This is a genomic window from Lactobacillus sp. UCMA15818 (assembly GCF_030400225.1).
Lineage (GTDB): Bacteria > Bacillota > Bacilli > Lactobacillales > Lactobacillaceae > Liquorilactobacillus.
Genome location: NZ_VJYB01000005.1, coordinates 1 through 115,343 on the forward strand (window position 1 = coordinate 1; position 115,343 = coordinate 115,343).

The following is a 115,343-nucleotide window of genomic DNA, read 5'->3' on the forward strand; positions in this document are numbered from 1 at the left end:
GCTAATGTGGTAGAACCGATACCACTTAAATATTCGGTTACAACTTTTATTTTGAAGTTCAAATTAAATTTCATTATAGTAAAACCCCCAAGATTGGATTTACGTCCAATCTTGGGGGTTCACTTTATCATTCAAAAAATAACTTTGCTATTTTTTTATATGTTGCAATTGTATTCATATAACTTGTAATACTAGTCGCCTCATCCGTCTGATGCGCGACTTCCCATGTATCTGGTCCTAACACAACAACTGGAAGCGTTGGATATTTCTGCACGTAGACACTTGCATCCGTCGCACCATTGATAATTCCCAATTGTGCTTTAGGACCAAAATGTTCTCTTGCCGCTCTAGCTACCTGCGATACAAAACCACTTTCTACTGGAGTACTCATTGGAAAGAAATCATGCACTATTTCGAGCTCCAACTTCAGCTTACGTTCTGTATTTAATTCTTTGATTGTTTTAGCAAGCATCTCTTTAACCTTTTGATTGCTTAATGTCATTGTTGGCCGAATATTACCATATAATTCTGCATAGTCAGGAATTATATTGACTTGGCTTCCCCCATTAATTGTAGTGATACTGTGCTTAAATTCACCCAGAATTGGGTCAACTGGACTATTCTCAAATATTTTTTGTTCGGCATTAATGAAGTAATTCAATCCAATAATTGCATTGATTCCTCTCTCTGGAGTTGAACTATGCACAGACTTCCCAAAACTTTTAATCCGATAATTTAATGATCCTGAATGTGCATGAATTATCTCACCTGCGGTAGGTTCGCCAACAACCATAGCTGAAACATCGTCCAATACATCACTTTCAACTAAGCGATATGCTCCTTTTGCTCCAAATTCTTCACCTGCGGTCGCCACAAATTTTATTTTGCCTGAAATTTTCCCTCGTTCTTCATTCAGTTCAATCATTGCGATTACTGCCGCGGCCAAACCACTCTTCATATCTGCTGCACCACGTCCATAAAGATTATCACCAATTACTTCAGCTCCAAAAGGATTATACTTCCATTGCTTTGCATCTCCAATTGCTACAGTATCTTGATGCCCTTCAAAACAAAGAACTGGTCCGTTGCCTGCACCTATCTCAGCGACAAGGTTTGCACTGTCTTCATCAAAGTAGTCTGCCTGCACCTTAATCTTCTTTTCTTTAAGAACACTTACCAGATAATCTGTTACTTTTGCCTCATTGCCGTTAACTGAGTTGATTTTTATCAAATCACGTAATATCTTAATTTTTTCGTCCTTATTCATAATTTATACCCCTTAGTGAATTAGTAATAAAAAATTAGTGCACACTTTTCTGATAGAAAAGCAGCACTAATTTTTTATTCTTTTTTACTGAAATTATTAAAGTCTAAGATTTTACCTTTAACTAAAATTGCTTTTTTCACTGAAGCTGGATTGTGAGCAATCTGATACTTGAGCTTATCAAGCGTATCTATCACCTGGCGCAATTCATTGACTTCTTGTGAAGCATCCTCATTAACTTCGCTAACAGCTTGCAAATTAACAAGATTTTTTACCATTGTTTGATATCTAATAATCACAAAAATAATATTGAAATTTGAAGAAATTGTTCTTGGATTCTCTAAATCTGGATGTTTTTCAAGAAGAGAATATATTTCTGGATAGTAGCGCAAAGCAACTGTATACACTGGAAAATACCGATGAAATACTTGTTCTTCATTCTTAAATCCGAAACGATCAATTTCTTCTCTCATAATATCTTCCCCCTGCAAATCCAACTGCTGCTTAAAAATCAGCTGGTCGTGTAATATCTGTACTAAAATAATACGCAATTGCCTTTAGAATTCTTTCACTTGCATGACCATCACCATATGGATTCTTTGCTTCTGCCATTGCTTGATAAACCTCATCATTATTTAACAGCAAGTCCATATTCTTTTCAACTTCTGCCTGATTTGTTCCAACAAGTCTTAATGTTCCTGCTGCAACACCCTCTGGCCGCTCAGTCGTATCACGTAAAACAAGGACTGGTTTCTTAAGCGCTGGTGCTTCTTCTTGAACACCACCCGAATCAGTCATAATATAATAGCTTCTGGCACAGAGATTATGAAAATCAACAACATTTAAAGGCTCAATCAAATGAATTCTCGCAGTGTTCCCAAGTATACGTCTGGCAATCTCCCTAACCTTCGGATTCAAATGCATTGGATAAACAACCTCAACATCTCGATTTTGCTCAACAATTTTGCGTACGGCCCCGAATACCTGCTCCATTGGTCTCCCAAGATTCTCACGGCGGTGCATAGTCAATAATATTAATTTATTTTGCTCATCTACTTCGTCTAATACACTGTGTTGGTAATTATTTGTCACTGTTTCCTTAAGTGCATCAATTGCTGTATTCCCAGTTATAAATATCTGCTCAGCTTGATGGTTTTCCCTAAGTAAATTGTCCTTGCTCTGACTTGTAGGAGCAAAATATAAATCACTTAAAACATCCGTCATTTGGCGATTCATTTCTTCTGGATAAGGGGAATACTTATTCCACGTCCGTAGTCCCGCTTCCACATGGCCTAATGGGATCTGACGATAAAAAGCCGCTATTCCAGCCGCGAAAGTTGTCGTCGTATCTCCGTGAACTAAAACTACGTCAGGTTTTTCTTTCTCTAATACTCCATCCAACAACTTCAAAACATTAGCGGTAATATCTCCTAATGTTTGATTTCTTTTCATAATATTGAGATCATAGTCAGGCACGATATTGAAAATTACCATTACTTGATCCAGCATTTCGCGATGCTGAGCCGTCACAACAGTTATAGCCTCAAATTGACTTTCTTGTTTCTTCAATTCTAATATCACAGGTGCCATCTTGATAGCCTCAGGTCTAGTTCCAAAAACCGTCATTACTTTTAATTTCTTCAAAAAAAACCACCTCATATTATCTAATTGATATACTAATTGTACTACAAACAAAAGCTTATCGAAACAGTAATTCCAAGTGTCCTATTCTATTTTTTGGCTCTATACTCAACGATTATACAATCTTACTTGTCACCACAAATTTCGCAAAACAATAACTAGAATATGCCTCGCATTCCAAAGATTTGCTATCAAAAAAGTAACTAAAAAAACACCTCACAATTATTAGATTATTTCTCTAATAATAATGAAGCACTTCAATGAGTTAGAACTCTTTTTGTTATCTATGATTGCTAAAAATGCGCTTGATCGGAATCGAACCGATGACCTACCGCTTAGGAGGCGGTCGCTCTATCCTGCTGAGCTACAAGCGCATACCAACAGGTAAATTACTAACTATACAAGTATATGAAGATAATTCCGTAAAGTCAATAGTTTACCGCATTAGTGGCTGTAACATAATGAGCATTTTGATCTGCTTTGTTTCGTTAATTACGTATCAATATATTCTGTTCTCCCAAACTTATCATCTGGTTATTGATTTTCTTTCTTATGGTGCTTTCCTTTATTCAACTGGTCTCTTTTTCTTTTCTTGTGCTTTTTTTTCTCGACCACAACAGGAGGAACTGCTTTTTTCTTCTTACGAGGTGTAGTAGACTCAACTCTTTGCTTAGTTGGTTGCGATTCCCTGACATCATCTGGTAACTCTTCTGTCCGCAACAGCGCCCCACGATAGACAGTTCCAAAATGCAACTCGTAATCTTCGGAGTGTATCAATTGACGAAAGTTCCGCAAATCATGTTCATTACCCAGATTAATTACAATTCCGCTTGCACCCATTCTACCGGTTCGACCAACACGATGAATATACGTATTACTATCTTTTGGTAAATCGTAATTAATAACCGCAGGGAGTCCTTCAATATCAAGTCCCCGCGCCGCAACATCTGTTGTCAATAATAAACTAATCTCACCTTTGCGCAGCTGACGCAAGGCTTTTTCACGTTCCACTTGACGCTGCTGTCCTTCTAATACAGCGACTTTAGCACCCAAGTATTTTAACTTATCCGCTGCATTCTCAATTTCAGTAACCTTTTTGAAGAATACCAGAGCACTGAATCCTTCAAGATTGGAAAGTTTACGCAAAGTCTCAATTCTTTTCCTGACAGGCGTTTCTACCAGAAAGTGCTCAACCTCACCTTGAGTTTGATCATCTGCACGTACATCAAAAAGTGCAACCTCGGTTCCAAACCATTGATGCAACTGATCGAACATCTCTGACTTAGTAGCTGAAAAAAATGCAAGTTGCACAATTCCAGGTGCATGGCTTAATAATGAACGACATGCAACTAAAGTCTGTTCGGTTAACAAATCATCTGCTTCATCAAATACAAATGCTTTAGCATTATGCAACTTTAACTTCTTATTTTCCGCTAATTCAAGCATTCTCCCAGGTGTTCCAATTACAACTTCGGGTGCCTTCTTCAGTTTTTCAATTTGACGCTTTACATTTGCGCCTCCAATCAATGAAAGGACTGTTAGATCGACAAGTTTTGCCCATTGCCTGGCTACTTCAGTAATTTGTGTGGCCAATTCTTGTGAAGGCGCAACTATTACTAACTGAACTCCTTGAGCTTTATCAATTCGTTCAAAAAGCGGCAATAAGTAGGCCAAGGTCTTACCAGAGCCTGTTGGAGCGAGCCCCAATACACTTTTCCCTTCCTTGAGTGGTTCATATACCCGCTCTTGAATTAATGTTGGTTTTATAAAACCTTGTTCTTTAAAATTATCTTCAAATTTTGAATACATCTTTCCCTCTTCTGAGAATATGACAAAAGTCAAATTTTTCTAGCTGAGCTTCAAATCACTTGAAAATTTCTGTTTTTTGTCAAATTTCCCTATCTAAATTCTTTATCTGCCCTAAATGCAATCTTTGCACTTGATCTTAAATCATATAATACACGATTAACTTGTACACTGACCGCTAACCAATCTTCCATCTTTTGCTTATTATCCAGTGACAATGGATCTTGTAAAATACTTGCAAAGGCTGCCACCTCAGCAGCCATTGGATTAATAGCTGACTTTTGTGTTAACACTTGTTTTGTAGTTCCATCAATGGATTGAATATCAGCAAGATCTGCTGCATTGTCCATAATAATAGTTTCTCTAAGTCCATATATTTCACTTGTCAGATATGAATTAGCAGTTTTACCTACATTTAAAGTTACTGTATATTTTGGATAGTTTAGCAATGCCAATCCCTTACCATCAATTCCATTTCGCAGCTTAGTTGCTGTGTAACTCACACTGTCTGGAAGTCCAAACCAACTAACAGCATCATATACAAGATACACTCCCAAATCTTGTAATGCTCCGCCTGAAAAATCTAACGAGAAAACATTTGGTTCATTACCTGCTAAAAAATCATCATACTTGGAAGAATACTTCATATAAGTTAGTGTTGCACCTTGAATGGTATCCATCTGTTTAACTGTTTCTTTGACCTTTAAGAAATTCGGCTCATGAAAATGTCTTGCTGCTTCAAAGTAATAGATACTATTATATCTGCGTAACAGCCTTTGTAAAACCTTCATTTCAGCGGGATTTGAACAAGCAGGCTTTTCAACAATCACATGCTTGCCTGCCAAGATTGCCTGTCTGCTTTGTTCAAAATGTAAGCTATTAGGAGAGGCAATATAAACAACCTCAAAATCTCCTTCAGAAAAGAATTGATATAAGTCCCGATATCCCTTAACATTTTCCGAAAATTCATGCCCAAATTGTTCAGCCTTTTCAATTGAACGCGAGAAAACACTGGTCAGTTCCCACGAACCATTTTCTCGTGCAGCTTCAACAAATTGTTTCGTAATCCATCCTGTACCTATTACCCCTAACTTCAACATGAAAACTCCTCCTTTGTGAATCGCTTTCTCAAAACTATTGTAGCAAAAAAAAGAGATGGAGTATATCTCTGTAGGAATAGTTAATTGCTTATATTCAAAAAAATCCTACTATAATTCAATTGTTATCAAAATTTTTCAGATAATACAATCTTATTTCAAAAAGAATATAATGCTGTTAAAATCTGTTTAAATACTACTTTATTTAACACTTAAATGTTATATTATATCTTGAAATCAATTAAAGTTATTTTTAAGATTAGTGAGAGGAGCGCAATTATTAATGAATCATAAACAACATGCTACTTCAAGATTCAGCCTGCGCAACCATTTCAACCCTCTCGTCCTATTTAAGAAGAAGTCAGCAGAAACCTTGCCTACCTTCTACGTGGGCAAATGGAATTTTACGGATGAATTCAGTGGGAAAGTCCATATGCTTGAGATTGATGCCACACTCAATGTACTCATTGATGGTCGTAAGTTACCTGGAAAAATAACAAAACTAGATGATAAAGAATTAACCTTCATCGATAAATATGGTTATCACCTACGTCTTGATGCCACTGAAAAACATCCTGTAAGTTTATTTGACGAGGCCGATAATCGTGTTTATCCAGTTATTAAGATAAATGGTTAATCTAGCATCTAATTTTTCAGTGCTTAAGCAATAAGATAAATTGCTGATATATCCATCATTCTCTGCTCTTTTCCTATGTTCGCAGGAGGTTTAATTCAATGAAATTATTCACTAATTACATAGACACCCCAATCGGTAAAATGGTTAGTATTAGTGATGATAACTACCTATATTTACTACAATTCACTGATTCAAAAAAACTAGATTTGCGAATACAGCAAGTGACCAAATTTTATAAAGCCGAATTGATTGAAGAAAACACGGCCATTTATCTAACTTTAAAAAAACAACTTGCTGCATACTTCCGCAGGGAAATAAGTTTTTTTTCGATTCCTTTAGTTCTTAACGGAACATCGTTTCAAAAACAAGTCTGGCATATCTTGCAAGATACCCATCCTGGTGAATTTCTTACTTACAAGAAAATTGCAGAGCGTCTTGGTAGTTCTGGTAAATCACAGGCGGTTGGAAATGCAAATGGGGCTAATAAGATTGCAATCATAATCCCTTGCCATCGAGTAATAAATGCTAGTGGTTCTCTTGGAGGCTACGCAGGTGGAAAAGCGCGAAAAGAATTTCTTTTAGGTCTCGAAAATAGGGATATTGTCTTGTTTTAGATTTAAGTTAGTAATGTTCAAATAGACTTATCCATAATAAATAAGGTTGGGTCAAAATTTAACTTTTGGCCTAACCTTATTTATTTATTCATCAGGTCAAACGTGTTCCGTACGTCAGTCAAGATTATCCATCTAATTCGAAATTTTCCCAGCTTATGTCCCCTCACTCTGTCATATCTGCTTCTTTCTGTAGAGTATCATCCTCTTAGCAAACTCCTACTTAATATTTTTTGTTATCCCATCTGATACACTTACCATATATTTATCAGACAGGCCATATTTAGCGAGAATCTTCTTAAGAGTTCCATCTTTTTTCATCTTATTCAATGCTTTATTTGTCGCATTCAGCAATGACTTATCAGAGAAATCCACTGCCGCCCCAATTTGTCCAGTAGCCTCAGATTTGTATGAACCCAACAATTTAAGTGATAGTGATGAATCCTTGGAAAGAGTGTAATCTGCAACTATCCCATCAGTAACACAGGCTGCAATTTTACCAGTATCAACAGCCAACATTAATTCAGTTTGTTTCCCATATACTTGAACATCCTTAACCATCCCTTCTTTCTTCCATTTTTCTGCAATTTCTAGAAATGCTGTCCCTTTTTGTGCACCAATAACCTTGCCTTTTAGATCCGCTAACGAATTGATACTCGAATTTTTGGGAATTACAACCGCGTCTCCTTCTTTATACCATACGTCTGTAAAAGCAGCTTTTTGGAGACGATCCTTTTTTATATACATAGCATCTGTCACCATATCTATTGAACCCTTGTCCAATTCGACCAGAAGATTTTCAAACGGAACTTGCTTCATCTCAACCTTCTTTATTCCAATACGCTTTGCAATCTCCTTGATAATGTCTGCATCAATGCCCGTAAATTTCTTTGTTTTTGTGTCAATGTAAGCAAATGGTGCATCATTAGATGAGCCAACGACAAGTACGCCCTTTTTCTTAATCTTTGCAAGAGTATCTGTACCTGACGCTGTTGAAGAACTTGTTGAACTGTTTTTGTCTGAAGAACAAGCAGTTATAAATAATAATAGTGATAAAATACCCAATAATGATAATAATATCTTTTTCTTCATACAACTATCTCCTTTTTTAGTGCAGAATTTTCATTTTTTTCTCAAATAATTTCATCAACTGTGATAAAGGCAAGCTTAATAATAGATATACAACAGCCAAAATTGTATATGATTCGATTGTTTCAAATGTTTGTGATGCATATGTTTGTGTTCGCAATAGAAGCTCACTCACTGAAATGATAGCTAATAATGATGTATCTTTTATCATCATTACCAGATAATTACCCAACACAGGAATACTATTTGTAAACGCCTGTGGAATGATTATCTTCCATAAAACCTGGTAATAAGTAAAGCCAAGTGCTAGGCCTGATTCCTTCTGTCCCTCATCAATTGAGAGAATAGCAGAACGAAACACTTCAGAAATGTAAGCTCCATAATTAATTGAAAGTCCTGCAATCCCTGCAGCCACCGCTGAAAATTGAATATTAGCACTACTATTGCCCATTGACTTTAATATACTATCGAGTATTAATGGTACAACATAGTAAATATAGAAAAGTTGTACAAGCAGCGGAGTTCCCCTAACAATTTCCACAATCGTAGCAAAAAAGTACTTGACAATCTTTAATTGTGTAAGCCTGCAAATTGCCACTAGCAAACCTACTACTACCGCAATCAGAAAACTAGAAATCGTTGTTTGTAATACAACCACTACACCTTGTAAGAGTGATGGAACTAAATTATTAAAAGCATCTGTCCAGTTTAAATTCATGCAAAAAATCCTTTCTTTACAGAATACGAGCGAGAAATTCTTGAGTTCTGAGATTTTGAGGATTTTCAAAAATTTCACTTGGAGTCCCTTGTTCCACTATGTATCCACCCTCCATAAAAATCACTCGATCAGCGACATCACGCGCAAACCCCATCTCATGTGTAACCACAATCATTGTCATCCCATCGTTAGCCAACTTTTTTATAACCTTTAAAACCTCCCCAACCAACTCTGGATCCAATGCTGAAGTTGGTTCATCAAATAACAGAAGTTCTGGATTCATTGCAAGTGCTCTTGCAATCGCCACACGCTGCTTTTGACCTCCAGACAAAGAAACGGGATATACATCTTTTTTCTCAAGCAGACCTACCTTATTCAATAGCTCGCAGGCTTCTTCTTCAGCCAATTCTTTCTTCTTCTTGTTTAAACTTCTCGGTGCCATTGTTATGTTGTCCAGTACTTTTTTTAAGTTGAATAAATAATATCCCTGAAATACCATTCCTACACTTTGCCGATACTTGTTTACTTTGATTTTCCCATTTAGGATACTTTGATTTTGAAAGATAATATCGCCAGCCGTTGGTATTTCAAGTAAATTTAAACATCTTAAAAATGTACTCTTTCCTGAACCAGATGGCCCAATAATACAAACTACCTCTCCTTTTTTTATATTCATACTGACATCTTTCAAAACCAAATTTGAGCCATAACTTTTTGAAATACTCCTAACAGACATCATCGTTTCTTCCATTTCTGTACACCTCCTAAACCAGGATATTTTACTTAACACTTAATTCCTCAATTGATTCCTCTAAAATTGTTAGACCAACATTTAATTGGTCATCTGTTACCACTAAGGGGGCTAAGAAGCGAATTACATTTCCATGCACCCCTGCATTTTCTATAATTAATCCCTTTGAAACACAAAGTTGAATTAAAGCATTCACAAATTTAGTAGCAGGCTTCTTAGTCTCTTGATTTTCAACAAACTCAATCCCAATCATTGCACCCCATCCTCGGACATCTCCGATAACTGAATATCTTGTTTTCCATTCCAAGAATTCTTTTTTGCAGCGTGCCCCAATTTTTTGTGCTCTGGTTATTAAATCCTCATCCTTAATGATCTCCAAGACTTCAAGTGCCGCCGCACACGCAACTGCATTTCCTCCAAATGTGCCTCCAATTACACCCTGTGGTACACTATCCATTATTTCCTTTCTCGCAATTACACCGCCTAACGGTAATCCACCAGCAATTGACTTAGCTACGGTTAAGATGTCTGGTGCAAATCCTGCTTCTTGCCAATAATTTGAAGCAAACATTCTTCCTGTTCTTGCAAAACCACTTTGTACCTCATCTGCAATTAATAAGATTCCATTGTCATCACAAATCTTTCGCAGCGCTTCGACCCATTTTAATGGTGCAGGAATAAATCCGCCTTCTCCTTGAATTGGTTCAAGGACAATTGCAGCGACTTGGTCAGCAGCCGACTCTTCTTCAAAAATCTGATTTATTTTAGCTAGATAATATTCAAGTGCATCTTCTTCTCCTATTCCCTTTGGCAAACGATACATATTAGGAAAATCTGCCCTAAATATTCCATCAGCCAATGGGCCTGTGCCTTTTGCATATGCTTTTTTTGATGTCATTGTCATTGTCAATAATGTACGTCCATGGAATGCACCTGAAAAAACAATTATATTCGGCCTACTTGTATATACTTTCGCGATTTTGATGGCATTTTCATTTACTTCTGCACCACTATTTGCAAAAAATACTTTTACATCTTTTTGTTTCTTAACTGGAGCAATTTCGGCAAGCTTTTGTGCCAACATTGTATACCCTTTATGTGTAACTATATTAAACATTCCGTGCAGGTATTTCTCACTTTGCTTTTTTACCGCTTTAACAACACGTGGATTTGTATGTCCTACATTTAAGACGCCCACTCCGCCTACCCAGTCCAAAAATAAATTTCCATCTGGATCTTGAATAATTGCACCTTCTGAATTTTCAATCACTACAGGATACACACAGCCCACAGAATTGGGAACATATTTTTTTCGTTCATTTAATATTACATTTGCTTTAGGACCTGGTAACTGTTTAGTTATAATTTTTGGCAATCTTGTACTCAACATCTATAATTCCTTCTTCCATTGACTTGTAAAATATTAGATATATAATGATAAACAAAAAAAGTTGGTGTAAAAATGGCTATAAATTTCAGATCAGTCTATTATGCAACTAAAGAAAAATATGAAATGAATCTCATAACCGGCAGTACTGGCCTAGATAAATTGTTTAGCTGGGTTCATATCCTGGAAAATATAGACACTATGGATTATCTGCACGGAAACGAGATTGTTATAACTACTGGAATAGGAAAGAGTTCCGACTCTTGGCTTTTTGAGTATGTCCAAAAGGTAATCTCCTCTGGGGCAACTGCCCTAATTATTAACACAGGGCAATTTATTAACGATATTCCCAAGAACATAATTGATTATTGTGGTAGAGAAAATTTTCCTCTAATCACAGTCCCTTGGAAAGTGCATTTAATTGATATAATTAGAGACTATTGCAACCGAATTTTTGCAAGTGAACAATTATCATATAGTCTTATGGGAAGCGTCAAGAATGCAATCTTTCATCCTAACGCACCTGAAACATTCGAGCGACAACTTGAAAGAAACAATTTCGACCTACATTCCGATTACACTATTCTCGCGATTAACAGTAATGACCTGAATATTTTAAAGATTGATTCTAAACTTTATGGAAAACTTCGGCTTAAAGTTGAGGTTGAACTAAATAAGTTTGCATTCATTAACTGTATTTTCGATTATGATAGTTCCTTCTTCATCGTAATTAATAGTGCAACCAATATTTCAGAATTTGCTAACTCAATTGATAAAATGCTGAAAATTAATTTCAAGGAATATCATTTCAACATCAGTGTAAGTTCAACAGCTTCATCCATTTTTGAACTGCATCGTTCATACAAACAAATTGAATATGTTAAGTCTCATATGCATAAAAAATCTTCAAGTTCAGTTTGCTTTTTTGAAGACAATGGGATAAATGAACTCATTTTAGCCGTTAATAATTATCAGCTTCTTGAAGATAGTGCCCTAAAAACATTGGAACCTCTTTTGAAATATGATCAAGAAACTGGTACTCAATACTTAGATCTTCTCAAACTATATCTACAAGAGAACTGTAGTGTTAAAGCTGTTTCTGAAAAAACATATACCCATCGAAACACAATTAATTATCGTATCAAACGTATCAGAGATTTATTGGGTATAAATCTTGATGAGAACGAAGAACGTTTTAAACTAATACTTGCATTTCACATTATGGATATTTTATAATTTTTCCCATCTCCTTTTCGTTGTAAGCATATTATCATAATTATTCATAATGTGACATGTATCAAAGCATAAATATACTATTGAAAATTTGTGCTGGAGCACAAATTCACTTTTCTTTTTTCATTTTTATCTCCCTTAAACTTATTTTTAAAAAAAATAGCGTTATCATTCAAAAAATGTGTATAAAAAATCTAGGATTAATTCTGACTGAGAACAGCTTTTGCTAATCTCATTATCAAAATTAATTCTAGACTTTTATGTGTAGTTCTAAAACTTTATAAAATTAAATTCAACTGTTTTTTATACTATTACAACTCAGTATCTCTCAACTCAGCCTATTTTATATATGCATTTTTCCAGACAAATCCACCAACTGAATTGTACTTCACTCCCCTAACATTTGACTTTAACAAAAGTGCAGATGTGGGTTGGTATAATAAGGCAAGTGGCTGTTCCTCATCAAGAACATTCGTAGCATTGGTCATTGCTTTCCATCTGCCAGCCATATCACTGGCATTATCATTTTTAGAACTTGAAACATACTTATCATAATCACCATTATTCCACTTACCGAAATTATAAACATTATCACTTGTCATTAGGTTTAAGTATGTCAACGGGTCAGTAAACTCTGCTCCCCAACCAGTTAATACGAGATCAAAGTCTTGAGTCATCATCTTAGTAATTCTATTTTTCTTTGGCATATCTGAAAGATTGACAGTTAATCCTGACAATGTTGTCTCATATTGACTCTGTAAAAATTCACCCGTATTCTTACTTGTGTCGTCATCATCACTAAGGAATGTTAATGTCAACTTCTTAACACCAAGCTCTTTCAAACCCTTCTTCCAATACTTCTTAGCAAGTTTCTTGCTATGTGCTGAAGCTTCTTTTACCTTGAGCATTCTTTGCAAAATCTTTCCCTTTATAGCTTGTTAACCCTTCTGGAACAAAATTCTTTGATACAACAGAACCGTCCCCCAAAACCTTTTTAACAAGCTGTTTACGGTTTACAGCATAGGACAACGCTTTGCGGATATTCTTATTTTTTAAGGCTTTCCTAGTTGTATTGTAATCAACATAGGTTGTTCTTGCTTGTTCTAATGACTTAAATTCTTTATTGTTCTTCAATTGACGAGCTTGTTCACTACTTAGAAGTGTTTCATCTAATTTACCACTTTGATATAGATTATATGACGTGGTTGTACTCTTCGTTACTTGGAAATTTATTTTTGCTAGCTTAACTTGCTTCTTGTTCCAATAATAATTGTTCTTCTGTAGATTCCACTTATCATTTGTACCTGTCCAACCTTTAACAACAAAAGGGCCATTGTAAAGTGTGTATTTTGAGGAAGTTCCATATTTTTTACCATATTTATTAACTGCATTCTCGTTCAAAGGATTAAAACTTGCAATCACAAGTAATTTTTTGAAATAAGGAATTGTCTTATCCAATGTCACTACTAACTTATATTTACCTACAGCCTTAACCCCCAATGTATCAGGTGACTTTTTGCTATTCATAATATCTTCCGCATTTTGGATACCATCAAAAAGGTAAGAATTTGGTGCAGCTGTTGCCGGAGTTACCATTCTACGCCAACCATAAACATAATCCGCAGCCACAACTGCTTTACCATTACTCCATTTAGCATTTTTTCTTAAGGTAAAGGTATATGTCTTTTCATCTTTAGATACTGTAACATTCGATGCTCCAGCCAATTTCAACTTGTTATTACCATCCAAAACATAAAGTCCCTCATTACTGTTACGAAGAACCTCTCCCCCAACAGAATCATCAACTTGATCCGGATCTAGTGTTTCAAGAGATGACGGTTCACTCCAATTTAAAACTTGTTTAGTCGCAGCATCAACGCTCCTACTGGATGTTCCTAGTAAAAAAAGTCCTGCTGCAACTACTAACCCGCCTGATACTAAAACTCTACTCAATCTCATCCTAAAATCCCCCTAAAATTTCTGTAATAATTCTATAAGATATTCGACACCTTGAACAAAATCGCTAACTAAAATATGTTCATTTGGTGCATGTGCTCCACTTGCTGCATTATGTACCCCTACTAATACAATCGGCAGTTTAAGGACATTCCCAAAACATTCAATTGGTCCACCACCGGCAGCGTTTGGAACATACTTCACTTGGTCGTCCCCATAAACTTTTTTTGCAGTAGTCATAGCGAGTTGTACAAATGCATGACTTGAATCTGAGCGAAAAGCATTTTCGCCAAGATTGAATGTAACTTTTAAATCTGCAAAACCTTTTTTTCTTAGATGCGCTTCGACTAGTCTTACGATTTTCTCTGGGTTTTGTTTGGGTACTAGACGACAATCTAATTTTGCCTTTGCATACTTCGGAAGAACTGTCTTAACTCCTTCTCCTTCGTAACCAGAAGTGAGACCATTTATTGTCATCGTTGGCTCATTTACAAAAGCATAAGCTGGCTTATCTGTTATAAATCCACGCTTTAATCCAAATGTTCTTTTGACTTTTTCCTCATCAAAATCCATCTGTTCAACTGCCGCTTTCTCTACAGATGTCAATTCGTCAACATCATCATAGAATCCCTCTACCGTAACTCGTCCATTTTTATCTTTTAACGTTGCTAATCCTTGAACCAGCCTCCAAGCTGCATTTGGTGCAAAGCACGCAAGCGAAGAATGCATATCAACATCTGCAGTAACAGCTTCAATATCAAAACTGACAATTCCTTTCATTCCACTAATAACTTCAAAGCGACCAACAGAATTTTTCCCGCCGCCTTCCCAAATACAGGCGTCAGCTGCTAGCTCTTTTGCATGTTCCTTAACTGTCTCATCAACGTGCAAGCTTCCAATCTCTTCTTCCCCTTCTACAAAGAATTTCAAATTCACAGGAAGACCGCCATTTTCCTGAAACCACTTCACCATTACTAACCGCGCCATAAGTTCACCTTTATCATCACTAGCTCCCCTAGCAATCAATTTTCCATCAACAAAAGTTGGTTTAAACGGCTCTGTCGTCCATTCGTCTAAGGGTTGTGCGGGCTGCACATCATAATGGTTGTAGAATAGAACTGTTTTTGAGCTTTTTCCTTCAAACTTCGCATAAACAAATGGATTTTGTCCTTTTCTTTCCCATTTTTCAGATTTCTGCGCTCCTAATTCTTCAAAGGTTTTTACTAACCAATCGCTAGTTTCTTTAATTCCTTTGTTTTCCGCAGAAACGCTTGGAATTGCAAGATAATCAAGAAAATCGTTAAGCTGATTTTCTGCATAATTATGTATATCTTTAGCCATGATAAATCCCCTTTCTCACACAAAAAAGCACCCTAGTTTATCAGCAATGATAAAACTACGGTGTTATATTGAAAGGTTTCATTCTCTTAAAATGTCTATATTTACCCATCATTATTCACATCGTAGTCTTACATGCCGCAATGTGAATAATGACGAAAAAACCTACGTCACTGGATTGCACTGCGGCATCCTAATAATGACTAGGCTAATAATATTGATTTGCTTACTTACTATCTTTTTAAATGTCATCAGTGCAATCCTCCTTCTAAAATAAACAAGTCGCGTAATTGATGTTTTTCATTCTACTCCATTAAGATTAAATTTCAATAGTTAATTTGGATTTAATATTCAAAAAATAATTACTATTATTCATTTTACTTTTTAAAGCCAAATTATCTTTCAAAATTATCACACAAAAAGAACCTGCTTTTTACTTATGCAGATCCTTAGTAAATGCTTATACTGTGACTCAATATACCACAATTTATCCTAGAAATTTTTTAGGTCATCAACAGTCAGCAGTTTCAAATATATGTTTCAGTTCTATCATGCATTTTATAACTTAATACTATAATGTGTACCCTTCAACGCTGCTTTTAAACTTTGTTCATCAAAATCACCTGCAACAACTGCATTTGCATTAGCAAGACTTACACCAACCTTGGTTACTCCAGCAACTCCTGAAAAAGATTCAGTCACCTTTTTCACACAACCATCGCACTTCATACCAGTAATTTCATATGTTTTTTCCATCATATTCCCTCCTTATTCTTTTTCACGCTTTTTTAGACGGCCTAAAAGATCTAAGACGCAACGCATTTAATAAAACTGAAACCGAACTAAAACTCATTGCAGCCCCCGCAATCATTGGGTTAAGTAATGGCCCACCAAGTAAAAATAGTCCTCCCATTGCCACTGGAATACCCAATATATTATATGCAAAGGCCCAAAAGAGATTCTCTTTAATATTGCGAATAGTTGCCTTGCTTAACTGATATGCAGTGACAACATCCAGCAAATCATTATGCAACAATACAATATCTGCCGCAGCAACTGCCACATCGGTTCCTGAACCAATCGCAATTCCAACATCGGCTTGTGCCAAAGCAGGTGCATCATTTATTCCATCGCCAACCATTGCAACACGTTTGCCTTCAATCCGTAAAGCCTGCACTTGCTTTGCCTTATCCGCAGGCATAACCTCACTTTTAACTATTTCTATCCCGACCTGTTCCGCAATTGCAGATGCAGTTTTGGCATTATCGCCAGTCATCATAATTACTTCAAGTCCTACTTCTTGCAATCTAGCAATTGCAGACCAGCTTGAACTCTTGATAGAATCTGCAATCGCAACAATTCCCACCAATTGTGTACCCAATGCTAATAATAACGGTGTCTTTCCTTGCAATGCTAACCCATCAACTTGTTTTTTTATCTGAGATACATCAATCTGCTTTGCCATCATCAGCGACTCATTGCCTATACTAATAGTATCTCCAGCAATAACTGCTTGAATTCCTTTACCAGCTATTGATTGAAAATCTGAAGCAGCTCGTATCTGTACATCATGCTCCCGCACATAAGCCATAATCGCCCTTGCAAGAGGATGCTCGGAATTGTATTCTAGCGCAGCAGCAAGTTCTATAACTTTTTTTTCTGTAAAATTATTAAAAGTAAAAATATCAGTAACACTTGGAATTCCGGTTGTAATTGTCCCAGTCTTATCTAATACAACAGCTTGGACATTTTGCAACGACTCAAGAGCTGTTCCACTCTTAAAGAAGACTCCACTATCCGCACCCTTGCCTGTTCCAACCATTATTGCCGTTGGTGTTGCTAATCCAAGCGCACATGGGCAAGCAATTACTAAAACGGCAATTGCAATTGTCAAAGAAAAGCTAAATGATTCATTACCAATAAAGTACCATCCAAACCCAGCTAATAAAGCCAAAATAATTACCGTTGGTACAAAAAATGAGGATACTCGATCCGCAATTTTTGCAATCGGAGCTTTTTGTGCCTGTGCATCCTCTACTAACTTAATAATTTGGGATAAAACCGTTTCTTTTTGCTTTTTTGTGACTTTAAGCTTGAAGGAACCTCCTTGATTTAAGCTCCCTCCAAATACATTATCTCCAAACTTCTTCGTTACTGGCATGCTTTCACCTGTCAATAATGATTCATCAACAGTTGAATTTCCTTCAATAATCTGGCCATCAACTGGAATCTTCTGTCCTGGACGTACAATAACAATATTTTCGATCTTTATGTCAGCTAGAAGTCGCTCTTCTTCTTGGCCATCAACTATTACGTTTGCAGTTTTAGGTGCTAAATCCAACAGTTTCTTTATTGCTGTTGAAGTTTTTCCCTTTGAAACTGTTTCAAAATATTTTCCTAGTGTAATTAATGTCAGAATTGTTCCTGCAGCCTCATAGTATAAGGTATCAGAGTAACTATACTTACCTAAAAAAACTTGAGTTGTTCCAAAAACACTGTATACTAGCGCAGCACCTGATCCTAGAGCAACAAGTGAATCCATATTGGGATGCCCTTTTAACAAAGTTTTGAATCCAATTCTGTAATAATCAAAATTCAAGATAACCACAGGAATTGCCAATATCAGTTCAACAGCAACAAAAAGCCGTGGGTTAGAATCAGACCGCATAAAATCAGGCAGCCAAAATCCCAACATTGAGCCCATTGCAATATATAAAAGTGGAACTGTAAGGATAGCGGAATAGACAAATTGACTCCATAGTTTATTTATTTGTCGTTCTTTGCTAAATGTTTGTTGTTCGATCTCATCAGATGTTCCAACGAGTAACTTGGCGCCGTAACCTGCTGCAATAACCGTCGAAACAATTTTTTGCTTATCAAGTGATTCTGGCTCATATACCACATTCATCTTTTCAGTTGTCAAATTTACATTAACATCAGACACACCTATTAGCTTGCTAACTGCTTTTTCGATTGTCAACGAACATGATGCGCACACCATTCCATCAATTGCATAATCTTCACTTTTCATTGATTATTCACCTCTATCTCGCAATCTTCAATGTCATTGCGTTCAAAGCAACAATAACCGTCGAAAGTGACATTACAATTGCCCCAACTGCTGGGCTCAAAACAAAGCCTATTCCGGCAAGAAGCCCAGCTGCTAATGGTAATGCAATAATATTATACCCTGCACCCCACCATAGATTTTCAACCATTTTGCGACTTGTTGCCTTTGCAAGATACAAGAAGTCCAAAACATCTTTTGGATTACTCTTAACCAAGATTACATCTGCTGAATCAATTGCCACATCGGTTCCTGCGCCAATTGCAATACCAATGTTGGCCCTCGCTAAGCTTGGAGCATCGTTAACCCCATCACCAATCATCATCACATTATGGCCTTCATTTTGATACTGTCTAACAATCTTTTCCTTAGCTTCCGGTTTCAAGTCTGCCTTGACAGTAATTTCACCAAGTTGTTGCGCAATTTTTTGTGCAGCCAACTCATTATCACCGGTTAACATAACGGGTTCAATCCCTAATTTGTGCAGCTCTGCAATAAAAGACTTTGACTCTGGCTTAATTTGATCGCCCTGTGCAGCAAGGCCCAGAACTTTTTGATTGCTTATCAAGTAACTAATTGAATTTCCTTTTTGGGCCAAGTCGGTAAATTGTGCTTGCTTAAAATCAATATTATTTTTTTTCAAATAACTTGCCGTTACAATACTGTATTCATGACCACCAATTGTACCTGTGACACCTACACCCTTAATCGTCTGAACATTAGCTGCCGAACCTGCTTTTAACTTTCTTTCCCTTACTTCTGCGAGAATACCTGCTGCCAGCGGATGGCTTGAATTTGCTTCAAGTTGTGCCATTAAACTCAAAATTTCGTTATCTGAATAATTTGAATGTAAGCTTTTAACTTCATTTACCTTAAAAGCACCCTCAGTTAAAGTCCCCGTTTTATCCATTAAAACGATATCCAAGTGCTTGACTTGTTCTAAAGCTGTCCTGTTTCGAATTAGTAATCCATGCGTTGCTGCCAACGAGGTACTTCTAGAAACAACAAGCGGAATAGCTAATCCTAACGCATGCGGACAGGCAATGACTAACACCGCAACGGTCCGATTAAGTGCAGTGCTCATGTCTGCGAGATTCAACCAAACTAAAAAGGCAATAATCCCAATTACCAATGCGGCATAAAATAACCACTTTGACACCCGATCGGCAATAGATTCAGCCTTTGATTTATCTTGCTGTGCTTGACCAACAAGTTTGCTGACCTGTGCCAAATAACCATTTTCACCAGTTCCAGTAACAGCAACAAGAAGTGTCCCATCTCCATTCAAGGAACCACCAATAACTTTATCCTGCTTTTTCTTCAAAACCAACTTGGACTCACCAGTTACCAACGATTCATTCACAGAGCTCATACCATCGACAACCTTCCCGTCAGCTGGTATTTTCTCTCCCGCTAAAACTTTAATCTGCTGCCCTTCTTGCAACTCGCTCAACATTACATCATGTGTTTCACCGTCTTCAAATACATGTGCTTCACCGGGCAACAGAGCTGCCATCTTCTCAAGCGCATTACCCGCGTTCATTGTGGCATTCATCTCAATCCAGTGTCCTAATAACATGATGACAATCAAACTTGCTAATTCCCAAAAGAAGTCCATTACATGTGGCATCCCAGTAACAAAATGATTCATGATAAAAGCGTACAAACTATAGATATAAGCTACACTAATTCCCATTGTAATCAGCATCATCATTGCTGGATTTTTTTCTTTTATTTCCTGCCATGCTCCTGTATAAAATGGCTGCCCACCATAGAAGAAAAGAAATGTTCCTAAGAACAAAACTAACCAGTCGGATCCAGTAAATGATAAATCAAAAGGAAGTTCAATTCCCATAAATGACGAGAGTACAAATATCGGTAAAGCCACAATAAATGAAATCCAAAATTTCCCTTTGAGATTACCCATGTGATGCATAGACCCCATCTCATTGTTCATTTGACTGTGGTCCATTCCTGACATCTCATGATGGTCCATCTTATCGTGATTCATTCCCGACATGTTATGATGCTCCATCTTACCGTGATTCATTCCTGACATCTCATGATGCTCCATCTTATCGTGATCCATTCCTGACATCTCATGGCCTTTCAGCTTCAAATTTTTTTCATCATCATTCTTCATATGCTCAACCCTCCTGATTATTTTCTGGTAAGTCTAACAGCAATCATCTTTCATTCCTTCGGGTAAACAATCACACTTTATCACTTCTGGTGCTGTTTTGCTTTTTTGTACAAGTACTTTCTGTAGCTCTTGGATATCCGTACGACTTAATTCCAACTTGGAGAGTAATTCAATTACAACTTTGCCTTTTTTCATATTACATAAATGATCAAATAACTCCGTAACATTCTCATTCATCGCATCTTTTTCTTCAATAGTCGGATGATAAATGAACTTACGCCCATCTTTTACAGTCTGCAAAATTTCCTTATTCACAAGTCTTCTTAACAAAGTCTTGACTGTCGATTCTGTCCAAGAACGTTTTTTCTGTATCAATTCAATTACCTCTGAACTACTTGCACCACCCTTGGTCCAAATAATTCGCATTAATTCCCATTCTGCAGGACTCATTTTTGTTGCATCACTTGCAGTCATCCATGTCACTCCCTTTCGTCTACACTTGTAGCCACAAATATATGGTAATCCTTTTGTTTACACTTGTCAACACAAAAAAGCCCCAATGTTAATTAATCACTTTTCATCAATTAACACTGGAACCATTTTTAAATTTTACTCTACATTTATCTTATCTTTTTAATATTTTCGTTTCTCATCACTAACAATTTCAACCTTAATCCTATCTGGATCTTCAAAAAATAATGTGTACACATCATTACCACTTGCATGAGGGTAGCTGTCTGCATACAACTCACTATATCCTCGTTCATGAACTTCTTGGCGAATAAAATCAACAGTTTGGGGAGACTCAACATAAAAGGCTAAATGATTTAGTCCCACCGCTGTTCGATTATATTTTGACTCTATCTTGTCGGTCTGTACAAAAACAATATAGGTGTCATCAAAGCGATAGCTTACTCCATCCGCCCATTTCTGAAAAAGTTGATAATTGAGCTTGTCAATCAATAACCATTCCCAAAAGTTCCGTGTTTCCTTCAAGTTTCTCACGTATAATTCAATATGACTAATTGTACCTGTTTTTTTCAAAATTTGAATACTCCTAATATTATTTGTTAATACTAGACTAACACACATAATATTAATTTTCCCTGTCCCAACAATCAGAGCTTCTCTGCAAATCCTATCAGTTGCTAAACAGGTTTTGCGACTTCTATCATAATTCCAATTCATTTTTCCTAAATTTAACTATGTTACTAATTTTGAAGGTTGCATATGCGTAAGGCATTATCTTAGTTTCATCAGCAAGTTCATTTTCAAATATATCGACTTTAACCGCTTTCCTACTAATTTTGTTTTTTATATCAATAATCTCACTTGAAGCATTTAAAATTCTAACCAGATATTTCCCTTTTTCTTTGGATGGATAAGTTGCTGATACCACTAATTCTTGATCAACAGCAAGCAATGACAATTTTCTTGGAATCTGATAACTAATTTCTGTTGGCCAAATTTTATTGTCTAATCGATTTATGAATAGATTTAATGTCTGCTTTTGGTAAGAAATACTTTGATCAAAAGCTGTATTTATTTCTCTTGAAAGTAAGCTAAGCGATTCATCTGTTTTGTTCAATACCATCCCAACAGAAAACTCCCAGTCACCCTTTTCCTGTGCCATTGGAGTGGGCATCATAATATGTCCTTCATTTGTAGTATCCCCTGATGCTCTCCCTGGTCTCCACGCTAAATTTGGCTTTCCTAATTGTCCAGTGGTAGATAATAAGGTTATATAAAGATACTTATTATCAAACTCAAACTCCTTTAATCCCTCCGGAAAGAAACTAAAAGATTTATTATTACCGTTCACATTCAGAAGTTTGTCAAAATTATATATATTTACAGGTTTTTCATCAAATTTATCTTGCCAACTTTCGGAAACTTTTTTATTTGTAACATCGATTATCCCACCTTGTATACCTGCTTTAATCTTAAAAATTTCTTTATTCGGATTTATCCTCAATCGTACCCGATGCGATTCAATATTATTATTAAAAATTACCTTAAAAGAAAACCTTTCAGTAATTTTATTCAATGTTATTACTAGTTTGTATGAAAATTTTTTCTTGTCATTTCCATTTATTCTATCTGATAATGTTTCAGGCAATACCTGCTCTCCACTTATTATTAAATTCTCCAATATATCACTGTCACGGACCACATTGCACTCACTAAATGGTAAGACTCTCTCCTCATCATCTTCAACAGGAGAGTAATCATAGGTATCTCCATCATTCCCCGCATCTAGCAGTGACATAAAGTCATGAATAACCTCAGTTCCACTGATAAAATTTATCTTCCCATTGTTGAATTCAAATTTTATATTTTTTGTTGCAACATAATCATTAACTTTCAAGACACAAGAATTATTCTCGTCTGGTACATCATGAAATCTTATTACCGTATATCCTAATGAATCTAGCCGAACCTTAATTGTACATGTCAATGCAAAATACTCGGGTTCATCAAAATATTCTCTACCCTTTTCCGTCATTTTTAAAACATGTTTTCTCATCGGATAATGTTTGTCAACCACGACTGATTGAAATTCAACATTATCAAATTTAATATTTTTTGAACGAGCCATAATTCTTACTTTTTTAAATCCATCAAAAATCTGCGGTGTAGTATTAAATAAAAGCAATTCATTATCATTAAGATCTAGTGATTCTCCAATCTTCTTCTTAATTAAATTTTCAATCCCATCTGCCAACTCATTTGCTTCCTTAAATCTATGCATAATATCCTCTGCAACATTGTCAGAAATACTCCCTCCCAACGAATCATGTGCCTGTGACTCCAATAATTTTTTCCACAACTGTGTAAGCATGCCTCTGCCAACTTCAATACCAGTACTTTCCGCAATCACCATCAGAGGTTCAACACGCTTCAAAATTTTCTGTTCAATTTCAAAATTTTGCTTTTTAATTGATTGCCTTACTGAACCGATAGTCCTATGAATTCTTGAGTAGGTTGGCAAACGTAATTCACCGCTATATTCGGGTAATACTTTTCCTTTCAAAATATCAACAAATTCCTGATAAGTAGAAACTTTTGTCTCATAATTACTTTTCTCGTTAATATTTCTTACAGTTTCTGCAATATTATGAACAATATTCATCTGATCAATCCCTGATGGCATCAAAACATCAGAATTATTACCATGTTCGTGTAAAAACTTGATATTTGGGTCGTACCTATCATTAATAAAACTAGACATTTTTTTCTTAGCATCTAATCCAATTTGTCCTGTAAAATATCCAAAAGGAAAATTGGCAGCAGTTACTGTATCCTGACTCAAAGCTTTCCATTTAAAATAGGGTGAAGAAACTTGTGTATTAAAATTAGTTCCTCTCCAAAAGAGAATACTGTCTATTCCAACCTGATTTAACAACATTGGCATTTGTGCATTAAATCCAAATGTATCAGGCAAGTAACCTACCATCATTGCTTTCCCGTATTTTTCAGTTGCCTCACTTATACCAATATTAAGGTTTCGTAAAATGGATTCAGCATCAGGTATCAATGCATCTGTTTGCGTGTACCAAGGACCTACAAATAATCTGTCACTCTTCACTAATTTGCGGATTCTTTCTAAGTTTTCAGGATGAGTGTTTACATATTCATCAAGAATAGATGTCTGTCCATCAAGACAAAAATTAGCATCTGGGTGGGTTTCAAGCTCATTAAGTACTTCTGTAAAAACTTGGTCCGCTAAAACTTGTGAATCCATTACCGTAAAATACCATTCTCTATCCCAATGTGTATGGTTTACAAGATATGCTTTTACCACTTTGTTGCCTCCTTATTATTCTTCTGATTCAATACTACTTTTTGTAAATTTCTTCAATAAATTGACTAAAATAGCTACAGTGAAAACACCAACCAAAATTGCAATAATATAAAGTATCCAATTCGAAGAAAATGGAATTGCCATGACTGTTGAGAGGGCTGTCTTTTGATATGTTCCAAAAAATCCATTAACCGCACAGCCTAATGAAGTTCCTACAATAATGCTTGGAATCACTCTAACCGGATCAGCAACCGCAAATGGAATTGTTCCTTCTGTAATTCCTACAATCCCCATCACTAATGCAGATCTTCCACTTTCGATTTCTTGCTCAGAATAAAGTCTCTTGCCACCTAATAGTGTTGCAACAAACATTCCAAGTGGAGGGATTCCAATCGCCATTAGCATAGCCGTACTTGCCTGATATCCTCCTGAGGTAAATGCCGCCATTCCAAAAGCATAAGCAATTTTGTTGATAGGTCCCCCCATATCTATAGCCATCATTGCGCCCAAAATTCCTGCCATTAACACTGCATTTGCTCCACTCATCCCTTTAAGCCAAGCTGTTAGGAATATTGTCATTGTTTGAATAGGTGTACCTATTACATATATCAGCAAAAGGCCAATTATAAGTGTTGCTAAAAAAGGAATAATAATTAAGGACTTAACCGCTTGTAAGTTTGCTGGCATTGGTATTTTTTTTAACCATTTAGCACTGTAACCAACTAAAATCCCCACTAACATACCTCCTAGAAAACCTGTTCCCATCTTTGAAGCAATCAATCCCACTATAAACGCTGGAGCTAGTCCAGGACGATCCGCAATTGCAAATGCAATATATGCAGCAATCATCGGAACAATAAAAGTCAATCCAGTCTGTCCCAGCAACCTAATATTTCCCCAAATAGTAGATGTTTCATTCCAAACACCATTTCCACCGAAAATAACCGCAATTGATGTCAGTAACCCTGCTGCTGTAACTAGTGGAATCATGTATGAAACCCCTGTTTGAAAATATGTTGCCAGCTTCTTCATTTCTCCTTTAAATCCGCTCATCTTCATTCTCCTTTCGCTAATTTGATAGCATCTTCTATGGTTGTCTTTCCATCTTTAACAACTTTAGACGTTCCAACCTCTAAAATCTTTTTCCTAGCAAATCTTTCTTCATTTTGTACAGTTGTATCTACTGCAAAAATGACTACGTCTGCCTCATCAATTTCTGCTTGTGTCAATTCATTTTCAATTCCCATCGCACCTTGTGTCTCAATCTTAATTTCACAGTTCTCTTTTTTAGCAAACTTTTTTAAATTAGCTGCTGCCATATATGTGTGTGCAATTCCTGCTATACATGCTGTTATTCCAACAATTTTCATCTTTCATTTCCCCTTTTTTGTAATATTTTTAATATATTTTCTTTTGAATCAGCTTTCTTTATAGCTTCTACAAAGTCATCGTCCATTAATTCACCTGATAAAGTTGCCAACATCCTCAAATGTTCATTTCCCTTGTCTTCTGGTGAAACTGCCATCAGAAAAATATTTTTTACTTTAGAGCCATCTAAAGAATTCCACTCAATACCTTCCTCATTTCTTGCAAACATCATTGTTGTCTGAATAACATGTGCGCTTTTACCATGAGGAATAGCCAATTCATTTCCAATTCCGGTTGTTGAGGCTTTTTCTCTTTCTAACACATCCCTTTGAAAAGCAACGGCGTCATCAACATATCCATTTTCTTTTAAAATCACTGCAAGCTTTTGAATTGCATCCGATTGATTCAAGGCCCTTAAATTTAGAACTATATTTTTTTCAGAAATAAATTCACTTATATTATCATTCATTCTCACTGCCCTCTTTTTCTCTTGATTCTAGTTCATAGATAACTTGTGACTGTGTTGTAGCCTTAACAATTTTTTTAATCTTCTTCTTATTTGTAACTACTTCATTCAACGCTTCATAAAAATCGTTGATAAATGGTTTTGCATCATCTGTCAAAAGCAGGAAAAATAAAATATTAACTTTTTCATGTCCTTTATAAATACCTTTAGGAGAGACAAAAACAAACACAGCAGATTGATTAACTTGCTCTTTGGTAGCATGTGGTAATCCTACTTCATCATAAAAAGTCGACGATATTTTTTCTCTTTGTAAAATAGCTTGTTTTAAACCCGCCTTGGAAATTTTACTTTTTTCAGCGATTTTGCTGACTTCCGTAACAGCTTTCTCAAAAGTAACACGTTCATTTTTTATAATAATATTATCAAGATTGATTAAGGACCTCATTCTAAATCTTTTGTTCCTAGACGATAGATTTCTTAAACCTTTTTTTATTTCTCCGACTGCCCCAATATCCAAAAAAGGTGTTACAACAATTAATGGTACATCTCTCTCAACCGTATTAATCGTCGCAATAACCAAATCAGCTTTTTTTACTTCGTCTTCACTCAAATTCTGATATTCATTATTGGATAACACTCTTAAAACTTCCAATTGATTTGAAAAATTTTGTAAAATTCGCTGTTTGAGTAATTGTGCAGTGCCTAATCCTGAACTGCAGACAAGATATACACTAAAAATCGATTTTTCTCTTTCAAAATATGCCTGAAAATGTAATGCGATATATGAAACCTCGTCATCATCAAAGTTAACATTGTATTTTCTACGAATAGTATTACTCAGCTTTAAAGCCTCTTCATAAGCTCTAACAAAATTTTGCTTAATTTCATCCTTCAACGGGTTTCTAATGCTTAATCCTAAATTAATTCTTTTAATTGCGGGTGTTAGATGCAGCACTAATCCGTTTAGCAGATTTGCATCACACTCATCAATATTTTGTTCCAAGAATTCAAATAGTTCGGAATTATAATTTGCTTCAATTTCCTCATTCATTCCAGCTTTCACTGAGCGAATATGAATATCCAAATAGTTTTTTTCAGCTAGTGGTATTTTTATCTTGAATTCATCTTCTAGTTTTTGAACCAGATAAAGTGTCTCTTTGTTGATCATTCCATCCGCTTCAAAATTTCTAAACTCATTTTTCTTACCGATTCTTGATAAAGAGATAGCAAGATGAATTATTAATGATTCTTTTTCATAATCCGTAAACTTCAGCTTTGAACTCACTATAAATTCATCAGTAATCTTAATTATTTTTTCTAACAAACTTTTATCAATGATATTAGCTAGAATCTTCTCATCGATAACTAACTCATCATTTTGTGTATTCCAAAACTTATATAATAAATCTGCTGCAAATTTTCTTTTTTGCTTGGAGGTTCCATCAACAATTAAGCCTTCATGGCCCTTAGTTCTAATTGCAATCCCATATCGATCAAGTATTGGCTTGACTTTTTGAATTTTGGACTCAATTGATGCTCTACTTAAGAAAAACGCATCAGCTAAATCTTGAATCTTCAAAGGCTTACCTGAAAATGTCAATTTCGATAACAATGACAGAGTAACTTCATCATTTTCAAAATACATTTTTTTCAATATACCTATCTGCTTTGCGTCACCTCTTACTTGTATCCCAGTCCCCCTTTTTCTGATTAATTCAACACTGTATTCGTCCAGAAATTCTTCAATGTGGTCTAAATGGTTTGCGATTGTTTTTCTGGAATATCCAGTACTTTCAGATATATTCTGATAGTGGATTGTTCCGTGTTTTAAAATCAGGTTTAAAATTGCTTGATCTTTTGCATCTAAGTTTTTTTTCCCTGACATTGAATATCAACTCCTTTTGAATACGGTTTCATTATATTGTATTAAAATTGTTCTTCATACTTATAAAAGTGAACTAATGCTAGTACACCTGAATTAACTTGTCTTGTCCACGATCTTTCCTTTCCGTCTTTTAATTGAAAATTTATAATCCGTGTTCTATACTCAACTTAGTTACAAGTGTAACTAAAATTATGCTGAACTTTTACTTAAGGAGGGATTCCCATGTATTACAGTAATGGTAACTATGAGGCATTCGCCCGTCCTCAAAAACCGGCAAATGCTGAGGATAAATCGGCTTATATTGTTGGCTCTGGATTGGCTGGATTGGCCGCCGCTGTCTTCTTGATTCGCGATGGGCAGGTTCCTGGAAATCAAATTCATATCTTTGAAGAATTAGCTTTACCGGGTGGAAGCATGGATGGTATTTTGAACGAACAAAGAAGCTATATTATTCGTGGCGGACGAGAGATGGAGCCTCATTTCGAAACACTTTGGGATTTATTTCGTTCTATTCCAACTTTAGACGATCCAGAAGTTTCGGTACTTGATGAATTCTACTGGCTGAACAAAAATGATCCGAGTTATTCGACAACTCGAGCTATTGAAAATCGTGGTAAGCAGATTACAACTGATGGGCAATTGACACTCTCACGTAAAGCAATTGAAGAAATCGCAAAGTTAGTCTTAGCGTCTGAGGAACAACTCGGTGATGTTAAGATTAACGAGGTTTTTGGGACCGAATTTTTCAAGTCCAATTTTTGGCTATATTGGTCAACGATGTTTGCCTTTGAACCTTGGGCTAGTGCCGTTGAGATGCGTCGCTATTTATTACGCTTTGTCCATCATGTAGGGACTCTCCAAAACATGTCAGCTTTAAAATTCACAAAATTTAATCAGTATGAATCCTTAATCAAACCCCTTATCAAGTTTCTTGAAAATAAAAATGTTGATTTTCAATATAATACAACTGTTGATAATATCATCGTTGAGCACTCAACTGAAAAAAAGATTGCCACTGAACTTGACTTGACCAGCAGTGAAGAAAAGAAAAAGATTTCACTTACTGCAGATGACTTAATATTTGTTACCAACGGTTCAATTACAGAAAGCACCACTTATGGCGATAATACTCACCCAGCACCAAAAGAACATGAAATTGGACCAAGTTGGAATCTCTGGGAAAAATTAGCAAGCCAAGACTCAGATTTTGGGCATCCAGCCAAATTCTATAAAAATATTCCCACAGCAAGCTGGGTAATTTCAACTACGTGTACTTTCACGGATGAGCGCGTCATTCCTTATATTAAAAAAATTACTGGTAAGGATCCTCGCAGCGGTTCAATCGTGACTAGTGGACCCGTCTCAATCAAAGACTCAAATTGGCTTTTAGGAATCTCAATCAGTCGACAACCTCATTTTCAACAACAAAGGTCAAATGAATTAATTGTATGGCTGTATGGTCTGTTTTCTGATCAACCCGGTAACTATATTCAAAAAAAGATTACTGAATGTAGTGGTAAAGAAATTTGTGAGGAATTCTTATATCATATTGGCGTTCCAGAAAATCAAATTGCCAATATAGCACAAGCTGCTAACTCTATTCCTGTGAACATGCCTTACATCACTTCATACTTCATGCCAAGAACTACCGGTGACCGTCCACTTGTTGTTCCTGCTGGTTCGCAAAACCTTGCCTTTATTGGTAACTTTGCTGAAACTCCAAGAGACACTGTCTTTACAACTGAGTATTCTGTAAGAACAGCAATGGAAGCAGTCTACCAATTACTAGATGTAGACCGCGGAGTCCCTGAAGTCTTTGCTTCTTCATTCGATCTCAGGACAATTTTAAATTCAATTTACTATCTGAATGATCAAAAAAGCCTTCCAGAACTCCCGTTGAATAAGCTTGAAAAAGTCGGACTCGATGCTTTTTTGAAAAAAATTCAAGGAACATATTTAGAAGAAATTTTTAAAGCCGCAAATTTAATTTAACCAACGGTTTATAACATATATTGCAAGGAGGAATAATAATGAAAAAACATACCTTATTTGCCGCTTCTCTTATTTTTGTTGCCGGAGCTGCGGTCGGCCATCTATATGGTAATAAGATTCTAAGAAATAGGCATTGCTGTAAGAAGTCTAATAATTGTTGTACTGTCAATTCTTCAAAAATAACCGCTGCAGACCCTGTTTATATTCGTGAAACAGAAACAAACGGTCATGGGCTCTAAGCAAAAACTTAACTAAGCGTAATAAAAGGGAGACATGGATCATAACTTTTGACCCATGCCTTCTTTTTACTGCCTAGAGAGTGTGCCATAAGCCGGGAAAATTTGAGTACTAACTCGAAATTACGAACATAGCGAGTATTTTGCTATGAGTAATTCGAAGTTAGACGGAGAATTTTGACTTATGAAACACGTTTATACGGAATAAATATTTGCATAATCCATTTCAAACAACAGTTTCATCGTTTCTTCCCTGTAGATCATTTTTAATTTTTTTTGCTAATTGTGCTGCAATTTTTTTAACAGATCGTTTATAATCTGTTTTCCGCCAATACAATAAACTTGAGAAAATAGCTCCAGAATAATAGGCAATCTCATATTGTGAAGGCTGCTCATCCTTTATTTTAAGCTTAAAGAAATCATTCAAATACTTATTTTGTTTTTCCAGCGCTAATCCTTCTATTGCGGCATTCACAATTGCTGACAAAACCTGCGGATTATTACTAAAATAGCCAAAATAAACCTCTAACAACTGATCCAACCTATCCAAGTTACGCTGTGAAATATCAGCAACAAATTGATCATATTCCTTTTGAATAAATTTATTTAAAATATCTTCCTTGCTATCATAATTTCTATAAAATGCCATCCTAGATATTTCTGCTTGATATGCAATATCAGTAATCGAAATATCTGAAAAATTATTTTTTTGCATCAGTTCAAACAACGCTTTTTCAGTCTTTGTCTGTGTTTTAGCACTTCTCTTATCCATCATCACTAACCCCCTTTAAACTAATAAAGAATTATCCTTAATTAAACATCTTCTTTAAATACCCTCTAATTCTCAAATCTAAACTTTCTTTAATACTTGGATATCCCCAAAAAATAAAATACCAATTTTGCATGAGATGAAACCAGGTCGACAGACAATAGAATGCAGATAAATCACCTTTGCTTTCAATGTACCTCTGCCATATTTCATCGTCATACTTCTTAATAAAACCTATCAAATCATGCTCACTAATATTTTTTGCTTCAACACCCTGAAAAAATGCATACGCAACCCGCTGTTCTTCTTCATCAATAAAAGGTACAGTAAGCTTATTCATGATACATCGAATTACATCAAAAATAGAATTAACATCTTCTGTATGAAAGCATTTGTGTGAAATTGCTGCACCTAGAAAATCACTCCCATGGGCAATCGCATGTGCCCATCCTTTTTCAGGAACATATCCGCGAAAATCATTTTCCTTTTTCAAGTAATCAATTGCACTTTTGAAAATAAGCTCTCGCTGTTTATCGGTAAAAAGAGGCGTTTCTCCATCAACATCCAGTAAAATACTACCCAATAATGCACTAAATGAGCGTAAAAAAATCTGATCCTTCTTCCCGTCAATTTCAGTAAATATTTCCAAATTATTTATAAAATCAGTGATAATTATTTGTTGCTGTCTCACTGTGAATGCTTTTTCTTCAAAGCCTCTAGCAAATAAGCTATAGATTAAATTATCCCTTAACTCTGGATCCACATTACCGAGGTTGTTCATCATGTACACAACTGTTTTATCCTTAAAACTTAAGTTACCTTCCGTTAATTCTAGCAGCCTTCTCAATTCTTTCTTCAAAAAATTCCCTCACAATTTAAAGTCCTATTTTTGTTGTTTTTCAATAAAAGATCTCACTACTTAATCTCATCTGAATCAGTATTTGTATTAATTATAGCCTATTCCAAAGATATTATTGAATTAATATGAAATCATAAATTTTTTACCTGTTGCATATGCTTACAAAAGTTATTTCAATTTTCTGCTTTTTACATCTCCTAGTTGACTTAAAATTCAGTAACATCTATACTATCAAAATGGAAGTATAATAAATGAACGTTGAAGGAAAGAGTAATCAAGCCAAAGATGTAAAGCGACTGCCAATAGTGAAAGGGCAGCATCAAAAACTTGATGAAGATGAATCTGGAGTTTTGCTGGAAGTGCAAGCTGTCAGCACGTTTTGACTCGATATCGTCCTTAACATAATATGATTATGTTTATGAGGCTACGAAGCTATTGCTTTCGCAGTAAATTTTGGGTGGTACCACGTTTGAACGTCCCTGCATTAGGTTGCTGGGGCTTTTTTATTTGCAATTTACGGATTAATAAAAAGGAGAGATTTTATGACTAGAATTAGGCAGCATAAGATTATCGCGTGGTTAGTTTTCTGGCGTGGTAGTTCTAGGGGAAGTACAGCTATGTGGCAAAATAGATCTCAATAAAGAGGAGTATTTAATTAAAAAAATGGGGGATGAACAATCGATGAATTCTAAAAAAATTGCTATCACAACAATCTTTGCTAGTTTATTTTTATTACTTACGGCATGTGGGAAGCAGACTAGCAGTACACAAAAACAAGTTTTAAACCTTAGCACTACTGCACCATTAAGTACGATTGATATTTCAAAATCAACTGGTTATGGTCAAACTGGTAATGTCTTTGAAAGCTTTTATCGCTTGGGGAAAAATGGTTCTACAACAGCTGGTTTAGCCAAATCCAGCAGTGTTTCTAAAGATGGTAAAACTTGGACATTCAAGATTAGAAAAGCATATTGGAGCAATGGTGACCGCATAACCGCACAAGACTTTGTTTATTCGTGGCGCAGAACGATAAATCCTAAGACAAAATCGCCATACTCTTATTTATTCAATGGTATCAAAAACGCCAATGCAATTATTGCGGGTAAGAAATCGGCTAATCAAATTGGGATCAGTGCTACTGACAAGCAGACTGTTGTTATCAAACTCGACAAAGCAATTTCTTATTTCAAAGTCCTAATGGCTTATCCATTATTTGGGCCACAAAATCAAAAAGTTGTAGAAAAATATGGCAGCAAGTATGGGACTCGTTCACAATACATGGTTTATTCCGGTCCATTCACTATCAAGTCATGGAATGGAACAGGTAACAAATGGAAATTCGTAAAAAACACCCATTATTGGGATAAAAGTGTAGTCAAGCTACATCAAATCAATTATACAGTCGTAGAAAATCCGACAACTGGTCATGAACTATATCAACAAAACAAGCTAGATCTGACACCTCTGTCTAACCAACAAGTTAAGAATTACCGAAGTTCTTCACAATTTAAGTCTTATCCGTACTCTTTCATCTCATATCTTGCGTACAATTTTAATGATAAAGATACTGATAAGCGTAAGGCCTTAAACAATCGTTATATCCGCTTGGCAATGTCATTGGCAATCAATCGGCAAGTTCTTACCAAAAAAGTATTGGGTGATGGTTCTTACATTCCAACTGGCTTTGTGGCTTCTGGATTAGCAAAAGATCCAAAAACTGGTGAAGACTTTTCGAAACAACAGACAGTTAAAAACACTGTCACTTACAATGAAAAATTAGCAAAAGAATACTGGAAAAAAGGCCTGCAAGAAACTGGTCTAAAGAGTCTGAAGCTAACCTTATTATCTTCAAACGATGACAGCAGTAGCAGTGTGGTTTCGCAATACTTACAGTCACAGTATGCTAAAGTCTTACCTGGTTTATCAATAACCATTCGCAGTATTCCGAGCAATAATGCTTCACAGAGTGCAAAGGATGGCGACTTTGACCTATACTTATCTGGCTGGGGCGGTGATTTCAATGATCCTATCACATTCCTCCAAATTCCATTAACAGGAACTTCTTATAACTATGGCGGATATTCGAACTCTCAATATGATGCACTTATAGAGAAAGCCCAAAATGAAGATGCAAATAATACCAATAAACGCTGGAACGATTTGGTTGCTGCAGCTAAAATATTCAATGCGGACCAAGGAGTAACACCTATCTATCAACAAGTTACATCTTACTTGCAGAAATCTGATGTTAAAGGTATCATTCATAATACTGCTGGAACACAGTGGAATTATAAGTATACGTATATTAAATAAGCAGCATTATAATAATTACATCAAAAAATACCAACTCTAAAAGTTAGACTACAAAATCTAATTTTTGAGATTGGTATTTTTTTAACTAACTATCATTTTAATATTCTTCTTTGATTCAAAAATAAAAAAGCTTTTCGGACTTATTCTTAGCTATTTTCTTCAGGAACAACTTCCAATGTCTTCTTATCAATTACCGTTCCATCCCCAATTGCTACGCCATCCTCTAAAAAGGTCTTCTTGGCTAATGAAGCAATTGCCAAGGTAGAAGTTGTATCAAAGGCTCCCCCAACAACAGCACCCAAAACTGGGACCATCTTGCCTAAATTAATAAGACCTTTTGAACCAAATTTGGTTGCCAAACGAAAACCAGCTTTTTGATTAATACTTATTAATACGGTACCTGGTATTCTCTTAATCATTCCCGTAGCTAATTTGTTGGTAAACAAAATTCCTGTCTTCTTAACTATATCAGAAACTGAAGTCCCTGCTAATGTAGCATAAACAAAGGTTTGCACTTGGTCACTCTTCAAATTATATCCTCTAATTCGTGCAATTGCCGCAATCATTCGCATTTGAAATAAAATAACCGAGGCAATATTAGCTGGAATTGTCACAGGAAAAGTAATGACTCCACCAAAGCCTGTTACAAATCCAGACGTAGCAGCTTTAGCAACTTGAAACTGGATTAATTTATCAATCGCAGTTTCTTTATCATATTTTGATAAATAATCATTTACCAGATCATCAATACTTTCTTGTCCTGGTATACCATTAGTCGTTTTGTCATAATCCCATCCAAGTGTTTCCATCATTTTTTTGTACCGCTTCAGAAACTTGAAATTTATTATTAGTAAACATACTTTTTGCGTTACTCAGTATATCTTGATTTAAAAACCCACCCTTTTTATTATCCAAAATTTTCCCCCAGATTAAATTATTAAGTTACTGACTATTGTGTTAATTATAAACTGTAATAAAATATATTTGAATCATTTTTATGAGTTTCTATAAAAAAAGTAAAATACGTTTCAAAACAATTTGATAATATTATCAGCGTGGAACATTCTCAAACATTCAATAAATAATGAGGAGATAAGTAAATGGCAGATAATCAAAATACAAACCATGAACTTTTTTATAAATATTACGCCCGTTGGATTAAAATCTATAAAGAAGGAGCAGTACGCCAAGTAACTTTACAAAAATACATGATGACACAACATTGGCTCATGAAACTCATTCCGACTCTTGAAATATGTCAACTGACTCGTACATCTTACCAACAATTACTTAATGATTACGCACAATTTCATGAAAGACAAACCACAATGGATTTTCATCATCAATTAAAAGCTGCAATACTGGATACAGTTGATGAGGGCTGGCTTACACATGATCCAACACGTAAAGCAATTATTAAAGGTCGTACCCCTCGCAGTAAAAAACAAAAATTTTTAAATCAATTTGAAGTTCATAAACTTTTAGCAGACTTAACACTTGGGTCAACACTCGATTGGGATTGGATGATTCTCTTAATCGCTAAGACTGGAATTCGCTTTTCCGAAGCACTTGCATTAACACCCAGTGATTTTGACTTTTTACATCAATCATTAAACATCAATAAAACTTGGGACTATAAAAATAACACTGGCTTTTTGCCAACTAAAAACCTGACATCAAATCGAAAAATTCAAATTGATTGGCAAACTGCTATTCAATTCACTGAGTTAATCAAAGGACTACCCAAGGAAGAACCAATCTTTGTTCATGGAAAAGTTTGGAACTCAACTCCCAATAAACGGCTTGAAAAGCATTGTAAAAATGCAGGAATTTCAATTATTTCAATTCATGGATTACGTCACACTCATGCCTCTCTTTTACTATTTGCGGGAGTCTCGATTGCCAGCGTGGCTCGTCGTCTTGGTCATGCAAGTATGACAACAACTCAAAAAACCTACCTGCATATTATCGCTGAACTTGAAAATAAAGATATTGACCTAGTCATGCGTTCATTATCAAGTTTAAGTAGCTAACTATTGCCTTACGAGAATGGCCTACGCTGATGAATAGTAATAGCTTTATTAAAATGTTCTATGAAGTCAACAATTTTCTTTTGTTCTTCGATTGATTTAGGAACTTTGACTATTCCTTCTAAGAATTCTAAATCTGTAATGTTAACATTGTTTCGTGCTCCAACATTTACAAGTGGAAACAAATAAAAATCTAATCTATTTTTGTCTTCAAAATACAATTGAATAATACTAGTATTGATTTCTTTTTGCGCTTGATAAACACAGTAGAGCGAAGGAACAATTCCCACATTACCTTTGTTTGTTCGAACGATTCCGTTTGGAAATCCTTTTATTGGAGATTTTGTATAAATTAGATCACCATGTTTAACTACACGATAATTTTTTACTGATTCCTTGGTTGATTTCAAACCAAAAAATGTTCTTTTCGGAATCAACTCCGTACCCAACGAAGCTGCTAAAATATCTTTTTGATTATATAGACCGTTATTATTTTTATTTCTTGATGGCTTAAATAATTCCCCTAACTTACGCTGTTCCCAAACGTACGCAAAAAAGACCTAGAATTTCATTTCTTGGTCTTTTTTCTCAACTTTAAGTTAGATTTATTGAGCTATACTCCTAGAATTTTTAATTGCTCTGCAATTTTTGCTTCAAGTTCTGCAATTTTTTGGTTATCTTTAGCTAACAAAGACTTAACCTCTTGTAAATCAATCGGCTCTTCTTCTTCAAAAGTATCTACATAACGTGGAATATTCAAATTATACTCGTTCTCACGAATCTCATCTATTGAGGCAAGGTGGGCATACTTATCGACATCCACTCGATTTCGATAAGTTTCTACAATTTTATTAATATTTTCGTTACTCAATCTATTTTGATTCTTGCCTTTTTCAAACTCATTACTTGCGTCAATAAATAAAGTATCCTTTGTAGTGCGTTTCTTCTTGAATACAAGAATAGTCGTCGGAATTGATACACCATAAAAGAGATTTGCGGGTAAACCAATAACAGCAAAAATTCGATTCCCACTCTTATGTTCAATCAAGTTTTTGCGAATTACTCCTTCTGCTGCACCACGGAACAGCACACCATGCGGTAATACAATCGCCATGGTTCCTTCTTCATTTAGATGATACAAGCTGTGAAGAACAAATGCGTAGTCTGCTTTCGTTTTAGGTGCAAGTTTACCATAGTCGCTGAAGCGTGGATCCTTTAGTTTTGTCTCGCTATTATCCCAATGAGCCGAGTATGGAGGATTCGCAACTACTGCATCAAAAGACCGTGGATGATCTATTCCTTTAACATCAATTCCATCTGGCCAATCACTTTCAAGTGTGTCGGCATTAGAAAGTGTCATATTATTAAAAGAAACCCCATGCATCATTAAATTCATCCGTGCCAAGTTATAAGTTGTCGTGTTCTTTTCCTGACCATAATACTTAATTGCTCCAGGATGGGTTCCGCCTGGCAATTCATTACCAACCGTCAACAGCAATGATCCTGAGCCACAGGTTGGATCATAGACAGAAAATGTTCTGTCCGACTCCTCAATATCATCAGTTACTACCTTTGCAAGAATCTTAGATACTTCATGTGGCGTATAGAATTCCCCACCTTTTTTCCCTGCTGAAGCTGCAAATTGTCCAATCAGATATTCATAAATAACACCTAAAATATCTTTACCATCTTCACCCTTATAATCAATATCATCAACCAATTTTACAATACGATTCAAAGACTTGGCACGTTCATTGGTGGATGATCCCAGGCGAGAATCACCTAGATTTATATCATTGAAGACTCCTCGAAAATCTTGTGAGGCTTCTTTATTAAGTTCAGTATTTTTGTTGAAATTATCAAAGATAGTCTGGTAATCACTTGGAATAACCATACTATTATCAATCTTATTAATCAGTGATTCCCAGGTATCTAGTGGTGCAATTGCATATCCAAGGCTTGAAGAAATATCTTCAAGATACTCTTTAAGGTCTTCTCCGTTTGCCTTTTTTAAATATACTTTATTTATTGACTCTCCTTCTGGAATATCTAAAACATTATTTTCAACCAAATAATTCTCTTGGAATTCAGATAGATAACGATAAAACATGAATGCTAGAATGTAGTTCTTATATTCAGCAGCATCCATATTCCCCCGAAGTTCATTCGCCATTGCCCAGAGCTTGCCAGTTATAGTTTGTAAATTGTTCTCTGCCATTTTTATGTCTCCTTCTATCTTCTTAATTTAAATAAACATTTGTTGTAAAAGTGCCTTTTTCTGTAGTTTTAGATGGTCTATCTTACGCTGATGAAGGGTAATGGTGTTGTCAAGTTGTTTGAAAAAAGTGCCGATTTGTTGTTGTTCTTTTAGTTTTGGATATAATAAATTTATTTGTTGCAAATCAGAACTATGAAGATGAACCACGGATTTTCCTTGAGCCCTCCTAGCCATTTCCTTTTGTTGTGAGCCATTTGAAATGGTTAATGCTAAAAATAACGAATCAATTAATATACTAGGCTTTATAACATTTAGATCTCCACCCAATATAAATCCTGATTTACCAACAACAGAAGCTCTGGAAATATCTTCTGATGTTTCTCCAGAAGCAGGAACAATAACTTCATTTCCTTTACTAGTTACAGATCTATCTTTCGGTACTACGAAAGTATCTACATCATTAATCACTGTTTTGTACTTTGTATATAGACGACCATAAAGAATAATAGGGCTGCCATTTTCCGTCAAATCTTTTTTTGTGTAGCCATTTCCTTTTGAAAATTCTGCAACTTCCCCCAACTTACGCTGTTCCCAAACTTCAGTAAATCCTGGAAATCGTAATTCGGGAATTTTTTCTTCTTTTTTAGGAAACATTTTTTGAAGTAGACCACTTTTTAATTTTTTTAAATGTTCGAGCCTACGCTGATGAATAGTGATAGTTTTATCAAGGCTTTTGAAAAATGCTCCCAATTTGACCTGTTCACCTTTGTTCGGCAAAGTCACTTCGATAGATTCAATATCTGAACCGTTATAGCTAGGCAAAGCACCAACTTGTGCATATCGAGGTAAGTTGATTGTTTCAAACAAAGTCTTTCCGAAATCAATATCCCAAGAGCCATCAAAGACATACGCCATGGTGTTGTTATCAATTAAGAATGGACTTGTCACAAGACGTTTACGATTGAGCATGATCGCTGCTCCGACTTTCGCAAATATGACTGCTGGGACCGTCTCAATTGTTTTCCATTTTTTGCGTGACAACTGCTCGTAATTGACATAATTATTGGCGTTAATCATTTCATGTTCGTTACCAGGCTTATTCATATCCGATACCTTGTAAAATGGAACACCTTCTGTTCCACCTTGTTCAGCATCTGGAAAACCGATTCCAGATTGTATTTTGCCCATTTCCCCCAACTTACGCTGTTCCCAAACGTCAGTAAATCCTGGAAACCTCAACTTAGGAACCATTTGTTTTTTCTCACTCATTTTTGTCTCCTTTCAAGCGCTTCATATTGCTTGATAAGGCTTTGAAATAATCTTCATCCACTCTTGCAATTTCATGATGCTTTTCTTGATATTTTTCATATTCCCTATCAACTTTGATATTCGCATTCTTTCGACTAATTGTTCCTTTACCTTCTAAAATATCAGCACGTTGATAGTTCAGATACCGATCGAGCTCAGCCTTCCAATCAGCCATTGTCATGGTTGTCTGCGTTTCTGCTTGATATTCCGCCGTATCTAGATATCCTGAAACTATTAGATTTAGTCGATTCAATTCTTTTTCATCTAAATAATTTTTTGATATTTTCAAATCAGACTTTCTTGGGTAATTTGCTTTATAACTAGTTAGTCCCAAGTCATCCCGCCTTGCATCTAATCTTGTAAAAATAAGTTCTGGTGCGGTTTGTCCTGTTACTGCATACAGCATTTTATTTTGAACAGTTTGAAAAAATTCACGTGCAAGATTACTTGAACCATCATAATCAACGCTTGTAGCAAAAATATCCAAGACTTGCTGATAAAACAGTCGTTCACTAGAACGGATATCACGAATCCGCTTTTGTAAATTCTTAAAGTAGGTCAAATCACTAGCTAATTTTTCTGTATCTAACGCTGCTCCCGTGATTAAATACTCTTTCAAAACAGTCGATGCATATCTTCTGAACTGAGCACCACGAGCTGAACGAACTCGGTAACCTATTGCTAGGATCATATCAAGATTATAGAATCTAACCTTTTTAGTTTGGGTTTTCCCTACAACTGCACCATGTTGAGTGGTTGTCAACTGATAGTTGACAACCACTTTTTCATCAAGCTCACCATCTTCAAAAATCGCCTTGATATGCTTACTCACATTTTGTTTTGTTGTTTGGAACAATTCAGCAATTTCCAACTGTGACAGCCACACCGTTCCGTCTTGCAGATGCAGTTCAATTTTAGATTCCCCATCTTCCGTATTATAAAAAATTATATTACTCGCCACATTTACCCTCCTCACCATAGTTGCCAACTTATTCCTTTTGCTTAACTTTCGGTCAAGTCATCAGCTAACTCATAAATTGCCTCGCGTAATCCATTACGATATTTAATCTTCGAAAATTTTTGGATATCCTTGTCATGTGCCAACATTGTATACTCAGCACTTGCTTTTGCGATAATATCACGAATTTGTCCGGTATCATCTAAGTCCTGTAAGCCAAAACGATGACGATTAAAGAGTTCACGCATTTGTACACTTGTTATGATTTCAGTGATTCCCCACTTCACACGAAAATCAAGCAGAGTTCTATCCAGACTGACATTATTAGCAGCTTCAATAATCGTTTCACTATCTTTTAATTTAGCTGGATAGGTAAAATCTGAGCCACTTGGAGGAAAGTGACCTTTGATAATTGCAACTGCTGCATTAGTAATCTTAGTTGCATAATTTCGGTCATCCAAACCATTTGCGAATTGATTAATTTTTTCCTGTGTCTCTTTAGCTTCTTTTGTCCTACCTTCATGTACTTCGTTCAACAATCGTTCAACCAATTCCGTCAAGTAATCATAATCGATTTTAACGTCCTTGATGTGTGTCATCCGCAGTTCAATCTGATAAATTGGAATCTTCTTATTCTTAGAAATAATCAATTTCAACTCATTTGTCAATACAGTTGTCAGCATGACTTCTTGCTCCAGTGTCATCCCCAAAGCTTCTATTAATTCATCAGGATTATCGTAGTTAAATCCCTCATTCTCACCACCCACTTCTTCAGAATTATATTGTTTCAATTTAGCCATACCTTTATTATATTCATGAAGTAAACCAAGCATTGTATCTTTTTTCTTTTCTGAAGGCGGCAACTGTGTAAATTCGCTTGTCAGCTGTGAGAGGTTTGTGACAACTTCCTTCATATCTGAAAATACATCTTTAAACTCAGGTGCTGTGATCCCATCTTTTATGTTTTGCTTATTTCGTTCTTCATCAGATAAAATGGCTGAATCTTTATTAGCATAAATTGCTAACGCATGATTCATCAACCTTTCATTTTGTGCTGGCCAACGATAATTTACAATCCGTCCCCATGGCTTTGCCTGCATATCAGCAATTCGGTTTGTACGTGAATATGATTGAATTAGACCTGCACCTTTTAAAGTCCGATCAACGTAAAGTGTATTGAGTTCTGGTGCATCAAACCCCGTCAAGAGTTGGTCAACAACAATAACTAAGTCAAGAAAATTACCATCACTAGCTGATTTATTTAGGCGTGAAGTAACATCTTGTGTATATCCCGCTACATCATCCATCCCAAAGTTTGTACCAAATTGAGTGTTATAACTGCTTATAGCATCAAAAAGTCCATTATTAGTTTTAAGCATATTATTGCTATTGGATGTATTCTGACTAAAAGTAACCGCAACTTTTAGGGTTTGTTTTCCTTCATTTCTATTAAGCTCATTCACTCGTTGAAATTCTTCAAAGTACATTATTGCCATAGGGATACTGGCTTTTCCCCCACCAACATGAGTTGTCAATAAGGCATTGTACTTACCTTCAACTGAGCGATTGCGCCAATTCTTAAAGATGTCTTTAACGACTTCATGAACATGATCTGGATTTTCATCATAAAAGCTTGGTTCTACGGCGTCATCCATATCATCTGGTGATAAATTGATAATCTTCTCTTGAATTTTTTCCTCCGTCCATTTAGGATATCGATTGCGATAAAAATCTGGTAGATATTTATCCTTCATTTCTTGTTCATTAATTGTTGTTTCAAAATCTACTTTAAATCCTAAAACATTACGATCAGCAATCGCCTCTCGGATAGTATAAGCATGTAATAAAGGACCAAAAACATCTTCTGTGCACAAGCCTGTCGTCGTTTCATCAAACATTGGTGTTCCAGTATAACCAACCCAAGCAGATTTTCTAAAAGACTTTTGAATATGCTTGAATGAATCTCCTCCAGTTGAACGATGGGCTTCGTCAACAATGAAAACAATATTCTTATTTGGTGCTTTAAACGATTGACGCTTAACTAACGTGTCCAACTTCTGAACTGAAGTTACAATAATACTATTATCTTTTGATTTCAGTTTACGATTTAAATCAGTTGTATTACTTGTATTTTGAACACTTCCATCAATACTATCAGTAGAATCTGGATCATATGCCTTGTAATTCTCATTTGTCTGCTTAGTTAAGGCAATTCGGTCAACTACAAAGACTACTTTATCAATTTTTGGCATTCTGCTTGCCAGCCAGGCTGTTTTAAAAGAAGTAATTGTTTTCCCTGAACCTGTTGTGTGCCAGATATACCCAATTTTGTTAATGCCAAGCTCAAAATCGACATGTTTCAACCCTTCAATAACTTTTTGTGTAGCATAAACCTGATATGGGCGCATGACCTTAAGCATCTGCTTATTTTTAGTTCCATCCAAGATCATGTAATTGGTCGCCATTTGATGAGCCATTGGTATTGAAAGCATCGAATCTGCAAATTCCTTCCAATTACGCACAATACTATTATCACTTTTTCGCTGCCAATTAAATGCGAAGTCTGTGTTGAACTTATCTGGGCTCGTATTGGCCATGTACTTGACATTATTCGGCGTGATTGCAACTCGAATCTGAAGGGTTGAGAAAATATCACGATACTGGTTTTCCTCTGCATATTGATTCATTTGGTTCAATGCTTCGTTCACATCATGCGTGTCACGCTTCTCCTCAATTTGAATAATTGGCAATCCATTGATTAAAAGAGTTGTATCAAACCGTCGCTTTTGTCTTCCAATAATCACTGCAGGTCTTTCAATTTGGTTAACTACTTGATAGACCGTATCACCTGCGCCAATTTGTTTTTGGTCAAATATAGTTAAAAATACATGTCGTCCATCATCCAAATCAATTTCAATTTGTGATACACCATTTAAACCATATAAGAACTGCCCTGCTTCATATGGTGTCTGGATATCAGAAATAATCTTCTTAACTTGATTAAATTCAACAGTACTCAATTCATGTTCTAACGTATTTTGATTATGTCGCTCCAGAATTTGCTTAAAGTTGCTCCATAATTGTTCAGTATTTTTGATTTGTGGTTCATACTTCCAATTCTTGGTTTTGACTATATAATCTACAGTGTCTTCTTTAAGTGTTGTGTTTTCACCATTAGGTTTAGCAATCGTTCCACTTGTAATGTATTGAATCAAGTCTGTCTCAAACTTCGCCTCATTCATCAGTCATTAGTCCTCCTTAATTTTTCTAATACTATTGCACTTTCTAATGCCACTACTCGCTTTTTTAAAGCCTGCAATCGTAATTGATTAAAATAAATCTCGCCAATAATTCTTTGCTTTTCTATTGGAATAATTTTGGGCAACTCTAGTTCTCTTACTTGTCTAATTGTATATTTCAATACCATCGATCCTTGCAATCCCACTTTAAATTGTCGCTTTATACTCGCATCTTCATTTAATAGATAGATAAGATACTTTGCATCTATTTCATCATTTAAAATAAACTTCACATAATTTTGAGTAAATAAATATCCTTGATGAATATTCCTAACAATAGTCGCTTTTCCTGATATTAAACTAAAGATTACATCACCTTCATTAACTGTATTCACCTTATCTAAAGTACGTATTTGCTTACTGTCAGATATACCTAATTGTAAATTTACTAAGTCACCTTCCAATTCTGCCTGTCCATAATAAGTATACAGGGGTGCTGTGTTGTCCAGTACTTCATTTATCCTAAACTGCGGAGAACCACTAATGAGTTTGCTCATATCTTTTATTTTCCACATATAATTTTGTGCCTTTCCATAATTACTAATTATTATATAAAACAATTATATTGCCACTAATCCCAAATGTCAACACTATAAAATGTAATTTTTAGAAACCACGTTTAAAATAGCAGAGAATTTTTACTATAATATATTCACTATGATAATCCAACTTTAAAATTTCTTCTAGCTCTTCTAACTAAGTCATTTATACTTGATTGACTTACAAGGGATGATATGTTATTTTTAAATAGTAATAATTACTATTTAAAAATAACAGGAGTGATCATAATGCGTACAAATATTATTTTAGAATGTAAAGAAACTCGAGAACGGCTCTATCTAACAAGTAAGAATAAGCGTAATACACCTGAAACTCTCAAACTCATGAAGTACTCGCCTCGCCTTAAGCAGCGTGCACTTTTTATTGAAGTTAGAAAATAAAGGAGATAGTTATGTCAACTAAAACTGATTTATCCACAGCTTACCGGATGCTCAAAAGTCCTAATATCAAAACAAGAAAGCGAGCATTGAAGATTCTGCATGATTTTCGCAAGAATAAAATAAAGAGAGTATGACATAAGTCAAGAGAGTTTTGACTTATAAAACGCGTTTATTCTTTATTCATAGAAGGACTGGTTCAGAATTTAACCTTTGATCCAGTCCTTTTCTTATGTTTATCATGCTATCTATACATTAAATACTCTCTTTAAAAATTTGGTATAATGTATTCCAGTACTTTATGTATTGGAGGACACTATGAAAAACAAGAATCTGCAATTATTAATTCCCGCTGATATTAGCGAAAAACTAGATCTTAAAGCTGATGACAAAGCCATCCTCAGTATTCGCAACAACAAGTTAATTGTTCAATTCCAAGAGAATCAATTGCCTACTGCTAAGAATTCTTTTATCTGGCCAATTATTATTGCGTTGTTTACAAGTCTTAGCTTCTATATTTATTGTATTGGCCAAAATATCCAGTCTATTAAGTTGGTTGGCAACTCCTCATTAGCCACTATTATCATCATACTGGGTGCAATTATTGGCACAATTCTCTTTACCTTCTTCTTCATCATTGATCGTAAGAATCCACATAACGAGTTTGCAAAAAATGTCTACTGGCGTAATTTTCCAGTGATTGTAATCTCCTTTGCCTTAATTCTTGCACTCAGTCTCGTTAGTGCAATGTGGCTGCTGGGTGTTTTATTCAAAGGTGTGCTGTTTGACAACTTTACTGCCAGTATTATCCTTTTTGTATTCTGCACCCTCATCAATCTTGGCATGATTCACTTTGCATTGATCATTAATGGCAATTTACTCTCGACGGTCTTAACACTTGTAATCATAATTGGGGTCGTAACCTCAATGGCCGTCAATAATAGCCGTTACTGGTGGCAGCATAATCTCAGCTTTTTGGGGACTAACAAAGCTTCAAGTGGATGGCAATTTAATGCAACTCTTATCCTTTCTGCACTCTTGATGCTGGCACTGATTGATTATTTATTTGTAAGCTTACATAATACCTATGCTCACACTTGGAAGCTCTGGCTCTTACGTATCTTATTGACAATGGTTGCCATTAATCTCGGGCTAGTTGGAGTCTTTCCTAATGATGCCTCTTTCCATATACTGCACGATCATGTAGCACTTTTCTTAATTTACTTCGTACTAGCCTTAATCATTGGCATACGCTGGCTATTACCTGAAATAACGAGAGAGTTTATGCTCCTCTCATATGCCGTTGGTGTATCCTTAGTAATCTCGGAATTTCTATTTCGGATTGTCGGATATTTTTCTCTAACTGCATTTGAAATTATTTCTTTCATGCTTGCGTTTGGCTGGCTATTATTGGTATTCAACTATATTGAAGGTCTGATAGATGATGACACTCAGAGTTATATTCGTCTTGAATAAATACTTTTAACTTAATAGTCAAAAATGGGGTTGTGCCAAAATATCTATATGGCATAACCCCTTTATTACATATGAATGTACCTTTTACATCAAAACTTCCCGTCTAATTTTGTGTTATTCATAACAAAGTAAACTGCTATCTTCGTAATCCCACTTTTATATCTGAACTTGACTGATTATATCCGTCCTATTTTATAATTTACTTATTCCTCTATCTTTGCAAATCCTTAGGGTCAACAAAAAATTTAACTTCACCGGTATCAACATCAACTTTTGCCATTACATCTACTGTCTTTGACATAAGCGGGCCTTTCCCAGTTATTAATTTTAGTTGATTAGTTCCGTAGGTTGCTGTTTTAAAAATCTTTTCAGTCATCAAAATTCTCCTTTATTGCTAATTTTAATAGTTTATAAATTCCACACTCATTGTTTCTGCATCAATTCTCACATGTGTCCCCAGTGGCGTGGTCATCATTGGAACAGTATGTGAACTATCGTAATCATAAATAATTGGTAATTGTTTGCTACCTAGCACTTCTTGTAAAATATCAATTGGTTTTTTACCACTACCTTCATCATCAAAAAGAGCATGTTTACCCAATACAATCCCCTTAATGTTATCAAAAATTCCGGCTAACTTAAGCATTGCAAAATTTTTTTCAACAATTGAAGCATCTTTTTCAGAATCTTCAATCAATAAAATATCATCCTGGGTGAAGTTCGGAAAATATTCAGAGGCAATCAAACCGTACATCGTGTTAAGATTGCCCCCAATAATTCTCCCTTCTAAAACTGACTTTTTTATATAATGCCACTTATTGACAGTTACGGTCTTTTCATGCTCAAAGTTCTCCCAATTTATTTTCTCATCGGTCCAATAATTAGGTGCTTGTAATATGATTCTCGCATCATTTTCTAAATTAACAACTTTTTTAAAATAATCCCATGTCTTCTCAACAAATGGTGTCCATTCACCAAAGGAAGAAACAAGAGCTGGCCCATATAAAACTCGACACTGAGGTACCTTAGTTGCCACCGCTAACAATAACGCTGTTGTATCTGAATAGCCAACAAAGGTCTTAGGATGCTCTGCCAGGTACCCATAATCAATATATGGCAATACAGCATTGGTATTTGTTCCCCCAATTGTTGCCATGATAATCTCAACTTCAGGATTATGAATCAGTTCATTAATTTCTTGTGCACGCTCAATAATACTGCCAGAACGATATCCATCTATCTTTCCTATGAGACTACCTGGTATCAATTTAACGCCATTTTCTTTCAAAAATTTTTGAGCACGTTCAAATCTTTTAGGTGACAAAACAGTTATTGGTGTGGAACTTGTATAAAAACCGATATTTATCATATTACCTCCTTAAAATTAGATTGGCTAAATCAATCCGACAACTAAACTAATTTTCTTCAGACTGCTGAAGAGAGACACCATCAAACATTGCTGCCAGTTCGTCATTATTGAACAAACTGCCTTGTTTTATAGTTAATGCAAGCGGTAGTATTTTAGTGCCTAATAAATCAACTATTTTTTGAATCTTTGGATTTGTGGGCTCAATTACTCCTTTTTTTGAAACTTTATATAAGAAAAGATTTCGATTGCTATTTCGCTTTCCCAAACTTTTCTTGTGTTCATTTAAATAATTAAACGTTTCCACTTCTTTGCCATGATCTGAATCTTTAACTATGTATATAATATCAGTCATTTACTAGACCCTCCTGTATTTATATCTGACATTTTTCTCAATTTGTTGAATATTTACTACAGAAAATACTGACTCTGAATTCATTAGTTTCCAAATTCTTGCATATCTCTATTCATAACTACTATTATATATTAGAATAATATTATACATGGCGAAATTCTTTAAGTAATGACCAAGTTGGTTTAAAAATACTGACAAATATTTTAACTTGTGCAACTAACAAGTATCTCTTCGCCCTATAAGGAGACAATATTAAACATTATGAAACCTAAAACTTATCCTAGTAAACGTACACGTTCACAGCATACATATACATTTTACAAAGAACGCCGAACTGATCCTGCGTGGCGTGAAGATTACCTCAGAGTTAGGTCTATCCGACAACGCACGTTTATTATCGAAATTGCACTTGGAATTATTTTTATTTTTGCAGGAATCTTAATTTTTAACGAGTCGCAAAAACAAATTACACGTAACTCAAATAATTATGCTGCAAATTCATCGCAGACAACCACTCAAGATAGCAGTTCAAGCAGCATGTCCAAAGCCTCAAAAAGCGAGGCTAGTTCGGTCAACTCAGTCACACAATCAACAACCATTACTAATTATTCACACTATAATAAATATTCTGGAAAATACATAGGTTATGCTAATTCATATACTTTAGATTTTAAAAAAGGAACACTAACTACAGATGACACGAATCAAACACAAGTTTATTACTTCAAACAAGTTATCCTGCATCCCGACGATAGCCTAGTAATTAACGTTCACAGCACAGCTTTACAAAGTATTCCCAGTTATTTGAGTATTCTTTTAGTACCTGCAAATAAAAGGATTACAAAAAACTGGCAAACAGGTTCCAGCCTTGAGGATACTACTGACGACTCGACAAATCGCCTAAGTTTGGCAACCTCTGATAATAATGGTAAAACCTACAATATGAGTCCTGCTTATAATGCATTTTCTGAGAATAGTACTTCCGGTTCAAGCAGTTCTTCTAGTTACTCAACAATTTTCGCAACTACAAATTAACCAATTATTTCAATTCATTTATTAAAGTTTAGCTCAACAGTATCATTTTGATCTATGTAACTACATGAAATACAGCAAAACCTCCACTTTATTTCATAATGTACTCAATCATTTTCAGCAGAACTGACTCATTTTGGGCTGCAATCTTAGTCTTTAAGATTTCTTCCTTGGAATAGCCAAATATATTACCTTTGATATATCGACTATCTGACTCAACTAGACCATTTAATGTGGCTGCTGTGGTCTCCATGTGAAATTGTAATCCGATTACTTTTTCCTGATAAACGAATGCTTGATTTGGACAAGCATCCGAACTGTATAATCTGATCGCCTTATCTGGTAAATCAAAAGTATCACCATGCCAATGAAGCACTTCCAGTTCCGTTGGTAAAAAAGAATAATCATTCACTTGTTTCTTAACTTCTTTAAACCCAACTTCTTTTCCATTTTTATTTGGGTACACATTCGCTCCTAGGACCTGTGCAATTAGTTGTGCACCTAAACAAATCCCTAAGATTGGCTTTTGCAAAACAATAACTTCCGCAATTAACTTTTTCTCGGCAATAAGCCAGTCATAGTTATCATGGACTCCCATCGGTCCACCTAAAATAATCAATAGTTCAACATCTGCCGCCTTCGGAAGCGAATAGTCTCCCTCGTACATCTTAATTATTTTTGCATTTAGTTGCTCTAAAATACCCGGCTTTTCAAATGGAACATGCTGTAAAATATATTTTCCCACAGTTAATTCTCCTTTCTGGTCTTACTAACCACATCATTTTTCTTGCCCTTTTGGCAATAGCTTTCTAATCCCCCCAGCAGGATGAAGATCATCTCCAATATACCTTGGGGCTAAGCCAAAAGTTAAAGTTTGATGTAACCTCTATTTATTCCATATAAACGTGTTTCATAAGTCAAAATCCTCCGTCTAACTTCGAATTACTCATAGCAAAGTACTCGCTATGTTCGTAATTTCGAGTTAGTACTCAAATTTTCCCAACTTATATCACACTCCCTGACCTCCATACTTACCAACATTAACACCGATATTGTAACCATCAGGCGCAAATTGATGATCCAATAATTCTTTCCCGCTATGTATTAACTTATTTATTGCCAATAATTCCTCTTCACTTAAATCAAAATAGTTTGTCCGATGTTGCTTAGGAATAATTAAAAGGTGTCCCTTACTTACGGGGTGGGTATCCTTGAATCCAACCGCCAAATCATTTTCTAAAATAATTGCTAGCTGTTCCCACTGGCAAAAAACACAAGATAAACTTCTCATTTTTTTCTTCATCTCCCTATGATATTCAGACGACTTCATCCTCAATTTTTATTAAATTCACAATTTTTTCCTTATCTGCTTGCTTTTTAACGATCACTAGGTCGCTTTGATTGGTTCTATTAGCTTTAATTAATTCAAAAACCTTTTTCTCATCATAGGAGAGGACAAACTTCAAGAACTTCCAATATTCGTAATCAAAATGTTCACTGAATTGGTTTGGCATTTCTGGCCGCGTTTTATTATTTATCCTAAATAATATTGAACGTTTGATAATTCGCCAGATAGCTCTAAACTTATTTATCTTCAACCATATAATGGTGTCTGCTTGTCGAAGGCGTAAATTCATTGTTGATTGATAATTTCCCTCTATAATCCAATTATTTTGTTGCATAAAATTAATTTGTTTTTGGATAAACCATTTTTTCGCATCAGCTGAGTAATTTGTTTGATGCCATAAACTATCAAGCTGCAATAACGGATAATCCAGCTGTGTCGCAATCTGCTTAGCCAAGGTGGACTTACCACTGCCGCAATTTCCAATAATTATTATTTTCATCAGTTCCTCCTTTCGCATGTATATTTTTATATTATAATCTATTTCTTTATCTACAACAAAAAACAAGAACCCTCCAAAAATTGGTTGAGTTCCTGCCCTTTTTATTACGTTTAATCGACCGCTGCTGTACTCCAAAAATTCTTAGCAATTTCTTGACCTTGTGTAATCTTGGCCCATTGTTGTGAAATCGTCAGCTCATTACCTGAGTCGCATGATGCAAAACCACATTGATGTGAAATAAATAGACGCTCCTTAGGGATAATTTGACTAGCTTTATCCAATAAACGGTAGACACGCTTCTCATCATCCAACGTATTAGTTTTACTTGAAAGTAATCCTAAAACGACCTCAACATTCGGTTTGTTACGCAAGACTTCAAGTGCTGAAATATCCCCTGCACGATCATCATCCCATTCTAAGAAGAAACGGTCATAATGTTGATCACGTAAGAACTTCTCAGCAATCGCCTTATAGGAACCACCCGCAGCATGGCGACTCTCATAGTTACCACGACAATTATGTGTCCAGATTTTCAAGCCTAACTTGTGACCGTAATCAACAACCGTATTATTGATTGCAACAAATTCGTCTGCTAAGTCCTCTAGTCCTTGTGTCCCATCAGTGAAAAAACTACTTTCATTATCATCAGCAAAAAGTTCCCACAAGCAATCATCAAATTGGACAATCTCTCCTCCAGCCTCTTTATAATCAGCTAGAAATTCCTTGTAGGCCTTAATTACCCCATCTTTTAACTCATCTTTTGTTTTATAAACTTGGTTCTCCCCAAAGAGCCCATCAAAGACTGTTAATTCAGTAACTGCATGTGCTGCTCCCCAGACAGTAGTCTTAACTGTTCTTCCCTGTGCTTGTTCCTTGATTTCTTTGAAAATATCAATAAAATGATGATTTTTACCAGATAAAGGTCCAGTAATCTTGATGCCAATGTCTTTACGGGTCTCAAAAATACTGTCATCATGATCCTTAAACGTGTAACCATGATCGGCAATATATCGTTCAATTCCTTTGAATCCCCACAGAAAGTCAAGATGCCACATTGATTTTGAATATTCTCCGTCAGTAATCACACTCAAATTATGTTCAATTTGAGACTGGATAATTTTGCTGATTGCCTTAGATTCTGTTTCTTTATAACCTGGGAAATCATTATAAAATGGATACTTTATATCATCCCGATGTTCGATTTTATTCTTATATGCAAGTAATTCTGGTGTACGTAGTAGTGAACCAACTAATTGAAACTTATCAACTGTCATTTTTTATTCCTCCTGCTTTCTTTCTGTTGAGTACAGTGTAACAAAGATATTCAGTGTTAGATAATACTTGTTTATTTAATGATATAATAGGTATTACCTATAATAGAGGAGGAACTCCATGAGAATCCAACAACTACATTATCTTGAGAAAATTGCTGAGACAGGATCAATGAATGAGGCAGCTAAACTGCTCTTCATCAGCCAGCCTTCACTCTCACAAGCAATGAAGGAACTCGAAAAAGAATATAAAATTCAACTTTTTTATCGTAGTAAGCTGGGCATCACATTGACTGCTGAAGGGCGCGAATTCATCAACTATTCACGTAGTGTCTTAGATCAGGTCAACTTACTAAATGAACGTTTTGGTAAGGAAGCCGTTCGTAAACAAGTCTTCAGTGTTTCTGGTCAGCACTATGCATTTGTTGTGCATGCATTTGTTGAACTAGTTAAAAAGCTTGGAGAAGATGAGTATAACTTTACACTTCGCGAAACACAAACAGAGAATGTTTTAAATGATATTCAAACTTTCAGAAGCGAGCTTGGTGTAATCTATCTGAATAATTTCAACAAGACAGTTCTAATGCGACTAATTTCTGAAAAAAGTCTTGAATTTATTCCATTATTCATTGCTCATCCCCATGTATTCGTTGGACGCGACAATCCGTTAACTAATAAAAAAAGGATCACACTTACTGATCTTGAAGACTACACGTATCTTTCCTATGAGCAAGGTGATACCAACTCATTTTATTTCTCCGAAGAAATTCTTAGCACATTGCAGCATAGAAAATGGATTCAAATCAGTGATCGTGCAACGATTTTTAATCTGATGGTTGGACTCAACGGATATACAATCAGTTCCGGAATCATCAGTAGTGAGCTCAATGATGAAAAGATTGTCGCAATTCCGCTAGATGTACCCGACAGAATGACTCTTGGATATCTTAAAAACAAAAAAATTGAACTCAGTGATACAGCTAAAAATTATTTAGATTTATTAAAGCAGCATATTCGCGGATATGGTTTTGAAATTATTGGAGAATAGATATAAGTTGTACACGCCCATTCCTACTTAATTCTTAAGATTCCAAAATGGCGCACAATAAACGGTGCCTTTATTGGCTTTAATTTGGCCCATGTATTGTCTTGTCCTATTTCCTTCGTATAGTGAATGCCGTTATAGATAGTCTGTCCATTTTTAGTAAATTTATAGGTATCCACATAAAGCCTTGTAGTATTGCCACTAAAAATTGCTTCTAGTCCTTCAGAGCCATCATACCCTGTTAAATTCACATTTAGTGTCTCTGATTTATATGGTCCCAAATAATTATTAGAAGTGGCCCTTGTTAATTTATTTGTCGTAACATCTTCATTCTTATAAAAGAGAATATATTTTCCATCATGATATGTCAGATTTCCATCAATCATGTTATTAGGCAGATTATTCCCAGTTATACTTTGCCAATTATTTAGAATATGACCTGTTTTTTTATTAAAATCAGATACATAAAGCTGAAAATTGCCGGTGGCTGTGGACCTTCCAGCCATAATTATATGATAGCTTCCTTTAGCGTCTTTAAAAAATTCGGGAGCCCACTCAAAGTGATTAACAAAAATTTTTGAATGCGGCCATTTTATTTTTTCCCAATGCTTAAAATTTTTAGTCCGCACTATTCCTTTAGTATAGACAATATACCAATAGCTATCTATCTTAACAATACTTGGATCACGGACATTTAATCGCGGATAGCTAACATGTAATTTCTTCCACTTAATTCCATCCTTCGAATAAATTAGCCTCAGGCTGTCCTTTCCTGTTGCCTTTCCATCGTAGGTTCGGGCAGTATTATAGGGATCACCTTGAAATCCATTCTTGGCTGTAACTGTCATTGGTTGAAAGGTTGCTGCAACATATTTTGCTTTATTAAAATTGTTGATCTCCTGCTTATAATTTTTTGATTTGAATTTCAACGTCATTTTTCGATTTTTATTATTGAAAAATATAAAAGACCTAGTTGATTTATAACCTAGAACCTTTTCTTCAAGTTGTTTACTGCTCAATAATGTATACGGAACACCATAATACTTTCTTGCATTTACTAACAATTTTGTTCCGTTCTCATCTACAAAGTTAACAGTTATCGTTGTCTTCTTGCTTAGATTCAAGTATATAAAAATTACACTAGTAATTATAAGGATTCCTATTCCAATTTTTTTAAACAACAGCTGATCCCTCCGACCTTAATCAGTTCACATAGTTCCTAAAAATTAACTATTATCAACACTAGTTTCCTTGCGTACTATTATACAACTATCCGTCAGATTCCTTCAAAAATTTTTTGTACAAAAATAAATTTCATACAAATAAGCAAAGTAAAAAGAGACACAATCAAAAGTTAAATTTTGATCTTGCCTCTTTATTTATTCCGGATAAACGTGTTCCAAAACCAAAATTTTCTGCCTATGTCACACTCTTTCCACCCTTAGCTGTCTCTTAATACTGCATATCTTATCCATTATTTCTCTGTAAAATTAATAATTTGCGTTTTTATATCTGTAGGTGTTAATTCAATCACCCTAGCTCCTCGTCTCAGTGAACCATAAGTATTGTATCCAGTTACATTGCCATAACCAAGTTTGATTCCCTTATAATTAGCAATAAAATTATTGTCATGATCATGACCTACAAAAAGTGCTTTAATATTTTGGGCTTTTTTTAAACTATAGAAGAGACCTGAATTATAAGGGGATGCGCAAATCTTTTCGTTTTTTTGTCCCTCTATAAATGATTCTACCAAATTATATTCGGGAAGAGGGATATGCATAAATACGATATCTTGCTGATTTTTACCTTTCTCATAAGGTAAATGCCAAAACCATTCAATTTGCTCGGGTTCGATTGCAGCATAACCATCTGGTTCCTCTCCCAAATAATCACCACTATCCCACACATATAGCACATTACTCAAGTTATTGTTTCGATAAACTTCTAAAGTATAGCTTTCACGATCATTAACAATCATACTATTTTTCTTTGGTGCTCTATGTGTAAGAAGTTGTTCATATTCGCGTAACTCTGCTCTCGAATGTTGCCCCTCACTATCATGATTCCCATAGGTTACCGCAACAGGAACATCGTACTTATTCAACATCCGATACAGTTCACCTAGCACCTTGTCAGGCTCATCAACCGATTTACCCCAAATAAGGTCACCAGTAATCATAACTAAATCAAAATTGTATTCTTTTAGCAATTGTTCAATTTGTTGAATAGTATCACTGCTTGCACTATTGAAGGGATACTCACCCAAATGAATATCTGTCAATTGACAAATTCGAAAATTTCGATTACCTGTAATTTCCAAGCTCATGGCTACATCTCCTACAAATAATATTTATTTTCCAAATATGTGTTGAATCCGGCAGAAACACTTACTACCTTGTGCGCATCTGCACCATAAACTAAAGGTATTTGCTTTTCTTGCGCCTCTCGTATCCAACTATAATTTGGACTAGGTTCTGTCTGTGTACTCCTAAAAAGGCCAGAAAAATTACAATCAAGAAATTCTTTTCTACTAGCAATCATGTATAAAATCCCAGCTAATTTATCCTGTACTTCTTCATCTTCCCAAATTGCACTGTTAGGAAACTCATTTCTCCATTTACGGTACAACATAATATGACCATATCTTTTAGGCTTGTATTGTGTGTTCCATAATACAGCTTCCATCATCGTAGCTAAATATACTTTAGCAACGTTCACTGGCGTCTTATACTCAGCTAATACTCCATTTTTGAAGTCAATCAAACTGTCATCAACTGCGCTCAAGCCACCTTTTGTTGGCAGAAAATGAACAGACAAGATTGCATCATCAATTTGATCAGCATACTTTAGCAGCTGCTGTTGCGTCCACTTCTGAAATTCAGCAATATAATCTATTTCAAATCCAATTAATATCCTGATTTTGTCTTGATATTTCAGCTTAATATCCTGCATTTTGGTAAAATATTTTGGCAATTCATTAATTCGCATGGCAGCTGTATATATTGCATGTGCAGATCCATTTGCTTTTTCATAAAATTCTTGTGGTAATGGGAAATGTTCAGTAATTGAATAAGTTTTAAAGCCTTCAGTGATTGCCTTTTGAATATATAATTCAACATCTTCGCCGCTTCCATGTGAACAAAATTCCGTATGATTATGCCCACTCCAACTATTTCGCGGAATTTCTCTTAGTTGTTCCAAGGTCAACATCCTAAATTCCTACCCTTTCGATGTTGTCTTTTTTGACGTAAAAAGTTATTGCCGTCTCTATCATAAAAGCTTGCTGCTGATTTAGAAATTCCACCTTTAGCTCTAGACCATTTTCTGTAATAAATCTATATTCAAAACGATCGCCTAGTATGGATATATTCTTAACCTTTCCAGAAACCGCCATGTAATCGCTGCTGTCACCAGTTATACTGATTTGGAAAAGTTCTGGTCTAATAATGAAATTGCTCTTGTCATTTTCAGCAAGTTCTACCCCAAGGCTGCGCAGTTGAGCTGCATCAAGGATATTATGATTACCAATAAACTTAGCAATAAAAATATTCTGCGGATGCGTATAGATTTCTAGTGGCGAACCTTGTTGCTGCACCTTTCCATTATCCATCACAATGATTTCATCAGAAATTGCCATTGCCTCAGCTTGATCATGTGTAACAAACAACATAGTAATTCCAAGTCTTTGTTGATACTCCCTAATTTGATTACGAAGTTCTATCCGAATTTTCGCATCTAAAGCACTCAGAGGCTCATCTAATAATAAAATTTTTGGCTCTAAAACCATCGCTCTTGCAATTGCAACACGTTGTTTTTGCCCCCCAGAAAGATTCTCAGGATAACTTTGTTCCTTATCTTGCAGATTAACTGTTTTAAGTATTGCATCAACTTTTTCCTTGATTGTTGCCTTTGGTTCCTTCCTGACTCTTAGACCATAGGCAACATTTTCAAAGACTGATAGATTAGGAAATAATGCATATGATTGAAAAATCATTCCAATATTTCTTTGATTAGCAGCTAAATTCTGAATTTCAGTGTCATCCAGCAGAATCTTTCCTGCTATTTTTTGATTTAGCCCAGCAATTGCTCTGAGTACCGTTGTCTTCCCACTACCGCTCGGGCCGAGAAATGTTGTCAATGTATTTTTTTTAATTTTAAAATTCATATCTTTAATTACCTGATTACCAGATAAATTAATGGCTAGGTCCTTCACCTCTAATGAAATAGAACTCATAATTTTTTTGTATCCTCCACTTCTTCTGCTTTTTTACTGCCTTGCCACTTCATGATAGCAATCATGATTATTGAAATTATTGCTAGAAAGAAGAAGTAAACTGTTGTCAAAACGCTACTTGCCTGACCATTACTCTGCATTAAACGATACATATAAATCTTAAGCGTTTCATAATTTCCACCTAAAATTATATTGGTTAGCACATATTCGCCAAAAGCATTTGTAAATGTTAATAACATTGCAATAAACATTCCAACACGAATATTAGGTATCACAACCTTCACAAATGCTTTTATTGGTGAATCACCCAGAATTAATGCCTGTTCGAACATTGCTCGAAAGTCATGGGCAATAAATGCATTATCAAGTGCCTGGTAGGTCACAGGCAGACTCAGCAGTGAAATTGCTAGTAAAAGTACTAACATCTGCGGAACTGGCAGATTAGCGTAGACTCTCACTAACCCAGTGACTAGAACAATCCCTGGAATTGTAAACGGAAGAACAGTAATAAACCTCAATTTTGCCTTGATACTCTCATCATACACATTGGCATAGAATACAACAGGCAAAAAGCAACACATTGCAATGATAGTTGTTACAAACCCAAGAATTATTGATCTTGCTAAAGCAGATAAGAAATCTGAATTAGTGATGAGCTGCAGGTACCATTCGAAAGTCCATCCGTCTGGAAGAATCGTATTTACCCATGATTTAGCAAAGGAATACATAATTGTCGCTACAATTGGTGCAGCTAGATAGATTGAAATCAGTGTGATTACTATCTTTGCAATTATTCTATCGATATGCTTTTCCATTTTCAGCTGATTCTCCTCCCTTTGATATTTGTAACTCTATTGCCCAACCATACTATTATCGTCATAATAACAGTAAAGAGTGTCGCAAAGGCGCAAGCTAATGGTACATTGGCTATCAATTCGCCATTAATCAATGAGCCAATGACTGTCGGAATTGAAACCAAGTTGTTCCCCATCAAAGCATAGGCTGTTTCATACGTTCCCATCGCATTAGCAAAAAGTAAAACAAAGACTTCCACGATATTCGGAAGTATAATTGGAAAAATTACTTTACCAATAAGAAACGTTTTAGAAGCTCCTAAAACATCAGATACTTCAAACCATTCCTTACTCAAACTATCCAGCACTGGAAAGAAAAACATAATTCCCAAGGGGATTTCAAAAAAAGTATAAGCAAATGTCATTCCCGTAACAGAATAGATATTCAAAGCATCATGTATATGCAAGGTGCTGGTAATTGCCTTAAAAACACCTGCATTGCCAAATAAAATTATTAAAGAAAATGCTAATGGAACACCTGCAAAGCTTGATGACATATTGAAGACTGTAATCAAAATATTTTTTGTGCTTAGAGACAATTTAGTTAATCCCCAAGCTCCTACCATAGATACCACTAATGACACTACTGATGTTATCAACGAAATACTGATACTGTTATAAATTGCTCCACGATAATAACGGGAGAAAAAAATCTGATGATAGTTAGAAAAGCTAAGCCCTCCATCCATATTCTGTAAGCTTGAGATCAGCATTACGCATACAGGTATTACTAAGACTGATAATATCAGTAATCCAAATGGTAAAAATATTTTTAATCGTGTTGACATATTTTAGTTTGCTCCTGTTACTTTATTCTTCCATTCCTGGCCTAACTTCAATGTTTCCTTGTTCCAAATATTGTTATTCTTTACGTGATATTCCTTTTTGTATTCACTCTCAGGAATCAATTTTGCTTTTACAGCTGCTGGTAATTTTACATTCTTGCGAATTGGTCGTGCATATCCCTTAGCTAAATTAATCTGACCTGCATCTGATAAAATATAAGATCTAGCAAGTTTTGCTGCATAAGGATGAGCTGCATTTTTATTAATAACTTCAGCATATCCACTTTCGACTGTTCCATCCGTAGGAACAGTAATTTTATAGCGTTTAGAATTAATCTGATGTGCGTAATTTAATGCATTAAAGTCCCACATTACAGCAACTTGAATCTCACCTTTTTGCAAGTTTTCAATTGTTGTATCCACTGTTGATAAGCGATTTTCTTTTTGAAGTTTTGCAAAATAATTAAGTCCTGGATTAATATTCTTTTCACTACCACCATTTGCAAATGCAGCAGCTAAAACAGAATATTGGGCTTGTGCTGCAGTGGAAACATCACCAATTGCAACCTTGTACTTTCCTGAAGCTAGTTGTTTCCAAGAAGTTGGTGCTTCTGAAGAATTAACATTTTTTGTATCTGTAATGAAGACGATTGACCCAGTGTATCCAGCTGAATAGTAGCCATCTTTATCCTTTGCCCATGATGGAATTTCCTTCCAGTACTTCGTCTTGTATGCAGCTAAAAGATTCTCCTTTTTTGCAGTGGGTGCAACATTCAGACCAATATCGCCTATATCAGGTGCACTAGAAGACTTTCCTGCTGATTTAAATTTTTGCAATTCCTGTGCACTAGACATATCTGTATCTGTGTGTGAGATTCCAAATTTTGACTTAATATCATTCCAAGTTCCTATCCAATTTGCCCAAGTGTCTGGCATACCTACAGAAACGACCTTGCCTTCTTTTTTTGCTTGCTTGACAATTGTATTCCAACTGTCTGAAGTAGCACTTGCACCATTGCTATTTGAGCAGGCACCTAATGTTCCCATTACAAAAAGTGCTGCTAAAGTTACCAAGTATTTATTTCGCTTTTTCATCAAAAATAGCCTCCAAAACTTTTTTATGCTCTCTTACCCTAAGCACTCCAAGAAGTATACATAATTAATGTTATGAATAAGTATTTAATGTGTAATAGTTCTGCATTTGTTTCGTAACCTTTTTGTATTATATTAAAACAATTTATTTTTATAATTTATAGTTGTTAAGTTGCTGACAGTCAATAAAAAACATCGCATTCAATTAAGTGTTTTTCTACCTTAATCGAATACGATGCCTACTTTATCGCTTCACTTATTTAGTTCAAAATTTCAGCTTTTTTTCCTGTGATTTTCTGATTAAAATCATCCCTGCGGATATGTACAATAGATCTACGACTAAAACTGCAACCCATTTTTGTAATGTTGGCGTTGCTATTATCACAGTTCCACTGGCGAGTATGCCTGTAAAATCCAGCATAAAATGATATAAAATAGTCCACTTCAAGCTTCCTGTTCTTAGATAGATTGCAGCAAGCATTACGCCAATCGCAAACGCATTAATCACTTGTAATAGCGTTGCCGAAAAGGACTGACCAAAAAGATTAATCATGTGTGTCAATCCAAATAAGACACTGCTGACCAAGATTACACTCAAATAACTGTTAGGATTACGCGGGCTGTGCTGTAGTATGTTATTCATCAATATGCCACGAAAAAATGTTTCTTCAAATACAGCTGCTGCTAGCGCCAATAATATTGTATCCGCAATTCGCATCAAACTGAGATTTTGCAAATTCATAAACCAAGATGCAATATAAACACAATAAAAGAATATTGGTAAACTATTGATTCGCAATAATTCATTAAGTGAGAGATCTATTTGGTGGTGTAACTTGAGCTGAAGGTACTTCTTATTTAGAAGTAAGACCAATAAGGTTAGTAGTGCATCATCTACAATAACCCGATTGTCTGATTCAATTCCTGCAAACAAATATGCAAAATGAATTATTGCAAATACACCTATCAAGCATAGCCAGATACCAACGGTCGTCTTCATAGCTCTTAAATTCATTCTTCTTCTCTCCTTTGAGGAAATTATATGTAAAACTAATCATCTTATTATACATTAAAATTCTCTAGAGAGCTTCTTCCATACCAAAACAAACGCAAAGAGAGAGGTTAGGTCAAGCTTTAACCCTTGGCCTAACCCCAGTTTCTACGTATTCACTACCATTCACGTTTAATACTCATACACTCTTGTTTCGTATGGTCGTAATTTTTTAAGGTTTTTATCTTTATCATAATTACTAATTAGTAACTGCTTATTTTCTGGAACATCATAGTTACGCACAACATTCTTATCAGTGAAATTGCCCATGACTAACAGTGTCTTTCCCTCATAGTTACGTTTATACGCAAAGACTTCCTCATCATCCGGATCAAGTTCAACATAATTACCATAGACAATCAAATCACTATTATGCCGCAAATCAATCAATCTCTGATAATAATAGAATATCGAATCCTGATTATTTAGTTCATTCTTTGCATTAATTTCGGAATAATTTTCATTTAACTTCATCCAAGGTGTGCCCTCCGTAAAACCTGAATTCTTAGAATCATCCCATTGCATTGGTGTTCTTGCATTATCACGCGACTCTGTAGCTAAATATCGCATCATCGTATCATGATCAACTAATTTTTCACGATCCACAAGCTGATGATAGGCCTCAAGCGATTCAATATCCTGATAATCTTTCAAATCCTTGAAATGTGCATTAGTCATTCCCAACTCTTCACCCTGATATACATAAGGTGTCCCTTGTAGCATGTGCAGGATTGTTGCTAACATTTCTGCTGATTTAATTCGGTATTTCGGTGAATCATTGCCAAAGCGTGAAACAACTCGTGCACGATCATGGTTATTCCAATACAAGCTATTCCAGCCCTTACCATCTAGTGCTTCTTGCCATTTAGAAAGTGACCTCTTCAAATCCACTAATTTAACAGGCTGATCATTCCACTTGCCTAGTCTTGGATCATCATTCATTGTTAGGGTAACATGATCGAATTGAAATACCATGTTCAATTCTTTTGCTTCTAAACCTGTGTACTTAATAGCATCATCTGGAGTTGAACTAGGCATTTCACCAACACTCATCAAATCATAATGTGAGAGAACTTTATCATTCATTTCTCTCAAATAATCATTGAGTTTTGGCCCATCTGCTACCATTGGTTCAACATTTGCAAATTCAGCTTGTTTAGGATTAGGCGCATCTGGAAATCCAGCTGGTTTCGATAAAAAGTTAATAACATCCATTCTAAAGCCATCTATGCCCTTATCAAGCCAAAATCTCATTAGATCCCAGACATGTTCACGCACTTCTGAGTTTTCCCAATTCAAGTCTGGTTGACCTTTCGCAAAAAGATGCAGATAATACTGTTTGGTAGACTCATTGTAGTCCCACGTTGAACCACCAAAAAATGAACCCCAATTATTTGGCACTTTTCCGTCTTTGCCATCACGCCAAATATAAAAGTCGCGATATGGATTGTTCTTACTCTTCTTACTTTCTTTAAACCATTCATGTTGATCAGATGTATGATTAACAACCAAATCCATTACAATCTTTAAGCCTAGTCGATGCGCTTCTCTCAATAATTTGTCGAAGATCTCCATATTTCCAAACTTCGGTTGAATTGAGCGATAGTCACTGATATCATATCCATTATCTTTATCAGGTGATTTATATACTGGATTGAGCCAAATCACATCCACACCTAATTTCTTAATATATGGCAGTCGCTTCAAAACTCCTCCCAAGTCACCTATTCCATCACCATTACTATCTTGAAAACTCCTTGGATATACTTGATACACAACCGCTTTTTGCCACCATTTCTTTTTCATCTTACTATCCCTCTCCTTCAAACAATTATTATTTACTTTTTGCTATACCTTCTTGAGGCTTGTCTTCCTTGATAACACCAACTGCAACAGCACCCAAAAGCATTACAATTCCGGCAACCAGAATCATGCCTGGCATTGAATTGTTGATCAACGGGAAGATTGCAAAACTCGCAACTGATGCAATAATTTGCGGTAAACAGATACCACAATTAAACAATCCCATATAAGCGCCCTCATTTTTACCATTTAGAGCAGAAGTAAAAATTGAAAATGCCTCTGTCTGCATTGTAAGATACGAAATTCCAATTAAACAAAATGGTAAGATTAACAGATATTGATTATGCGTTAGGAAAACACCCACAAAACCAATTGCTCCCATTATAAGACCAACTCGAAACCAAAACTTTCTTTTCAAAGGATTCGTCTTTGATAAGATTAAGAATCCCCAGATAACAGCTGCGATAGATTGAATGCATGTTAAGATTCCATACCAATTTCCTGCAGCTTGATAACCTGCTGATGCCGTATTTGCTGTATTCCAAACATTTTTAGCAATTGCTCCGGTTGCATATGTCCAGAGATATTGGAATGCAAACCAGTCAAATAATTGAACAAATGAAACTTCCCAAAAAGCACGGGGCGCTCTCTTAACCAAAGACCACAATGAAGGAACTTCTTTATGATGATTAGGGTCAAGATGATGATATTCAGCATATGCTACAGGATCATATTCTCTAACCTTCATAACCGTATATACCGAAGTTGCTAATAAGATTATGGCTCCGATATAAAAAGAAAGTCTGACAGATAAGGGAACAACTCCTTGGTCTGCAATATTTGAAACACCAAACATTGTAAGTAAAAATGGAAATACCGTTGCAACAACTCCACCAAGATTACTAAATGATTGCTGCCATGACCATGCTAAATCTTTTTGGTCTTCATTAACCATATCCCCGACAATCATCTTGAATGGCTGCATACAAACATTACTTGATAAATCCATGAATAAAATTGCAATTGCTCCGAAAGTTAGTGCTGCGATAGATGCATATCCAAATCCAAATGACCCCGCATTCGGCAATAACACCATTACTAATGCGGCAATTGGTGCTCCCAACATCAAGTATGGCATTCTTCTACCATACTTGTTTGACCACGTTAAATCTGAATACTTTCCAACTAAGGGCTGTACTATCATTCCTGCCAACGGAGGTAGTATAAAAAAGAATCCTAATTTAGTCGGGTTAGCACCAATTGTCTGGAAGATTCGCCCCATTTGCGATGACTGTAAAGAAAAAGCCATATTGACACCGAAGAAGCCAAAGGTCATTGCAAAAATTGTACTAAGCGGCAACTTGGGAAGAGAGTTGGTAATAACTGAAGTGCCTTTTTTGTTACCGGTTACATTTTTATTAACCGAACTAGAAACTTTCCTTTCCATATCTATCACTCCTCGTATTATATAAATTGTGTAATTGCTTTCACAGAGTATTATAATACCTAGAGCAAACGTTTACAATAGATATTTATAAAAAAGTAAACGTTTGCCTTAGAGTGTTTATACTTATTTATTTTATTTCTATTTTGCGTTAAAATAATACATATAAACTGTAAGGAGCGTTGTCATGAGCATCACTATTAAAGATATAGCTAGAGAAACCGGTTTTTCTGTCGCAACTGTTTCGCGAGTTTTATCTGACAAGACGGGATTCTTTAGTCCACAGACTGCCATAATCGTCCGCGAAGCTGCTGCAAATCTTGGATACAAAAAAAATATGGCTGCAACTGAATTAGTTACACAAAAGAGTAATGTTATTGCCGTGATTGTTAACTCTACTAAAACAAACTTCTCAGACCAGATAATTAATGGCATTCAAAAAAGGGCTGACGAAGCTGAAAAAAGAGTTATCATTCTATATGCTGGTGATCGTAATGAACGTGCGCAAAAAATTGCATTATCAACTGCTTTAGAACGACCAATTCTTGGAATCTTACTCCTATCGGTCGACCTTTTTCCATCAAATCTTGACATCTTGACATCTTCTCAGATTCCTTTTTATTTTTTATCAATCTCATTTAAGAATAATGAGTTAAATTATATTTCCTCAGATGATCAAGAAATTGGTTATCAAGCAACCAGATACCTGCTTGAGCAAGGACATAAAAATATTGGCATAGCGGGATTAGATATTACAAATAGTGCTCATACAGGCGTATTGCGTTTCAAAGGATATCAACAAGCACTAAATGAATCTGGAATAACCTTCAAACAACACTGGCTACAAACAGGTGACTACAGTTACGAATCTGGAATTTCCGCCTTGCGAAACTACTGCTTAAACAAAGACGTTACAGCTGTGATTGCAGCTAGCGATCTAGTTGGAATCGGTATTTTGAACGAATGTAGTCACTTAAAAATTAATGTTCCTGCTGAACTATCGATTATCACTATCGATGGAACTAATCTTTGCAAACTTGTCCGTCCACAATTATCAAGCGTCACTCAAGACTTTTATCGCATGGGATACCTGGGAACTACTTATTTGATTAATAGTGCTCAAAACAATGCTTATACAAGTATCGTAATTAACCAGCGGCAAAGTGTGCAAAAAATTAGTAGTACTGATTACTAAAAAACATACTCCAATAAGATGGAACGTGCTTATCCAGAACAATAGAAAAGGAGGTCAAGTCAAAAGTTAACCTTTGGCTCGACCTCCTTATTATTAATTCCATGTAAATGTGTTCCAAATAATAATTAAAACCAAATTGGCATCATCATTGCTGTAACTGCTGTTGCATCATATTTGACAGCACGCTTTTTTATCTGGTTATGCAGCGTAATCAATGCAGCCGGAAAATCTTTTTGATGCTGCCAGTAGTACAGTACAATTTCTTTAGAGAGCTTGCTGGCAACTAAATCACAGTTTCCAGTTTTTTCCAGTTCCTTAGCCATAGCCAAAATAATTTCACCGGCACCTGCTTGCTGCTTAACTTGTTCATCAGCATAAGCAGCACTCAATTGATCCAACATTTTTTCTATCTCATTTTCTTTTGCCATAAGTTTCCTCCTGCAATAATTTAATCAAACAGATTTCTCAAAACTTGCTCCTTATTGTTGATAAACATCTCTGTTATTTGGTAACTCTCTGTTTCCTCATATGCACAATTATGCACTTCTCCATCATCAAATACCAAGATTTCCGCCCCAGGGTATCCTAAAAGAATCGGTGAATGAGAGACAATAATGAACTGTGAGCCAGCGTTGACACATTGCCTAATCTCTGACAGCAGCGCCAATTGCCGCTGTTGTGATAGTGCCGCTTCAGGTTCGTCTAAAATATAGAGTCCGTTTGGCTTGAACTGCTTTTGTGCAAGTGCCAAGAAACTTTCACCGTGGGACTTCTCGTGATAATTCTCTGCTGGATGTTTTTTATCAGAATATTCTAGCTCTTTGGTAGCAACATTGTAAAAACTCTCTGCACGTAGGAAGTACCCCCAATCAGCGCGAATGGCTCCCCCCGATACGCGCATTCCGTTAAACAATTCCGAATGTGTGTCATATGTTGAGAACTGATAATTACGACTTCCACCTTCAGGATTGAAACCATACTTGATTGCAATTGCTTCTAACAAGGTCGACTTTCCACTCCCATTTTCTCCTGCAAAAAAAGTCACTGGATGATTAAAATCAAGTTGTGTTAGTCCACTTAGTGAAGCTATCGTTCGGGTGTAACTCTCTTCGGCAATTTTGTTCCAATCTATCGTGATTCGCTGAATAAAGTTAGCATTGATTATAATCACCTTCTTTTATACTAATACCCTTTGATTTCATATACTTGATATTCTTTATCAAAATAATCCCCTATTTCTTCAGTTAGTCCGACCGACCATAGATTGTGCACATCCCCTCAACCATCAAATAATTTATCAACCTTGCTTACCCCAGAAACTTGATATATCATTTTTCTGTCTCACTAATTTTACTAATCAAATTATAATCGATTCACGCTATAGATTAATCAAAACCATATTCAAATTTGTTTAACTTTATTATAGAATATATTAAACGATAAATCACCCGGAGGGAAAAATGTGCAAACTCTTATTTTCTTTTATTAAGTTATCTCCAATAAAATCTGTGAAAAAGCTAGTGTTGTCCTATGAACGTTAGATATCGTGGTATTGTCCTAGCTATCTCTGGAGCATCATTTTGGGGAACGTCTGGTGTCGCAGTTCAATATCTATATCTGCACACCACAATCACATCTGCTTGGTTAGTTGACTTGCGCCTGATAGGGACCGGATTACTGCTTACAATCTGGGCTCATTATCTGTATTATGGAGAGATAAAAGCTCTGTTATCTGACAAACATACGTGGCCAAGCTTACTGCCATTTTCAATTATTGGAGTCGGTGGTTCACAATTCACTTATTTTATGGCTGTCCAATATAGTAATGCTTCCACTGCAACGGTCATTCAGTTTCTTTCACCACTGTTTATAATTATGTATATGTTGCTGATCAAACATATCTTGCCTAAGCGAATAGAAATAATTTCTGTCTTTGTAGCAATCATCGGAACCATTTTTTTAGTTACTAATGGCCATTTAGATCATCTGTCACTCTCAATGCAAACACTTGTCTGGGGATTGCTAGCAGCCTTTTGTACCGCGATGGAAGTCGTAATTCCCACTCAATTAATGCAGCGCTACCAAACAATTCCAATAATAGGAGTCTCAATGTCACTATGTGGAGTCTGTCTTTCACCTGTCCTCCTATTTATACCATGGCCCCCGCTTACACTGTTTGATTGGGGATTGATTGTGTATATCATCATTGGTGGGACACTGTTTGCCTATTTATTCTTCCTTGCAAGCATCCGCTATATTTCCGCAAGTACTACTGGAATGCTAGGTGCATTTGAACCCCTAGTTGCTACAATTCTATCAGTTGCTTTGTTGGGTACTCATCTTGGTATATTTGCACTTATTGGCGGTACATTGATTATAGTGGCAGCAATTATCCAATCGCTACCCATTGAAAAAATCATTAAGGCACATAAAAAAGCAAGCTAGTCCGAATTATACTGGATTCGCTTGTTTTTTTAGTCCATTTATTTAGACCGTAACCAATTTTTACTTAGGATTTTTAGTAATATCCGAACCAAAATATTTCTTTGAAAGTTTCTGCAAAGTTCCATCATTTCTAAGTGTCTGCAATGCTTTGTTAATTCGTCCTTGTAGTTTTTTATTTTTCTTATTTAAGAGGGCTGAAATTTTAACTGGTTTAACCTGCTTTGATAAGTCCTTGAAGTGTAAGTCACTCACCTTATTACTCTTAGCATATGCATAATACGCTTCCGCCGCATTTATTGTTCCATTAACTCTGCCTTGGCGAATTAATGACAGACTTGTTGCAAAATCTCCCGAAGAAACAATCGTCGCTTTATATTTTTTTGCGAGGATTTCATTATTGGTCCCTGTTCCTTCTGCAAATTTTTTATTCTTAACCTCTTTCAAGTTATTAATCTTATTTTTCTTTGAAGAAATTAGAGCATAGCGTGAATAGATATAAGGTTTAGAAAAAATATATACTTTTTTTCTTTCAGGAGTCTGTGTTATATTATTTAGCACTATATCGTACTTCGAAGCCCCTACTCCTGCAATTAGTGAATCCCACTTTGTTGGTACAAACTTGGCTTTTACTCCCATTTTTTTCGCAAGGGCTTTCCCTAAATCTACTTCAAACCCTGTTAGTTTTCCATCTGAGCGATATGAGTAAGGCTTATATGTTCCTTCTAACCCTATTGTTAATTGATCTTTATTTATTAAGTCATCTTTGTACGAAGATGCGTTAGCCTTCGTGGCTAGTCCTATAAAAATTCCAAAAGTAATTATGATTGCTGCTATTAATACTTCTATTTTTAAAATAATTTTTTGTTCTCTCATATCAAAAATCCCCCAAAATTAGTTTTTATTTTAATACCATAGATGACAGAAATTTCGTAATTCTCAAATTTTTATTGTTTTTGAAAAAAGGATCAGGTTTCCCATCATAAATAATATTTCCATCTTCTACAAATACTATTTTGTCGGCTACTTGTTGTGCAAACGACATATTATGTGTAACAATCACCATTGATTGCCCATCTTTTGCAAGTTGCAAAAGGACCTGTAAAACCTCAAGTTCTAATTCGGGATCTAATGCAGAAGTAGGTTCATCAAGTAAAATATACTCTGGATTCATGGCTAAAGAGCGTGCAATTGCTACTCTTTGTGCCTGACCACCCGAAAGTTCTTCTGGATAATTATCAATTTTAGATTCCAATCCAATTTTTTTTAATATTTTTTTTGCATTTTTAATCGCTGTTTCTTTATCGAGCTTTAACACCTGAGTAGGTCCTTCAATTATATTGCCAAGAACTGAAAAATGAGGAAATAGATTATAACTTTGAAATACCATCCCTGTTTTCCGTCGTACGTAAGATAATTCTTTTTTATCAATCCCCTTTGTAAAGTCAATTATCAAATCATCAAACAAATACTTCCCCCTCTCTGGTGTTTCTAATAAATTCAACGAACGTAAAATTGTTGATTTTCCAGAACCGGATGGTCCTACTAAAACAGTAACCTTTTTCTTTGGGAACTCTAGATTAATATTCTTTAAAACAAGGTGATTACCATATGATTTATTAATTTCTCTCAACTCCATCAATTACCACCTCCTTTTTTGACCTATTAGCCTTTACACCAAGCTTATCTTCTAGCTTACCTTGCCCCCAAGAAAGAATCGTACAAAAGACAGCATAAACTGCGGCTACCAAGGAATACATTAATAATGGCTGGTAATTTTCTGCGGCTATCTGTTGACTTACTTCAAACATTTCAACAATAGTAATTGAAGCCGCTAGAGATGTGTCCTTAACCAAACTAATGAAACTATTTGCCAGCGGTGGCACAGATACTCTCAGTGCTTGTGGTAATATAATTCTTTTCAGAGTCTGATTTCTCGTCATTCCGATTGAAAATGCAGCTTCCCATTGTCCTTTAGGCACTGAACTAATTGCCGCTCTAATTGTTTCAGATGCATAAGCACCCGTATTAAGCGAGAAAGTTATTATTCCTGCAATAAAGGCATCGAGCTTTATTCCTTCTGGAGCCATTCCTTTTATTTTTAAATATGGTAATCCAAAATAAACTATGAATAGTTGTACTAATAGTGGTGTGGAACGAAATAACCAAACATAAAATCTAAAAAATAATTTTACTACCAAAAAGAATCCTTTTCTGCTAGATAATCTAATTAATGCTGTAAAAAGTGCCAATATTATTCCTAGAAAAAAAGAAATAAGTGTTAACGGAACAGTATACTTAAAACCAGCCTCTAAAATTTGAGGCAAAGCTTTGCTGATAATTTCCCACATCTAAATTTCCTCCTAATGTATGTAAAAGTACAAATAAAAAAACGAAATCTTAAAATAAAAGATTTCGTCTCATCCGTTCCATTTTTTAGCTGGAAAAATATCATGCCAAAATAGTGGATCGTCTAAGACCTAATCCACAAGGACACATATATTGAATTTTGGATTTCAATATGTTCATTTTATTTTCCTCACTAAAAACTAATTGTATTATTATTTTATGCTAACTGATTTAACAAAGAAAGTCAACACCTTTAATAATTAAAAACTGATATTAAATAAGATTGCTCTTTTTCTTATCCAAGGCTGCCATCTTCTTTTGAATTTTTATGAATTGCTTCTTGACGCTACTTTCATTCAGTATTTCATCTAGCTTTTTCAAGAAATCTTCCATTATGTCCTTATTACCGCTACACCAATAACCGTGAGCCTTGCTTTATGTCCATCAATCAAAAAGGCCGCTAGCTTGAAGTTTTTCCACTTCGTAGTTATCGTCTCAGCGGCTGTCTCTTTGATATTATCATTTTCAGGTTGTTAATACTAATCAAATCTTCTTACTTACACTTCAGACAATATAGTGAAATATTCTTTATTTCTGATTTTGATACGAGTTTTACTTTGGCAAATAGGACATGATATCCATTCCATGTGCGTTTTTCCTCTTTGTTTTTAATAAATTCCTTTCATCAGCTTTATGATTTGTAATTCAAATTTTTTTGAATCAAATAGAAGTTGAAAATCACTATCAGCGTATATAATGGGAAGATAATTATTTCTATCAATGAAACTTCAACTTTATTCAGGTACATAAAGAGAATCATGGCGTCTAGTGCAATTAACAAGGTGAGTATTTTCATGGTCATAATGGGTATTAAGAAATATCCCCAGTTTTGACGTCGAATCAACATCACACTACTGAAGATAATGGCTGGAAGGACAAATCCTAAATCTATTGCCTGAATAGGAAATGTTGTATAGTGTTCCAAATATGCATATGAAGCCGGAGCCTTTAAGCGGCTGAGCCAGTTCATCCCAATTAAAAGTGCAAATACAATATTGGAAATTCCCAGATACCCTATCGGTAACTTCGTTGTAAAAGCTTCTTTCATTTCACCAAAATTAAAAGATATCATACAAGAAACAAAAGCAAAAAAGGATAATCCAGTTATAGTTACATAAATAATAAAAAATGAATTCAGGTTCCCAGAAAAACAATATATCGTATAAGAATATAAAAAATATGCCAATGTTCCCGTAAGATAAAAGCTTCCCTTTAAGCTGTCTTTTCCACTTAGATAAAGAGAGTAGGTAAGAAAGGGGACGCCTAGAAACAAGGTAACTAAATCTTGTCCTTTTGCCTGCACTGCCATAGAAAGCGAATCATTATGATAGATTCCCCGTCCATATAATTGGATTGTCTGCCCACTAATTGTTTTGACTTTCTGTCCAACGTTTACGTCTGGGTTATAAAACAAACTAACAGCTGCAGCAATTGCAGATAATACTGCTATTGCAACGACTAAATAATATACTTTTTTATTGGGTTCTTCCACAAATACTGTTTTCATTTCAATACCTCCTTAACGAATGAAACCAATGGCTCAATAGATGACTTATCAGTGAAATTCACCCGTTTTCCATAGGTTTCAAGAATTGCTTTATTTTCCGAAGTCAATTCAGGCAAAGGCTTTTTCGCAACCATTTTCCCTAGTAATTTCATCAAATTACGATGCATAAAGCTTAATTTTGAATAGTCAATACCTCCACGAAAATGAAAAGATTGCAACGGTTGATTACTTTGATTTGGAAACGACTTTGTCATGGCTTTTGCATAATCAGTATCTTTGGGGTCTGCAAGTCCAACTGTGAAAATTACAAATCGAGAGACTGAACTTTTAGAAAACAAATCCACACCAATAATCCCACCGACATATAATCCCCCACCATAGATAACTAAGTCATATTTATTAAGAGTGGACAGGAGTACCATATTTCGTTCAATTAAATCTGCTCCAAGCTCTTTACTAATCCATTTAGCATATTGTTTTGTCGTATCATAGTACGACTGGTAAATAACCGCTATTTTATGATTCATGGTTCTTTCCTTTCAATCGTTCCAGATTTTCAATCATTTTCAGAGTTACTTTACTTGCTGTTTTAAGCTCTTCTTTGCTAATCTCATCAAACACTTCGCCAAGGAAGTCCTGACTGCTTATTTCACTTTCTTTTGTAATGGTCAAACCATGCGGAGTAATAGAAACAATACGGGTACGTTTATCAGACTTACTTTGATTTACGGTGACAAGTCCTTCTTTTTCCATACCTTCTAACATTTTGGCAGTATTTTGCCGGCTTGAATCCATTACTTCTGCAAGTTTTGACACGGTAACAGTTTCACTTTTTGACAAATCAATAAGATTTACAAGTAAAAACCATTGTTTTGTAGTTAGTCCTTTTACTACATTATCACCGAGCAGCTGAAGTTTATTTGCCAATATAAACGTTCCTCCAAATAAGATATATTTCGTATTCTTAGGTGGCTTCATAATTACGCTCCCTCCAATCATCAAAGGCAATAGGTTACCTTTCCATTATAGGTAACCTATTACCTTTTTGTCAAACGAAATTTATTTATATTTTCTTGCATCTACATAAGCTTCTGGAATATAACCCGCTCCGCTAGTTGTAAAAATAACAGATTCTACACAGAATACTTTCTTGCCGTCCATCTTCATAACATAGATATTGTCATGGGTGATGCCAAATGTAAGCTTACCGCTGTATAAGCATATCCTGTTGTTTCATTTAAGTCGTTGATGTAGCAACCATGCTAGTAAATACTGCTACCAAAATCATTAGGCAGGTTTATTGCCTTTTGGGATAACTTTTTTAATTTCGTTTTCATACTTATTTCATTTCTCTGATTTTCTCTTTAAATCTGTGTACAAAAAAAGACGCTTTCTTTTACAGAAACGCCTTATTCTAGCGAGTAAATAGACACTATTTGCTCTAACATTTAGTTTTCATTTGTTGTGTTCCCACTTACTATTACTAGTTCTATAATCTCTGACACATTGATGTAGTCTCGAATCTCCTTATTTCGGATTTTATCCCCCTCACCAGTGAAGATGATATGCTTGCAAAGCTGCCTAAAATTAAGGATTTCCAACTTTAGTGTCGTTGTAATAACGTTATTGTCTCAATGTGTGTCGTCATTGGAAACTGATCAACTGGTTGAATTGGTTTTGCAACTTGATAACCCTGTTCTGTGAATAACTGGATATCACGCACTAATGTAGCGGGATTGCAACTCACATAAACGATTTTTTCTGGGGATAACTTCACTGTACTGGTGATAACTTCTGGTTCTAACCCCTTACGTGGTGGATCAAAGACGACAACATCAGGTTTAATTCCCTCTTCAGACCATTTAGCCATCCAATCACTCGCCGTACCAACTTCAAAAGTTGTATTATTAATGTTATTCACAGTTGCATTCTTCTTAGCATCCTCGATTGCTTCTGGAATAATCTCAACACCATAAACCTTTGCCGCTTTTTGTGCGAGATTCAAAGAAATTGTCCCTATCCCACAATATGCATCAATCACAGTTTCCTTACCGGTTAATTCTGCATCTACAACAACTTTTTGATAGATTTTCTCTGTCTGAACAGCATTAACTTGATAGAATGAATGTGCTGAAATCTCAAAATTAATACCATTAAGACTATCATTAATTCGACCATCTCCAGCAAGAATTTTTTCAGTCTTACCCAAAATCACATTTGTCTTTTCTTGGTTGATGTTTTGCACAACTGTACGCACATCTGGACAAGTCTTCATGATTTCATCAACAATCATATCTGATTCGGGAATCTTTTTGGCACGAGTCACTAATACAACCATTACTTCATGCGAATAATACCCACGACGCACAATAACATGACGAACTACTCCCTTGTGTGTCTTCTCATCATATGCACTGATCATGAACTTGCGCAAAATATCGCGCACAGCCTTGATTACTTCATCAATTCGCTTATCTTGAATAAGATAGTCTTCCATGGGAACAAAGTTATGACTATTCTTCTTGAAAAAACCAGTTTCAAGTTGTCCTCTAACTGTACGTACTGGGACTTGAGCCTTGTTACGGTAATGGACAGGTTCGTCCATTCCCAAGACTGGTGCAACTTCAACTTCTTCTAAATGTGACTTTTTCAACAACTCCACAACCTGATTACGTTTAAAATCAAGTTGTGCGTCATATTTAAGATGCTGCAGTGGTGCAATTCCAGTCTGTGTATAAGTCTTATTAATTCCTGAAGTTCTAAGCGGACTATCATTATGCCTGTTGATAACTTTTGCAAAACCATAATTCTTACTTGCCTTCATCACAGTGATATCCACAACTTCATCAGGTAATGCGTCTTCAATGAATAACGGGTAATGCTCGACTTTTCCTACACCCATTCCTTGATATGTCAAATCGCTAATTGTCAATGTTAGTTTCTGATTTTTTGTTACTGGTGGTTTACTCATTTATTTCTCCTTTTTTGTGACTCATAGTTTTACTTTATACTGAATTGCTAGTAAGTGCAATCTTTATCCACACAAAACAGCCGCTTGATTTTATTTAAACCAAACGGCTATCCGACTTATCAACATGTTACTAACTTGTTACTATTTTCTGTTTGAGACACCAATTGTACCGTCACCATCAAGATCCTTTTCTGAGAGATCTTCAACTTCTGCGACAAAATGCTCCGCAATAATTTCTTCAGTCGTCTTGGAAGATGTAATCGCAGTTTCTGGAATCTTGTCCGTATTAGCAAATATTTGAATGTGCTGTTTCAAGTCCTTAAAGACCATTGGAGCATCCCCACCATATTCACCATCAATGTTAATCATCATCTTCTCATCCACTGGCTTCGCGATCACTTTAGAAGTTTTAACATACAAAATCCGCGGATCCTTGATATGACGACCACCATTCAGCACCATTGTCATCAGCTGCAAGATTTCAACAAGATTACTTGTTTTCACCACAATCAGCGTGAATTTCCCATCATCAAGCGATGCATCAGGAACAATCTGTTCGAATCCCCCAATCGAATTAGTCAATGCAAGGAAGAACATTGAAGCCTTACCATTAAAAACACCATCATCATATTCGAGATGCATATTAATTGGCTTAACTCGTGGTAAGATTTCTGCCCCCTTAACAAGGTAAGCGAGGTAACCAAAGAGTGACTTATATTGTGATGGAACTCCATATGTCAGTTCTGTCAGTAATCCACCACCCGCAATATTCACAAAATACTTCTTATCCGCTTGGCCGATATCCATGCTAACATTTTTGCCCTTGGCAATCACCTTTGCAGCAGCTATCGGATCTTCACGTGGAATCTTCAACGCCCTTGCATAATCATTTGTTGTTCCCGCGGGAATAATTCCCATCATTGGACGATGTTTCAATGGAGCGATTCCATTAACCACTTCATTGATAGTTCCATCTCCGCCAGCCGCAACAATTAAGTTGAACCCAGCTCGTGCTACGCGTTCTGCCTCATCACGTGCCGAATTTGGCTTAGCGGTTGTACGATACGCACTTGTTTCATATCCTGCATTCTCAAGAATATCAAGAATTTCAACAAGATCATTGCGCATTGCCTCACGTCCAGATGTTGGATTGTAAATAATCCGACAACGCTTCTTCATCGCTACCTCTCCTTTAAACCTACACAAAAAAGCTTTTTAACTCTCTGCTCTCTTATCTTTTCTTCAAGCTATCCATTAATAGCTTGTTAACAATCTTAGGGTTTGCCTTACCATGAGTTCCCTTCATGATTTGACCAACCAAGAAGCCGATTGCACGGTCTTTACCATTCTTAAAATCTTCAATTGATTTTTCATTATTATCCAAAACCGTTTTGATTAATGGTTCCAAAACAGCTGGATCTGATAGCTGAACGAGGCCCTTAGCTTCAACCCATGCTTTTGGTTCACTACCATTTGCAATAATTTCTTGGAAAACTTTCTTAGCAATCTTAGATGAAATTGTGCCATCTTCAATCAATTTAATCATACTTGCCAAATGCTCTGGTGTTAGCTTAGTCTCAAGCAACTCCAACTTGTTAGCATTCATATACGCGTTAACTTCACCCATGAGCCAGTTAGCAGCAAGCTTTGCAGCAGCACCCTCAGCAACAGTTGCTTCAAAGAAATCAGACATTTCCTTGGTTTGTGTAAGGACACCCGCATCATATTCTGGAATTCCCCATGAGGAAACATACTTTTCACGACGCTTATCAGGCATTTCTGGAATTGATGCACGAACTTCTTCAATCCAATCATCTGAAATATGAATTGGTGGAATGTCTGGTTCTGGGAAATAGCGATAATCACTTGCTCCTTCTTTGACACGCATCAAGATTGTCTCGCCAGTTGGTTCATCAAAGCGCCGCGTCTCTTGTTGAATTTTGCCACCTGACAATAGAACTCGTTGTTGTCGCTTAGATTCATAGTGAGCGCCCTTTTTTACATGCTCAAATGAATTCAAGTTCTTCATTTCAGTCTTTGTTCCAAACTTGTCAGAGCCAATTGGACGTACCGATACATTAACATCAGCACGCATAGATCCTTCCTCCATCTTAACATCGGAGATTCCAGTGAATTGAATTATTTGACGCAAACGTACTAAGTAAGCATATGCCTCATCAGCAGAGGTAATGTCTGGTTTAGAAACAATCTCAATCAATGGAGTTCCCTGTCGGTTCAAATCAACATACGAATAACCATCTGGACTATGTGTATTCTTACCCGCATCCTCTTCAACATGCATTTCTTCGATTCCAATTTTTTTCTTCTCGCCATTTACTTCGATTTCAAGCCACCCATTGCGTCCAATTGGTGTCTGCGCTTGCGTAATCTGGTAAGCCTTGGGATTATCAGGATAGAAATAATTTTTACGATCAAAATGAATATCTTTCGTTATCTCACAGTTAAGAGCCAAAGCAGCACGCATTCCATACTCTAGGGAGCCTTTATTGATAGTCGGCAACACCCCAGGAAATCCCCAGTCAACAACGTTAGTATTGGTATTTTGTTCTACACCGTACTTAACAGGTGCCGGTGAGAAAGCTTTTGATTTTGTCTTCATCTCAATATGGACTTCTAGTCCTATCGTTGTTTCAAAATTCATTAATCTTGCCCCCAAACGTTGGAACTTCTTTATGAAAATCAGTTGCCTGTTCAAATGCATAACCAGCACGATACATTGTTTCTTCATCAAAACGATTAGCAATCAGCTGCATTCCAATTGGGAGGCCTTTTGTAAAGCCAGCAGGAAGTGACATGCCTGGAAGACCTGCCAAGTTCACAGGAATTGTTAAAATGTCGTTCATGTACATCGTAACTGGATCATTAATATCTTCACCAATTCCAAATGCCGTAGTTGGTGAAGTTGGTCCTAAAATAAGATCATAATCACTAAATATATTAGCAAAATCTTGACAAATTAATGTTCGAACCTGGGCTGCCTTCTTGAAGAATGCATCATAAGTTCCAGCAGATAAGGAGAATGTTCCCAACATAATACGGCGCTTAACTTCATCACCGAAACCTTCTGAACGAGACTTGACATAAACATCTTCCAAGTTTTTAACATCCGCAGCACGATGTCCATAACGAATCCCATCAAAACGCTGCAAGTTTGAACTCGCTTCAGATGAAGCAATAATATAGTAAACAGGAACACCATACTTACTATGCGGAAGGCTAACTTCAGTAACCGTTGCACCAAGTTTCTCAAAAACTGCAATTGTATTTTTAATTCCTTCGCGAACCTCAGGGGCAACACCCTCACCCATATATTCTTTAGGAACTGCAATCTTCATTCCCTTAATATCACCGTTCAATTTAGCCGTAAAATCTGGAATAGCATGGTTCGAACTAGTTGAGTCGTGAGGATCCAAACCACTAATTGCATTTAACAAAATTGCGTTGTCTTTGACCGTACGCGTAAACGGACCAATCTGATCAAGACTTGATGCAAATGCAATCAAACCATATCTTGACACACGTCCATATGTCGGCTTCACTCCTACAATTCCGTTATAAGATGCAGGCTGACGAATCGAACCCCCTGTATCTGAGCCAAGTGCAGCGATTACTTCACCAGAAGCAACTGCAGCTGCCGAACCACCAGATGATCCACCAGGAACTTTAGCCTGATTCCATGCATTCTTCGTCAATTGAAACGCCGAATTTTCAGTTGAACCCCCCATTGCAAATTCATCCATATTGGTTTTACCAACTGTAATTGTTTGCAGCGCATGTAACTTCTCCATTACAGTCGCATCATAAATCGGATTGAAATTCGCAAGAATTCTACTAGCGGCGGTTGTTTTTAAATTTTTCGTTACAATATTATCCTTGATACCTAAAGGAATCCCTGACAAAATATTATCTGCAGCAACTCCTACTTGATCAAGCTGAGCAGCTTGTTCTAATGCAGCCTCTTTATTCAAGCTCAAGAATGCTCCAATTTTTTGATCACGTTTTTCAATATTATCAAAAGTCTGCTGTGTAAGATCAGTCACACTTAATTCCTTATTGACCAATAATTCATGCAAGCTCGCAAAATCATGTTTAAAGTAATTCATGGACTATGCTTCCTCGCTTTCATCAATAATTGCTGGTACCTTGATGTATCCATCCTGATGTTGAGGTACATTCTTCATCAGTTCTTCGCGTGATGTACCGCTAACCGTAACATCTTCACGCATTACGCCTATTGCGTCCGTTACACTTGTTGTCACAGGGATTCCATCAGTATTTACCTCACTGAGTTGCTGAACCATTTCGATAATCTCATCCATCTGTCCTGTAAATTTTTGCAATTCCTCATCTGTAAAAGCTAACTTTGCTAGACTTGCGACATGCTTCACTTCGCTTGCACTAATTGCCATTCAAACTCCCTCTTTCCCTATTTCATCAGTAATTATTTTAGCATAACTGAACAACTATATGCACAACAGATTCATTTTTTTAATAGCTTCCAAAAACATGTGTATAGAAACTACTCTCATCTGATTTACGCGCAAGGAAGCTTTGAACTGTCCCATCTGTTCCCTTAACTGTGATATCAATTGGAATTCCACTTGGCAAATAGGTCTTTGCAGCTTGTGCTAGATACTGTGTGAAGCTTGTGATTTCAGTTAAACTATAAAATTGCGTCGTAATGTTAACATTCATTCCTTGAAGCGTTTTATTCTTATACTCCGCCTGTGCTGTTACCCCCGCAAGATTAGGGAAGAAATTCTGGACTTGTTTCTTAAAACTCTCAAAAGACGTCTCATCATTATCATTAGGAACTGAAGACACCGATGTTTCGGGGAAGACATAACTCTTATAATTAAGGCTTGTCCAATCATTAATTGTTGAACCGCTTGTTACATAAGTATACTGATAGAACGAACCACCAACAAGACTATCATTTGTTGCTTGTTTGAACATCGCAATAACAATCGGGGTATTTGCAGACACTCCACTTGTTTTACGTAATCGCTCCAAAACCTTAGCGGCCGCCTGTTGTCCTTCAGCAATCATTTTTGCCTTCGAAATAGTTGTGGTATAAGTCGCCCCATACTCCTCTTTTTCATAATAGTCTTTTGTGTTCATTCCAATACCAATGGTGATTCCAGCAAGTTTGAGCTTTCCGTTAACTTCTTTCATATAGTCTTGCTCTTCAATCTGTTGGATATAAATTGGATTACGCTTATCAGCATCAGTTTGCCCATTATCGACCGGATTTAAACCAGTTGAGTTACTATTTGATTTTCTTCCAAGCCAGTTATTAACAGTTGTTGAAGACAACAATTGACCCTCACGAAAGATGTAATTACTTGTTGAATACTTTGTCTTAGACAATTGTGTCAGTCCTGATTCAAAACTCTTTAGATTTAGTAAGTTATCTGAATTTTGTGAGATTCCTACACCACGTGCCTTGCTAGTTAGATAATTACCATTTTCAATAACACCTTGATATTCACTATCTGTAGATTTCCCAGTCACTTGGTAACCAGATGAAGATGATGAACTCTTTGCGGCATTCTTTACGGTAGACGTTGCTGAACTCAACTTTGCACACCCTGCGAGTAGTACAAGGCTTAATGCGGCACCCAATATGACTCCTACTTTTTTCACTTTACAGCCTCCATTTGCTCAATAAACTGTTGCTCACTCATTATTTCAATTCCAAGATTTTCTGCCTTTGTCAATTTGCCGCCCGCGTCATGACCAGCAATTACAATATTTGTTTTTTTTGATACACTTCCCACAACATCAGCACCACTTGCTTCTAACCATTCTTTTGCCGCAGCACGCTTCAACTGGTCTAATGTCCCTGTCAAAACAACCTTCTTACCACTGAAATAATTATTGACACTAGCACCTGTATTAGGTCCTTGATATTCCAAATTTACACCAACATCTGCTAATTCTGCGATCAACTTCTTAACTTCAGTATTATTAAAATAAGTAACGATGCTCATTGCAATTACTTGTCCCAATGAATCTAATTGTGCAATTTCTTTCTCTTCTGCCGCAACAAGTTTTGTCAAAGACTTAAAATGCACCATCAGAAGCTTCGCAACTTTCGCACCAACATGTCGAATACCTAATCCAAAAAGAAGCCGCTCTCCAGAATTATGCCGACTATTATCAATAGCTGTCAACAGGTTGTTAGCAGACTTATCCTTAAAGTTATCTAATTTAAGTAAATCTTCAAAAGTTAAGTGATATAAATCTGCAACATCGCTGACTAATTGCTTTGCAAACAGCTGTTCAATAATTTTAGGACCTAAACCCATAATATCCATTGCATTCCGTGATGCAAAATGCACCAGACTTTCTTTAACTAAAGCTGGACACTTTGGATTGATACAGCGCAGCGCTACTTCCTCATCGAGATGAACCAGCTTCGCATTACATACTGGACACTCTGCTGGAATCTCAATAGGTTTTGAATTTGCTGGACGTTTTGTCAATACTACTTCTGAAACTTCAGGAATAATGTCACCAGCTTTGTGTAGCTTGACTGTGTCTAATAGACGGATATCTTTTTCTTTTAAATAGTCTGGATTATGCAGTGAAGCCCTTGCAACTGTTGTCCCAGCAAGCTGCACTGCATCCATCACTGCAGTTGGGGTAACGGTTCCTGTCCGTCCAACCGTCCATTCGATTAGTCGCACAACTGTTTCTTGCTCATCGGGAGGAAACTTATACGCGATTGCCCACCGAGGAACCTTAACGGTATTCCCAATGACCGCATGGGTTGCTAAATCATCTGCTTTTAATACAATTCCGTCAATCTCATACGGAAGATCTGCTCTTTTGGTTTGATATTCATCAATATACTTAAAAACTTCTTCCATGTTCTTTGATTGTTGTGATTCCAGGTTGACTTTAAATCCCCAGTTATGTAGCTGTTTAAGCACATCTGTTTGAGTTCTTAAGCCACGCTTCTCGGGTTCCATTAAATAATAGATAAAGGTACTAAGCTGCCTTGAAGCCGTAACTCTTGTATCTAGCTGACGTAGACTTCCTGCTGCTGCATTTCTTGGGTTTGCAAAAACCGGTAATCCTTGCTCTTCCCTTTTTTTATTGAGCCCTACAAAAGCTTTCTTCGGCATATAGCATTCACCACGAACTTCCAAAGTAACTGGTTCAGTCAATCTCAGTGGAATTGCTTTGATTGTCTTCAGGTTCTCCGTGATGTCTTCACCAATCACTCCATTGCCACGAGTCGATCCTTGTACAAAAACTCCATCTTTATAAATGAGAGAAATTGCTAAACCATCAATTTTAAGTTCACAACTATAATCAACTTTTTCAACAAGCATTTTACTCAAACGCTGATCAAACTGTTCCAACTCATTTTTCGAGAAAACATCTCCCAGAGAAAGCATAGGAATTTCATGTTCTTTTTTCTCAAACCCGCTAAGAATCTGCCCGCCAACCCTCTGCGTAGGAGAATCTTCTAGAATAAGGTCTGGATACAACCGCTCCAATTCGATAAGTTCTCGGTACGCTTTATCGTAGACATAATCTTCCACTATTGGACGGTCTTCCACATAATAGCGGTGTGCCCAGCCATTTAATTGTTTAACTAATTCACTAATTTGCTCCTGTGCCTGTTCTCTTGTATCAGCTACCATCTTTTGACCTCCTCATGATTAGACTATTTCTTCTTAATTGGTGCAAAGGATGCCAACAAACGTTTGATACCCATTCCCGCAAATGCAATGTCTAACTCCATGTCTTCACCGCTTCCCGTGAGCTTAACAACCGTTCCTTCACCCCAGGCTTTGTGTAAAACCTTATCGCCAACACTCCAGCCAACCTTCTCAGCACCTGTTCCTTTATTTTCTTCAACTGTTCCAGCTGGCATCTTATATTGTGTCCTGGCTTGTCCGAAAGGATATTCTTTTCTAGAATCATTGCGTCTTATGCTTGTATTAGCAGCTTGCTGATTCTCAGCTTGTAATAATTCAGGATCAATTTCTTCAATAAATCTTGAAGCCGGATTAGTCTGTCTTCTCCCATACAGCATTCTTGAAAATGCATTTGTTAAGAACAGCTCCTTTTCCGCCCGCGTAATTCCGACATATGCCAGCCGCCGCTCTTCTTCAAGTTCATTCTCATCCATCATCGACCGTGATAATGGGAAAATCCCCTCTTCCATCCCCATTAAGAAAACAATTGGAAATTCCAATCCTTTGGCTGCATGTAATGTCATCAAGGTGACTTCATCTGCTTCTTCAACTAGACTATCTTGATCGGAGACTAATGCTAAATCTGCTAAAAAGTCAACAAATGGGTCGCTATTTTCATCTTCAGGCTCCCATGAATCATCGAACTGCTTGGTAACCGAAAGAAATTCTTCCAAGTTCTCTAAACGACTTTGATTTTCTAGTGTCTTAGAGTCTTCCAGAACCTTTTTATATCCACTCTTCTCAAGAATCCGTTCTGTCAATTCGGTAACACTCAACTTATCACGCAATTCATGCAGAGTCTTAATCAAATTAGCAAAATCTGTTAGCGCATTGCTTGCTTTACCAGAGATGTTCGCTAAAACAGCATTGCTTGCAGCATCTAAAAGACTCATTCCCATACTTTGTGCAAAGTCATTTAAACGTTCAATACTCGTTCCGCCAATCCCGCGTTTTGGTTCGTTAACAATTCGTTCAAAGCTCAACGAATCTTGCGGATTAGTCACAAGCTGCATATATGCTAAAACATCACGAATTTCCTTGCGATCATAGAATTTATGCGCTCCAACAATCTTGTAAGGAATATTGGCCTTTATAAAGGTCTCTTCAATTATTCGCGACTGTGCATTCGTTCGGTATAAAATTGCAAAGTCATTAAAATGACAGCCATTCTCACGCATCATCTTTTGGATATTGCGCACAACGTAGAAGGCCTCATCATTTGCATTTTGCCCGCGATAATATTTAATCTTTGTGCCTTCGTTGTTTTGTGTCCACAATTCTTTTGCTTTACGGTTCGCATTATTCTTGATTACTGAATTTGCAGCTTGCAGAATTGTCTTAGTTGAGCGATAATTTTGTTCCAGCTTAACCAGGTTCGTATTTGGATAGTCCTGCTCAAAATTCATGATGTTCTCCATGTTAGCTCCCCGCCAACCATAGATACTTTGGTCTGCATCACCAACAACACATAAATTATGATTTTTCTTCGCCAATAAGCTTACAAGTTCATATTGTGCTTGATTAGTATCCTGGTATTCATCAACATGGATATATTGAAACTTACGTTGATAAAATTCGAGCACATCTGGTACTTCCTTAAATAGACGATGTGTCAGCATAATTAAATCATCAAAATCAACCGCTTGATTATTCTCCAATTGTTTTTGATACTCTGGATAAACGTCTGCGACAACTTGTTCGAATGGTCCTTGAATATTCATTCGATAATCCGTTGGTGTCTTCAAATCATTTTTTGCATTTGAGATCTCGCTTAGTACTGCACGCGGATCAAATTTCTTAATATCAACATTCAAATCAGCTAAAATATGCTTAACAAGCGTCCGTTGTTCACTAGTTCCTGTAATCGTAAAGGCTCGATTGTATCCAATCTTATCGATATCACGCCGTAGAATTCTTACGCAGAGTGCATGAAATGTTGAAGCCCACACATCATTTGCGCCCTCTTCCAGTAAATTTCCAATCCGTTCACGCATCTCTGCTGCTGCTTTATTTGTAAACGTAATTGCCAGCACATTCCAAGGATTGACTTGTTTTTCCTCAATCAGATAAGCTACACGATGCGTCAAAACACGTGTCTTCCCACTCCCAGCTCCAGCAATAATCAATAGTGGGCCTTCAGTACATAAGACCGCCTCTTGCTGCTTATCATTCATTCCTTTTAGTAGTCTTTCTACTGTCAATTCTTTCAATCCTCTCTTGAATCTAATCATATTTTATTATACCAAAAAAAACATTACGCTTCTAAAAAAAGACAAATATATTCTGCCCAAAGACGTCTCTTCTTTAAACAGAAAATACCACAGTAAGAAAATAAAAAGACATTTCCCACTGCAGTATTTTTTTATTCATGACTAAAAATCAAAAAAGAACAATAAAAAAACGAAATCTTTGCAGAATACATCAAAAAATACATATTATATTCTCATAGTTCTACTGAATCTCTTCGTCAGTCATTCCCTTTGAGGTATCAATCTCCGTATTTTTATCGTTCCAAATATTCGTTGCTTCAATCTGATGAATTGCCATCGTTGTCGTTTCCGCAAGAACCAACAAATACCCTGGATTAACCATCCGCTTAGTTTGTGGGTAGCGATAAAATCGATAAAACCAATTGTCTTTTAAAACCCACTGCATCCGCAATGGTTCTAAATCTTCATTTTTTATTGCAACCATCACTGTTGGCTGGACAAATCTTACTTGCGGAATTGGCATTCGTGCGAGAGTGCGCAAATGTATCTCAAACATTGAAATGTTAGTTGCCTTCTCAAAAACAAAGCCCGCTTTATGCGGTGCTGGGACTACCCTTTTTACATAGAGCGACCCACTCTTGGTCAGGAAAAATGCAATTTCTAGTATTCCAACATACTCAAGCTGCGTAGCTATCTCAGCTGCAATTCTGTGTACTTCCGACTGAACATCTGCATCAAGCTGACTTTTAGTAATCGACTGAAATAGATGGTGATCCTGATATAAATTTTCAACAATTGGGAAGAAATTGAGTTTTCCATCAAACTCCTTGCCAATTATTACTGAAAGTTCTTTCTCATACGGAATCCATGCTTCAAGAACATAAGTCCCCAGATCAATAATATCAGCACATTTTGCAATATCCGACTGTTTGTTAATAATTTGCTGCCTCTTTCTGCCAAATCCCTTTTGAATTGGCTTTAAGATACATGGATATCCAATGGAACCAATTGCTTGGTAGATATCATCCAAACTTACGATGGTTGCATACGGCGCAATATTAACATTCATTTGTTCTAAAAATGCACGTTCTAACAAACGATCTTGTGTAATCTCCAGTGCTTCACTGCCTTGCGGAACTTGGGTATACTGTCCAATTAATTCAACCGTGTCTGAAGGAACCTTGTCCGATTCATAAGTTACGAGATCGCAGCGTTCAGCAAAATCTTGCAACTTGCTCTTATTGTGTAATGAACCGACAACTCCCAAATCAGCTTCCTGCATTGTTGGTGCAGCTTCATCGCTGTTATAGGCAATAACTTTAAAGCCCATCTTTTTAGCTGCTTCTGCAAGCATAATACCATTGGGACTTTCACCTATGATTCCAATGGTATTTCCCGGAAACAAAGTCTTCTCTTCCATTCTATCACTACTTTCCATATGGATAATCACCCTAAACGTTTTTAAACGTCCCTATAACTCTTTCATTGATATCTTACCATAATTATAGTGCCCTGAATTTTAATAGTTTTATAAATATATGAATGCATCAAAAATTGGGTAATCTTTGAGCACTAATGTAAATTACGTAATTAACCTGGGATTGGTTATAAGTAATTTGAATTAGGCACAAAAGATTATTTTTGTTAGCATGTTAAATATATGAATGCGTCAAAAATCGGGTAACCTTTGAGCACTAATGTAAATTACGTAATTAACCTGGGATTGGTTATAAGTAATTTGAATTAGGCACAAAAGATTATTTTTGTTAGCATGTTAAATATATGAATGCATCAAAAATTGGGTAATCTTTGAGCACTTTCCAAAATAAAAAGCAGGAGCTGAGCCAAAAGTTAAATTTTGACCCAGCTCTTTATTTATTATGAATAAACGTGTTTCACAAGTCACATTTTTATTTTAGTTATTCAACCAAACCATCTTTCCCCTTGAAAATAATATTTAATAGGACTGATGTTATGCTTGCTACAACAATTCCATTTCCTAAAAATAATTGCGCTGTTTTTGGTAAAAATTGAAAAATACCTGGGTACACAGAAACACCAAGACCCATTCCAACAGCCAAAGCAACAATTAGAATATTACGCTCATCAGAAAAATCAACTGCGAAGAGCATCCGCATACCTTGGACACTAATCATTGCAAACATCACTAGCATTGCCCCACCTAAAACAGGAGTTGGGATGATTGTTGCAACTGCTCCAATTTTTGGCAAAAGCCCCATTATCATTAAGATCACTGCTGACCAATAGATTGGACGTTTAGTTTTAATACCAGAGAGTTGCAGCAAACCAACATTTTGTGAAAAAGTCGTGTAGGGAAAGGTATTAAAGATTCCACCGAGAATTACAGCTAATCCCTCCGCTCGATAACCTCTTTTCAGATCATCCGAAGTAATCTTCTTATCCAAAATACTTCCTAATGCAAAAAATACACCCGTTGACTCAACCATTGAGACCAAAGCAATAATTATCATAGTCAGCGATGATGACCATTCAAATTGTGGCGCACCAAAATAAAATGGTTGCGGGATATGAAACCATGCTGCTTCTGAGATTGGAGAAGTTGAAACAAGGCCCATAAATGATGCTGTGATTGTTCCTACAACTAATCCAATCAAAATAGCAATAGAACTAATGAACCCTTTTCCCCAAACTTGAATCAATAGTATGACAACGATTGTAATTAATCCTAGTAAGAGATTTTGCAAACTGCCAAATGTTTTAGCTGCTGCATCACCACCACCAATATTTTGGACAGCAATTGGAATCAAGGTTAGTCCGATAACGGTAATCAATGATCCTGTTACGACTGGTGGAAAAAACTTCTTAATTCTGGCAAATTGTCCCCCAATCAGAAATACAAAAATCCCGGCAACAATTATTGCACCATACATTGTTCCAATCGAAAACTGTTTGCCAATCATTTTAAGCGGTTCAACTGCTTGAATGGCGCATCCTAAGACTACGGGTAAGCCAATTCCAAAATAACGATTCCTTAATAATTGCAATAATGTTGCTAACCCACACATGAAGATATCGATTGAAACCAGATAAGTCATCTGTGTACTATTGAACTTCAGAGCCACACCAATCAACAAGGGAACTGCTACCGCACCCGAATACATTGCTAAGAGGTGCTGAATTCCTAAGATAGCTGCTTTCCCATGTGAAACTTCCTTGAGCTCATCATTATTCATTGTCTTTATCCTCCACAAAATGAACCTGATTGTCAGCAAAAGATGAGATTCGAGCAAGTGATTCAAGCCGAATATCTTGTTTCTTAATTAACTTTGCTCCATCTTGAAAAGACTTCTCAATTGCAATTCCAACACCAACTACTTCAGCTTGCGCTGCCTTGCAGATATCTATCAATCCTTGAACTGCTTGTCCATTAGCCAAAAAATCATCAATAATTAAAACACGATCATTCTTGTTCAAGAACTTTTGATCCACAGAAACAGTATTTTTCACTTTCTTAGTGTATGAATAAACCTCCGCAGTGTACAAGCCTGCATTCATAGTGCTGCTTTTTTGCTTGCGTGCAAATAAAACAGGAACATGCAAAATCAAACCAGTCATTATTGCGGGCGCAATCCCTGATGCTTCGATTGTCACTATCTTAGTGATTTCCTCACCCTGATATAATTTCACAAATTCTTGTCCTAATTTATACATCAAATCAGGATCAATTTGATGATTCAAGAATTGATTAACCTTTAATACATTGCCTGGTAGAACCAGTCCATCTTCACGAATGCGATTCTCTAATAACTTCACTTTTTGTCTCTCCTTTGCAAAATAAAAAGACTTCTTCTACGGTCAAAAACAGTAAAAGAAGCCCACTAAATAACAGCTTTTTTACTTATAGTCTAAGATTTTCGGTCCTAGGTAGAAACTCGTCAACCATATTATGACATTATATAAGCAATATCTTATTGAAGATTAACATATGAAAATCTATTTTTCAACACTATTCATTCGTGTTTGTTTCAGATAAGGTATCATATTTGTTTAATTTGTATGTCTGAATCACATTAATTAGTTTTGCTGCATAATCAGGATCGGTTGCATAGCCTTTTGCTTGTAGCGCTTGAGCTGCCTCCTTATAATTGTTGGCAGTCAAAACGACCTGATAATGCTGACTATCCCACGCAGTTCCTTGCACAAATAGTTTCGTATGCGCCTCAATTGACTGTGTCCAACTTGTATAAACAGCAAAATTAGCAGTTACCGTAATCCATTGACCATTAACATATTCTTTTGTCGTCAAAGCCTTCGCATTTGACGCACTACTCTTTACCCCAAACAGATTATAGTATCGTGCAGCCAGTTGGCTTTGTCCCCAATCAGATTCAAGCGCAGCCTGGGCTAAAGTTATGCTGGTTAATATCTTGTATTGCTTTTGCTGCGCTTGTGCAATTGGTAGCAGTGCAGTAATAAATTTGCGCTTTGTTGCATCACTTATTTGACTAGTTTGTGTATTTTGATTATTTTGTTCACCAACTCTACCTACCCACCCAAGCAACTGCACTCCTAGAATTCCAAGAATCAACAAAGCCACGGCAACATTAAAAATTTGCACGTGCCCATTTGTGTAAAATATCCCCCATTTTTTTTTAGACTTTCCTTTTCTTCTTGCAGAGGGCTTTCTCTTATTAACCATTCGTGTTCTTGTACTTTTTTTCCTAGGCACAAAGACTCAACCTTTCATTTTCGAACAATCTCATTTGTGGAAGTTCCATCTTTTTATCAATGGAACACTAATTAGGGGGGCAACTATTCCAGCAAGAATTGCTTCAGGAATTCCATTTGTTCCTACGACAGTCAATAGATATGGCAAAAGAGCTTTAGCATCAATATGATACAAGATTTGGGACTTTCCTTGATAAAACAGATAAATTTGTCCCAGTACCAAGAGCGTATTGCAACAGGCTCCCAAGATTGCCGCCACCGGTAAAACCCTATAAGGTTTCTTATATCTTTTAAGCGCAATTCCAAATATCCCTCCAGCAACAATACCTATCATGATACGGGGTAATATAGCGATTAATGGATTCACAAAAACAATTGTAGCTAAGGGACTGGTTGGCCAAATAAATGCTCTTACAAAAGTTATTACACCCCAAACACCCCCAACGATTGCACCATCCACTGGGCCAAGTACAAAAGCCGCAACAATGACTGTAATGTGGATTAAAGTTAAGTCTAGTGGGCCAATTGGTAAATATCCTAAAAATGGAACTAGATTTTGGACAATGATAATTGCTGTAAAAAAAGACAAAAAAACGAGCCTTCTTGTTTTTTGATGATTACTCAAATTTTCCAACTCCACTCGCATTAATATAGAATCGATTATAACACAATCCATCTTTTTTTTACTCACAAAAAAGGGGGACAATAATTTAAAATCATTAGCAAATCACTAGTTCAAAGACCCAAGAATAATAATTAAGAATTTGACTAGATGCAAGAAAAGGAGCTGAATCAAAATTTAACTTTTGACCCAACTCCATCCTTAATTATATTCTTAATTTTCGAAAGCTTCATTGATTCAAGCTAATTTTTGGGCTTGATATATTTTGAAGTGCCCCATAATGGTTAGACAAACTGAATAACTGCCATCAAAATTGGCACAATCACAATAAACAATACAGTACTAATTGTTACAACATTTGTTGCATATTTAACATCACCATGAGCCTCATTCGCTAAAATAGGAAGTACAGCAAGCATTGGTGTCGCAGATTGCACAATCAACGTCTGGCTCATTAACGTTGGCATACCCAATCCTAATGATCCACCCAGTTTAATTAATATAATTAAAACCACTGGGGACAACACAAATCGACCTAATAGAGCTAAAATAGTATCTCGATCGAGTTTCATGTTACTTAGACCTGCATCCGCAAGTACAATCCCAATATAAATTAATGACAATGGTGTCACAAGTGAACCTACATATGTCAAAGTTTGTTCAGCAAATGATGGAACTGGAATGCCAATAAGCATCCAGACAACGGCAACAATAAAACCAACAAGTGGCATTGGTAAGAGTTTTTTCCAATTTAATTTTTGTGCCTTTTTCTTACTTTTATCAACAGTTGGGTCATCATTGGAGATTAAAAATACACCAAATGCCCAAGTAGAAACAGTGTTAATGATATAGTAAATTAAGAAGTAAGTTGTTGCTTTTGAACCAAAAAGTGCATTGTTCAATGGCATCCCAATAAAGATGGTATTAGCATTAACAACGGCATTCATAAAAATACCACGGCGTCCTGCTGGAATTTTCAAGACTTTAACTGTTACCCACGCAATTATATAACCTAATATTACCGCTATTGCAGGAAACAGTAGCCCTGTTGATAAACCGAACAATTTACTTCGTGTTAAATTATTCATTACAGCGACAAAGATTGATGCCGGTAAAGCAATTTTAGTAATCAAAGAAGAAATATTCTTGCCAAATGTATCTGAAAACCACCCAGATCTTCTTAGAATGTATCCTAAAGCCATTATCAAGACAATAACTGTTACACTAGAAACTGAAGTTAAAAATACTGTCATTTCTTATTACCCCCATAAATTATTATTAATAAACTACTTCAAAAAATTATTGCTATGAAACAGAGATAATCATGGAATAAGCTGATTATCTCCACAAAGTGAAAAGCTTTTATTTGAAAAATAAATTAAGATACTCATTATTTTCATCTCTAAAAGCATTGCTAAACTCACTTGATATGTTAAACTTGTCTTAATTTATAGTCAAAGTTGCATTATACTATCAATTGTTTTTATATGAAGAATATTATGCTAATTTTACAAGGAGGATTTATTATGAATATTAGGGAGTTTCATTACTTCCATGAATTGGTCAAATACAAAAACTTTTCTCAGGTTGCATCTTTCTTCAACGTGAGCCAACCTACAATCACAATGGCGATTAAACGTTTAGAAACAGAACTTGAAGTTAAATTATTTGTCCGTGATCGCTCTCATAAACAATTAGTCGTCACTCCAAGTGGCGAACAGCTCGATCGGCATGTTACGCAAATATTGAATGAACTAGAAGTCATGAAAAAAGAGCTTGCCAGAATTTCAAGCGAAAAAGTAATGTTTGGTTTACCGCCGATTATTGGAACTTATTATTTTCCACACGTAGCCCCAGAATTATTACGTGCTGGCTTAATTGATAAATTAGATATTTTCGAATCTGGATCAAATGAGATGCTTAACTATATTATTGACGGAACGCTTGATTTAGCCTTAATTGGTTCGATTACACCAATTGTGGACTCCAAACTCGATGCCAAAATTTTCGATCGTACACATTTTAAGATTGCAGTCAGTGAGAAACATCCTTTGGCACAACAAAAAAGTGTCAATTTCAAAGAATTGGCACAGGAAAAGTTCATTATATTAGATGACCGTTTCATTCACTCAATTGCTTTCAGCAAGATGTGTCATGCTAACCAATTTCGTCCGCAGATTATTCATCGCTCCAATGACGTTCATATCTTAAAAGCAATGATTAAAGAAAATATGGGGATAAGCTTCTTAACCGAGTTGGCCTTACCTCCAGAAGCTGGAATCAAAGTCCTAGATATTGCTGATGCTGATCAACCAGAGTTTCTTCTCTCACTTGTATATCGGCACTCGCATATGCTTACCCAACTCCAGCAACGCCTGATAGAGATACTCCCACAGAAAATTAATTTATAAGAAAAAATTTGTGTAATAAAGTAGTAAAATTCGAGCAGCAATACAGAGCTGCGAATTATAGTGGCTTCTAAAAGTTGAATTAAGCAAGACACTTTTAGAAGTTTTTTAGTGTAAAAAAAAGAACTAGATCAAAAGTTAAGTTTTGATCTGGTCCCTCTACCTATTACGAATAAACGTGCTTCATAAATCAAGATTCTCCGTCCAACTTCGAATTACTAACTCGAACCCTCCGACTTACGGTACACTCCCTAACTAATGGATTCTATTTAAAATTCGTCTAAGCTTTCATCAGAAACGACCTCAATAGTTTGGCGTAAAACCCGCTTAAAAATCGCTAGATCCTTTGGTGCAACCTCATCTTCCAAACGATTTTCTAGTCTTTGCCAGAATTCATTATCTGACTCAAGCATCTTGAGATATTTCTCCGTAACCATCAAATGAGTAACACGCCGATCTGTATCATCTAAGCGTTTCTCAATTAAACCAAGTCGCATTAATTTTTTAATATGATAGTTAGTATTAGGTGTTGATTGATCAAGCAATTTTGAAATCATACCAATCGTAGGTTCCTTTAATTGATAAATTGCTTCAAGGTAATAGACATCGATTGCTCCTAATTTTTCGAAATCAGGATCATTTTGACGATGTTCATGTAACCTTAATACTTGCATTAAATTAGTTAAAGACTTTTGTAAAGTTATCACTTTTTTTCCTCCATTTTTTGCTAAATTTATTTATATTCAACTTGAACTTACTTAATATACTAGAATTAATTCTTGCTGTCAAGCTACGATGCCTAAAATCACAACTTAATACAAATTCTTGTTTATCATTATATGCTTTTTAAGGTAAAAAACCAGTTATTTGCCTTAATCCTTGCTATTCATCACCACACATTAAGCTTTTTAAGTGCTTTCATCCTTTTGTTAACTTTCTATTGTGTAAAAAGTTAAACTTCACTTCTATATTATACTATCAAGAACTTTTAAAAAAAAGCTAACGTCAGCCCATCTATATTATTTAAATTACTAAAAAAAACAAATTTTTTCTTATAACTTATAATTTTTTTAAACTAAGAGGTTCCTAATAACAATAAAGAAGACAAAAAAATACCCATATTTATCTAAGTGATTACATGACAATCACTAAGCAACAACAACACACCGAATTATGATAAATTAAAAAATAAATTTAGATCTCATTTTATACTAATTCTTATACCCATAATCATAGTGTTAATTGTTAAAAATATGAATATCCATTCCTATTTCTTTAGAAAAGTTTTAACTTCTCAATCCGTTTTACCGCTTCTACTAGTCGTTCTGGTTCAACTAATAACCCAATTCGGACATATCCATCTCCCATTATTCCAAATCCTTTGCCTGGTGCAACTGCAACATTTGCCTTTTCTAGCAATAAATCGGCAAAGCTCTCACTTGTATAACCTTCAGGGACAGGCATCCAAGCATAGAAGGTCCCTCCAGGAATAAATGCATTCCATCCAATCTTCTTAGCTGCACCGACAAAAGCATTACGTCGTTCTTCGTACTTGCTGACAAGCTTCTTTACTTCAGTCTCTTCTTGCGAATCTAATAATGCCGTAACTGCTGCTTCTTGGATGGCTGGGAAGACACTCACAAACAAATGATCCTGAATCAAGTTAATTGCTTCTATCATAGATGGATTCCCAACAGCAAATGCAATTCTCCACCCTGCCATATTGAAGGTCTTCGAAAAAGTGTACATTTCAATACCAACATCTTTTGCTCCATCAGCCTCCAAAAAACTTGGATTATGATATCCATCAAAGCCTATTGCCCCATATGCAAAATCACTCACAATTCCTATATTATATTTACGTGCAAAAGCAACTGTCCTCTTATAAAATTCTTTGGTAGCAACTGCTCCTGTTGGATTGTTCGGGTAGTTCAAATAAATAAATTTTGCTTTTTTTGCAGTTTCTTCGTCAATGTCTTGATAATCTGGCAAAAAATTGTTCTCCCTTTTTAATGGGAAAGTTTCATAATTAACCTTACCCAAGCTTACTCCTGATAGATAATCTGGATAACCTGGATCTGGCAGCAGCAATAGTTCAGCTGGATTCATCAATGCCCATGGTAATTCAACCAGTCCAATTTTTGAACCGCCTAAGATTGCAACTTCAGACTCAGGCTCCAAATCAACTCCGTACTTTTCCTTATAGAATTTTGCAGCAGCAACTTTAAGTGCATGGAGACCCCTAAACTGCGAATATTTGTGGTTGATTGGCTGAGTTGCTTGTTCTTGCAACTCTTTAACAATATAGTCAAATGTCGGCTGATCAGGATTCCCTTGTCCAAGATTGATTACATCATTTCCAGCAGCAACCTTCTGATTAACCTTGGCTACAAGTGTTGCAAAAAATTGCGTTGGTAAATTCTTTAAAAGTTCTGATTCTTCAAAAAACATTATGCATTTCTCCTTCTTTAGATGCTTGTTCTTCATTAATATAGTTCTGGCCGGCGATCTTTGAAGACCGGTATATTTCCCCGCACTTGTATTAAATCATCTAGATCAAATTCACAGGTAAAAATTCCTTCTACATCTGTAGTACCTTCTATTAAGATCTTACCTAATGGATCAATCACTAAGGAATGACCGTTAAAACTATCCTTAGGTGCTTCACCAACACGATTAACTGCAACTACAAATGCTTGATTTTCAACTGCACGTGCACATAATAGCATTTTCCATTGCGCAATGCGCTTAGTTGGCCATTGTGCACTCACAAAAAGTATCTGTTGCCCATTTGACATCAACTTACGTTCCCATTCTGGAAAACGAATGTCATAACAAATTACCCCCGCTGCCTTGATATCATCCAGCACGAATTGATTTTGAGTTGAACCAGCACTGATAAAATCATCTTCATTCATCAGACCAAATAAATGAACCTTCTGATATTGGCTAACTAAATTACCTTTACGATCAAATACATAACTTGTATTGTAGAATTTTCCATCCTCTTTAGTTGCCACTGAACCGCCGACAATGTTAACTGCAAACCGTTTGGCGAGTTTTGCGAGAAAAGCCCTAGTTCTTTTGCCATCTTGATCTGCAATCTCTCCCAGCTCGTCCAAGGCATATCCTGTATTCCACATTTCAGGTAATACTAAGACATCTGGCTTACTAAGAACTGCTTTTCTAATATACTTCTCAACATTAATGTAATTAGCTTCTGGATTACCAAAAGTTATGTCCAATTGTAAAAGACTTGCTTTGAATTTTTTCATATCTACCTGCTTTCTAATAACTTGTATTATCTTTTCTTTACCAAAAAAAGACTCATCCCTTGTATGTAAGGACGAGTCTCGTGTTACCACCTTGATTTGTGCTATCTTCATAGATAACACCTCCACAGCTAAAAACATGTAATTTAGCATGTGTCAATAACGTGCACAAATCCGTTGCTAGCTCACAAGTTGCTAAGCACCATTCCAAGCTCATTTTCTATGCATTCATTTACTCTCTCACACCAACTGAGAGCTCTCTCAAAAATTTACACATATACTCTACTTTTCATTATGTTATTCATTTTAATGTTCACAAGGCTATTTTATCTGAAAAGACAGTTATGTCAAGATTAAAATCTTTTTTTACTTGACATTCACTAATTTAAAATTTAAATTGATAACAGTGTTTTACTGAAATTTTAGTAACGGGGAGGAACTTAAAATGCGCAAAATTGGAATAATTGGTTTAGGACATGTTGGTGCCACGATTGCCTATACTTTAGTTACAAAGGGAATTGCCGATGAATTAGTTATTATTGATACTAATGATGACAAGACAACCGCAGAAGAATATGACTTGCGTGATACACTTGCACGACTAGACACGTTCACCAAGATTATCCCACAGGATTATGACTCACTATCTGATGCTGATGTCGTCATCACTGCCTTTGGAAACATCGATTCCATCAAAATGGATGGTGATCGCTTTGGAGAGCTTAATTTCAATACAGAAGCGGTTGAAGAAGTTGCAGCAAATCTTAAAACATCTGGATTCCATGGTGTTGTTATCAATATCAGTAATCCTTGTGATGTAATTACCACGTTATTGCAACAACAGACTGGTCTCAGCAAAGCACAAGTCTTCGGAACCGGAACATTCTTGGATACAGCTAGAATGCAACGCGCCGTTGGTCAAGCTCTCCACGAAGATCCTAAAAATGTCAGCGGATATGTTTTGGGTGAACACGGTGAATCCCAATACACTGCATGGACAACTATTGAAGTTAAAGGTCATCCAATCATTAAAATCGCAGAGGAAAAAGGTCTCGATTTAACCTCACTCGATCAACAGGCGCGCCGTGGCGGTTGGTTAGTCTTCTCTGGCAAACACTATACTTGCTATGCAATCGCGACCTGTGCAATCAAGTTGACACAGGCAGTTCTTTCAGATGCACATTTAGCCTGTCCAACTTCTGTCTATCTTGAAGAATACGGTCATTACATTGGTTACCCTGCAGTCGTTGGTCGCAAAGGAATAATTGAAGTCAACTCAATTTCATTGTCAATTGAAGAAAAAGTTCAGTTAGACAACTCCGCTAAGATTATTAAGGAAAAACTAAATAAATAAAAAGTGCTATGTAACATATAGAAGTTACATTTCTAAACCCCAAGTTTTAAGAATTGCAAATTATTTAAAAGGATGATGCCAGAAAATCTATAACGGTATCATCTTTTTACTTATAAAAAAAATTTTACTTTTAATCGTGTGCTATTCTCTTCATCTCAATTCTTCCCCAAACAATATTGATTAAGAAACCGCTAATTGCTGCACCCACCGCTAAAAACTTGATATTATTGGAACCTACAACTGCTAACATTACGGGTATTCTTTGTAACATCCCAACAGCAGCCATCAATACAATAAAAGGAGTAATACTATACAGTTCTCTTTTTCTTCCAATAATAATCCAGCCGAGAAAAATTGCTGTGACGGTTAACATTAGAATTACATCACCTGGATACACCAACTTAGCTATCCAAATTGGTGGTGTAAATACACTAATTGTCACAAACGCACCTGTGATACAAGTAAAGAAAATAGTTCCAATGATAAATTGAACGATTTTTGATTTTCTAAATGGATTATTTTCACTCAAATAAATTGATTTATGAACTGCCTCAAAAACAATTACTACCATTCCCAGCGAAAGCAATGCAATCAATATATATTCGAGAATATTTATTTTTAGTGCACCTCTCTTTGCAAAGTCACTAATAAATGATATTGCCCAATATATCCCAATTGGTAATAATATTAACTCCATGATTTCGCGATAGCCTGCATGCCTAAAATTTTTAATCATACTGTCGGCAAGCTTACGACTATCCTTGCCAAAATATTCTTGTGCTGTCTGCCCATTTTCTTGTGCTTCAATCAAATCAACACAAACATTATAAGATTGTTCTGTCACATCTAATTCATCATAAAAAAGACTGGATGTAATCAAGTAACCTCTGAGATCATCAAAAAAGGTTGCATTTTCACCCTCTAACTTTTTCTGTAACTCGTTCATCTTATTTCTGATACCTTCAACCTGCTTGTCTCTACTACTCATCCGATTTCCCCCTACTTGAAGATCTGATTAACACTTCCATTAATTTCACGCCAGTCATACATAAAAATTGCTAGTTTTTCTTGCCCTGTTAGAGTTATATTGAAATACTTGCGGCTTGGTCCTTCAGGTGAAGGTTTCATCACACCAGTAATCAGTTCTTTTTTTTCTAATTTCTGCAAAATAGGATAAATAGTTCCACCAATTACATCCTTGAACCCGGCTGTTCGTAATTCTTGAACCAACTGATACCCATAGGTTTCGTGTTTTGAAATTACTTGCAAAACGCAACCTTCAAGTACACCTTTCAGCATTTGTGTTTTGCTCAAATTGATAACTCCTTTCCAACTAGTATGTAATGCTAACTACCATAAAAAGATAACATAGGGGGAGTAGTTTGTAAAGCATAGTAGTGAAAATATACCTTTATCCTTATTCGAATTCAAATAGGAAGTTTTTATCCACAAGTGCTACGATTTCTTCGGGTGTTTCTTTTTGTCCAGAATTAATCCATTCTTGAATTACACCGAACAGAGCATTGCTAAAAAAACTGAGAAAATAGCGCTCTTCAGTTGTGTTTTCGAACTTGAGATTTGTAAGTGGTAAAATATTTTCACGTGCATTCTCACGCATCAAATAACGAATATTATCTTGAATTTCACTTGACCCATGACTCGAAATCAATAATGCTAGTACCCTTCCTTCTCCCAAAAGCAAGTTTAACATTGTCAGCATCAATTCCCTACGTTTAACGATGATAGATTCTTTGATAAGCCGGTTTCCCGTCTCAATTAATTCAAGTTGACATTGCTTTGCTAAATCATATTTATCAGTATAATGAAGGTAAAATGCACTGCGACTTATTTGTGCTGCTTCACAAATATCTTTAATTGAAATCTTCTCAAAATCTTTATTTTGCAACAATACCTCAATTGCCCTTAAGATTGCAATTTTCGTCTTTTGGTACCTCAAATCCATCATGCAGGTTCCACCTTTCACAACCTAAAAATCAATTTTCTTAATCTGTCCATTATCTCGTCTTTTTGCTTGTAGAATTTATAAAAACTCTTATACTTCAAATATATATATAATAAACACAATGTACATTAAAAGTAAAAAGGAGGATTTATCCATGACCGATTTTAATTATACAATCGCATCAATCAACCATGCTTCTAAATCTTTTGGTCAAAAAAAAGTGCTCAGCGATATTACATTAAACATCAAACAAGGCCAAATAATTGGCTTAATCGGCCCAAGTGGTTCTGGTAAAACAACAACTATCAAGTGTCTGCTAGGTATGGAGAAACTTGATACTGGATCTGCTGCCATTTTTGGAGAAAAGATGCCCAACCGTCAAATTCTTGAGAAGATTGGATACATGGGCCAAACAGATGCTTTATATGAAACACTGACCGCGCTAGAAAACCTAACTTTCTTTGGTAACCTTATGGGAATTACGGGTGCAGAACTAACCGCTGCTATTAATAAAAATATATCCCTAGTCAACCTAACAGATTCACTGCACCAAATTGTCGCTGCTTTTTCCGGTGGAATGAAACGCCGTCTTTCCCTGGCTATTGCATTATTAGCCAATCCTGATTTGATTATCTTGGATGAACCAACAGTTGGAATTGACCCTAGTTTGCGACTTGACATTTGGACACAGTTACGTGCTCTGGCAACTATTCAAAAAGCAATTATTGTGACAACACATGTTATGGACGAAGCAGAAAAATGCGATTTAGTCGGACTAATTATCAATGGTAAGATTTTCGCATTAGGTACTCCAAACGAGTTGAAAAAGAAGTTCAATGCAACCAGTATTGAAGAAGTCTTTTTGAAAGCAGAGGTGAGTTCAAAATGATTCAGTTCAAAGCCGTTCTAGTTAGAGTAATCAAAGAAATCATCCGTGATAAAAGAACTCTCGCATTGATGCTATTAGCTCCCATCTTAATTCTGACATTAATGAACTTAGTCTTTAATTCAAATACTGATACAAAACTTAAACTTGGTGTTACCACTAGTGTTCCTCACAAAATCATTCAATCACTCCCAAATTCCAAGGTGAGCATCCATCATTATCAAAACTCACACAACCATACGCAGAAGATTCAAGCTGCCAATCTGGATGCTTTTGTTACACGTAACAAAAATAAACTTGAGATTACATATGAGAATGAGGATCCTACGAAAAGTGCGCAAGTTAAAAGCCTGTTTGCAAATGCACTATTAGCATCAAATATTAAAGAATTGTCTGCAACTCTGAAAGAAATGCCGCTCCAACCTTCTACAAAACGAACTTCTTTGAATTTCAAAATAAAAAACTCATATCTTTATGGTAATTCGAATAGTACCTTTTTTGATAAAATCTTTCCTGTCTTAATTGGTTTCTTTGTTTTTTTCTTTGTTTTTCTAATTTCCGGAATTGCACTTATCAGAGAACGTACGTCTGGAACTTTAGATCGTCTTTTAGCAACACCAATCCGTCGAAGTCAGCTAGTTTTTGGCTACCTTGCCGGCTATGGGTTGTTTGCAATCTTGCAAACTCTTTTAATCGTCCTATTTGCTATTTATATTCTCCAAGTTGAAATAGTTGGCAATCTTTTCTTAGTGTTACTGACGAATATTCTAGTTGCTCTAGTAGCACTTGTAATCGGTCTATTTGTATCAACCTTCGCCAACTCTGAATTCCAGATGATGCAATTTATTCCAATTATTGTTGTACCACAAGTTTTTTTCTCAGGGATCATTCCATTAGATACAATGGCTCACTGGGTCAAATTCATTAGTTATCTATTGCCACTAAGCTATGCAGGAGATGCACTGACAGATGTAATGATCAAAGGGCAGGGCTTGAATGCTATAGCGAAAGACTGGTTAATTCTTCTAGTTTTTCTAGTTATTTTTACATTCTTAAACATCGTTGGCCTCAAACGATATCGAAAGGTGTAAAGCACAATTTGGTAGCAAGCCTCCAAAATTAGACCCATACATTGGTAATAGTTTAGCATGCGTTTCTGTTCAATAAAACTCAACATTATATTCATATTTCCGAAACACCTAAAAGATTGTGAAATGTTATACTTGATTTATAAAAAATAAGGAGGCATTTTTATAATGAGAAATTTAACAGATAAAGTAACCTTTCGGCATGGTGCGACAATCTCCACCAGAACTGCTCAATCACCTATGCTAACAAATAGCGGTTTAGATGAAAAAATAACGCAGGACACGGTTGACTATTATAATATGCGTTCACAATCAGCAGGTATGGTTATCGTTGAATATACAAGTGTCAGTCCAAATGGTGGACCTTCACGCTCTTGGGCCCCAAATCGTGAACAATTAGCAATTTATAATGACAACTTTGTCCCAGGATTTAAAAAAATTGCTGAAGGTTTAAAAAAAGATGGAAATAAGGCAATTCTTCAGTTAGTTCACTCAGGTCGTGAAGCACAGTACCGAATTACTCTTGGCGGTCGTGTGGAGGTACCTTCAAAAATTGATTTTCCTTGGATTGATTACCCATTACATGAATTGACTGAAGAGGAAGTATGGGATATTGTACATGATTTTGGTACCGCAACCAAACGTGCCATTGATAGTGGTTTCGATGGTGTCGAGATTCATGGAGCAAATCATTATTTACTTCAAGAGTTCTTTTCCAGTTTTTCAAATGTTCGGAATGATTTTTGGGGTGGCAGTCTTGAAAAACGTATGAATTTTGCTATTGAGGTTGCTCGAGAAGTCTTTAGAGTAGTTGAAGAATATGCCCCAAAAGGCTTTATTGTGGGTTATCGTATTAGTCCAGAAGAAGTCCATGGTGACAATGTTGGTTATACTTGGCATGAATCTCAACAACTGGTTAATAAGTTGTCCACGGATTTTGAATTCGATTATGTGCATCTTTCCACAAATGATTATACGGCTACTCCTAATGATTCTGATAAAAACTATGCACAATTACTTGGAAAAGGTATCCAAAAACCCGCGCTTATTTTAATTGCTGGTGGTATTCATACCGTTGAAAAAATGGAAGATGCTTTGAACGATGTAGATATTGTAAGCTTAGGTCGACCAACTTTAATTGATCCACAAATTGCTTATAAACTTAAAACTGGACAGGCGGACAAAATTTTCTTAGAGTTTAACGAAGAATCTGTTAAAAAATCTCACTTAACTCCCGGCTTGATTGAATTACTTGCAAACACAGACTATTTTGCTATGCCAGGGATAGAATATCTCAAGACACTTACTAATACTAAACTGGACGATGTTGTGACTCACGATGGGACAAATTAAATCGCAGGGAACTGGGTCAAAATGAAGTGACCATAATAGTTAGATAAAATGAGGTCTACCTCTAAAGTTAAAGTGAAAATCACTCAACTTTAGGGGTTTTATTATGACCAAATATATAAGTAAATTCAAAGTTAAATTTTGATCTAGCTCCTCTATTTATTACGAATAAAAGTGTTCCATAATTCAAAATTCTCCGTCCAACTTTGAATTAATCACAGCAAAGTACATGTTATGTTCGTAATTTATAGTTGGTACTCAAACTTTTTCGATTTATATTACACTCTCTTTTAATTTCTGCCGTAATATCTTGTAACAGTTCCCGTGTTTTCTTAGATATCATATGATTGGGGTTGGTCAACCAGCCAAGTTTAAAGTTATCGTCAATGATATGACCAACATCAATTGTTTTTAAGTTTGAAAAATTTGGATTGCTTGATAAATCACCCTGTAATATTCGACCAAAACAGACTGTGTTTAATTTAATTATTGCTTTGTTCATCGCCCATGCATCATCTACTCTTAAAATTAAGGATAAAGGGCCGCATTGAAATTGTAACTTTTCAAAAATTTCATCATGAAATTTATCATTGAAAATACTAAATTGCTGTTTTTTTAAATCTTCTAAGGTGATTGGTCTACCCAAAGTATTCAAAAAATTATCTGGAGCACATAATAAAACTAACTTGCTATCACAGACTGGCGTAAAAACCAGACCTTTTACGGCTGCATCCTGGATGTTATTAATAGCAATAAATCCCGCATCAATCTCTTGATTATGAACACGACGGACAATAGATTCAAATTCATGACAGCTAATATCAAATTGCACATTTTTGAATTTACTTGCATAGTTATCAATAAAGGTATTCATAAAAGGTTTTAACATTGTATTCATATAATGAATTGAAATCCTTTGATGTTTTTTTGGATTAGCAACAATAGCGGCTGTATTTTCAAGATTATTTTTAAAACTAAGAATATCTGAAATAGAGGAAAGTAACTGTCCCCCTTCAATTGTTAACTGAGTTCCAGCTGGTGATTTATCAAATAGCCGCACACCCAATTCTCTTTCAAATTGATTAATTGCAATGCTTAACCCTGACTTGCTAATGTGAAGTACCTCAGCAGCTTTTTGCATGGAATTATGTTGCGCCAAAACTTCAACATAAAGTAGTTGTTCAAAATTCATCCGAGCCCTCCTTGGATAATCCATTACTTTTTAATGTCACACTAAACAAAGTACTTTCATTGTTATTGTACTTAATTTTGCGAAAACATGTCCAGAAAAATTTATCGCTGTATCTCATTCTTTTGCGCGCTCCATTTTTAGCTCTCTCTTTATAAAAAAAAACACCTCTCCAAAAAGGGAAGTGTTTTCATCATTGATATACCAACGATTAACGTTTTGAAAATTGTGAAGCCTTACGAGCTTTCTTAAGACCTGGTTTCTTACGTTCTTTCATACGTGCATCACGAGTCAAAAGACCTGCACGTTTCAAGACGCCACGAAAATCAGGATCTACTTCGAGCAATGCACGGGCAATACCATGACGTGTTGCGCCAGCTTGACCAGAGAAGCCGCCACCATCAACGTTGACAAGAACATCATATGCATCCTTTGTTTCTGTAACGTCAAATGGTTGAACCATAACTTCGCGTAAGTTTGCAAATGGAACATATTCTTCTGCAGGCTTGCCGTTCATAACAATTTTACCTGTACCTGGTACTAAACGTACACGAGCAACAGAATTCTTGCGACGGCCAGTGCCTTTATATTGTACTTGAGCCAATTAAGTTTCCTCCTAGATTAAGTTTGTGATATCCAATACTTCTGGTTGTTGAGCTTCATGTTTGTGGTCTGCACCACGATATACATGTAACTTCTTAGCTTGCGCTGTACCAAGTGTACCCTTTGGAAGCATTCCTTTGATGGATAAAGCAATTAACTTCTCAGGATCCTTTTCACGGTAATCACCAGCTGTACGGCTCTTCAAACCACCTGGATGATCTGTATGATGATAGTAAATTTTTCTTGTTGCTTTACGACCTGTTAAAGCAATCTTTTCTGCATTGATAACAATCACAAAGTCACCTGTATCAACATTTGGTGTAAATACTGGTTTATTTTTACCACGTAAGATAGAAGCAACAGTTGATGAAAGACGTCCCAAAGGAACATCGGTTGCATCTACTACGTACCATTTACGTTCGATTTCGCCTGGTTTTGCTATATATGTTGTACGCACGTTTATTTCCTCCATTTGTATATGCTTGTTTGACACAAAATAAGTTTCCGGGGCCTACCGTGGGGCAAACAATACCAAATATTATGATACTTTTTTTTGTCCTTAAAGTCAATTAAAATCGATTACTTATTTATCGTTTTCTACATTATAATATACTTTTTTTAAATACAGACCGCTTGCTGGAGCAGTTGCACGACATTCATTGCGATTTTTAACTTCATACAAGCGCAAAAAATCATGTACTGGTCGCTTACCATTACCAATCTCAAGAAGTGCAGCAACCATGATTCGCACCTGGTTATATAAAAAGCCGCTCCCAAAGAATTCAAAAATTATTTCATTATTTTTAAAGTCTTCCTTAACAGTTGCATCATAGATAGTTCGAACATGGCTTTTGGCTTGACTGCCTGACGCTACAAAACTTGAATAATCATGTGTTCCAATTACATCTGGAATTGCCTTCTTGATTAATTCGATATCTATCGGATACTTGTAATGTCCGGTGTAAAATCGTTTGAAAGGATCGACAAAACGTCCACGACTTACACGATACAGATAACGTTTGCCATGTGCCGTAAATCGCGCATGGAACTCCTTTGAGACAATCTTTGCATCCACTACTTGCATATCCAGTGGCAGCATACTATTTAATCCATTCACAATTCCTTGTTCTGGAATATCATTTTCAAGATCAAAATGAACAATCTGACCATATGCGTGCACGCCAGCATCTGTTCTCCCTGAACCAAAAACATGCACAAACTCTTTTGCAGTACTCATCTTATTAACGGCGCTTTCTAAAACATCTTGCACAGTCCGTTGCTGAGGCTGGCTCTGGAATCCCGCAAAGTTTGTTCCATCATACGCCAGCGTTATCATATACCTCTTTGACATCTAATTCCTCACATCCACTCATAATTACCAATGGCGCACGAATAATAAGATAAGCATCACTATCACAAAGACAGCACATCCTGTTGTATCACTCGTATGCCAATAATGTACACGATACTTAGTTCTTCCTTCACCACCACGATACCCCCGTGCCTCCATCGCAGTCGCCAAATCCTCGGCGCGATTGAATGAACTAACAAATAACGGAACAAGCAATGGAACAACCGACTTTATCTGCTGCATAATATTTCCCTCACCGAAATTCACCCCACGTGAACGTTGTGCATTCATAATTTTCGCAGTTTCATCCATCAGCGTGGGTACAAATCGCAGTGCAATTGACAGCATCAGGGAAATCTCATAGACAGGAACCTTGATTTTCTTTAGCGGCATCATCAATTTTTCAAGCGCATCCGCAATTTCAAGTGGTGCTGTCGTCAGCGTTAATAATGTTGACATAAAAATGATGAGTACAAATCTGCAAAAAACATACGCCCCATTAATCAAGCCAAAATAAGATAGGTTAAATGGTCCCCATCTCCAAAAGATGGTCCCTCCGCTACTAAAAAAAATTTGTAGCAAAACTGTGAATAATATTAACCAGATTAGTGGACGAACACCTTTGATAAAAAAAGCAAAGTTAACTTTTGCAGCCATAATACTGCCTATCGTTAACGTCAACAATAGAACATATGACTGCCAATTATTGGCTAAAAAGATAATAATAATAAAGAAAAAACTTAATATCAATTTTGCTCTGGGATCCATCTGATGCACAATTGAATCACCAGGAACATACCTTCCTAATAAAACTTTACCCATGATGAACATCACCTCCACCTTCATGCAACAAAGATGCAATTTGTCGAGCTAAGGAAACCTCTGTCAATGGTAAAGTTGAAAACTTGTATCCTGTCTTCTTTTCAAACGCCAACGCAAACTCACCAGCCTTAGGCAATGCAAGATGATGTTCAACAAGCCAATCTGGTTGCGAAAAAATTTCACTAGGTGTTCCATTAGCAATCAGCTTTCCCTCTTCCAGTACAATTACATTATCGGCATAATTGGCGACATCATCCATTTGGTGGGTGACCAAAACAACTGTCAAGTTCTGTTCTTCTTTTAACCTTTTGAACATTCTCATCATCTCAAGACGTCCCTTGGGGTCTAACCCAGCCGTTGGTTCATCTAGCACTAAGACCTCAGGTTCCATTGCAAGAATACCAGCAATTGCAACACGTCTCATTTGACCGCCAGATAATTCAAAAGGAGATTTAGTTAATAGTTCTTCACCTAATCCAACTTGCCGTGCCATTTTGCGCGCAATTATCTCTGCCTCCGCTTCAGTTTTTCCGAAATTCTTTGGTGCAAAGGCAATATCTTTAATTACTGTTTCTTCAAATAATTGTGCCTCAGGAAATTGAAACACAATCCCTACGTGTTTACGAAGCTCACCTAACTCCTTATTCTTAGTCTCAGTCGTAATTATTTGTTCACCAATTAGAATTTCGCCACTTGTTGGGCGCAAAAGCCCATTCAGATGTTGCAAAAAAGTAGATTTTCCGCTCCCAGTATGCCCAATTAGTGCAGTGTAACTTCCAGTAGGGATCTCAACCGATATATTATCAAGTGCCTGTTGTTCAAAAGGAGTGTCTGGTTGATACGTATAATTTACTGTTTTGAAAATAATTGCCATAGCCAATCAACCATTCCTTCTTTTGTAAGATATTCATCAGGGACTTTGATTCCTTGTTTAATAAGTTCCTCTTTTAATTTTTCCGAAAAAGGAGGCTCAAGTCCAATTTTAATCAAACCTGCTCTATGTGAAAAAATCTCTGCAGGAATATCATCTTGAACAACTTTACCATCATCTAGTACCACCACTCGCTGTGCTTTAGATGCCTCATCAATATCATGTGTAATTGAAATAACAGTCAAATGCTCCACGCGATTCAGCTCATGAATAATCTCCAAAACTGCCAGACGCCCTTCAGGATCAAGCATACTTGTAGCCTCATCAAGAATGACAATCTCGGGTTTTAATGCAATTACTCCAGCCAATGCCACTCGCTGTTTCTGTCCACCTGACAATCTAACTGGCTCATGGTCTGCAAATTTCCACATACCAACACGTTCAAGTGCCTGTTTGACCCTAATTAACATTTCTTCACGTGGAATTGCAGCATTCTCTAATCCAAAAGCAACATCATCTTCAACGTTAGCTCCAACAAATTGATTGTCAGGGTTTTGAAAAACCATGCCGATTTTACTGCGTACATCCCAAACTGTCTCAGGCGTTAATTTTATTCCACTCACTGTAATTTCGCCACTTTCGGGAGCCAGCAAACCATCTATCAGACGTACTAATGTACTCTTTCCACTTCCATTATGTCCAATAATCGCAAGCCATTCACCCTTTTTGACTTTCAAGTTAAAATTGTTGAAATTATACACTTCTTGTTGCGGATACTTAAAAATAAGATTTTTGACTTCAATCATATCCACTATTCTGTACTCTCCTCAGCTAGAATTTTATAACATTTATCATACCATATCCAGTTTATTAAAAAAGAGTTGTATTGCAAGAATTAAAGAACAGTTCTAATACAGTAAAAGTGTACTATCGGTCGATAGTATGACCACACCCAAGAAAATTCAACTTTTGGCATCACTAGATTAAGTTTGAGCACTAGTCACCAATTTATCTTTTAACCAACAACTTACGGCTTAATTACAGTATTGAATTAAAATTCAATTTTGCTTCATAAAGCTCAATTCTACGATTATAAAAAAGGTTCCAAAGCAAAAAAATGCTTTAGAACCAAAAAATCACTTTTTATAACGAAGGTTTCCCAATTAAGGTACTTAGGACTAGACTAGGGACTACCCCATCATCGTAACGCCCAGTTATCGTTATAAAAGTGACAAAATGATAGTTATTTCAAACTAGTCAACTAATTCAAGAACAACCATTTTTGCTGCATCTCCACGACGTTCTTCCATCTTGAGGATGCGTGTGTAACCACCATTGCGTTCTTCAAAACGTGGTGCTAAATCTGAGAAAAGCTTTTGTAATGCTGATTGAACAACAACATTATCACCGTCTTCTTTAACGTCAGCTACAACATTCATCAAAAATGCAGCAGCGCGACGACGAGAAGCTAAGTCGCCTTTCTTACCTAATGAAATCATCTTTTCAGCTGATTTACGCACTTCTTTAGCACGTGCATCAGTTGTCACGATTTTTTCGTTAACGAGCAGGTCAGTCGTCAAGTTACGCAACATAGCTTTACGATGTGAACTTGTTCGTCCTAATTTACGGTAACCCATGAAGTATTCCCTCCCTTAATAAAGATTAGTCATCATGACGTAATGATAAACCCAAGTCAACAAGTTTATTCTTAACTTCTTCCAATGACTTACGTCCAAGATTGCGGACCTTCATCATATCAGCTTCGGACTTGTTAGTTAACTCTTGAACTGTGTTGATTCCAGCACGTTTCAAGCAATTATAAGAACGAACCGATAAATCAAGCTCTTCAATCGTCATCTCAAGCATTTTTTCTTTATGTGTTTCTTCTTTTTCTACCATGATTTCAGCATTCTTTGCCTCATCAGTAAGATCAACAAATAAAGTTAAATGTTCTGTTAAAATTTTCGCAGATAAGCTGATAGCTTCACTTGGAGTAACTGCACCATTAGTCCAAACATCAAGTGTCAACTTATCAAAATCATCTCTTTGACCAACACGTGCTTTCTCTACTTGATAGTTTACACGTTCAATCGGGGTATAAATTGAGTCGATTGGCAATACACCAATCGGCATATCATCAGCTCTGGCTTTGTTATCATCAGCAGAAACATAGCCACGGCCAGTGTTAGCAGTCATTCGAACATGGAATGATGCGCCTTCAGCAACTGTACAAATATACAGATTGGGGTTAAGAACCTCAACATCACTACTTCCTTGAATGTCACCCGCAGTTACTTCAGCAGGACCAGCAACATTGATTTCCAAAGTTTGATTTTCTTCCGAAATAATACGCAAAGCAACTTTTTTAAGATTCAAAATGATTTGTGTTACATCTTCAAGAACACCCTTGATGGTCGAAAATTCATGCAGTACACCATCAATCTGAATATCAGTAATTGCAGCACCAGGAAGTGATGAAAGCAAAATACGACGAAGTGAATTACCTAGAGTAGTACCATAGCCACGTTCAAGTGGTTCAATAACAAATTTACCATAATCAAGATTTTCTTCTATTTTATGAATTTTTGGTTTTTCAAATTCAATCATTCTTATCTTTACCCCTTTCAAAACACGGCGTGTAATCTGGCGAAAACATTATGAAGATTTACCTCAAAATGAATACGAAACCATATTAAACACGACGGCGTTTTGGAGGACGACATCCATTATGAGGAACTGGTGTCACATCGCGAATCGATGTAACCTCAAGACCAGTTGTCTGTAAAGCACGAATAGCGGCTTCACGACCAGAGCCAGGGCCTTTAACTGCAACTTCAACACTCTTCATACCATGTTCCATTGAACCTTTAGCTGCAGCTTCTGCAGCCATTTGAGCGGCAAATGGAGTTGATTTACGACTACCCCTGAAACCAAGAGCGCCTGCAGAAGACCAAGCAATAGCATTGCCATGAACATCTGTAATCATAACAAGTGTGTTATTAAATGTTGAATGAATATGCGCTACGCCGACTTCAATATTTTTCTTTACTCGACGCTTACGTGAACCTTTCTTAACTGCCATGAAATAGCTAACCTCCTTTAATTAATTATTTCTTTCTACCAGCAATTGATGCAGCTGGGCCTTTACGTGTACGTGCATTATTCTTCGTGTTTTGTCCACGAACTGGTAAATGACGACGATGACGTAGACCTCGGTACGATCCGATTTCTGATAAACGCTTGATATCTAAGCTGACCTCACGACGAAGATCACCTTCGACCTTATACTTATCAGCGACAGCACGAATCTTGTCCTCTTGATCAGAAGTCAAATCGCGTACGCGAACATCCTCAGATACTTCTGCCTCTGCTAAGATTTTTTGTGCTGTAGTATTACCGATTCCATAAATGTAAGTTAATCCGATTACGATACGCTTGTCACGTGGTAAATCGACACCTGCAATACGAGCCATAACAATTACACCTCCTAATTTTTAATTATCCTTGACGTTGTTTGTGTTTTGGATTTGAGCAAATTACCATAACACGACCCTTGCGCTTAATTACTTTACAGTGTTCACACATTGGTTTTACTGATGGTCTTACCTTCATGAATTATACCTCCCAAATGTATTTGAAGTACAATCTATTTAAAGCGATAGGTAATGCGGCCCTTAGTCAAATCGTAAGGGGACATTTCGACAGTTACCTTATCACCAGGTAAAATGCGAATATAATGCATTCTGATTTTGCCTGATACATGAGCTAGTATCTCGTGTCCGTTTTCGAGTTCAACTTTGAACATCGCATTGGGTAACGTTTCTTTGATTGTACCCTCAATTTCAATCACATCATCTTTCGCCACGCAAAAGTACCTCCTTAAATGGTTTTAAAACTTTACACGCAAAACGGCAACTCCTTAAAACCAAGGAGTAACTCTTCTTACGCAAGCTAATCCATCCAAATGGACAGACTAATCCTATTGAAAAGATAAACCTGAAATAGTATATCATTTCAAAGAACTATATGCAAGCAATTTCAACAATCATTACTTCAGCTTTTCTAAGATTTCTTTGACACCACTGAAGACTTTATCAATATCTTGGTTACCATCAACTTCATGTAATAAGCCCTTTTCTTCATAAAATGCTAATAATGGAGTATTCATCTTAATATTAACACTCAAACGATTCTTAACAGTTTCGGGTTTATCATCTTCGCGCTGATAGAAGTTATGGCTACCACAACGGTCACAAATTCCCGCTACCTTCGTTGGTTTAAAGACCTTATGATATGTCGCACCACAATTTCGGCAGATAAAGCGCCCTGTCAATCGTTCTAATAATGAAGCAGGATCAACATGAATATTGATAACACCAACCAAAGCTTTTGATAACTCAACTCCCATTTCTTCCAGCGCTCTTGCTTGAACCATATTTCTAGGAAAACCGTCAAGTAAAAAGCCTTTGTCTGTATCAGTTTCACTTAAACGTTCTTTGACGATTCCATTTGTAACTTCATCTGGAACAAGTTCACCTTTATCAATAAAAGCCTTCGCCTTCAAGCCCATTGGTGTGCTATTTTTAATAGCAGCACGAAAAATATCCCCTGTTGAAATATGCGGAATATTAAATTCATCAACAATTTTTTCAGCCTGTGTCCCTTTTCCAGCTCCAGGCAGTCCCATTAACATTAAGTTCATTCCTGTCATTGTTCAATAACCTCCATAGAATGTGTAATTAGGTTTAAATGAAAAAGTTGGCTTCACTAAAGCGAAGCCGAACTCTCTTTCATCATCACTAACTTATCTAATAAAGCCAACATATTCGCGCTTCATCATCATACCCTTTAATTGTCTGATTGATTCAAGTGCAACCCCCACAACAATCAGTAAACTAGTTCCACCTAATCCGATTGATTCATCTAATCCCCAAATATTTGAGGCAACTAATGGAATTAAGGCAACGAGTCCTAAGAAGAGTGAACCGACTGAACTTAAACGCATCAACAGACGTGAAACAAATTTCTCCGTTTCCTTACCTGGCCAGACACTTGGAATATAACTACCCTGTTTCTGCAAATTCTCCGATAATTTCTCCGGATTAACCTGAACGAAAGCATAAAAGAATGTAAATACAACAATCAAAACAGTGTAAAGAATCATTCCGCCTGTAGCTTGCATGTTGAAGATGTTAGTCATCACCTGATACCATGTAGCTTCAGAGTAATTTTGTGTAAATGCCATCAAAATAGTTTGCGGCGTTGCAATAAAGGAACTTGCAAAAATAACTGGAATAACTCCTGCCACATTGATTTTCAATGGGAGATATGAGCTGTTAGTTGCTCCTGCAAGTCGTCTAGTGTATTGAATAGGAATCTTATAACTTGCTTGTTGTACATATGTAACAAAAGCAATGATTACCAGAATAGCTATAACCAACACAACAACATATAAAATGCTCTTCCACAAGTCACCTGATGAAGCATCAGCAAATTGATCATTGTAAATCTGATGAATACCAGTAGGAATTCTTGCGATAATACCAGCCATGATTATCATTGAAATTCCGTTTCCAAAACCTCTATCAGTAATCATATCGCCAAGCCATGTAGTAAATAGCGAACCACCCGTTAAAATAATTCCTATACTTAAATATGTCTTAACTCCTGGATTTTCGACCAAATTCAAACTGCTCAGTGCATTAAATCCAGCTGTAATTCCAATTGACTGTACAAACGCCAGCACTATCGTTAAGTATCTTGTAGCTTGATTAAGCTTCCTACGACCAACTTCACCTTGTTTACTCCACTCAACAAAGCGGGGGACAATATCCATCTGAAGTAGTTGAACAATAATCTGAGCTGTGATATATGGCGAAACACCCATTGCTAAGATGGAATAGTTCGTCAAGCCACCACCACTAAAAGTATTCAAGATACTAACTAACCCTGAAGATGCAACACTACTTAAAGCCTTAGCGTTGATCCCAGGGACTGTGATATATGTGCCTAAACGAAATACAATCAAGACACCTAATGTAAATAAGATTTTGTTACGGATCTCTTTTACAGCTAAGGCGTTCTTCATCGTTTTAAGCATTAAATCACCTCGGCTTGACCGCCAGCTGCTTCAATAGCTTTTTTAGCTGAAGCAGAAAACTTGTTGGCTTTGACAGTTAACTTCTTAGTCAACTCACCATTACCCAGAATTTTAATTCCACTTAATTCTTTTTTAACAACACCATTTTCAACTAAGAGTACAGGTGTAATTTCTGTACCTTCATCGAATTTGTTAAGCGTGTCTAAATTAACAACTGCAAATTCTTTACGGTTGATATTTTGAAAACCACGTTTTGGCATACGACGGAACAATGGCATTTGTCCACCTTCAAAACCCAAGCGTACTTTGCTACGAGCCTTTTGACCTTTTTGACCACGTCCAGCCGTCTTACCATTACCGGATGAAGTTCCGCGACCTACACGATTACGTACATGACGTGAACCTTCACTTGCTTTTAACTCATGCAATTCCATCAGGTTGGCACCTCCTTAATTAATAGTTATAACATGTCATAAACGATTACTCAGCAACTGAAACTTCAACCAAATGATTGATCTTCGTAACAGCACCACGTGTTGCAGCATTGTCAGGAAGTACAACTGTACTGTTGATACGACCTAATCCAAGTGCTTTAACAATATCACGTTGCTTTTGCGGACGCCCAATGACACTACGAACCAAAGTAACTTTTAAATTAGCCATAATATTGAGCCTCCTTTATTCTGCTAAGTGTTGTGCTGAAACACCACGAAGTACAGCAACTTCTTCAGCACTCTTCATTTTTGCTAAACCGTCCATTGTTGCGCGTACGACATTGATTGGTGTGCTTGAACCAAGTGACTTACTTGTAACATCAGCAACACCAGACAATTCCATAACGGCACGGACAGCGCCACCAGCAGCAACACCAGAACCGGCTGTAGCTGGTTTCAACATAATACGGCTACCACTATATTCACCAAGGACTTCGTGAGGAAGCGTATCGTTAACCATTGGAACTGTAATAAGATTCTTACGAGCATCATCAACAGCTTTACGGATAGCATCAGGAACCTCTTGTGCCTTACCTGTACCAAAGCCGACATGACCATTGTGGTCTCCAACAATAACTAAGGCAGCAAAACGCAAGCGACGTCCACCTTTAACAACTTTTGTGATACGGTTAATCGCAACAACGCGATCTTCTAAGTCTAATTGAGCTGGATCGATAAAAGTCATAAATTAGTTTCCCTCCCTTTCCTAAAAGTCTAATCCATTTTCACGAGCAGCAGTTGCAAGTGCTTCAATACGTCCATGATACAAATATCCACCACGATCAAAAACAACTTCCTTAATACCCTTTGCAACAGCACGTTTTGCAACAACTTCACCAACTGAAGTTGCTTGTCCTGTCTTAGAGTCACCACTGACTTCACTATCTAATGTAGAGGCACTAACTAGCGTCACACCCGCTACGTCATCAATTACTTGAGCGTAGATGTTT

Annotated in this window: 114 protein-coding genes, 1 tRNA gene, 2 pseudogenes, 1 riboswitch and 1 other annotated feature (1 of these 119 running past the window's edge); of the genes and pseudogenes, 20 read left to right on the top strand and 97 right to left on the bottom strand. The window is 36.2% G+C overall.

Translation table 11 applies throughout. The features are described from left to right. Positions 1 to 127 precede the first annotated feature (127 nt). The 6 genes from FFX44_RS07400 to FFX44_RS07425 all read right to left on the bottom strand — a co-directional run bounded on the left by FFX44_RS07400 (position 128) and on the right by FFX44_RS07425 (position 5,811). Positions 128 to 1,267 (bottom strand): ArgE/DapE family deacylase, encoded by a 1,140-nt coding sequence (locus tag FFX44_RS07400; RefSeq protein WP_289979391.1) that lies wholly within the window; start codon positions 1,265 to 1,267, stop codon positions 128 to 130. Between the two features lie 74 nt (positions 1,268 to 1,341). Then, on the bottom strand, positions 1,342 to 1,737 hold the full coding sequence (locus FFX44_RS07405; protein WP_289979393.1) for a hypothetical protein: 396 nt from the start codon (positions 1,735 to 1,737) through the stop codon (positions 1,342 to 1,344). 31 nt (positions 1,738 to 1,768) lie between these two features. Next, positions 1,769 to 2,908 (bottom strand): UDP-N-acetylglucosamine 2-epimerase (non-hydrolyzing), encoded by a 1,140-nt coding sequence (wecB, locus tag FFX44_RS07410; RefSeq protein WP_289979396.1) that lies wholly within the window; start codon positions 2,906 to 2,908, stop codon positions 1,769 to 1,771. A 297-nt stretch (positions 2,909 to 3,205) separates the two neighbouring features. Then, positions 3,206 to 3,279, bottom strand: a tRNA-Arg gene (locus FFX44_RS07415). 160 nt (positions 3,280 to 3,439) lie between these two features. Beyond that, on the bottom strand, positions 3,440 to 4,714 hold the full coding sequence (locus FFX44_RS07420; protein WP_289979398.1) for a DEAD/DEAH box helicase: 1,275 nt from the start codon (positions 4,712 to 4,714) through the stop codon (positions 3,440 to 3,442). Positions 4,715 to 4,803: 89 nt separating this feature from the next. Beyond that, the gene (locus tag FFX44_RS07425) at positions 4,804 to 5,811 is read right to left on the bottom strand and encodes a Gfo/Idh/MocA family oxidoreductase (protein WP_289979400.1); all 1,008 of its coding nucleotides are present in this window, start codon (positions 5,809 to 5,811) and stop codon (positions 4,804 to 4,806) included. A gap of 280 nt (positions 5,812 to 6,091) precedes the next feature. Here FFX44_RS07425 and FFX44_RS07430 point away from each other — a divergent pair, with 280 nt between their 5' ends. Then, on the top strand, positions 6,092 to 6,445 hold the full coding sequence (locus tag FFX44_RS07430) for a DUF4828 domain-containing protein (protein ID WP_289979401.1): 354 nt from the start codon (positions 6,092 to 6,094) through the stop codon (positions 6,443 to 6,445). Between the two features lie 98 nt (positions 6,446 to 6,543). Further along, entirely contained in the window at positions 6,544 to 7,059 is a 516-nt protein-coding gene (locus FFX44_RS07435; protein ID WP_289979402.1) for a methylated-DNA--[protein]-cysteine S-methyltransferase, read from the top strand. A gap of 216 nt (positions 7,060 to 7,275) precedes the next feature. Here the strand turns inward: FFX44_RS07435 and FFX44_RS07440 are convergent, their stop codons facing one another. Genes FFX44_RS07440 through FFX44_RS07455 form a run of 4 tightly spaced genes read right to left on the bottom strand, consistent with a single transcriptional unit; the run spans position 7,276 to position 11,004 of the window. Further along, complete coding sequence (locus FFX44_RS07440) at positions 7,276 to 8,148, bottom strand: ABC transporter substrate-binding protein (RefSeq protein WP_289979405.1); 873 nt, start codon at positions 8,146 to 8,148, stop codon at positions 7,276 to 7,278. Positions 8,149 to 8,164: 16 nt separating this feature from the next. Beyond that, entirely contained in the window at positions 8,165 to 8,863 is a 699-nt protein-coding gene (locus FFX44_RS07445) for an amino acid ABC transporter permease (protein WP_289979406.1), read from the bottom strand. A gap of 16 nt (positions 8,864 to 8,879) precedes the next feature. After that, positions 8,880 to 9,614 carry an amino acid ABC transporter ATP-binding protein gene (locus FFX44_RS07450; RefSeq protein ID WP_289979408.1) on the bottom strand — a complete coding sequence of 245 codons (735 nt, stop codon included), beginning with the start codon at positions 9,612 to 9,614 and terminating at the stop codon, positions 8,880 to 8,882. A gap of 28 nt (positions 9,615 to 9,642) precedes the next feature. After that, entirely contained in the window at positions 9,643 to 11,004 is a 1,362-nt protein-coding gene (locus FFX44_RS07455; protein ID WP_289979410.1) for an aspartate aminotransferase family protein, read from the bottom strand. 72 nt (positions 11,005 to 11,076) lie between these two features. On the opposite strand from FFX44_RS07455, the gene FFX44_RS07460 reads away from it, so the two are divergent. After that, on the top strand, positions 11,077 to 12,237 hold the full coding sequence (locus FFX44_RS07460) for a PucR family transcriptional regulator ligand-binding domain-containing protein (RefSeq protein ID WP_289979411.1): 1,161 nt from the start codon (positions 11,077 to 11,079) through the stop codon (positions 12,235 to 12,237). Between the two features lie 335 nt (positions 12,238 to 12,572). Here FFX44_RS07460 and FFX44_RS07465 read toward each other — a convergent pair whose 3' ends face one another. From FFX44_RS07465 to FFX44_RS07525, 13 genes are all read right to left on the bottom strand, one after another. After that, positions 12,573 to 13,142, bottom strand: coding sequence for an ABC transporter substrate-binding protein (locus FFX44_RS07465; protein WP_289979413.1), 570 nt, complete (start codon positions 13,140 to 13,142; stop codon positions 12,573 to 12,575). Then, the gene (locus FFX44_RS07470) at positions 13,111 to 14,193 is read right to left on the bottom strand and encodes a peptide ABC transporter substrate-binding protein (RefSeq protein WP_289979414.1); all 1,083 of its coding nucleotides are present in this window, start codon (positions 14,191 to 14,193) and stop codon (positions 13,111 to 13,113) included. The genes FFX44_RS07465 and FFX44_RS07470 overlap by 32 nt, the downstream gene beginning before the upstream one ends. 12 nt (positions 14,194 to 14,205) lie before the next feature. Further along, the gene (locus tag FFX44_RS07475) at positions 14,206 to 15,531 is read right to left on the bottom strand and encodes a M20/M25/M40 family metallo-hydrolase (RefSeq protein WP_289979415.1); all 1,326 of its coding nucleotides are present in this window, start codon (positions 15,529 to 15,531) and stop codon (positions 14,206 to 14,208) included. A 555-nt stretch (positions 15,532 to 16,086) separates the two neighbouring features. Next, positions 16,087 to 16,284, bottom strand: coding sequence for a heavy metal-associated domain-containing protein (locus tag FFX44_RS07480; protein WP_289979416.1), 198 nt, complete (start codon positions 16,282 to 16,284; stop codon positions 16,087 to 16,089). Positions 16,285 to 16,306: 22 nt separating this feature from the next. Next, positions 16,307 to 18,559, bottom strand: a complete 2,253-nt coding sequence (locus FFX44_RS07485; RefSeq protein ID WP_289979418.1) for a heavy metal translocating P-type ATPase — start codon at positions 18,557 to 18,559, stop codon at positions 16,307 to 16,309. 13 nt (positions 18,560 to 18,572) lie between these two features. Then, a complete protein-coding gene (locus tag FFX44_RS07490) occupies positions 18,573 to 20,615 on the bottom strand; it encodes a copper-translocating P-type ATPase (RefSeq protein ID WP_289979838.1) in 2,043 nt (680 codons plus the stop codon). A gap of 156 nt (positions 20,616 to 20,771) precedes the next feature. After that, positions 20,772 to 21,212, bottom strand: a complete 441-nt coding sequence (locus FFX44_RS07495; RefSeq protein ID WP_289979419.1) for a CopY/TcrY family copper transport repressor — start codon at positions 21,210 to 21,212, stop codon at positions 20,772 to 20,774. 159 nt (positions 21,213 to 21,371) lie between these two features. Next, the gene (locus FFX44_RS07500) at positions 21,372 to 21,782 is read right to left on the bottom strand and encodes a VOC family protein (RefSeq protein WP_289979421.1); all 411 of its coding nucleotides are present in this window, start codon (positions 21,780 to 21,782) and stop codon (positions 21,372 to 21,374) included. A gap of 127 nt (positions 21,783 to 21,909) precedes the next feature. After that, positions 21,910 to 24,543 carry an alpha-mannosidase gene (locus FFX44_RS07505; RefSeq protein ID WP_289979423.1) on the bottom strand — a complete coding sequence of 878 codons (2,634 nt, stop codon included), beginning with the start codon at positions 24,541 to 24,543 and terminating at the stop codon, positions 21,910 to 21,912. 15 nt (positions 24,544 to 24,558) lie between these two features. Further along, positions 24,559 to 25,596, bottom strand: coding sequence for a PTS fructose transporter subunit IIC (locus tag FFX44_RS07510; protein ID WP_289979424.1), 1,038 nt, complete (start codon positions 25,594 to 25,596; stop codon positions 24,559 to 24,561). A 2-nt stretch (positions 25,597 to 25,598) separates the two neighbouring features. Beyond that, positions 25,599 to 25,913: a fructose PTS transporter subunit IIB gene (locus tag FFX44_RS07515; protein WP_289979425.1), complete on the bottom strand. Its 315-nt coding sequence runs from the start codon at positions 25,911 to 25,913 to the stop codon at positions 25,599 to 25,601. Continuing rightward, on the bottom strand, positions 25,910 to 26,380 hold the full coding sequence (locus tag FFX44_RS07520; protein ID WP_289979426.1) for a fructose PTS transporter subunit IIA: 471 nt from the start codon (positions 26,378 to 26,380) through the stop codon (positions 25,910 to 25,912). Before FFX44_RS07520 ends, FFX44_RS07515 begins: the two co-directional genes overlap by 4 nt. Further along, positions 26,373 to 28,262, bottom strand: coding sequence for a BglG family transcription antiterminator (locus FFX44_RS07525; protein ID WP_289979427.1), 1,890 nt, complete (start codon positions 28,260 to 28,262; stop codon positions 26,373 to 26,375). The genes FFX44_RS07520 and FFX44_RS07525 overlap by 8 nt, the downstream gene beginning before the upstream one ends. A 222-nt stretch (positions 28,263 to 28,484) precedes the next feature. On the opposite strand from FFX44_RS07525, the gene FFX44_RS07530 reads away from it, so the two are divergent. Then, positions 28,485 to 30,254 (top strand): oleate hydratase, encoded by a 1,770-nt coding sequence (locus FFX44_RS07530; protein WP_289979429.1) that lies wholly within the window; start codon positions 28,485 to 28,487, stop codon positions 30,252 to 30,254. A 38-nt stretch (positions 30,255 to 30,292) separates the two neighbouring features. After that, the gene (locus FFX44_RS07535; RefSeq protein ID WP_289979431.1) at positions 30,293 to 30,493 is read left to right on the top strand and encodes a hypothetical protein; all 201 of its coding nucleotides are present in this window, start codon (positions 30,293 to 30,295) and stop codon (positions 30,491 to 30,493) included. A gap of 223 nt (positions 30,494 to 30,716) precedes the next feature. On the opposite strand, the gene FFX44_RS07540 is transcribed toward FFX44_RS07535, so the two are convergent. Then, on the bottom strand, positions 30,717 to 31,265 hold the full coding sequence (locus tag FFX44_RS07540; RefSeq protein ID WP_289979433.1) for a TetR/AcrR family transcriptional regulator: 549 nt from the start codon (positions 31,263 to 31,265) through the stop codon (positions 30,717 to 30,719). 34 nt (positions 31,266 to 31,299) lie between these two features. Then, on the bottom strand, positions 31,300 to 32,118 hold the full coding sequence (locus FFX44_RS07545; RefSeq protein WP_289979435.1) for a DUF2785 domain-containing protein: 819 nt from the start codon (positions 32,116 to 32,118) through the stop codon (positions 31,300 to 31,302). Between the two features lie 251 nt (positions 32,119 to 32,369). Here FFX44_RS07545 and FFX44_RS07550 point away from each other — a divergent pair, with 251 nt between their 5' ends. Both FFX44_RS07550 and FFX44_RS07555 read left to right on the top strand, forming a co-directional pair. Beyond that, positions 32,370 to 32,501, top strand: a complete 132-nt coding sequence (locus FFX44_RS07550) for a hypothetical protein (protein WP_289979438.1) — start codon at positions 32,370 to 32,372, stop codon at positions 32,499 to 32,501. Positions 32,502 to 32,799: 298 nt separating this feature from the next. Next, the gene (locus FFX44_RS07555; protein ID WP_289979441.1) at positions 32,800 to 34,431 is read left to right on the top strand and encodes a peptide ABC transporter substrate-binding protein; all 1,632 of its coding nucleotides are present in this window, start codon (positions 32,800 to 32,802) and stop codon (positions 34,429 to 34,431) included. A 146-nt stretch (positions 34,432 to 34,577) separates the two neighbouring features. Here the strand turns inward: FFX44_RS07555 and FFX44_RS07560 are convergent. Then, a pseudogene (locus tag FFX44_RS07560) lies at positions 34,578 to 35,289 on the bottom strand (EcsC family protein). 242 nt (positions 35,290 to 35,531) lie between these two features. Here FFX44_RS07560 and FFX44_RS07570 point away from each other — a divergent pair. Beyond that, positions 35,532 to 36,464 carry a site-specific integrase gene (locus FFX44_RS07570; RefSeq protein ID WP_289979448.1) on the top strand — a complete coding sequence of 311 codons (933 nt, stop codon included), beginning with the start codon at positions 35,532 to 35,534 and terminating at the stop codon, positions 36,462 to 36,464. Between the two features lie 8 nt (positions 36,465 to 36,472). Here FFX44_RS07570 and FFX44_RS07575 read toward each other — a convergent pair. The 6 genes and pseudogenes from FFX44_RS07575 to FFX44_RS07600 form a co-directional block, all read right to left on the bottom strand. Next, a pseudogene (locus tag FFX44_RS07575) lies at positions 36,473 to 36,991 on the bottom strand (restriction endonuclease subunit S); the annotation flags it as partial. 83 nt (positions 36,992 to 37,074) lie between these two features. Then, entirely contained in the window at positions 37,075 to 38,679 is a 1,605-nt protein-coding gene (locus FFX44_RS07580) for a type I restriction-modification system subunit M (RefSeq protein WP_289979450.1), read from the bottom strand. Positions 38,680 to 38,706: 27 nt separating this feature from the next. Continuing rightward, on the bottom strand, positions 38,707 to 39,948 hold the full coding sequence (locus tag FFX44_RS07585; RefSeq protein WP_289979453.1) for a restriction endonuclease subunit S: 1,242 nt from the start codon (positions 39,946 to 39,948) through the stop codon (positions 38,707 to 38,709). Beyond that, a complete protein-coding gene (rhuM, locus tag FFX44_RS07590; RefSeq protein WP_289979456.1) occupies positions 39,941 to 40,948 on the bottom strand; it encodes a RhuM family protein in 1,008 nt (335 codons plus the stop codon). Before rhuM ends, FFX44_RS07585 begins: the two co-directional genes overlap by 8 nt. 41 nt (positions 40,949 to 40,989) lie before the next feature. Next, a complete protein-coding gene (locus FFX44_RS07595; RefSeq protein WP_289979458.1) occupies positions 40,990 to 44,187 on the bottom strand; it encodes an HsdR family type I site-specific deoxyribonuclease in 3,198 nt (1,065 codons plus the stop codon). Next, a complete protein-coding gene (locus FFX44_RS07600) occupies positions 44,187 to 44,804 on the bottom strand; it encodes a restriction endonuclease subunit S (protein WP_289979461.1) in 618 nt (205 codons plus the stop codon). The genes FFX44_RS07595 and FFX44_RS07600 overlap by 1 nt, the downstream gene beginning before the upstream one ends. A gap of 228 nt (positions 44,805 to 45,032) precedes the next feature. Between FFX44_RS07600 and rpmG the strand changes: the two genes are divergently transcribed. From rpmG to FFX44_RS07615, 3 genes are all read left to right on the top strand, one after another. Continuing rightward, positions 45,033 to 45,185, top strand: a complete 153-nt coding sequence (gene rpmG / locus FFX44_RS07605; protein WP_289979464.1) for a 50S ribosomal protein L33 — start codon at positions 45,033 to 45,035, stop codon at positions 45,183 to 45,185. An 11-nt stretch (positions 45,186 to 45,196) separates the two neighbouring features. After that, positions 45,197 to 45,319 carry a putative metal homeostasis protein gene (locus FFX44_RS07610; protein WP_289979467.1) on the top strand — a complete coding sequence of 41 codons (123 nt, stop codon included), beginning with the start codon at positions 45,197 to 45,199 and terminating at the stop codon, positions 45,317 to 45,319. Between the two features lie 181 nt (positions 45,320 to 45,500). Next, positions 45,501 to 46,658, top strand: a complete 1,158-nt coding sequence (locus FFX44_RS07615) for a DUF998 domain-containing protein (protein WP_289979470.1) — start codon at positions 45,501 to 45,503, stop codon at positions 46,656 to 46,658. Positions 46,659 to 46,869: 211 nt separating this feature from the next. Here the strand turns inward: FFX44_RS07615 and FFX44_RS07620 are convergent, their stop codons facing one another. Genes FFX44_RS07620 through FFX44_RS07630 form a run of 3 tightly spaced genes read right to left on the bottom strand, consistent with a single transcriptional unit; the run spans position 46,870 to position 48,379 of the window. Then, positions 46,870 to 47,034 carry a hypothetical protein gene (locus FFX44_RS07620; protein ID WP_289979473.1) on the bottom strand — a complete coding sequence of 55 codons (165 nt, stop codon included), beginning with the start codon at positions 47,032 to 47,034 and terminating at the stop codon, positions 46,870 to 46,872. A 24-nt stretch (positions 47,035 to 47,058) separates the two neighbouring features. After that, positions 47,059 to 48,024 (bottom strand): S66 peptidase family protein, encoded by a 966-nt coding sequence (locus FFX44_RS07625; protein ID WP_289979840.1) that lies wholly within the window; start codon positions 48,022 to 48,024, stop codon positions 47,059 to 47,061. A 49-nt stretch (positions 48,025 to 48,073) separates the two neighbouring features. After that, complete coding sequence (locus FFX44_RS07630; RefSeq protein ID WP_289979476.1) at positions 48,074 to 48,379, bottom strand: hypothetical protein; 306 nt, start codon at positions 48,377 to 48,379, stop codon at positions 48,074 to 48,076. A gap of 261 nt (positions 48,380 to 48,640) precedes the next feature. Here FFX44_RS07630 and FFX44_RS07635 point away from each other — a divergent pair, with 261 nt between their 5' ends. Continuing rightward, a complete protein-coding gene (locus FFX44_RS07635; RefSeq protein WP_289979477.1) occupies positions 48,641 to 49,414 on the top strand; it encodes a hypothetical protein in 774 nt (257 codons plus the stop codon). Between the two features lie 88 nt (positions 49,415 to 49,502). Here FFX44_RS07635 and FFX44_RS07640 read toward each other — a convergent pair whose 3' ends face one another. The 4 genes from FFX44_RS07640 to FFX44_RS07655 form a co-directional block, all read right to left on the bottom strand. Then, positions 49,503 to 50,156, bottom strand: coding sequence for a type 1 glutamine amidotransferase (locus FFX44_RS07640; protein ID WP_289979478.1), 654 nt, complete (start codon positions 50,154 to 50,156; stop codon positions 49,503 to 49,505). 264 nt (positions 50,157 to 50,420) lie between these two features. Further along, positions 50,421 to 50,702 carry an HIT family protein gene (locus tag FFX44_RS07645; protein WP_289979479.1) on the bottom strand — a complete coding sequence of 94 codons (282 nt, stop codon included), beginning with the start codon at positions 50,700 to 50,702 and terminating at the stop codon, positions 50,421 to 50,423. Between the two features lie 25 nt (positions 50,703 to 50,727). Then, positions 50,728 to 51,258: a (d)CMP kinase gene (locus FFX44_RS07650; RefSeq protein ID WP_289979480.1), complete on the bottom strand. Its 531-nt coding sequence runs from the start codon at positions 51,256 to 51,258 to the stop codon at positions 50,728 to 50,730. 110 nt (positions 51,259 to 51,368) lie between these two features. Beyond that, a complete protein-coding gene (locus tag FFX44_RS07655) occupies positions 51,369 to 52,532 on the bottom strand; it encodes a cobalamin-independent methionine synthase II family protein (RefSeq protein ID WP_289979484.1) in 1,164 nt (387 codons plus the stop codon). Positions 52,533 to 52,650: 118 nt separating this feature from the next. Between FFX44_RS07655 and FFX44_RS07660 the strand changes: the two genes are divergently transcribed. After that, entirely contained in the window at positions 52,651 to 53,577 is a 927-nt protein-coding gene (locus tag FFX44_RS07660; protein ID WP_289979485.1) for a LysR family transcriptional regulator, read from the top strand. Between the two features lie 23 nt (positions 53,578 to 53,600). On the opposite strand, the gene FFX44_RS07665 is transcribed toward FFX44_RS07660, so the two are convergent. The 10 genes from FFX44_RS07665 to FFX44_RS07710 form a co-directional block, all read right to left on the bottom strand. Continuing rightward, the gene (locus FFX44_RS07665; protein WP_289979486.1) at positions 53,601 to 54,755 is read right to left on the bottom strand and encodes a hypothetical protein; all 1,155 of its coding nucleotides are present in this window, start codon (positions 54,753 to 54,755) and stop codon (positions 53,601 to 53,603) included. Positions 54,756 to 55,048: 293 nt separating this feature from the next. Next, positions 55,049 to 55,903 (bottom strand): metallophosphoesterase family protein, encoded by an 855-nt coding sequence (locus tag FFX44_RS07670; protein WP_289979487.1) that lies wholly within the window; start codon positions 55,901 to 55,903, stop codon positions 55,049 to 55,051. An 11-nt stretch (positions 55,904 to 55,914) separates the two neighbouring features. After that, positions 55,915 to 56,787 (bottom strand): histidinol-phosphatase HisJ, encoded by an 873-nt coding sequence (gene hisJ / locus FFX44_RS07675; protein ID WP_289979489.1) that lies wholly within the window; start codon positions 56,785 to 56,787, stop codon positions 55,915 to 55,917. A 1-nt stretch (position 56,788) separates the two neighbouring features. Beyond that, positions 56,789 to 57,811 carry an ABC transporter ATP-binding protein gene (locus tag FFX44_RS07680; RefSeq protein WP_289979491.1) on the bottom strand — a complete coding sequence of 341 codons (1,023 nt, stop codon included), beginning with the start codon at positions 57,809 to 57,811 and terminating at the stop codon, positions 56,789 to 56,791. Next, complete coding sequence (locus FFX44_RS07685; protein WP_289979493.1) at positions 57,808 to 58,626, bottom strand: ABC transporter permease subunit; 819 nt, start codon at positions 58,624 to 58,626, stop codon at positions 57,808 to 57,810. The genes FFX44_RS07680 and FFX44_RS07685 overlap by 4 nt, the downstream gene beginning before the upstream one ends. Positions 58,627 to 58,628: 2 nt before the next feature. After that, entirely contained in the window at positions 58,629 to 59,453 is an 825-nt protein-coding gene (locus FFX44_RS07690; protein WP_289979495.1) for an ABC transporter permease subunit, read from the bottom strand. A gap of 3 nt (positions 59,454 to 59,456) precedes the next feature. Further along, a complete protein-coding gene (locus tag FFX44_RS07695; RefSeq protein ID WP_289979499.1) occupies positions 59,457 to 60,545 on the bottom strand; it encodes an ABC transporter substrate-binding protein in 1,089 nt (362 codons plus the stop codon). A 262-nt stretch (positions 60,546 to 60,807) separates the two neighbouring features. Then, entirely contained in the window at positions 60,808 to 61,557 is a 750-nt protein-coding gene (locus FFX44_RS07700) for a CPBP family intramembrane glutamic endopeptidase (protein ID WP_289979500.1), read from the bottom strand. A gap of 168 nt (positions 61,558 to 61,725) precedes the next feature. Further along, positions 61,726 to 63,399, bottom strand: a complete 1,674-nt coding sequence (locus tag FFX44_RS07705) for an alpha-glucosidase (RefSeq protein WP_289979503.1) — start codon at positions 63,397 to 63,399, stop codon at positions 61,726 to 61,728. Between the two features lie 28 nt (positions 63,400 to 63,427). Further along, positions 63,428 to 64,843, bottom strand: a complete 1,416-nt coding sequence (locus tag FFX44_RS07710; protein ID WP_289979504.1) for an SLC45 family MFS transporter — start codon at positions 64,841 to 64,843, stop codon at positions 63,428 to 63,430. A 184-nt stretch (positions 64,844 to 65,027) separates the two neighbouring features. Between FFX44_RS07710 and FFX44_RS07715 the strand changes: the two genes are divergently transcribed. Continuing rightward, positions 65,028 to 66,035, top strand: a complete 1,008-nt coding sequence (locus FFX44_RS07715; RefSeq protein WP_289979505.1) for a LacI family DNA-binding transcriptional regulator — start codon at positions 65,028 to 65,030, stop codon at positions 66,033 to 66,035. A gap of 125 nt (positions 66,036 to 66,160) precedes the next feature. On the opposite strand, the gene FFX44_RS07720 is transcribed toward FFX44_RS07715, so the two are convergent. Next, positions 66,161 to 66,463: a bacteriocin immunity protein gene (locus FFX44_RS07720; RefSeq protein WP_289979508.1), complete on the bottom strand. Its 303-nt coding sequence runs from the start codon at positions 66,461 to 66,463 to the stop codon at positions 66,161 to 66,163. Positions 66,464 to 66,483: 20 nt separating this feature from the next. Further along, on the bottom strand, positions 66,484 to 67,206 hold the full coding sequence (locus FFX44_RS07725) for an AAA family ATPase (RefSeq protein ID WP_289979509.1): 723 nt from the start codon (positions 67,204 to 67,206) through the stop codon (positions 66,484 to 66,486). Positions 67,207 to 67,565: 359 nt separating this feature from the next. Between FFX44_RS07725 and FFX44_RS07730 the strand changes: the two genes are divergently transcribed. Beyond that, positions 67,566 to 68,480, top strand: coding sequence for an EamA family transporter (locus FFX44_RS07730; protein ID WP_289979510.1), 915 nt, complete (start codon positions 67,566 to 67,568; stop codon positions 68,478 to 68,480). A 60-nt stretch (positions 68,481 to 68,540) separates the two neighbouring features. Here FFX44_RS07730 and FFX44_RS07735 read toward each other — a convergent pair whose 3' ends face one another. The 21 genes from FFX44_RS07735 to FFX44_RS07830 form a co-directional block, all read right to left on the bottom strand. Continuing rightward, positions 68,541 to 69,353: a transporter substrate-binding domain-containing protein gene (locus FFX44_RS07735; RefSeq protein ID WP_289979512.1), complete on the bottom strand. Its 813-nt coding sequence runs from the start codon at positions 69,351 to 69,353 to the stop codon at positions 68,541 to 68,543. 25 nt (positions 69,354 to 69,378) lie between these two features. Beyond that, complete coding sequence (locus FFX44_RS07740; protein WP_289979514.1) at positions 69,379 to 70,116, bottom strand: amino acid ABC transporter ATP-binding protein; 738 nt, start codon at positions 70,114 to 70,116, stop codon at positions 69,379 to 69,381. Beyond that, on the bottom strand, positions 70,097 to 70,828 hold the full coding sequence (locus tag FFX44_RS07745; RefSeq protein ID WP_289979515.1) for an amino acid ABC transporter permease: 732 nt from the start codon (positions 70,826 to 70,828) through the stop codon (positions 70,097 to 70,099). Before FFX44_RS07745 ends, FFX44_RS07740 begins: the two co-directional genes overlap by 20 nt. 555 nt (positions 70,829 to 71,383) lie before the next feature. Then, positions 71,384 to 71,473: a cysteine-rich KTR domain-containing protein gene (locus FFX44_RS12650; RefSeq protein ID WP_354669252.1), complete on the bottom strand. Its 90-nt coding sequence runs from the start codon at positions 71,471 to 71,473 to the stop codon at positions 71,384 to 71,386. 44 nt (positions 71,474 to 71,517) lie between these two features. Further along, positions 71,518 to 72,393, bottom strand: a complete 876-nt coding sequence (locus tag FFX44_RS07750; protein ID WP_289979518.1) for a hypothetical protein — start codon at positions 72,391 to 72,393, stop codon at positions 71,518 to 71,520. Next, positions 72,390 to 72,920, bottom strand: a complete 531-nt coding sequence (locus FFX44_RS07755; RefSeq protein WP_289979520.1) for a flavodoxin domain-containing protein — start codon at positions 72,918 to 72,920, stop codon at positions 72,390 to 72,392. Before FFX44_RS07755 ends, FFX44_RS07750 begins: the two co-directional genes overlap by 4 nt. Next, a complete protein-coding gene (locus FFX44_RS07760; RefSeq protein ID WP_289979522.1) occupies positions 72,910 to 73,371 on the bottom strand; it encodes a MarR family transcriptional regulator in 462 nt (153 codons plus the stop codon). The genes FFX44_RS07755 and FFX44_RS07760 overlap by 11 nt, the downstream gene beginning before the upstream one ends. A gap of 625 nt (positions 73,372 to 73,996) precedes the next feature. Continuing rightward, a complete protein-coding gene (rlmD, locus tag FFX44_RS07765; RefSeq protein WP_289979523.1) occupies positions 73,997 to 75,364 on the bottom strand; it encodes a 23S rRNA (uracil(1939)-C(5))-methyltransferase RlmD in 1,368 nt (455 codons plus the stop codon). Between the two features lie 141 nt (positions 75,365 to 75,505). Further along, positions 75,506 to 76,543, bottom strand: coding sequence for a diacylglycerol kinase (locus FFX44_RS07770; RefSeq protein ID WP_289979525.1), 1,038 nt, complete (start codon positions 76,541 to 76,543; stop codon positions 75,506 to 75,508). Positions 76,544 to 76,595: 52 nt separating this feature from the next. Continuing rightward, complete coding sequence (gene gatB / locus FFX44_RS07775; RefSeq protein WP_289979527.1) at positions 76,596 to 78,026, bottom strand: Asp-tRNA(Asn)/Glu-tRNA(Gln) amidotransferase subunit GatB; 1,431 nt, start codon at positions 78,024 to 78,026, stop codon at positions 76,596 to 76,598. Continuing rightward, positions 78,016 to 79,488 (bottom strand): Asp-tRNA(Asn)/Glu-tRNA(Gln) amidotransferase subunit GatA, encoded by a 1,473-nt coding sequence (gene gatA, locus FFX44_RS07780; RefSeq protein ID WP_289979528.1) that lies wholly within the window; start codon positions 79,486 to 79,488, stop codon positions 78,016 to 78,018. The genes gatB and gatA overlap by 11 nt, the downstream gene beginning before the upstream one ends. A gap of 3 nt (positions 79,489 to 79,491) precedes the next feature. Beyond that, positions 79,492 to 79,794 (bottom strand): Asp-tRNA(Asn)/Glu-tRNA(Gln) amidotransferase subunit GatC, encoded by a 303-nt coding sequence (gene gatC / locus FFX44_RS07785; protein WP_289979530.1) that lies wholly within the window; start codon positions 79,792 to 79,794, stop codon positions 79,492 to 79,494. A 79-nt stretch (positions 79,795 to 79,873) separates the two neighbouring features. Further along, on the bottom strand, positions 79,874 to 81,031 hold the full coding sequence (locus FFX44_RS07790; RefSeq protein WP_289979532.1) for a CamS family sex pheromone protein: 1,158 nt from the start codon (positions 81,029 to 81,031) through the stop codon (positions 79,874 to 79,876). Further along, the gene (ligA, locus tag FFX44_RS07795; RefSeq protein ID WP_289979535.1) at positions 81,028 to 83,043 is read right to left on the bottom strand and encodes an NAD-dependent DNA ligase LigA; all 2,016 of its coding nucleotides are present in this window, start codon (positions 83,041 to 83,043) and stop codon (positions 81,028 to 81,030) included. The genes FFX44_RS07790 and ligA overlap by 4 nt, the downstream gene beginning before the upstream one ends. A 23-nt stretch (positions 83,044 to 83,066) precedes the next feature. Continuing rightward, on the bottom strand, positions 83,067 to 85,301 hold the full coding sequence (gene pcrA, locus FFX44_RS07800; RefSeq protein ID WP_289979536.1) for a DNA helicase PcrA: 2,235 nt from the start codon (positions 85,299 to 85,301) through the stop codon (positions 83,067 to 83,069). A 250-nt stretch (positions 85,302 to 85,551) separates the two neighbouring features. Beyond that, on the bottom strand, positions 85,552 to 86,730 hold the full coding sequence (locus FFX44_RS07805; protein ID WP_289979841.1) for an ATP-grasp domain-containing protein: 1,179 nt from the start codon (positions 86,728 to 86,730) through the stop codon (positions 85,552 to 85,554). Positions 86,731 to 87,229: 499 nt separating this feature from the next. Beyond that, positions 87,230 to 88,525 (bottom strand): nucleobase:cation symporter-2 family protein, encoded by a 1,296-nt coding sequence (locus tag FFX44_RS07810; protein ID WP_289979538.1) that lies wholly within the window; start codon positions 88,523 to 88,525, stop codon positions 87,230 to 87,232. Continuing rightward, positions 88,518 to 89,105, bottom strand: a complete 588-nt coding sequence (locus FFX44_RS07815; RefSeq protein ID WP_289979541.1) for a xanthine phosphoribosyltransferase — start codon at positions 89,103 to 89,105, stop codon at positions 88,518 to 88,520. Before FFX44_RS07815 ends, FFX44_RS07810 begins: the two co-directional genes overlap by 8 nt. A 68-nt stretch (positions 89,106 to 89,173) precedes the next feature. After that, a riboswitch (purine riboswitch) is annotated at positions 89,174 to 89,272 on the bottom strand. A gap of 26 nt (positions 89,273 to 89,298) precedes the next feature. Then, complete coding sequence (locus FFX44_RS07820; RefSeq protein ID WP_289979543.1) at positions 89,299 to 90,021, bottom strand: glycoside hydrolase family 73 protein; 723 nt, start codon at positions 90,019 to 90,021, stop codon at positions 89,299 to 89,301. A gap of 30 nt (positions 90,022 to 90,051) precedes the next feature. Then, the gene (locus FFX44_RS07825; protein WP_289979546.1) at positions 90,052 to 90,645 is read right to left on the bottom strand and encodes an ECF transporter S component; all 594 of its coding nucleotides are present in this window, start codon (positions 90,643 to 90,645) and stop codon (positions 90,052 to 90,054) included. Positions 90,646 to 90,926: 281 nt separating this feature from the next. Beyond that, entirely contained in the window at positions 90,927 to 91,895 is a 969-nt protein-coding gene (locus tag FFX44_RS07830) for an AEC family transporter (protein WP_289979548.1), read from the bottom strand. A 273-nt stretch (positions 91,896 to 92,168) separates the two neighbouring features. Here FFX44_RS07830 and FFX44_RS07835 point away from each other — a divergent pair, with 273 nt between their 5' ends. Beyond that, positions 92,169 to 93,053, top strand: a complete 885-nt coding sequence (locus FFX44_RS07835; RefSeq protein ID WP_289979552.1) for a LysR family transcriptional regulator — start codon at positions 92,169 to 92,171, stop codon at positions 93,051 to 93,053. A 266-nt stretch (positions 93,054 to 93,319) separates the two neighbouring features. On the opposite strand, the gene FFX44_RS07840 is transcribed toward FFX44_RS07835, so the two are convergent. From FFX44_RS07840 to FFX44_RS07850, 3 genes are all read right to left on the bottom strand, one after another. After that, positions 93,320 to 93,757, bottom strand: coding sequence for a MarR family winged helix-turn-helix transcriptional regulator (locus FFX44_RS07840; protein WP_289979555.1), 438 nt, complete (start codon positions 93,755 to 93,757; stop codon positions 93,320 to 93,322). A gap of 568 nt (positions 93,758 to 94,325) precedes the next feature. Beyond that, positions 94,326 to 95,501: a pyridoxal phosphate-dependent aminotransferase gene (locus FFX44_RS07845; protein ID WP_289979557.1), complete on the bottom strand. Its 1,176-nt coding sequence runs from the start codon at positions 95,499 to 95,501 to the stop codon at positions 94,326 to 94,328. A gap of 35 nt (positions 95,502 to 95,536) precedes the next feature. Then, positions 95,537 to 96,325 carry a carbon-nitrogen family hydrolase gene (locus FFX44_RS07850; RefSeq protein ID WP_289979558.1) on the bottom strand — a complete coding sequence of 263 codons (789 nt, stop codon included), beginning with the start codon at positions 96,323 to 96,325 and terminating at the stop codon, positions 95,537 to 95,539. Between the two features lie 64 nt (positions 96,326 to 96,389). Beyond that, positions 96,390 to 96,624 (bottom strand) — a binding site (T-box leader). A 143-nt stretch (positions 96,625 to 96,767) separates the two neighbouring features. Here FFX44_RS07850 and FFX44_RS07855 point away from each other — a divergent pair. Then, complete coding sequence (locus FFX44_RS07855; RefSeq protein ID WP_289979560.1) at positions 96,768 to 97,676, top strand: L-lactate dehydrogenase; 909 nt, start codon at positions 96,768 to 96,770, stop codon at positions 97,674 to 97,676. Between the two features lie 130 nt (positions 97,677 to 97,806). Here FFX44_RS07855 and FFX44_RS07860 read toward each other — a convergent pair whose 3' ends face one another. The 3 genes from FFX44_RS07860 to FFX44_RS07870 form a co-directional block, all read right to left on the bottom strand. Continuing rightward, complete coding sequence (locus FFX44_RS07860) at positions 97,807 to 98,664, bottom strand: hypothetical protein (protein ID WP_289979562.1); 858 nt, start codon at positions 98,662 to 98,664, stop codon at positions 97,807 to 97,809. Between the two features lie 11 nt (positions 98,665 to 98,675). Further along, positions 98,676 to 98,990 (bottom strand): PadR family transcriptional regulator, encoded by a 315-nt coding sequence (locus FFX44_RS07865; protein WP_289979565.1) that lies wholly within the window; start codon positions 98,988 to 98,990, stop codon positions 98,676 to 98,678. 103 nt (positions 98,991 to 99,093) lie between these two features. Continuing rightward, positions 99,094 to 99,642, bottom strand: coding sequence for a TetR/AcrR family transcriptional regulator (locus tag FFX44_RS07870; protein WP_289979566.1), 549 nt, complete (start codon positions 99,640 to 99,642; stop codon positions 99,094 to 99,096). A gap of 151 nt (positions 99,643 to 99,793) precedes the next feature. Between FFX44_RS07870 and FFX44_RS07875 the strand changes: the two genes are divergently transcribed. The 3 genes from FFX44_RS07875 (at position 99,794) to FFX44_RS07885 (ending at position 102,966) form a co-directional block, all read left to right on the top strand. Continuing rightward, positions 99,794 to 100,528, top strand: a complete 735-nt coding sequence (locus tag FFX44_RS07875; protein WP_289979567.1) for an ABC transporter ATP-binding protein — start codon at positions 99,794 to 99,796, stop codon at positions 100,526 to 100,528. Then, on the top strand, positions 100,525 to 101,616 hold the full coding sequence (locus FFX44_RS07880) for an ABC transporter permease (protein ID WP_289979568.1): 1,092 nt from the start codon (positions 100,525 to 100,527) through the stop codon (positions 101,614 to 101,616). The genes FFX44_RS07875 and FFX44_RS07880 overlap by 4 nt, the downstream gene beginning before the upstream one ends. A 165-nt stretch (positions 101,617 to 101,781) precedes the next feature. Further along, a complete protein-coding gene (locus tag FFX44_RS07885) occupies positions 101,782 to 102,966 on the top strand; it encodes an NADH-dependent oxidoreductase (RefSeq protein ID WP_289979569.1) in 1,185 nt (394 codons plus the stop codon). Between the two features lie 229 nt (positions 102,967 to 103,195). On the opposite strand, the gene FFX44_RS07890 is transcribed toward FFX44_RS07885, so the two are convergent. From FFX44_RS07890 to rplR, 19 genes are all read right to left on the bottom strand, one after another. Next, entirely contained in the window at positions 103,196 to 104,155 is a 960-nt protein-coding gene (locus FFX44_RS07890) for a LysR family transcriptional regulator (protein ID WP_289979570.1), read from the bottom strand. A 208-nt stretch (positions 104,156 to 104,363) separates the two neighbouring features. After that, the gene (gene rpsI / locus FFX44_RS07895; protein ID WP_289979572.1) at positions 104,364 to 104,756 is read right to left on the bottom strand and encodes a 30S ribosomal protein S9; all 393 of its coding nucleotides are present in this window, start codon (positions 104,754 to 104,756) and stop codon (positions 104,364 to 104,366) included. A 12-nt stretch (positions 104,757 to 104,768) separates the two neighbouring features. Then, positions 104,769 to 105,212 (bottom strand): 50S ribosomal protein L13, encoded by a 444-nt coding sequence (gene rplM / locus FFX44_RS07900; protein ID WP_354669253.1) that lies wholly within the window; start codon positions 105,210 to 105,212, stop codon positions 104,769 to 104,771. A 126-nt stretch (positions 105,213 to 105,338) separates the two neighbouring features. After that, entirely contained in the window at positions 105,339 to 106,106 is a 768-nt protein-coding gene (gene truA / locus FFX44_RS07905; RefSeq protein ID WP_289979574.1) for a tRNA pseudouridine(38-40) synthase TruA, read from the bottom strand. Between the two features lie 24 nt (positions 106,107 to 106,130). After that, positions 106,131 to 106,931, bottom strand: a complete 801-nt coding sequence (locus tag FFX44_RS07910) for an energy-coupling factor transporter transmembrane protein EcfT (protein ID WP_289979843.1) — start codon at positions 106,929 to 106,931, stop codon at positions 106,131 to 106,133. Continuing rightward, the gene (locus FFX44_RS07915; protein WP_289979845.1) at positions 106,921 to 107,802 is read right to left on the bottom strand and encodes an energy-coupling factor ABC transporter ATP-binding protein; all 882 of its coding nucleotides are present in this window, start codon (positions 107,800 to 107,802) and stop codon (positions 106,921 to 106,923) included. Before FFX44_RS07915 ends, FFX44_RS07910 begins: the two co-directional genes overlap by 11 nt. Further along, on the bottom strand, positions 107,778 to 108,605 hold the full coding sequence (locus tag FFX44_RS07920; RefSeq protein ID WP_289979848.1) for an energy-coupling factor ABC transporter ATP-binding protein: 828 nt from the start codon (positions 108,603 to 108,605) through the stop codon (positions 107,778 to 107,780). The genes FFX44_RS07915 and FFX44_RS07920 overlap by 25 nt, the downstream gene beginning before the upstream one ends. Before the next feature lie 447 nt (positions 108,606 to 109,052). Continuing rightward, on the bottom strand, positions 109,053 to 109,436 hold the full coding sequence (gene rplQ, locus FFX44_RS07925; RefSeq protein ID WP_289979578.1) for a 50S ribosomal protein L17: 384 nt from the start codon (positions 109,434 to 109,436) through the stop codon (positions 109,053 to 109,055). A 25-nt stretch (positions 109,437 to 109,461) separates the two neighbouring features. Beyond that, positions 109,462 to 110,406, bottom strand: a complete 945-nt coding sequence (locus FFX44_RS07930; protein WP_289979580.1) for a DNA-directed RNA polymerase subunit alpha — start codon at positions 110,404 to 110,406, stop codon at positions 109,462 to 109,464. An 85-nt stretch (positions 110,407 to 110,491) separates the two neighbouring features. Beyond that, positions 110,492 to 110,881, bottom strand: coding sequence for a 30S ribosomal protein S11 (gene rpsK, locus FFX44_RS07935; protein ID WP_289979582.1), 390 nt, complete (start codon positions 110,879 to 110,881; stop codon positions 110,492 to 110,494). 25 nt (positions 110,882 to 110,906) lie between these two features. Beyond that, complete coding sequence (rpsM, locus tag FFX44_RS07940) at positions 110,907 to 111,272, bottom strand: 30S ribosomal protein S13 (protein WP_003689378.1); 366 nt, start codon at positions 111,270 to 111,272, stop codon at positions 110,907 to 110,909. 25 nt (positions 111,273 to 111,297) lie between these two features. Beyond that, a complete protein-coding gene (gene rpmJ / locus FFX44_RS07945; RefSeq protein WP_003689393.1) occupies positions 111,298 to 111,411 on the bottom strand; it encodes a 50S ribosomal protein L36 in 114 nt (37 codons plus the stop codon). A 34-nt stretch (positions 111,412 to 111,445) separates the two neighbouring features. Then, positions 111,446 to 111,664: a translation initiation factor IF-1 gene (gene infA, locus FFX44_RS07950; protein WP_003689399.1), complete on the bottom strand. Its 219-nt coding sequence runs from the start codon at positions 111,662 to 111,664 to the stop codon at positions 111,446 to 111,448. Positions 111,665 to 111,847: 183 nt separating this feature from the next. Next, positions 111,848 to 112,501, bottom strand: coding sequence for an adenylate kinase (locus FFX44_RS07955; protein ID WP_289979850.1), 654 nt, complete (start codon positions 112,499 to 112,501; stop codon positions 111,848 to 111,850). A gap of 102 nt (positions 112,502 to 112,603) precedes the next feature. Beyond that, a complete protein-coding gene (secY, locus tag FFX44_RS07960) occupies positions 112,604 to 113,899 on the bottom strand; it encodes a preprotein translocase subunit SecY (protein ID WP_289979778.1) in 1,296 nt (431 codons plus the stop codon). Beyond that, complete coding sequence (gene rplO, locus FFX44_RS07965) at positions 113,899 to 114,333, bottom strand: 50S ribosomal protein L15 (RefSeq protein ID WP_289979779.1); 435 nt, start codon at positions 114,331 to 114,333, stop codon at positions 113,899 to 113,901. The genes secY and rplO overlap by 1 nt, the downstream gene beginning before the upstream one ends. 46 nt (positions 114,334 to 114,379) lie before the next feature. Next, complete coding sequence (gene rpmD, locus FFX44_RS07970) at positions 114,380 to 114,562, bottom strand: 50S ribosomal protein L30 (protein WP_289979782.1); 183 nt, start codon at positions 114,560 to 114,562, stop codon at positions 114,380 to 114,382. Between the two features lie 15 nt (positions 114,563 to 114,577). Next, positions 114,578 to 115,078 carry a 30S ribosomal protein S5 gene (gene rpsE, locus FFX44_RS07975; protein ID WP_289979786.1) on the bottom strand — a complete coding sequence of 167 codons (501 nt, stop codon included), beginning with the start codon at positions 115,076 to 115,078 and terminating at the stop codon, positions 114,578 to 114,580. Positions 115,079 to 115,099: 21 nt separating this feature from the next. Continuing rightward, positions 115,100 to 115,343, bottom strand: partial view of a 50S ribosomal protein L18 gene (gene rplR, locus FFX44_RS07980; RefSeq protein ID WP_289979787.1) — the 3' portion only. It continues 113 nt past the right edge of the window; the window shows 244 of its 357 coding nt (coding positions 114–357); its start codon lies off the right edge, out of view — the gene reads right to left on this strand; it ends in the stop codon at positions 115,100 to 115,102.

Excerpts from the sequence above, each read along its gene's own strand:
- FFX44_RS07710 (WP_289979504.1), bottom strand. The coding sequence starts at position 64,843 with ATGGAAAGGAAAGTTTCTAGTTCGGTTAATAAAAATGTAACCGGTAAC.
- FFX44_RS07660 (WP_289979485.1), top strand. The coding sequence starts at position 52,651 with ATGAGAATCCAACAACTACATTATCTTGAGAAAATTGCTGAGACAGGA.
- FFX44_RS07540 (WP_289979433.1), bottom strand. The coding sequence starts at position 31,265 with ATGATGGATAAGAGAAGTGCTAAAACACAGACAAAGACTGAAAAAGCG.
- FFX44_RS07705 (WP_289979503.1), bottom strand. The coding sequence starts at position 63,399 with ATGAAAAAGAAATGGTGGCAAAAAGCGGTTGTGTATCAAGTATATCCA.
- FFX44_RS07760 (WP_289979522.1), bottom strand. The coding sequence starts at position 73,371 with ATGAAGCCACCTAAGAATACGAAATATATCTTATTTGGAGGAACGTTT.
- rpmG (WP_289979464.1), top strand. The coding sequence starts at position 45,033 with ATGCGTACAAATATTATTTTAGAATGTAAAGAAACTCGAGAACGGCTC.
- FFX44_RS07920 (WP_289979848.1), bottom strand. The coding sequence starts at position 108,605 with ATGATTGAAGTCAAAAATCTTATTTTTAAGTATCCGCAACAAGAAGTG.
- FFX44_RS07435 (WP_289979402.1), top strand. The coding sequence starts at position 6,544 with ATGAAATTATTCACTAATTACATAGACACCCCAATCGGTAAAATGGTT.
- FFX44_RS07845 (WP_289979557.1), bottom strand. The coding sequence starts at position 95,501 with ATGTTTTTTGAAGAATCAGAACTTTTAAAGAATTTACCAACGCAATTT.
- FFX44_RS07460 (WP_289979411.1), top strand. The coding sequence starts at position 11,077 with ATGGCTATAAATTTCAGATCAGTCTATTATGCAACTAAAGAAAAATAT.
- FFX44_RS07455 (WP_289979410.1), bottom strand. The coding sequence starts at position 11,004 with ATGTTGAGTACAAGATTGCCAAAAATTATAACTAAACAGTTACCAGGT.
- FFX44_RS07690 (WP_289979495.1), bottom strand. The coding sequence starts at position 59,453 with ATGTCAACACGATTAAAAATATTTTTACCATTTGGATTACTGATATTA.
- FFX44_RS07480 (WP_289979416.1), bottom strand. The coding sequence starts at position 16,284 with ATGGAAAAAACATATGAAATTACTGGTATGAAGTGCGATGGTTGTGTG.
- rpmJ (WP_003689393.1), bottom strand. The coding sequence starts at position 111,411 with ATGAAGGTAAGACCATCAGTAAAACCAATGTGTGAACACTGTAAAGTA.
- FFX44_RS07610 (WP_289979467.1), top strand. The coding sequence starts at position 45,197 with ATGTCAACTAAAACTGATTTATCCACAGCTTACCGGATGCTCAAAAGT.
- rpmD (WP_289979782.1), bottom strand. The coding sequence starts at position 114,562 with ATGGCTAATTTAAAAGTTACTTTGGTTCGTAGTGTCATTGGGCGTCCG.
- FFX44_RS07570 (WP_289979448.1), top strand. The coding sequence starts at position 35,532 with ATGGCAGATAATCAAAATACAAACCATGAACTTTTTTATAAATATTAC.
- FFX44_RS07810 (WP_289979538.1), bottom strand. The coding sequence starts at position 88,525 with ATGAATAATGATGAGCTCAAGGAAGTTTCACATGGGAAAGCAGCTATC.
- FFX44_RS07685 (WP_289979493.1), bottom strand. The coding sequence starts at position 58,626 with ATGGAAAAGCATATCGATAGAATAATTGCAAAGATAGTAATCACACTG.
- FFX44_RS07525 (WP_289979427.1), bottom strand. The coding sequence starts at position 28,262 with ATGTCAGGGAAAAAAAACTTAGATGCAAAAGATCAAGCAATTTTAAAC.
- FFX44_RS07515 (WP_289979425.1), bottom strand. The coding sequence starts at position 25,913 with ATGAAAATTGTTGGAATAACAGCATGTATAGCAGGAATTGCACACACA.
- FFX44_RS07915 (WP_289979845.1), bottom strand. The coding sequence starts at position 107,802 with ATGGCAATTATTTTCAAAACAGTAAATTATACGTATCAACCAGACACT.
- rpsK (WP_289979582.1), bottom strand. The coding sequence starts at position 110,881 with ATGGCAGTTAAGAAAGGTTCACGTAAGCGTCGAGTAAAGAAAAATATT.
- hisJ (WP_289979489.1), bottom strand. The coding sequence starts at position 56,787 with ATGTTGACCTTGGAACAACTAAGAGAAATTCCGCGAAATAGTTGGAGT.
- rplO (WP_289979779.1), bottom strand. The coding sequence starts at position 114,333 with ATGGAATTGCATGAGTTAAAAGCAAGTGAAGGTTCACGTCATGTACGT.
- FFX44_RS07805 (WP_289979841.1), bottom strand. The coding sequence starts at position 86,730 with ATGGAAGAGAAGACTTTGTTTCCGGGAAATACCATTGGAATCATAGGT.
- FFX44_RS07615 (WP_289979470.1), top strand. The coding sequence starts at position 45,501 with ATGAAAAACAAGAATCTGCAATTATTAATTCCCGCTGATATTAGCGAA.
- rplQ (WP_289979578.1), bottom strand. The coding sequence starts at position 109,436 with ATGGGTTACCGTAAATTAGGACGAACAAGTTCACATCGTAAAGCTATG.
- FFX44_RS07735 (WP_289979512.1), bottom strand. The coding sequence starts at position 69,353 with ATGAGAGAACAAAAAATTATTTTAAAAATAGAAGTATTAATAGCAGCA.
- FFX44_RS07745 (WP_289979515.1), bottom strand. The coding sequence starts at position 70,828 with ATGTGGGAAATTATCAGCAAAGCTTTGCCTCAAATTTTAGAGGCTGGT.
- FFX44_RS07860 (WP_289979562.1), bottom strand. The coding sequence starts at position 98,664 with ATGAGTAGTAGAGACAAGCAGGTTGAAGGTATCAGAAATAAGATGAAC.
- FFX44_RS07875 (WP_289979567.1), top strand. The coding sequence starts at position 99,794 with ATGACCGATTTTAATTATACAATCGCATCAATCAACCATGCTTCTAAA.
- FFX44_RS07405 (WP_289979393.1), bottom strand. The coding sequence starts at position 1,737 with ATGAGAGAAGAAATTGATCGTTTCGGATTTAAGAATGAAGAACAAGTA.
- FFX44_RS07595 (WP_289979458.1), bottom strand. The coding sequence starts at position 44,187 with ATGAATGAGGCGAAGTTTGAGACAGACTTGATTCAATACATTACAAGT.
- FFX44_RS07450 (WP_289979408.1), bottom strand. The coding sequence starts at position 9,614 with ATGGAAGAAACGATGATGTCTGTTAGGAGTATTTCAAAAAGTTATGGC.
- FFX44_RS07715 (WP_289979505.1), top strand. The coding sequence starts at position 65,028 with ATGAGCATCACTATTAAAGATATAGCTAGAGAAACCGGTTTTTCTGTC.
- FFX44_RS07535 (WP_289979431.1), top strand. The coding sequence starts at position 30,293 with ATGAAAAAACATACCTTATTTGCCGCTTCTCTTATTTTTGTTGCCGGA.
- rpsM (WP_003689378.1), bottom strand. The coding sequence starts at position 111,272 with ATGGCTCGTATTGCAGGTGTCGATTTACCACGTGACAAGCGTATCGTA.
- FFX44_RS07930 (WP_289979580.1), bottom strand. The coding sequence starts at position 110,406 with ATGATTGAATTTGAAAAACCAAAAATTCATAAAATAGAAGAAAATCTT.
- FFX44_RS07720 (WP_289979508.1), bottom strand. The coding sequence starts at position 66,463 with ATGGCAAAAGAAAATGAGATAGAAAAAATGTTGGATCAATTGAGTGCT.
- FFX44_RS07655 (WP_289979484.1), bottom strand. The coding sequence starts at position 52,532 with ATGACAGTTGATAAGTTTCAATTAGTTGGTTCACTACTACGTACACCA.
- FFX44_RS07830 (WP_289979548.1), bottom strand. The coding sequence starts at position 91,895 with ATGACAGTATTTTTAACTTCAGTTTCTAGTGTAACAGTTATTGTCTTG.
- FFX44_RS07445 (WP_289979406.1), bottom strand. The coding sequence starts at position 8,863 with ATGAATTTAAACTGGACAGATGCTTTTAATAATTTAGTTCCATCACTC.
- FFX44_RS07955 (WP_289979850.1), bottom strand. The coding sequence starts at position 112,501 with ATGAACTTAATGTTAATGGGACTGCCTGGAGCTGGAAAAGGGACACAG.
- gatA (WP_289979528.1), bottom strand. The coding sequence starts at position 79,488 with ATGAATTACTTTAAACATGATTTTGCGAGCTTGCATGAATTATTGGTC.
- FFX44_RS07495 (WP_289979419.1), bottom strand. The coding sequence starts at position 21,212 with ATGACTGCAAGTGATGCAACAAAAATGAGTCCTGCAGAATGGGAATTA.
- FFX44_RS07630 (WP_289979476.1), bottom strand. The coding sequence starts at position 48,379 with ATGACTGATATTATATACATAGTTAAAGATTCAGATCATGGCAAAGAA.
- FFX44_RS07530 (WP_289979429.1), top strand. The coding sequence starts at position 28,485 with ATGTATTACAGTAATGGTAACTATGAGGCATTCGCCCGTCCTCAAAAA.
- FFX44_RS07510 (WP_289979424.1), bottom strand. The coding sequence starts at position 25,596 with ATGAGCGGATTTAAAGGAGAAATGAAGAAGCTGGCAACATATTTTCAA.
- FFX44_RS07890 (WP_289979570.1), bottom strand. The coding sequence starts at position 104,155 with ATGAATTTTGAACAACTACTTTATGTTGAAGTTTTGGCGCAACATAAT.
- FFX44_RS07650 (WP_289979480.1), bottom strand. The coding sequence starts at position 51,258 with ATGAAAATAATAATTATTGGAAATTGCGGCAGTGGTAAGTCCACCTTG.
- FFX44_RS07580 (WP_289979450.1), bottom strand. The coding sequence starts at position 38,679 with ATGGCAGAGAACAATTTACAAACTATAACTGGCAAGCTCTGGGCAATG.
- FFX44_RS07620 (WP_289979473.1), bottom strand. The coding sequence starts at position 47,034 with ATGACTGAAAAGATTTTTAAAACAGCAACCTACGGAACTAATCAACTA.
- FFX44_RS07885 (WP_289979569.1), top strand. The coding sequence starts at position 101,782 with ATGAGAAATTTAACAGATAAAGTAACCTTTCGGCATGGTGCGACAATC.
- FFX44_RS07635 (WP_289979477.1), top strand. The coding sequence starts at position 48,641 with ATGAAACCTAAAACTTATCCTAGTAAACGTACACGTTCACAGCATACA.
- gatC (WP_289979530.1), bottom strand. The coding sequence starts at position 79,794 with ATGGCAATTAGTGCAAGCGAAGTGAAGCATGTCGCAAGTCTAGCAAAG.
- FFX44_RS12650 (WP_354669252.1), bottom strand. The coding sequence starts at position 71,473 with ATGGAATGGATATCATGTCCTATTTGCCAAAGTAAAACTCGTATCAAA.
- FFX44_RS07740 (WP_289979514.1), bottom strand. The coding sequence starts at position 70,116 with ATGGAGTTGAGAGAAATTAATAAATCATATGGTAATCACCTTGTTTTA.
- FFX44_RS07420 (WP_289979398.1), bottom strand. The coding sequence starts at position 4,714 with ATGTATTCAAAATTTGAAGATAATTTTAAAGAACAAGGTTTTATAAAA.
- FFX44_RS07430 (WP_289979401.1), top strand. The coding sequence starts at position 6,092 with ATGAATCATAAACAACATGCTACTTCAAGATTCAGCCTGCGCAACCAT.
- FFX44_RS07680 (WP_289979491.1), bottom strand. The coding sequence starts at position 57,811 with ATGAGTTCTATTTCATTAGAGGTGAAGGACCTAGCCATTAATTTATCT.
- FFX44_RS07490 (WP_289979838.1), bottom strand. The coding sequence starts at position 20,615 with ATGTCGGGAATGAATCACGATAAGATGGACCATCATGAGATGTCAGGA.
- FFX44_RS07485 (WP_289979418.1), bottom strand. The coding sequence starts at position 18,559 with ATGAAAAGTGAAGATTATGCAATTGATGGAATGGTGTGCGCATCATGT.
- FFX44_RS07670 (WP_289979487.1), bottom strand. The coding sequence starts at position 55,903 with ATGAGCTTGGAAATTACAGGTAATCGAAATTTTCGAATTTGTCAATTG.
- FFX44_RS07465 (WP_289979413.1), bottom strand. The coding sequence starts at position 13,142 with ATGCTCAAGGTAAAAGAAGCTTCAGCACATAGCAAGAAACTTGCTAAG.
- FFX44_RS07880 (WP_289979568.1), top strand. The coding sequence starts at position 100,525 with ATGATTCAGTTCAAAGCCGTTCTAGTTAGAGTAATCAAAGAAATCATC.
- FFX44_RS07870 (WP_289979566.1), bottom strand. The coding sequence starts at position 99,642 with ATGATGGATTTGAGGTACCAAAAGACGAAAATTGCAATCTTAAGGGCA.
- FFX44_RS07730 (WP_289979510.1), top strand. The coding sequence starts at position 67,566 with ATGAACGTTAGATATCGTGGTATTGTCCTAGCTATCTCTGGAGCATCA.
- FFX44_RS07855 (WP_289979560.1), top strand. The coding sequence starts at position 96,768 with ATGCGCAAAATTGGAATAATTGGTTTAGGACATGTTGGTGCCACGATT.
- FFX44_RS07700 (WP_289979500.1), bottom strand. The coding sequence starts at position 61,557 with ATGAATTTAAGAGCTATGAAGACGACCGTTGGTATCTGGCTATGCTTG.
- FFX44_RS07770 (WP_289979525.1), bottom strand. The coding sequence starts at position 76,543 with ATGAAGAAGCGTTGTCGGATTATTTACAATCCAACATCTGGACGTGAG.
- FFX44_RS07755 (WP_289979520.1), bottom strand. The coding sequence starts at position 72,920 with ATGAATCATAAAATAGCGGTTATTTACCAGTCGTACTATGATACGACA.
- FFX44_RS07645 (WP_289979479.1), bottom strand. The coding sequence starts at position 50,702 with ATGAGAAGTTTATCTTGTGTTTTTTGCCAGTGGGAACAGCTAGCAATT.
- FFX44_RS07850 (WP_289979558.1), bottom strand. The coding sequence starts at position 96,325 with ATGAAAAAATTCAAAGCAAGTCTTTTACAATTGGACATAACTTTTGGT.
- FFX44_RS07425 (WP_289979400.1), bottom strand. The coding sequence starts at position 5,811 with ATGTTGAAGTTAGGGGTAATAGGTACAGGATGGATTACGAAACAATTT.
- FFX44_RS07750 (WP_289979518.1), bottom strand. The coding sequence starts at position 72,393 with ATGAAAACAGTATTTGTGGAAGAACCCAATAAAAAAGTATATTATTTA.
- secY (WP_289979778.1), bottom strand. The coding sequence starts at position 113,899 with ATGCTTAAAACGATGAAGAACGCCTTAGCTGTAAAAGAGATCCGTAAC.
- gatB (WP_289979527.1), bottom strand. The coding sequence starts at position 78,026 with ATGAATTTTGAAACAACGATAGGACTAGAAGTCCATATTGAGATGAAG.
- FFX44_RS07520 (WP_289979426.1), bottom strand. The coding sequence starts at position 26,380 with ATGAATGATAATATAAGTGAATTTATTTCTGAAAAAAATATAGTTCTA.
- FFX44_RS07695 (WP_289979499.1), bottom strand. The coding sequence starts at position 60,545 with ATGAAAAAGCGAAATAAATACTTGGTAACTTTAGCAGCACTTTTTGTA.
- FFX44_RS07440 (WP_289979405.1), bottom strand. The coding sequence starts at position 8,148 with ATGAAGAAAAAGATATTATTATCATTATTGGGTATTTTATCACTATTA.
- FFX44_RS07470 (WP_289979414.1), bottom strand. The coding sequence starts at position 14,193 with ATGAGATTGAGTAGAGTTTTAGTATCAGGCGGGTTAGTAGTTGCAGCA.
- ligA (WP_289979535.1), bottom strand. The coding sequence starts at position 83,043 with ATGGTAGCTGATACAAGAGAACAGGCACAGGAGCAAATTAGTGAATTA.
- FFX44_RS07550 (WP_289979438.1), top strand. The coding sequence starts at position 32,370 with ATGAACGTTGAAGGAAAGAGTAATCAAGCCAAAGATGTAAAGCGACTG.
- FFX44_RS07835 (WP_289979552.1), top strand. The coding sequence starts at position 92,169 with ATGAATATTAGGGAGTTTCATTACTTCCATGAATTGGTCAAATACAAA.
- rpsE (WP_289979786.1), bottom strand. The coding sequence starts at position 115,078 with ATGACTTTTATCGATCCAGCTCAATTAGACTTAGAAGATCGCGTTGTT.
- FFX44_RS07475 (WP_289979415.1), bottom strand. The coding sequence starts at position 15,531 with ATGGCTAAAGATATACATAATTATGCAGAAAATCAGCTTAACGATTTT.
- FFX44_RS07585 (WP_289979453.1), bottom strand. The coding sequence starts at position 39,948 with ATGAGTGAGAAAAAACAAATGGTTCCTAAGTTGAGGTTTCCAGGATTT.
- FFX44_RS07555 (WP_289979441.1), top strand. The coding sequence starts at position 32,800 with ATGAATTCTAAAAAAATTGCTATCACAACAATCTTTGCTAGTTTATTT.
- truA (WP_289979574.1), bottom strand. The coding sequence starts at position 106,106 with ATGTCAAAGAGGTATATGATAACGCTGGCGTATGATGGAACAAACTTT.
- rlmD (WP_289979523.1), bottom strand. The coding sequence starts at position 75,364 with ATGAGTAAACCACCAGTAACAAAAAATCAGAAACTAACATTGACAATT.
- FFX44_RS07400 (WP_289979391.1), bottom strand. The coding sequence starts at position 1,267 with ATGAATAAGGACGAAAAAATTAAGATATTACGTGATTTGATAAAAATC.